93 protein-coding genes (1 of these 93 running past the window's edge) are annotated in these 101,802 nt (G+C 69.0%); 62 read left to right on the forward strand and 31 right to left on the reverse strand.

Features of this window, described 5'->3' with window-relative positions:
- Positions 1 to 700: the 5' portion of a hypothetical protein gene (locus HUA74_RS22555; RefSeq protein WP_174456165.1), read on the reverse strand. Its footprint begins 467 nt before the window's first position; only the first 700 of its 1,167 coding nucleotides appear in the window; it begins with the start codon at positions 698 to 700; its stop codon lies off the left edge, out of view.
- Positions 697 to 1,101 (reverse strand): hypothetical protein, encoded by a 405-nt coding sequence (locus HUA74_RS22560; protein ID WP_174456166.1) that lies wholly within the window; start codon positions 1,099 to 1,101, stop codon positions 697 to 699. The genes HUA74_RS22555 and HUA74_RS22560 overlap by 4 nt, the downstream gene beginning before the upstream one ends.
- Before the next feature lie 165 nt (positions 1,102 to 1,266).
- On the opposite strand from HUA74_RS22560, the gene HUA74_RS22565 reads away from it, so the two are divergent.
- A complete protein-coding gene (locus tag HUA74_RS22565) occupies positions 1,267 to 1,572 on the forward strand; it encodes a DUF3817 domain-containing protein (RefSeq protein ID WP_174456167.1) in 306 nt (101 codons plus the stop codon).
- Here HUA74_RS22565 and HUA74_RS45780 read toward each other — a convergent pair.
- Complete coding sequence (locus HUA74_RS45780; RefSeq protein WP_254614011.1) at positions 1,563 to 2,036, reverse strand: hypothetical protein; 474 nt, start codon at positions 2,034 to 2,036, stop codon at positions 1,563 to 1,565. The genes HUA74_RS22565 and HUA74_RS45780 overlap by 10 nt on opposite strands.
- A gap of 69 nt (positions 2,037 to 2,105) precedes the next feature.
- On the reverse strand, positions 2,106 to 2,912 hold the full coding sequence (locus HUA74_RS22575; protein WP_254625179.1) for a hypothetical protein: 807 nt from the start codon (positions 2,910 to 2,912) through the stop codon (positions 2,106 to 2,108).
- A 133-nt stretch (positions 2,913 to 3,045) separates the two neighbouring features.
- Between HUA74_RS22575 and HUA74_RS22580 the strand changes: the two genes are divergently transcribed.
- Positions 3,046 to 3,660 carry a TIGR02265 family protein gene (locus HUA74_RS22580; RefSeq protein ID WP_141647931.1) on the forward strand — a complete coding sequence of 205 codons (615 nt, stop codon included), beginning with the start codon at positions 3,046 to 3,048 and terminating at the stop codon, positions 3,658 to 3,660.
- A gap of 6 nt (positions 3,661 to 3,666) precedes the next feature.
- On the opposite strand, the gene amrB is transcribed toward HUA74_RS22580, so the two are convergent.
- Positions 3,667 to 4,479, reverse strand: coding sequence for an AmmeMemoRadiSam system protein B (gene amrB / locus HUA74_RS22585; protein ID WP_174456168.1), 813 nt, complete (start codon positions 4,477 to 4,479; stop codon positions 3,667 to 3,669).
- A gap of 661 nt (positions 4,480 to 5,140) precedes the next feature.
- Here amrB and HUA74_RS22590 point away from each other — a divergent pair.
- Positions 5,141 to 5,704 (forward strand): hypothetical protein, encoded by a 564-nt coding sequence (locus tag HUA74_RS22590; RefSeq protein WP_174456169.1) that lies wholly within the window; start codon positions 5,141 to 5,143, stop codon positions 5,702 to 5,704.
- 64 nt (positions 5,705 to 5,768) lie between these two features.
- Here the strand turns inward: HUA74_RS22590 and HUA74_RS22595 are convergent, their stop codons facing one another.
- The 4 genes from HUA74_RS22595 to HUA74_RS22610 all read right to left on the reverse strand — a co-directional run bounded on the left by HUA74_RS22595 (position 5,769) and on the right by HUA74_RS22610 (position 9,537).
- Positions 5,769 to 6,632 (reverse strand): hypothetical protein, encoded by an 864-nt coding sequence (locus HUA74_RS22595; RefSeq protein WP_174456170.1) that lies wholly within the window; start codon positions 6,630 to 6,632, stop codon positions 5,769 to 5,771.
- A gap of 185 nt (positions 6,633 to 6,817) precedes the next feature.
- Positions 6,818 to 7,753, reverse strand: a complete 936-nt coding sequence (locus HUA74_RS22600; protein ID WP_174456171.1) for a proline dehydrogenase family protein — start codon at positions 7,751 to 7,753, stop codon at positions 6,818 to 6,820.
- A 169-nt stretch (positions 7,754 to 7,922) separates the two neighbouring features.
- On the reverse strand, positions 7,923 to 8,711 hold the full coding sequence (locus HUA74_RS22605; RefSeq protein WP_371817290.1) for an alpha/beta fold hydrolase: 789 nt from the start codon (positions 8,709 to 8,711) through the stop codon (positions 7,923 to 7,925).
- Positions 8,712 to 8,814: 103 nt separating this feature from the next.
- Positions 8,815 to 9,537 (reverse strand): lysophospholipid acyltransferase family protein, encoded by a 723-nt coding sequence (locus HUA74_RS22610; protein ID WP_174456173.1) that lies wholly within the window; start codon positions 9,535 to 9,537, stop codon positions 8,815 to 8,817.
- Positions 9,538 to 9,845: 308 nt separating this feature from the next.
- Here HUA74_RS22610 and HUA74_RS22615 point away from each other — a divergent pair, with 308 nt between their 5' ends.
- The 14 genes from HUA74_RS22615 (at position 9,846) to HUA74_RS22680 (ending at position 23,866) form a co-directional block, all read left to right on the forward strand.
- The gene (locus HUA74_RS22615; RefSeq protein ID WP_174456174.1) at positions 9,846 to 10,352 is read left to right on the forward strand and encodes a hemerythrin domain-containing protein; all 507 of its coding nucleotides are present in this window, start codon (positions 9,846 to 9,848) and stop codon (positions 10,350 to 10,352) included.
- A 193-nt stretch (positions 10,353 to 10,545) separates the two neighbouring features.
- Entirely contained in the window at positions 10,546 to 11,076 is a 531-nt protein-coding gene (locus HUA74_RS22620) for a cell wall protein (protein ID WP_141647938.1), read from the forward strand.
- A 132-nt stretch (positions 11,077 to 11,208) separates the two neighbouring features.
- Positions 11,209 to 12,093 carry a tryptophan 2,3-dioxygenase gene (locus tag HUA74_RS22625; RefSeq protein ID WP_174456175.1) on the forward strand — a complete coding sequence of 295 codons (885 nt, stop codon included), beginning with the start codon at positions 11,209 to 11,211 and terminating at the stop codon, positions 12,091 to 12,093.
- Positions 12,094 to 12,326: 233 nt separating this feature from the next.
- Positions 12,327 to 12,509 (forward strand): hypothetical protein, encoded by a 183-nt coding sequence (locus HUA74_RS22630; protein WP_174456176.1) that lies wholly within the window; start codon positions 12,327 to 12,329, stop codon positions 12,507 to 12,509.
- A gap of 77 nt (positions 12,510 to 12,586) precedes the next feature.
- Positions 12,587 to 13,708, forward strand: coding sequence for a hypothetical protein (locus HUA74_RS22635; RefSeq protein ID WP_141647941.1), 1,122 nt, complete (start codon positions 12,587 to 12,589; stop codon positions 13,706 to 13,708).
- Positions 13,709 to 13,827: 119 nt separating this feature from the next.
- Positions 13,828 to 16,704, forward strand: coding sequence for a GAF domain-containing protein (locus HUA74_RS22640; protein WP_174456177.1), 2,877 nt, complete (start codon positions 13,828 to 13,830; stop codon positions 16,702 to 16,704).
- 70 nt (positions 16,705 to 16,774) lie between these two features.
- Positions 16,775 to 17,803, forward strand: a complete 1,029-nt coding sequence (locus HUA74_RS22645; RefSeq protein WP_174456255.1) for an OmpA family protein — start codon at positions 16,775 to 16,777, stop codon at positions 17,801 to 17,803.
- Between the two features lie 118 nt (positions 17,804 to 17,921).
- Positions 17,922 to 19,379 (forward strand): adenylate/guanylate cyclase domain-containing protein, encoded by a 1,458-nt coding sequence (locus HUA74_RS22650; RefSeq protein ID WP_141646630.1) that lies wholly within the window; start codon positions 17,922 to 17,924, stop codon positions 19,377 to 19,379.
- Between the two features lie 54 nt (positions 19,380 to 19,433).
- Complete coding sequence (locus HUA74_RS22655) at positions 19,434 to 19,850, forward strand: type II secretion system protein GspG (protein WP_141646631.1); 417 nt, start codon at positions 19,434 to 19,436, stop codon at positions 19,848 to 19,850.
- A 153-nt stretch (positions 19,851 to 20,003) separates the two neighbouring features.
- A complete protein-coding gene (locus HUA74_RS22660; RefSeq protein WP_174456178.1) occupies positions 20,004 to 21,353 on the forward strand; it encodes a universal stress protein in 1,350 nt (449 codons plus the stop codon).
- 153 nt (positions 21,354 to 21,506) lie between these two features.
- The gene (locus tag HUA74_RS22665; protein ID WP_141646633.1) at positions 21,507 to 22,094 is read left to right on the forward strand and encodes a Fis family transcriptional regulator; all 588 of its coding nucleotides are present in this window, start codon (positions 21,507 to 21,509) and stop codon (positions 22,092 to 22,094) included.
- A 113-nt stretch (positions 22,095 to 22,207) separates the two neighbouring features.
- A complete protein-coding gene (locus HUA74_RS22670) occupies positions 22,208 to 22,741 on the forward strand; it encodes an O-acetyl-ADP-ribose deacetylase (protein WP_174456179.1) in 534 nt (177 codons plus the stop codon).
- A gap of 55 nt (positions 22,742 to 22,796) precedes the next feature.
- Positions 22,797 to 23,273: a hypothetical protein gene (locus HUA74_RS22675; protein WP_141646635.1), complete on the forward strand. Its 477-nt coding sequence runs from the start codon at positions 22,797 to 22,799 to the stop codon at positions 23,271 to 23,273.
- A gap of 140 nt (positions 23,274 to 23,413) precedes the next feature.
- Positions 23,414 to 23,866 (forward strand): hypothetical protein, encoded by a 453-nt coding sequence (locus HUA74_RS22680; RefSeq protein ID WP_141646636.1) that lies wholly within the window; start codon positions 23,414 to 23,416, stop codon positions 23,864 to 23,866.
- A gap of 655 nt (positions 23,867 to 24,521) precedes the next feature.
- Here the strand turns inward: HUA74_RS22680 and HUA74_RS22685 are convergent.
- Positions 24,522 to 25,181, reverse strand: a complete 660-nt coding sequence (locus HUA74_RS22685; RefSeq protein ID WP_174456180.1) for an SCO family protein — start codon at positions 25,179 to 25,181, stop codon at positions 24,522 to 24,524.
- Between the two features lie 682 nt (positions 25,182 to 25,863).
- Between HUA74_RS22685 and HUA74_RS22690 the strand changes: the two genes are divergently transcribed.
- From HUA74_RS22690 to HUA74_RS22710, 5 genes are all read left to right on the forward strand, one after another.
- Positions 25,864 to 26,067: a hypothetical protein gene (locus HUA74_RS22690; protein ID WP_174456181.1), complete on the forward strand. Its 204-nt coding sequence runs from the start codon at positions 25,864 to 25,866 to the stop codon at positions 26,065 to 26,067.
- Positions 26,064 to 26,861 (forward strand): cytochrome c oxidase subunit II, encoded by a 798-nt coding sequence (locus HUA74_RS22695; protein ID WP_371817291.1) that lies wholly within the window; start codon positions 26,064 to 26,066, stop codon positions 26,859 to 26,861. The genes HUA74_RS22690 and HUA74_RS22695 overlap by 4 nt, the downstream gene beginning before the upstream one ends.
- Positions 26,858 to 28,603, forward strand: a complete 1,746-nt coding sequence (locus tag HUA74_RS22700) for a cbb3-type cytochrome c oxidase subunit I (RefSeq protein ID WP_174456183.1) — start codon at positions 26,858 to 26,860, stop codon at positions 28,601 to 28,603. The genes HUA74_RS22695 and HUA74_RS22700 overlap by 4 nt, the downstream gene beginning before the upstream one ends.
- A 64-nt stretch (positions 28,604 to 28,667) precedes the next feature.
- Complete coding sequence (locus HUA74_RS22705; protein WP_174456184.1) at positions 28,668 to 29,330, forward strand: cytochrome c oxidase subunit 3; 663 nt, start codon at positions 28,668 to 28,670, stop codon at positions 29,328 to 29,330.
- Positions 29,331 to 29,350: 20 nt separating this feature from the next.
- Positions 29,351 to 30,328 (forward strand): cytochrome c, encoded by a 978-nt coding sequence (locus HUA74_RS22710; RefSeq protein ID WP_174456185.1) that lies wholly within the window; start codon positions 29,351 to 29,353, stop codon positions 30,326 to 30,328.
- Here the strand turns inward: HUA74_RS22710 and HUA74_RS22715 are convergent.
- Positions 30,297 to 31,097 (reverse strand): acyl-CoA desaturase, encoded by an 801-nt coding sequence (locus HUA74_RS22715; RefSeq protein WP_141646642.1) that lies wholly within the window; start codon positions 31,095 to 31,097, stop codon positions 30,297 to 30,299. The genes HUA74_RS22710 and HUA74_RS22715 overlap by 32 nt on opposite strands.
- Positions 31,098 to 31,161: 64 nt before the next feature.
- Positions 31,162 to 31,494, reverse strand: coding sequence for a hypothetical protein (locus tag HUA74_RS22720; protein WP_174456186.1), 333 nt, complete (start codon positions 31,492 to 31,494; stop codon positions 31,162 to 31,164).
- A 407-nt stretch (positions 31,495 to 31,901) separates the two neighbouring features.
- On the opposite strand from HUA74_RS22720, the gene HUA74_RS22725 reads away from it, so the two are divergent.
- The 3 genes from HUA74_RS22725 (at position 31,902) to HUA74_RS22735 (ending at position 35,702) form a co-directional block, all read left to right on the forward strand.
- Complete coding sequence (locus HUA74_RS22725) at positions 31,902 to 33,554, forward strand: HAMP domain-containing sensor histidine kinase (protein ID WP_174456187.1); 1,653 nt, start codon at positions 31,902 to 31,904, stop codon at positions 33,552 to 33,554.
- A gap of 156 nt (positions 33,555 to 33,710) precedes the next feature.
- A complete protein-coding gene (locus HUA74_RS22730) occupies positions 33,711 to 35,144 on the forward strand; it encodes a hypothetical protein (RefSeq protein WP_174456188.1) in 1,434 nt (477 codons plus the stop codon).
- Positions 35,145 to 35,276: 132 nt separating this feature from the next.
- Complete coding sequence (locus tag HUA74_RS22735) at positions 35,277 to 35,702, forward strand: nuclear transport factor 2 family protein (protein ID WP_141646645.1); 426 nt, start codon at positions 35,277 to 35,279, stop codon at positions 35,700 to 35,702.
- Between the two features lie 5 nt (positions 35,703 to 35,707).
- On the opposite strand, the gene HUA74_RS22740 is transcribed toward HUA74_RS22735, so the two are convergent.
- Entirely contained in the window at positions 35,708 to 37,486 is a 1,779-nt protein-coding gene (locus tag HUA74_RS22740) for a GAF domain-containing sensor histidine kinase (RefSeq protein ID WP_174456189.1), read from the reverse strand.
- Positions 37,487 to 38,050: 564 nt separating this feature from the next.
- Between HUA74_RS22740 and HUA74_RS22745 the strand changes: the two genes are divergently transcribed.
- The 6 genes from HUA74_RS22745 to HUA74_RS45790 all read left to right on the forward strand — a co-directional run bounded on the left by HUA74_RS22745 (position 38,051) and on the right by HUA74_RS45790 (position 43,720).
- On the forward strand, positions 38,051 to 38,704 hold the full coding sequence (locus HUA74_RS22745) for a hypothetical protein (protein ID WP_246137581.1): 654 nt from the start codon (positions 38,051 to 38,053) through the stop codon (positions 38,702 to 38,704).
- A 62-nt stretch (positions 38,705 to 38,766) separates the two neighbouring features.
- A complete protein-coding gene (locus tag HUA74_RS22750; RefSeq protein WP_141646648.1) occupies positions 38,767 to 39,345 on the forward strand; it encodes a YceI family protein in 579 nt (192 codons plus the stop codon).
- Positions 39,342 to 40,148: a Rieske 2Fe-2S domain-containing protein gene (locus HUA74_RS22755; protein ID WP_141646649.1), complete on the forward strand. Its 807-nt coding sequence runs from the start codon at positions 39,342 to 39,344 to the stop codon at positions 40,146 to 40,148. Before HUA74_RS22750 ends, HUA74_RS22755 begins: the two co-directional genes overlap by 4 nt.
- 229 nt (positions 40,149 to 40,377) lie before the next feature.
- On the forward strand, positions 40,378 to 41,181 hold the full coding sequence (locus HUA74_RS22760; RefSeq protein ID WP_371817294.1) for a hypothetical protein: 804 nt from the start codon (positions 40,378 to 40,380) through the stop codon (positions 41,179 to 41,181).
- Complete coding sequence (locus HUA74_RS22765) at positions 41,178 to 42,482, forward strand: kelch repeat-containing protein (protein ID WP_371817292.1); 1,305 nt, start codon at positions 41,178 to 41,180, stop codon at positions 42,480 to 42,482. Before HUA74_RS22760 ends, HUA74_RS22765 begins: the two co-directional genes overlap by 4 nt.
- Positions 42,483 to 42,625: 143 nt before the next feature.
- Positions 42,626 to 43,720: a LysR substrate-binding domain-containing protein gene (locus HUA74_RS45790; RefSeq protein ID WP_254625180.1), complete on the forward strand. Its 1,095-nt coding sequence runs from the start codon at positions 42,626 to 42,628 to the stop codon at positions 43,718 to 43,720.
- Between the two features lie 15 nt (positions 43,721 to 43,735).
- On the opposite strand, the gene HUA74_RS22780 is transcribed toward HUA74_RS45790, so the two are convergent.
- The 4 genes from HUA74_RS22780 to HUA74_RS22795 form a co-directional block, all read right to left on the reverse strand.
- The gene (locus HUA74_RS22780; protein WP_371817293.1) at positions 43,736 to 45,319 is read right to left on the reverse strand and encodes a CBS domain-containing protein; all 1,584 of its coding nucleotides are present in this window, start codon (positions 45,317 to 45,319) and stop codon (positions 43,736 to 43,738) included.
- Positions 45,320 to 45,408: 89 nt separating this feature from the next.
- Positions 45,409 to 45,582 (reverse strand): hypothetical protein, encoded by a 174-nt coding sequence (locus HUA74_RS22785; RefSeq protein WP_174456191.1) that lies wholly within the window; start codon positions 45,580 to 45,582, stop codon positions 45,409 to 45,411.
- Positions 45,583 to 45,900: 318 nt separating this feature from the next.
- Positions 45,901 to 46,584 (reverse strand): hypothetical protein, encoded by a 684-nt coding sequence (locus tag HUA74_RS22790; protein ID WP_141647784.1) that lies wholly within the window; start codon positions 46,582 to 46,584, stop codon positions 45,901 to 45,903.
- A 137-nt stretch (positions 46,585 to 46,721) separates the two neighbouring features.
- A complete protein-coding gene (locus HUA74_RS22795; protein WP_174456192.1) occupies positions 46,722 to 47,012 on the reverse strand; it encodes a hypothetical protein in 291 nt (96 codons plus the stop codon).
- Positions 47,013 to 47,148: 136 nt separating this feature from the next.
- Here HUA74_RS22795 and HUA74_RS22800 point away from each other — a divergent pair, with 136 nt between their 5' ends.
- Both HUA74_RS22800 and HUA74_RS46435 read left to right on the forward strand, forming a co-directional pair.
- Positions 47,149 to 48,102 carry a hypothetical protein gene (locus tag HUA74_RS22800; protein WP_174456193.1) on the forward strand — a complete coding sequence of 318 codons (954 nt, stop codon included), beginning with the start codon at positions 47,149 to 47,151 and terminating at the stop codon, positions 48,100 to 48,102.
- On the forward strand, positions 48,099 to 49,073 hold the full coding sequence (locus HUA74_RS46435; RefSeq protein WP_141647786.1) for a zinc ribbon domain-containing protein: 975 nt from the start codon (positions 48,099 to 48,101) through the stop codon (positions 49,071 to 49,073). The genes HUA74_RS22800 and HUA74_RS46435 overlap by 4 nt, the downstream gene beginning before the upstream one ends.
- Positions 49,074 to 49,230: 157 nt before the next feature.
- Here the strand turns inward: HUA74_RS46435 and HUA74_RS22810 are convergent, their stop codons facing one another.
- Both HUA74_RS22810 and HUA74_RS22815 read right to left on the reverse strand, forming a co-directional pair.
- The gene (locus tag HUA74_RS22810; RefSeq protein ID WP_174456194.1) at positions 49,231 to 50,631 is read right to left on the reverse strand and encodes a serine/threonine-protein kinase; all 1,401 of its coding nucleotides are present in this window, start codon (positions 50,629 to 50,631) and stop codon (positions 49,231 to 49,233) included.
- 142 nt (positions 50,632 to 50,773) lie between these two features.
- On the reverse strand, positions 50,774 to 51,952 hold the full coding sequence (locus HUA74_RS22815; protein ID WP_174456195.1) for a serine/threonine-protein kinase: 1,179 nt from the start codon (positions 51,950 to 51,952) through the stop codon (positions 50,774 to 50,776).
- 231 nt (positions 51,953 to 52,183) lie between these two features.
- On the opposite strand from HUA74_RS22815, the gene HUA74_RS22820 reads away from it, so the two are divergent.
- From HUA74_RS22820 to HUA74_RS46440, 5 genes are all read left to right on the forward strand, one after another.
- Positions 52,184 to 52,555 (forward strand): helix-turn-helix transcriptional regulator, encoded by a 372-nt coding sequence (locus HUA74_RS22820; protein ID WP_141647789.1) that lies wholly within the window; start codon positions 52,184 to 52,186, stop codon positions 52,553 to 52,555.
- An 81-nt stretch (positions 52,556 to 52,636) separates the two neighbouring features.
- Complete coding sequence (locus tag HUA74_RS22825; protein WP_174456196.1) at positions 52,637 to 53,074, forward strand: helix-turn-helix domain-containing protein; 438 nt, start codon at positions 52,637 to 52,639, stop codon at positions 53,072 to 53,074.
- 147 nt (positions 53,075 to 53,221) lie between these two features.
- On the forward strand, positions 53,222 to 53,599 hold the full coding sequence (locus tag HUA74_RS22830; RefSeq protein WP_141647791.1) for a response regulator: 378 nt from the start codon (positions 53,222 to 53,224) through the stop codon (positions 53,597 to 53,599).
- Positions 53,596 to 56,151: a response regulator gene (locus HUA74_RS22835; protein ID WP_174456197.1), complete on the forward strand. Its 2,556-nt coding sequence runs from the start codon at positions 53,596 to 53,598 to the stop codon at positions 56,149 to 56,151. The genes HUA74_RS22830 and HUA74_RS22835 overlap by 4 nt, the downstream gene beginning before the upstream one ends.
- Positions 56,148 to 58,175 (forward strand): response regulator, encoded by a 2,028-nt coding sequence (locus HUA74_RS46440; RefSeq protein WP_174456198.1) that lies wholly within the window; start codon positions 56,148 to 56,150, stop codon positions 58,173 to 58,175. Before HUA74_RS22835 ends, HUA74_RS46440 begins: the two co-directional genes overlap by 4 nt.
- Before the next feature lie 66 nt (positions 58,176 to 58,241).
- On the opposite strand, the gene HUA74_RS22845 is transcribed toward HUA74_RS46440, so the two are convergent.
- Both HUA74_RS22845 and HUA74_RS22850 read right to left on the reverse strand, forming a co-directional pair.
- Entirely contained in the window at positions 58,242 to 59,813 is a 1,572-nt protein-coding gene (locus HUA74_RS22845) for a hypothetical protein (RefSeq protein WP_174456199.1), read from the reverse strand.
- A 286-nt stretch (positions 59,814 to 60,099) separates the two neighbouring features.
- On the reverse strand, positions 60,100 to 61,527 hold the full coding sequence (locus tag HUA74_RS22850; protein WP_174456200.1) for a hypothetical protein: 1,428 nt from the start codon (positions 61,525 to 61,527) through the stop codon (positions 60,100 to 60,102).
- Positions 61,528 to 61,861: 334 nt separating this feature from the next.
- Between HUA74_RS22850 and HUA74_RS22855 the strand changes: the two genes are divergently transcribed.
- The 3 genes from HUA74_RS22855 (at position 61,862) to HUA74_RS22865 (ending at position 66,417) form a co-directional block, all read left to right on the forward strand.
- Complete coding sequence (locus HUA74_RS22855; protein ID WP_174456201.1) at positions 61,862 to 63,310, forward strand: hypothetical protein; 1,449 nt, start codon at positions 61,862 to 61,864, stop codon at positions 63,308 to 63,310.
- A 124-nt stretch (positions 63,311 to 63,434) separates the two neighbouring features.
- The gene (locus HUA74_RS22860) at positions 63,435 to 65,027 is read left to right on the forward strand and encodes a hypothetical protein (protein ID WP_174456202.1); all 1,593 of its coding nucleotides are present in this window, start codon (positions 63,435 to 63,437) and stop codon (positions 65,025 to 65,027) included.
- 43 nt (positions 65,028 to 65,070) lie between these two features.
- Positions 65,071 to 66,417, forward strand: a complete 1,347-nt coding sequence (locus HUA74_RS22865) for a hypothetical protein (protein WP_174456203.1) — start codon at positions 65,071 to 65,073, stop codon at positions 66,415 to 66,417.
- A gap of 156 nt (positions 66,418 to 66,573) precedes the next feature.
- Here HUA74_RS22865 and HUA74_RS22870 read toward each other — a convergent pair whose 3' ends face one another.
- The 3 genes from HUA74_RS22870 to HUA74_RS22880 all read right to left on the reverse strand — a co-directional run bounded on the left by HUA74_RS22870 (position 66,574) and on the right by HUA74_RS22880 (position 70,368).
- Entirely contained in the window at positions 66,574 to 67,149 is a 576-nt protein-coding gene (locus tag HUA74_RS22870) for an imm11 family protein (protein ID WP_141647896.1), read from the reverse strand.
- Positions 67,150 to 67,168: 19 nt separating this feature from the next.
- On the reverse strand, positions 67,169 to 68,503 hold the full coding sequence (locus HUA74_RS22875; protein WP_174456204.1) for an AHH domain-containing protein: 1,335 nt from the start codon (positions 68,501 to 68,503) through the stop codon (positions 67,169 to 67,171).
- A gap of 293 nt (positions 68,504 to 68,796) precedes the next feature.
- Entirely contained in the window at positions 68,797 to 70,368 is a 1,572-nt protein-coding gene (locus HUA74_RS22880) for an LVIVD repeat-containing protein (RefSeq protein ID WP_174456205.1), read from the reverse strand.
- Positions 70,369 to 70,659: 291 nt separating this feature from the next.
- On the opposite strand from HUA74_RS22880, the gene HUA74_RS22885 reads away from it, so the two are divergent.
- The 3 genes from HUA74_RS22885 to HUA74_RS22895 all read left to right on the forward strand — a co-directional run bounded on the left by HUA74_RS22885 (position 70,660) and on the right by HUA74_RS22895 (position 72,920).
- A complete protein-coding gene (locus HUA74_RS22885) occupies positions 70,660 to 71,595 on the forward strand; it encodes an NAD(P)/FAD-dependent oxidoreductase (RefSeq protein WP_174456206.1) in 936 nt (311 codons plus the stop codon).
- Positions 71,596 to 71,627: 32 nt separating this feature from the next.
- Entirely contained in the window at positions 71,628 to 72,512 is an 885-nt protein-coding gene (locus HUA74_RS22890; protein WP_174456207.1) for an AraC family transcriptional regulator, read from the forward strand.
- A 135-nt stretch (positions 72,513 to 72,647) separates the two neighbouring features.
- The gene (locus tag HUA74_RS22895) at positions 72,648 to 72,920 is read left to right on the forward strand and encodes a hypothetical protein (protein ID WP_141647901.1); all 273 of its coding nucleotides are present in this window, start codon (positions 72,648 to 72,650) and stop codon (positions 72,918 to 72,920) included.
- A 35-nt stretch (positions 72,921 to 72,955) separates the two neighbouring features.
- Here the strand turns inward: HUA74_RS22895 and HUA74_RS22900 are convergent, their stop codons facing one another.
- A complete protein-coding gene (locus HUA74_RS22900) occupies positions 72,956 to 73,861 on the reverse strand; it encodes a LysR family transcriptional regulator (RefSeq protein WP_174456208.1) in 906 nt (301 codons plus the stop codon).
- Between the two features lie 76 nt (positions 73,862 to 73,937).
- Between HUA74_RS22900 and HUA74_RS22905 the strand changes: the two genes are divergently transcribed.
- The 8 genes from HUA74_RS22905 to HUA74_RS22940 all read left to right on the forward strand — a co-directional run bounded on the left by HUA74_RS22905 (position 73,938) and on the right by HUA74_RS22940 (position 85,380).
- Positions 73,938 to 76,181 carry a DPP IV N-terminal domain-containing protein gene (locus tag HUA74_RS22905; protein WP_174456209.1) on the forward strand — a complete coding sequence of 748 codons (2,244 nt, stop codon included), beginning with the start codon at positions 73,938 to 73,940 and terminating at the stop codon, positions 76,179 to 76,181.
- A gap of 69 nt (positions 76,182 to 76,250) precedes the next feature.
- Positions 76,251 to 77,009 (forward strand): hypothetical protein, encoded by a 759-nt coding sequence (locus tag HUA74_RS22910; protein WP_174456210.1) that lies wholly within the window; start codon positions 76,251 to 76,253, stop codon positions 77,007 to 77,009.
- Between the two features lie 124 nt (positions 77,010 to 77,133).
- Complete coding sequence (locus HUA74_RS22915; protein WP_174456211.1) at positions 77,134 to 79,212, forward strand: M36 family metallopeptidase; 2,079 nt, start codon at positions 77,134 to 77,136, stop codon at positions 79,210 to 79,212.
- A 156-nt stretch (positions 79,213 to 79,368) separates the two neighbouring features.
- Entirely contained in the window at positions 79,369 to 80,802 is a 1,434-nt protein-coding gene (locus HUA74_RS22920) for a S28 family serine protease (protein WP_174456212.1), read from the forward strand.
- A 142-nt stretch (positions 80,803 to 80,944) separates the two neighbouring features.
- Positions 80,945 to 82,093 carry an AAA family ATPase gene (locus tag HUA74_RS22925; protein ID WP_174456213.1) on the forward strand — a complete coding sequence of 383 codons (1,149 nt, stop codon included), beginning with the start codon at positions 80,945 to 80,947 and terminating at the stop codon, positions 82,091 to 82,093.
- Between the two features lie 45 nt (positions 82,094 to 82,138).
- Complete coding sequence (gene truB, locus HUA74_RS22930; RefSeq protein WP_174456214.1) at positions 82,139 to 83,032, forward strand: tRNA pseudouridine(55) synthase TruB; 894 nt, start codon at positions 82,139 to 82,141, stop codon at positions 83,030 to 83,032.
- Between the two features lie 43 nt (positions 83,033 to 83,075).
- Complete coding sequence (locus HUA74_RS22935; protein WP_141648926.1) at positions 83,076 to 83,699, forward strand: GNAT family N-acetyltransferase; 624 nt, start codon at positions 83,076 to 83,078, stop codon at positions 83,697 to 83,699.
- Positions 83,700 to 83,928: 229 nt separating this feature from the next.
- A complete protein-coding gene (locus HUA74_RS22940; protein WP_174456215.1) occupies positions 83,929 to 85,380 on the forward strand; it encodes a hypothetical protein in 1,452 nt (483 codons plus the stop codon).
- Positions 85,381 to 85,979: 599 nt separating this feature from the next.
- Here HUA74_RS22940 and tkt read toward each other — a convergent pair.
- The 3 genes from tkt to HUA74_RS22955 form a co-directional block, all read right to left on the reverse strand.
- The gene (tkt, locus tag HUA74_RS22945; protein ID WP_174456216.1) at positions 85,980 to 88,040 is read right to left on the reverse strand and encodes a transketolase; all 2,061 of its coding nucleotides are present in this window, start codon (positions 88,038 to 88,040) and stop codon (positions 85,980 to 85,982) included.
- Between the two features lie 149 nt (positions 88,041 to 88,189).
- Positions 88,190 to 89,398, reverse strand: coding sequence for a VWA domain-containing protein (locus HUA74_RS22950; RefSeq protein ID WP_174456217.1), 1,209 nt, complete (start codon positions 89,396 to 89,398; stop codon positions 88,190 to 88,192).
- A 3-nt stretch (positions 89,399 to 89,401) separates the two neighbouring features.
- Positions 89,402 to 90,250: a MoxR family ATPase gene (locus HUA74_RS22955; RefSeq protein WP_141647660.1), complete on the reverse strand. Its 849-nt coding sequence runs from the start codon at positions 90,248 to 90,250 to the stop codon at positions 89,402 to 89,404.
- A gap of 198 nt (positions 90,251 to 90,448) precedes the next feature.
- Here HUA74_RS22955 and HUA74_RS22960 point away from each other — a divergent pair, with 198 nt between their 5' ends.
- The 3 genes from HUA74_RS22960 to HUA74_RS22970 all read left to right on the forward strand — a co-directional run bounded on the left by HUA74_RS22960 (position 90,449) and on the right by HUA74_RS22970 (position 92,672).
- Positions 90,449 to 90,625: a hypothetical protein gene (locus HUA74_RS22960; RefSeq protein WP_174456218.1), complete on the forward strand. Its 177-nt coding sequence runs from the start codon at positions 90,449 to 90,451 to the stop codon at positions 90,623 to 90,625.
- 161 nt (positions 90,626 to 90,786) lie between these two features.
- A complete protein-coding gene (locus HUA74_RS22965; protein ID WP_174456219.1) occupies positions 90,787 to 91,407 on the forward strand; it encodes a vegetative protein in 621 nt (206 codons plus the stop codon).
- Positions 91,408 to 92,150: 743 nt separating this feature from the next.
- A complete protein-coding gene (locus HUA74_RS22970) occupies positions 92,151 to 92,672 on the forward strand; it encodes a hypothetical protein (protein ID WP_174456220.1) in 522 nt (173 codons plus the stop codon).
- Positions 92,673 to 92,870: 198 nt separating this feature from the next.
- On the opposite strand, the gene HUA74_RS22975 is transcribed toward HUA74_RS22970, so the two are convergent.
- Positions 92,871 to 94,568, reverse strand: a complete 1,698-nt coding sequence (locus HUA74_RS22975) for an MASE1 domain-containing protein (RefSeq protein WP_174456221.1) — start codon at positions 94,566 to 94,568, stop codon at positions 92,871 to 92,873.
- A 529-nt stretch (positions 94,569 to 95,097) separates the two neighbouring features.
- On the opposite strand from HUA74_RS22975, the gene HUA74_RS22980 reads away from it, so the two are divergent.
- The 3 genes from HUA74_RS22980 to HUA74_RS22990 all read left to right on the forward strand — a co-directional run bounded on the left by HUA74_RS22980 (position 95,098) and on the right by HUA74_RS22990 (position 97,584).
- Positions 95,098 to 96,210 (forward strand): 3-oxoacyl-ACP synthase III family protein, encoded by a 1,113-nt coding sequence (locus HUA74_RS22980; RefSeq protein ID WP_141647657.1) that lies wholly within the window; start codon positions 95,098 to 95,100, stop codon positions 96,208 to 96,210.
- 40 nt (positions 96,211 to 96,250) lie between these two features.
- Positions 96,251 to 96,868: a DUF2378 family protein gene (locus tag HUA74_RS22985; protein ID WP_141647656.1), complete on the forward strand. Its 618-nt coding sequence runs from the start codon at positions 96,251 to 96,253 to the stop codon at positions 96,866 to 96,868.
- A gap of 131 nt (positions 96,869 to 96,999) precedes the next feature.
- On the forward strand, positions 97,000 to 97,584 hold the full coding sequence (locus HUA74_RS22990; RefSeq protein WP_246137691.1) for a hypothetical protein: 585 nt from the start codon (positions 97,000 to 97,002) through the stop codon (positions 97,582 to 97,584).
- 70 nt (positions 97,585 to 97,654) lie between these two features.
- Here HUA74_RS22990 and HUA74_RS22995 read toward each other — a convergent pair whose 3' ends face one another.
- The gene (locus HUA74_RS22995; RefSeq protein ID WP_254625182.1) at positions 97,655 to 98,305 is read right to left on the reverse strand and encodes a hypothetical protein; all 651 of its coding nucleotides are present in this window, start codon (positions 98,303 to 98,305) and stop codon (positions 97,655 to 97,657) included.
- A gap of 107 nt (positions 98,306 to 98,412) precedes the next feature.
- Between HUA74_RS22995 and HUA74_RS23000 the strand changes: the two genes are divergently transcribed.
- Together HUA74_RS23000 and HUA74_RS23005 are read left to right on the forward strand one after the other, a co-directional pair.
- Complete coding sequence (locus HUA74_RS23000) at positions 98,413 to 98,871, forward strand: MarR family winged helix-turn-helix transcriptional regulator (RefSeq protein WP_174456222.1); 459 nt, start codon at positions 98,413 to 98,415, stop codon at positions 98,869 to 98,871.
- A complete protein-coding gene (locus tag HUA74_RS23005) occupies positions 98,868 to 99,323 on the forward strand; it encodes a hypothetical protein (RefSeq protein ID WP_174456223.1) in 456 nt (151 codons plus the stop codon). Before HUA74_RS23000 ends, HUA74_RS23005 begins: the two co-directional genes overlap by 4 nt.
- 4 nt (positions 99,324 to 99,327) lie before the next feature.
- Here the strand turns inward: HUA74_RS23005 and HUA74_RS23010 are convergent, their stop codons facing one another.
- Entirely contained in the window at positions 99,328 to 99,810 is a 483-nt protein-coding gene (locus HUA74_RS23010; RefSeq protein ID WP_174456224.1) for a nuclear transport factor 2 family protein, read from the reverse strand.
- A 142-nt stretch (positions 99,811 to 99,952) separates the two neighbouring features.
- Between HUA74_RS23010 and def the strand changes: the two genes are divergently transcribed.
- The gene (gene def, locus HUA74_RS23015) at positions 99,953 to 100,462 is read left to right on the forward strand and encodes a peptide deformylase (RefSeq protein WP_174456225.1); all 510 of its coding nucleotides are present in this window, start codon (positions 99,953 to 99,955) and stop codon (positions 100,460 to 100,462) included.
- 17 nt (positions 100,463 to 100,479) lie between these two features.
- Positions 100,480 to 101,181 carry a sterol desaturase family protein gene (locus HUA74_RS23020; protein WP_174456226.1) on the forward strand — a complete coding sequence of 234 codons (702 nt, stop codon included), beginning with the start codon at positions 100,480 to 100,482 and terminating at the stop codon, positions 101,179 to 101,181.
- The last annotated feature ends 621 nt before the right edge of the window (positions 101,182 to 101,802 follow it).

The following is a 101,802-nucleotide window of genomic DNA, read 5'->3' on the forward strand; positions in this document are numbered from 1 at the left end:
AGAAGAGGGCGCTGGAGGCCTGGCGTGTCTCGCGGGTGCAGGCGGGGAGGCCCTGGCGAATCTTCGCGATGCCCGCCTGGCGCGCGGCCTCCATGGCGAGGCGGTAGTCGGCGAGGGCCTTCTCGAAGTCGGCGGGATTCACATGGTCGCCGGGCAGGGGCTTGTCGGGGAACTCGTAGAGGCTCGGGTCCGCGAGGACGCGGGTGATGCAGGTGTTGTAGGTGGAGCCGTAGATGCTGCGCTCGCCGAGGACGTCCACGGACATGCCGGCCATCACGGTGGCGAAGCGGCCCTTCTCCGGGACGGCGTCCTGGAAGGGTGTGTCCTGGCCCACGCCGAGGGTGATGGCGGTGTCCTGGAGCAGGCGGGTGAGGACGGAGGCGTTCCGCGCGGCGACGGCCTCCGAGTAGAGCCGTTCGAAGCCGTCGGTGAGCAGGTAGGGGTTGAGCTGGAGCGCGAAGGACGCCTGGGTGCCGTCGAGCACCGCGCCCACGCCGCGCAGGCTGGCCACGAGGGCGGAGGGGTTGGAGGGGTGGACGACTTCTCCGGCGGTGGCGATGTCCAGGCCGGCGGCGGTCTCCGAGCCGCCTCGAAGGATGCTGGGGAAGTCGAGCTCCACGGTGCCCGCGTCCGGCGTGCCACCATCCTGGGCGTTCGCGACGGAGGCGCAGAGGAGGAGCAGCGCGAGGAGCGCCCTCATTCCACCACCGTCCAGGTGAGGGTGATGAAGTCGGCCACCGCGCCCTGCTGGAGGGAGAAGTCGTCCCAGAGGGCTTCCTTCTGGCCCTTCTCGAAGACGAGCGTCGCGCGCTGGAGGAACCGTGCGCCCGCGCCCGTCGGGTCCGCGACGGAGAACACGGCGCGCACCCAGCCCTGGGCGGCGGTGGGGAGGAAGTCGTCGGGCAGGGGGATGGTGCCCTCGCCGGTGAAGACGTCCGAGTGGAGCTGGCGGCGCTCCTGGCCCTGCATCTTCCCGCTGATGACCAGTCGCATGGCGACGGTGTTGAGGACACCCGAGGGCCGCTCCAGCACCAGCTTCACGCCCTTCCGGTCCGCGCGTGGCACCTGGATGATGGACTCCAGCTTGTCGTTGCCTGACATGGTGTTCCCCCTCGACGGGTGATGGCGGGCTTTGCCGGCCTCACCCGGTTCATTCTAGTGGGAGGGGTGACGTGGAAAGAAGCCAGGCGGGCGGGCGACCGGGTGCGTCACCCTGACGCATGGACGGGAGGGTCGGAGGGTGGGAGACAGGAGGGGGAGAGCGCCATGTTGAAGACCCCTCTTGGACGGTTCCGCGCGGTGGCCTTGTTGGAAGGCCTGTCGTTCGTGTGCCTGTTGTTCATCGCGATGCCGCTGAAGTACGCGGCGGACATGCCGTTGGCGGTGCGCTTCACGGGCATGGCGCACGGGCTGTTGTTCGTGCTGTACCTCTTCGCGTTGATGGAGGCGGCCATCGCGCTGCGCTGGTCCTTCGTGCGCGTGGCGGTGGCGTTCGGCGCGTCGCTGGTGCCCTTCGGCAACTTCCTGCTCGACGCGAAGCTGCGCAAGGAGAACGCCCCTGTTCAGGGGTGATACGGGGCGCGCTCGAGGAACCGCCCATCCGGTGCGATGGCGTAGACCTCGAACCAATCGAACTCGAGCGTGACGCCGGGGCCGAAGCCAGGGCACCTGTCCACGCGTCGCTCGACTTGAACGAAGTAGATACCGGCCTCGAAGCCGACGCGCAGCTCCAGGGAGCGGGGCGAGAACGCACACTGCTGGGTGTGCTGCTTCGGAAAGCGCTTCATGGCCTCTTGCAGCGCGGTGTGCGCGGCGAGCACGGCGGGGCCATCCAACGTGGCCAGCGGGCGAATCTCCTCTGGCCATTGAATGGGGCGTTCGCCCGTTGCAGTCGGAGAGAGCCCCGCATCCCTCGTCGTCGTGGGCTGAGGTCTCACGACTCCCGCATCCGGGCTCCCCGCGTCGGGCGTGGGCGGAGCAGCGCCGCCATCCGTCAGCAGGGACACCAGCAGGAGCAGGGGATTCAGTCTCAGCATGTGGCACCTGATGAACGTGCGGGACGGCGGGACGTGGCGCGAGGGTTCATGGGCGTGGCGTCGAGCAGCCTATGGGGACATCGCGGAAGAGCAATCAGGAGGAGTGCCGTGAGGCCTGATGGCGCTGGAGGGGCGAGGGCGACAGGTGGCCTGGAAGCTCCATTTCTTCCGGGCGGAGTCCCAGAGAAAGACCTCACCCGCCGGGTTCCATTTGTAGAACCGAGGCGCGCTTCGATGGCCCGTGGCGAGCCATCCCCAGGTCGAAACGGGTTGCCCTCGCGCATCTCGGGCCAGTCTGCCGCTCGGCGTGGTCGCATACGCCATCATCACCCAGAGTCCCTCGCCCGACTTCGCCAGGGGCCAGACGACGAGGTCCTTGGCGCTGACCTCCGCTCCGCAGGGATGGTTGTGGGCATAGCCGAAGATGGGCAGGTCCCTTCCGAAGTCCACGTCATCCACGCCGCCAAACGGAGGTCGGCACGCACTCGCTGATGTTCCCCCATCGCGAATGGGCCAGGACACACGCCAGTCGTCTGGCGTGCGGTAGATGGCGACGCAGTACTCGGTCGCATCGGGACGGGGACGCCCCGTCCGGGCGTCGCAGGCGTCCATGGAACTGGGAAGCGCCATCAAGGCCTGGAGGGTGGGCAGGACCAGGTCATCCGGAACGGCCGCCGACGTGTCGAGCACGGTGGGCACCTCGGGCCAGGGTCCCGGCGCCACCGCCAGGAAGGTGTCACCGTCCAGCGAAGGCAACTCCGAATGCAGGTAGTAGCGTCGTGTGCCCGCGCAGGCGATGACGAGTGGCAGACCGAGCCAGGCAATCCACCGCGGCGCGAGGCGCCGGAGCCGTGCGGGAATGCGCGAGAGCGTCATTTCACCCAACGTAGTGCATTGGTCGCATTCCCAGGAACGGGACGCGCCAGGGTGTGGATGACCTCCAGGAGTTCGCGCGCGCGAGGAAGCTGTGCGAGCATTCCGCGCGCTTTTTCGCGGTGGAGGTCGGCTCATGGAACGCGGCACTTGGAACACGCCAGAGGCAGTGCAGCGGGAGCTGGATTCGCGGCTCGCCCTCGTGCAGTCCTCCGAGCACATTCGCGGCATGCACTTCGCCGCCGTGCTCGACACCGTGCGCTTCCTGGGCGGTGAGCAGGCGGTGAAACACATCGTCGACGCCGGTGACTTCCCCCCCGACCTTGACCCCACCGAGCTCTACCCCGTCCCTCCCTTCATGAGGCTGTTCTTCGCCTCCGCCAACCTGCTCGCGCCCCAACTCGGCGGCGTCGAGGAGGCCATGCGCCAGATTGGCGTCCAGGGCACGCTCGCCTTCGTCCGCTCCATGTTCGGCACCGAGGTCCGTCAGCAGGTCGGCGGAGATCCAAAGCTCCTCGTCAACATGCTCCCAGAGGCCTACCGCATGGCCATCGACTTCGGCGAGCTCCAGGTCGAATGGACCGCGCCTCGCGCCGGCCTCATCCACATGCGCCGCATCTTCACCCCCGTCGCCTACAACGAAGGCATGCTCGAAGGTGCCCTCCAGGCCGTCGGCGCCCAGGACATCCGCGTCGAGGGCCGCCAGACATCGCTGCTCGACAGCGAGTACTCCCTCTCCTGGGACGACTGAGCGCTTCTACCGGGACGCGCCCCTCGCGGGCGCATCCGCATCGAAGACGAAGGCGCCGTACCCAATCACCTCGTCCCGTGCCCCGGCCGCATCCCCGGAGCTGCGCAGCGCCATCAACCTGGGCCGCAGCCCCCGCCGCTTCGCCACCCGCAGCAGACCGTTGATGGCCTCCGCGCCACACGCGCTGCCCGCGTCCAACGGCCCCTCCAGCGCCAGCACCCGCGCCGCCGTCGCATGGTCCGCCCGCCGCGCCTCCTCATACGGCCGGTAGTGCGACAGGTCCGACGTGACGACGAGCAACACGTCCTCGTCCCACAACGCCTCCAGCACCTGGGCGACCTCCTCCTCGTCCGTGCGCCCCACCACCAGCGGCAACACCGTGAAGCGCTCCAACACGCGCTGGAGGAAGGGGAGCTGCACCTCCAGCGCATGCTCCGACTCGTGCGCCTCGGTCGAGGCGCTCACCTGTCCCAGCGCGGTCGCCCGGCGCAGCAGGTCCACATCCAGTCGCACGTCCCCCAGCGGCGTACACAGCAGGTCCACCTCCGGGTACGCCAGGCCGCGCAGCCTGTGGAAGTGACACGGCCCCAGCAACAACACCCGCGTGCGCTCCGCTCGCCGAGCCCACAGCGTGGCGTAGGCCGCCGCCGCCACCGCGCCTGAATAGACATACCCGGCATGCGGAACGATGAGCGCGGTGGGAAGCCCCTCCCCCGGCCCCCGCGCCTGCTCCAGCCACGCGTCTACCTGCGTCATCAACGTGGTGGGATTGGAGGAATAGAAGGTGCCCGCCACCGCGGGCGCACGCACACGAGGCATGTCCTCCAACCCGTCCTTCCCTGGGCGGCGCCGCGAGCACTGACGGGCGGGGCGGGCTGTCCCACCAGCGGCCCCGGGCTCCACACGAACGTGGCTCCGGGTGGAATCCTACGGACAGACGGCAACGCGAGGATATGCGAATCATTGCAAGTCTGTTCGCTTATGGGACGTGCGGGTCCCGACTTCGAGCGCCTCGCGCCTCATTCCCGGCCCTCCACGAATGACAAAGGATTGATTTCACCGGCCGTTCGTCTGGCGTGAGGCTTGCTACCGGTGACTTCGTTCCGTGCGCTCCTTCCGAGCGGTTCAGGGCCGTTCGGGGCACGGAACCTCGCGCATGGGAGGGCCGGCCGGGACCTCTGACTCCTCCACCCTGGCCGACCTTCCCGTCCGTGAGCCCTGGCCCATGCGGGCCCGCCGCGCGCCCGTGTCCAGGCCCGGGCCCATGTCTCAGCGATGTCTCACGCGCGGCGTCTCCGGGAGCGAGTTTCCTCGGCAGATGGCGCGAGGAACGGCTCCGCCGAGCGAATTCTCAAGTTGCGCTCATGCGGTACATGACACACAGGGAACGAAAAAAGGATGCGCGCAGGCGCGCATTGACTAGAAGGGGCCGCCGAGCGCCCGGGAATGACCGCGGGCACACGCAACGGAGGGACGCTTCATGAAGGCAAATCAGTGGCAGGCCATGGCCGTAGCGGCCGGGTTGATGGTGTCGACGAGTGCATTGGCGCAGTCGACGGGTGGTGGTTCCGGTGCTTTCGGCAACGCCGGGCAGATTGTCGTCAGCTCGGATGCGTCGGCGAACCTGGGCTACACGACGGAGGGCGCGGGGTACGGTTTCTTCAACCTGGCGCCGAGCGTGGATTACTTCCTGAAGGAGAACCTCTCCATCGGTAGCGGCGTCAACCTGGCGGTGTTGTTCGGCGAAGGCGACACGGTGGCCGCCTTCGGCATCAACGCGCGCGTGGGCTACAACATCTCCCTCACGGAGAAGGTCTCCGTGTGGCCCAAGGCCATCGTCACGCTGTTCGTCGGCGACAACATCCTGTCGCTCCCCGACGGCACGGGCTCGGCCTCCACGGTCATCCTGGAGGGCTACGCGCCCTTCCTGTACCACGTGACGTCCCACTTCTTCGTGGGCGCCGGTCCTCGCCTGGCCTTCGGCCTGGGTGATGACGTCGACGTGACGTTCAGCGTCGGCACCACGGTGGGCGGTTACTTCTAGCGGTTTCGAGGCCCCGCGCGCGGCAGGCTGTGTCCCGCCGCGCGCCGGGGCTTCGTCGTCTTCGTCAGGGCAGCGTGAGGCGGCTGACGCCCCCGCCCGGACGGAGTGGACGGCCCACGCGGGTCTCCTCCACCCAGCCCTCCGCGGACGGCGCGTTGCCTTCGTGGATGAGCCGCAGGCCCAGGTGCAGCGTGCGCGAGCCCGTGCCCGGTGAGTAGAGGCGCAGCACCGCCGCCGCCTCTTCGACGACCCGGCGTGACACCGACCGCGTCGTGTTCCCCCGGCCCGCTCGCACCACGCGCCAGCCCTCCAACTCCCAACCCACCACGCGGCCGTCCCTCACGTGCACGGACACGTCCGCCCACACCGTGCCGTCCACGGGCACCCGCACCGGCGTGAGCAGGCGTTGGACGCTTGCGGCCATCCAGGTCGACTCGGGCGTCGAGGCCTCACGCCGTCCGGCGAGGTGAAGGGCCTCGGGAGGCCGCTCGGTGGAGAAGGACGCGCTCGGCTCCAGGGCCCACGAGGACGCGTCGCGACGCAGCCGCAGCACCACCTCGCCCGCGGAGTGACTCGTGGTGGACATCAGCGCCCGGGCCACTGTTCGCCGCAGGTCATCCGAGTCGATGCCGCGTCCCGGCCGTCCGCCACGCTGCACCGACTGGTAGCCCACGAGCGTGAGGGCGCCGCGCTCCGACCAGAACGTGAGCTCCAGGCGCGAGCCGACGTCACGCACGCCACCCGCCAGCGCCGCCACCTGCCGGGCCACTTCCCGCGCTTCCTGGCGACGGGCTTCCGGCTCGTCCGTCCCCGCGCGTCCCGAGCCGCCCGTGCCGCCGGACGCGCACGCGAGGCTGGTTGCGAGGATGACGACACCCACGGTCCGAGCGCACACCCGGAGTCCGTGGTGAATGGACCGCATGGACATGGCTTCCCCCTCCGGGTGACAGCGTCACCGGGTTGGATTGGGCTTGCGCGGGGCGCGCGGGCCGACAGGGTATTCCTGTGAGGCAAAGACGCGCGTGGTGAGGGATTCCTGAGCGCTCGGGACTGGCGGACGGGACGTTTGTCCATTCCCCCACGCCCGGCTGCCCGGTGCGCCGGGGTCGCCGCTCACCGCGCGAGGTGGCGCAGGACGAACGCGAGGTTCGCCGGACGCTCGGCCATGCGGCGCATGAGGTAGGGATACCAGCGGGGTCCGTACGGGACGTAGATGCGCACCGGATGGCCCTGCTCGGAGAGTCGTTGCTGGAGGTCTTCCCGGATGCCGTAGAGCATCTGGAACTCGAACGCTTCACGCGGCAGCTGTCGCCGCGCGGCATGCTCCAGCGTCGCGTCAATCATCCGCTCATCGTGCGTGGCGATGCCGTGATACACGCCGCTGTCGAGCAGCACCTTCATGCACCGTACGAAGCTGGCATCCACGTCCTTCTTGTCTGGAAAGGCGATGTCCGGCCCCTCCAGATAGGCGCCCTTGCACAGACGGATGCGCACCCGCTCGGCGCACAGCGCGTGGGAGTCTGCTTCCGTGCGCCGCAGACAGCTCTGCAGCACCGCGCCCACGTGTCGCTCGCCGTGCTTCGTGTGCAACTGGCGGACGATGTCGAGCGTCGCCTGGGTCACCGCGCCGTGCTCCATGTCGATGCGCACGAAGGTGTCTCGTGCTCGCGCATCGGCCACGACGGTGCGCGCGTTCTCCAGTGCCAGCGCCGGGTCGAGCAGCAGTCCACACTGCGTCAGCTTCAGCGACACGTTGGCCTTCACGCCTGTCTGGTCGATGCGCGCCAGCAACCGTCGATACTCGCGCACCTCGTCCCGCGTCTGGGCCGCGTCGCGTACCGCTTCGTTGAGATGGTCGAACGACGCCCAGAGTCCGCGCGCGGTGAGTGCCTTCACCGCGTCCATTGCCTCTTCCAGACTCTCGCCCGCGACGAAGCGCCGTGAAAGGCGTCGGAGTGGTCCCAGGCGCGTTGCCCGGTCCTTCAGCCCTTCCTGGCGTGACAGGAACAGCAGGGCGGAGCGCGAGAGTCGCGCGGCGGTGTGGCTCATGGCGCGCGCCCTGGAGTGTCGATGCCTTGCTCCAGGCATGACAGGAACCGCAGAGCGGAGCGTGAGAATCGCGCGGTGGTGTGGCTCATGGCGCGAGCCTCGGAGTTCCGGCACCGTGCTCCGGGCGCGACAGGAACAGCGGAGCGTGAGAGTCGCTCGGTGGTGCGGCTCATGGCCCGAGCTCCGGAGTGTCGGCGCCGTGCTCCTGGAGGAACGCGCCGACGGCGGCGTTGAAGGCTTCCGGGTGGCTCATGTACGGCAGGTGGCTCGCGTCGCGGAGCAGCTCCAGCCGTGCGCCAGGGATGTGCTCCGCCACGTCGTGCGCGGCCCGGGGCGGCACCAGCAAATCCCTGCCACCTTGGATGACGAGCGTGGGCACTCGCAGTTGATGGAGCCGGGGATGGAAGTCCGCGGCCAGCACGTCGCGCAGCCGGCGCAGCAACTCCACGGGGGTCAACCGCCGCGCCTCGCGCACGATTTCCGCGCGCCCCTCCGGGGGCAACCGCGCGCCCCCGAGCACTCGCGCCACCGTGGGTGCGAAGAGATACGCCAGCGGGCGCGGCGTGCGCACCAGCGTGGACAGCGTCACCGCCAGACGCCTCACCCGGCGCACGCTGGCCACCGGAGACACCAGCACCAGCGCCTTCACCCGCTCCGGGTGCGCCAGCGCGAAGGCGATGGACAGCAGGCTGCCATAGGAGGAACCCACGAGCGCGAAGCGCTCCGGTAGCCGTGCCTCGGGGTCGTTCAGCACGGCCAGGTTCCACTGCAGCGGGGTGTGGGTGGCCGGGGTGTGCAAAGGCGGCGTCCACAGCAACAACCGGAACCGTCCGGCCAGCGGCTCCATGGGCGCGAAGGACCTCCCACTGGCACCCAACCCCGGCAGACACACCACGGTGCGGGCTACATCCGTATCGCCGTTGGGAAAGGTGAACAGCCGCGAAGGTGTGCCTTTCACCCGGCGCTCCTCGCAATGCAAGTGCGCGTAGCCAGAGGGAATGTCCTCGACGTCCGGGACGCGCGACGGCGCGGGGGCCCGGGACGCGGGGCCCGGAGGTGTCTCAAGCATGGCGAGCCCTGACCAGCAGCCGGTGCACGCTGGTGGCCACCCTGTCGCGGAACGCGCGCAGCCGCGACTCGGAGGCCCCCGAGGGCGGCGGGGTGTGGGCATTGCCCAGCGCGAAGGTGAGGCGCACCGGAAATGGGAGAGGGCCCAGCCCCACCAGCAGCGGCACGCGATACTTCGCCTCGTTCGTCAGGTGCACGCCCAGCCGCGCCTCGCCGGGCGGCCAGAGGAAGGTGTCGTCCACGCCGAAGCCCGCGAAGGGCACCACCGGCACCCCCGCATGGGAGGCCACTCGCGCGAAGCCCAGCGCCCGCTCCCAGCGCAACTGATAGCGCCCGCGCGGCCGCTTGAAGACCTCTCTCGCGCCGCCCGGGTAACAGACGACCAGCGCTCCGTCGCGCAGCACCGCCAACGCATTGTCCTGGGTCCCCTCCACGCCACCCAGCCAGGGCAACACCGTGCGGACCACGGGAATGCGGAAAAAGCCTCGCTCCGCCAACCCCAGCACCCGGCGCCCGGTGGCCTGGTGCAGCAGATGGAAGAACGCGGGCGTTTCGTAACCCCACACGCCATGGTTTCCCACCAGCAACACGGGGCCGCTCGAGGGCAGGTGCTCGGTGCCCACCAGCCGGGCCCGGTGGTAGAGCGCGGAGAGCGCCGCGCCCCGCTCGGCGAGGTGGAACACCGTCCTCCGCAGGGTGGCGAGCGAAGCTTCCACGAGGAAACATGATGGAGACGTCCCCGCCCATCGCCATCCAACCCGGCCGGGCGGACGGGCCCCCGCTTCCGGGCCGTCGGTCATCGCAAACCCACGCGCCGTCCCCGGGGGGACGCGCCCTGCCCACCCCGGAGGTTGCTTTGAGTAGGCAACGCTTCGCGCTCGGCCCCATGGGCTTTCAGCCGCCAGTCGAGGCAGGCTGCGGGACGTTGTTTCACCCCGCCGAACGTTCGCTCGCCCTGTCGTTTGAGTTTCGATAATGTGAGGATGAAGCGCAGCTTTGGTTGTCTGCCTGCCGAACCATGCAGATGGTTGAGGGTATGGGAGGCCCGTTCGACATCCTCGTGGAGGAGCACCGTGAGCTCGAGGAGCGCTTCGAGCGGCTCGTGTCCGGCGCGGAGGAGGAGCCTCTGAGCGCGCAGCGCGAGCTGCTGGAGCTGTTGCGACTGCACACCTGGCTGGAGGAGCGCTGTCTGCAACCGCTGGTGGCTCGGGTGGAAGGGCGTGCTCGTGCCCGTCAGCTGGCCGAGGATCATCTGGCCATGCGTGAGCTGATGGATGAGTTGGAGGAATTGCCCCTGGGCGATGCCGAATGGCAGGCCCGGCTCTATGCGCTCGAGGATCTCTGGGTCGCGCATTTCCAAGAAGAAGAGAGTTCGCTGTTGCCCAGACTCTCCACCGCGTTGGATCCCCGCGAGCAGCAGACGCTGCGCGTGGAGCTGACGCTGGCTCGCGAGGAGCTGCGCACCCTGGCCGAGGGGCCCTTTGTTTCGGGGACCCGCTCCCTGCTGGAAGACCTTCGCTGGGACGGCTGAGCGCCGTTCCCGCCCCACTGGAATGGGGCCCCGACCGGTACGGTAGGGGGGGTGATACGTCCTTCAGTCACACCTTTTATCGCTTCCTTTAGACAAATCCTAAATTGGAAGGTATGGGTATGAGCAGCATCACAAATCAACTCCCCCTTCCAGACCTTCAACAACCAGATTAGCCAAGACGAGGATTGAACGAATGTCCGTGGATAAAGCGTTTCGGGACATGATCCGTAACGAAATCGAGGTCCAGCTCAAGCCGCTGCGCGACGTGGTCTCCCGCCTGGAGTCCGGGACGGCGGATCTGGATGCACTGCGCAACGTGGCGGAGCGGCTGGCCCCGCTGGCCGAGGTCGTGGGGCCGCTGTTCGGCGCCCAGGTCGCGGCGGCGAAGCCGGGCCGCAAGGCCGTGGGTCGTCCCCCCGCGGCGGCGCGTGGCGCGGTGAGCGCGGCGGCGTCGGTGTCGGCGGGTGGCAAGCGTCGCGGCCGTAAGCCGGCGGCGGCGGATGGCTCGCGCGAGTGCGCCATCGTCGACTGCGGCAAGCCCAGCCGGACCAAGGGCTACTGCGCCGCGCACTACCAGAAGCTGCGGATGCTGGAGAAGACCAACCGCCGCCCGTCGGCGTGGGTCGACTACGCGCCCGCCAACAGCGTCGAGGACATCAAGCTGCCCCGTGGCCGCGCCGCGTCGAAGGCCCTGGCCGCCGCCGCCCAAGCAGCGAACGGTTAAATCAGCGGCACGTTTGGCCCCGGCCCGGGCAGACAGTGACCGCACCTCCGTCAACCGTGCTCCCTGGCAGGGAGAGGGTTCGGGGGCAGCCCGTACGGGAAGTCTTGCCCGCGGGGGCTTGCAGGGGCATGAATGCCCGGGCCCATGAACAAACGAGATCTGGAGCCTGGAATCATCACCGACCTGGCCGGAAGGACCACGTACGGTGAGTACCTACAGCTCGACCGGCTGTTGTCGGCGCAGGTTCCGCGCTCGCAGCCCCCGCACCACGACGAGCTGCTCTTCATCATCCAGCACCAGACGAGCGAGCTGTGGATGAAGCTTCTCATCCACGAGCTGAGCGCGTGCATCCGCTATGTGCAGGCGGACCGGCTGGAGCCTTCGTTCAAGATTTTCGCCCGCGTGGGGAACATCCAACGGATGCTCTTCGAGCAGTGGAGCGTGCTGGAGACGCTCACGCCGAATGAGTACCTGGAGTTCCGCGACGCGCTCGGGCCCGCGTCTGGCTTCCAGAGCTGGCAGTACCGCGCGGTGGAGTTCCTGCTGGGCAACAAGGACCCCAATGCCCTGGGTCCCTTCCGCCACCAGCCGGATGTGCATGGTGAGCTGGAGAGGCTGTTGGAGTCTCCCAGCCTCTATGACGAGTTCCTGCGGTACCTGGCGCGCATGGGGCATGCGATTCCGGAGGACCGCGCCCAGCGCGACTGGCGGCTGCCGTACGAGAAGAGCCCGGCCGTCGTGGAGGTGTTCCGTCGCATCTACGAGGACACCGACGCGCACTGGGATGCGTACGAGATGTGCGAGAAGCTGGTGGACACCGAGGAGCGGTTCCAGCTGTGGCGCTACCGGCACATGATGACGGTGATGCGAATCATCGGCTTCAAGCAGGGCACCGGGGGCTCCTCCGGGGTGTCCTTCCTTCGCAAGGCCTTGGATTTGCGCTTCTTCCCAGAGCTGTGGGATGTGCGCACGGAGCTGGCGCCCCCTGGGGCCCGGGCTCATAAACCGTCGACATGAGCGCGCTCCTGGCCGTCATGGCAGGCGTTGCGCCCCAGTCTTGACGTGCGGCCAATTGAGAGGAATGGCGGGGGGCCGGCGTGACAGGCTTCCGGCGTGAAACATCGACAATGTGACGGGGTGGACGGGCAGGTGTCGGAAGCCACCCTGTCCGCCCAGCGGCCTGACGGGTGGGCGGGACATGCGCTCGCTTCAGGACGCGCCCTAGCTTGAGTGAGCAAAGGGAGCGCGCCATGGCCGAACATGAAGTCACCCATCCCAGGAAGGAGCCTCGGCTTCCCGAGGACGGGCGGGAGGCTCGGCGTTCGGCGGGAGAGCCTGTGTCGCCGCCGCCCGACCAGGTCGGTGGGGTGCCGGACACGCGGCCCGGCCCGGGCAAGCCGGTGGTGCATCCCTCACCCGTGTCCGAGGACTGACGGCTCGTCGACAGGCGCCAGGCGTCAGCCATTCGGTGGCGTTCGTGTGGGGACGCGCGGGCTAGGCTGGGCGCACCATGGCTGCCTCGGCTCCCCTGCTCTTCGAGAAGGCCCACATCCTCTGCTACCGCACCTTCGACATCGCGGAGGAAATCAACCTGGAGCGGGCGCGCAAGGCCGTGTCGGAGGACACCCGCCGCCTCAAGCTGTCGCGCGAGAATGGCCAGTACCTCCAGCTCCCCAATCCGCCGCTCGCGTATGAGCTGGGGCGAAGGCCGCTCGCGCTGAAGGACGGGCCCGTCACGGTGGATGCCACCGCGCGCCTGTTCGACCATGGCGCCGCGTCCATCATCCTGCGCGTGCCCGTGGTGCCGGGCACGTCGCTGGAGCAGCTCATCCGCGTGGCGGACGAGTTGTATGACAGCCAGGCGTTGGAGGACCTGGCGCTGGATTTGGTGGAAGGCGTGCGCAACACCATCGCCGCCGCGGTGCAGGAGCCGCACCTGTGGGACCAGAACGAGAGCTACACCGTCATCTTCGCGGAGAGCATCCAGGGCAACCCGTCCGCGGAGGACATCCTCGCGGAGGCGGACCTCGCCCGGCTGCTGCTGGGGGAGAACGGCCAGACGCCGCTGTCGCGCCGGGAGAGCGAGGCCGTCACGCAGATGCGCTTCAGCTACACGGTGAATGACCTGGTCGTCATCGACTGGAACAGCGCCTTCGTCTACGAGCCGTCGGGCTCCGGGGACATCCCGGACCTGCTCGAAATCGCCAACGCGCAACTGTTGGAATTCCGTTACTACGACGAGCGGCTGGACGAGCACATCGCGCGCATCCACGACGAGGTGCAGGCCAAGCGCCACGGGTGGACGCGGCTGTTCCGCAGCCCGTACCGCACGCTGACGCGGCAGACGCTCACCACGCTGGTGGACCTCAACGAGTTCATCGAGCGGGTGGACAACAGCCTGAAAATCATCGGCGACTTCTATCTGGCCAAGGTCTACGAGGGCGCGGTGCGCCGCATGCGCATCTCCGCCTGGCAGGGCTCCGTCACGCGCAAGCAGCAACTGCTCGCCCAGACGTATGGCCTGCTCAAGGGCGACGTGGACATCGACCGCTCCCACACGCTGGAGGCCGTCATCGTCCTGCTCATCGTCCTCGAGATCTTCTTCGCCTTCTTCAATGTGTTCGCTCACTGAAAGCCAAGGTCTCTTGTACCTGGGGACAGGTGCCCGCGGGTTTCGCGGCCCTGGCGGACATGGGACACTGAAGCTTCGCGGTTGGCCCGATGGGGCCCAGACCGGGGGGACGTGTGGGCATGAAGGTGCCCGAGAGCAACCGGGTGGCCGCGACGGACCGCGTGACGCGGCCCCGGGAGCGGCTGTCGGTGGCGCCGCCGGTGCGGGCGGTGCTGGAGGCGCTGCTGCGCGAGGCCGCGGCCACCCTCTCCGCGTCCGGCGTCTTCATGTGTTGGAGAGAGGACGAAAGCGTCCCTCGTACGCTCGCCACGCCCGCGCTGCCGGCTGACGCGGTGGAGGTGTGTGGCCAGCGCCTGCTGAACGGCCCGAGGGACATCGACGGGGCGCTCTTGACGTACGTGTCGGTGGACCTGGAGCGGGACGTGCTGCTCGCGGGCGAGCCGGAGGCCCGGCGGAAGCTGGGCGCGGTGGGGCTGGTGTCGCTGCCGCTGTCGCCCTCCGTGGACCGGGGCGTCGTCGGCGTGTTGTGCGCCGTCCTGCGCCAGGGGCGCGTGCCGTCGGATGAGGACCTTCAGCGCTGCGGGCTGTACGCGCGTCTTGCGGGGCTGGCGCTGGAGCGGGAGCTGGCGGTGGAGGGGACGCGGGTGGAGGTGGCTCGGGCGCGCGCGGAGGTGGAGCAGGCGGAGGTGCTGCGGCTGAGCCGCTTCCAGGCGGTGACGGAGGCCTTCGGCCAGACGCTCACTCGCGAGGAGGTGGCCCACGTGGTGTTGGACCTGGGCCTGCCGGCGGTGGATGCGATGGCGGGCATGGTGCACCTGACGCCGGAGGGCGGCGCGTCCGCGGAGCTCATCGCGGCGGTGGGCGTGCCCGACGGGCTCCTGGAGCCCTTGCGCGTGTTGCCCCGCACCGGCGAGGACCTGCCGGGGTACGACGCGGTGCTGGCCGAAGCGCCGGTGTGGCTGGAGACGCTGGCGGCGATTCAGGCCCGCTACCCGAGGCTCGCGGCGTTGATGGAAGAAGGGCCGCTGCGCGCGCTGGCGCTGGCGCCGCTGTTCGTCGAGGGGAGGGTGTTCGGCACGCTGGCCTTCGGCTTCGAGCGGGAGAAGGACTTCACCGCGCTGGAGCGCGAGTCCATCATCGGGCTGTCGCGGCAGTGTGGTCAGGCGCTGGAGCGCGCGCGGCTGTACGAGCGCGAGCACACCGCGCGACTGGAGGCGGAGGCGCTGGGCGCGCGGCTGAGCCTGCTGGCGGACGCGAGCGCGCTGGTGTCCGGCTCGCTGGGCTGGGAGGACACGGTGGCCGGCGTGGCGCGGCTGGCGCTGGGCCACTTCGCGGACGGGTGCTCGGTGGACTCGTACGAAGAGGGCGTGGTGCGGCGGCTGGCGGTGTTGCACGCGAGCCCGGAGAAGGCGCAGCGGGTGCTGGAGCTGACGAGCTTCCCGCTCGACTCGGGGCAGCCCTCCACGCTGGCGCGGGTGCTGGCCAGCGGGCAATCCCGCATGGAGACCCGCAAGACGCGCGCGGTCTCCGAGGTGGACGGCGCGTCGACGTGGAGCATCAGCTCGCTCATCCTCACGCCGCTGGTGGCCCGGCAGCGCACGCTCGGCGCGCTGACCTTCGTGCGGGACGCGGGGCGGGCGCCCTTCGACGCGACGGACCTGTCGCTCGCGGAGGAGCTCACCCGGCGCGCGGCGATGGCCATGGACAACGCGCGGTTGTTTCGCGACGCGCGCGCGGCGGAGGAGGAGAGCCGGCGCAGCGCCGCGCGGCTGCATGTGCTGGTGCAGGTCAGCCAGCTCATCGCCGAGGCGGGGTTGGACCTGCCCACGGTGCTGGACGTGCTGGCGAGCAAGGTGTCCGAGGCGCTGGGCGGCGGGTGCGTCCTGCAACTGCTCGCGGAGGAAGGGGAGCAGTTGGAGCTGGTGGCGGCGCACCACCCGGACCCCGTCGCGCGCGGCGTGCTGGAGTCGTCGCTGCGGATGAACCCGGCGCGCGTGGGCGAAGGGCTGTCGGGCCGGGTGGTGGCCACGGGGCAGACGCTCTTCGTGCCCCGACTGAGCGCGGAGGAGCTGCAGGGGGACCGCTCGCCGGAGGGTGTCACCTTCCTGGAGCGCTACGGGCCGCAGAGCCTCATCATCGTTCCTTTGGGCGCGCGGGGCCGGGTGCTGGGCACGCTCGGCGTCATCCGCGAGGCGCGCGGGCGCGAGTACACCGCGGAGGAGCGCGCGCTGTTGGAGAGCCTGGCCGCGCGGGCCGCCCTGGCCATCGAGGATGCGCGGCTGTATGGCGCGGCCACCCAGGCGGTGAAGGCTCGCGACGAGCTGCTGTCAGTGGCGGGTCACGAGCTGAAATCGCCGCTCAACGCGTTGCAGCTCCAGATTCACCTGCTGGCGCGCATGGCGAAGGACGCGATGGCGGCCAGCGGGCTGGCGGAGCGCGCGGAGAAGGCGGCACGCGCGGGCCAGCGGCTGGGGTTGCTCATCGACGACCTGCTGGACGTGTCGCGCATCAGCGCGGGCCGGCTGTCCCTCAACCTCGAGGAGGTGGACCTGGCGGCGCTGACGCGCGAACTGGTGTCGCGGATGTCCGAGGAGCTGGTGCGCGCGGGCAGCGAGGTGCGCATGCTGGCGGACGACGCCGTAGTGGGGCAGTGGGACAAGTTGCGGCTGGAGCAGGTGCTGGTGAACCTGTTGTCCAACGCGGCGAAGTATGGCGCGGGGCGGCCGGTGACGGTGCGGGTGGAGCCGCGCGGAGCGGTGGCGGAGCTGGTCGTCCAGGACGAGGGCATCGGCGTGGCGCAGGAGGACCAGGAGCGCATCTTCGAGCGCTTCGAGCGCTCGGAGTCCGCGCAGCACTTCAAGGGCCTGGGCCTGGGGCTCTGGATTACCAAGCGCATCGTCGAGGCCCACGGCGGAGGCATCCGCGTCCAGAGCCAGCCCGGCAAGGGCTCCATCTTCACCGTGGAGCTTCCCCTGTCCGACACCTTGCCGACGTGAGCGCGTGGCCCGTCCACCAGACACATCACCTGGACAGCGCTCGGCCCCGTGCGCTCTGGTGCCCTTCGTGATGATGCGTGTTTTGCGCGGCGGAGTCCTGCTCCTCCTGCTGGGTGGGGCGCTCGCTTCCGGATGTGGCCATGCGCCCCAGGCGCGGCCTGCTCCCGACGGCGACGGTGATGGTGTGTCCGATGCCGGGGATGCGTGCCCGCTCCTCCCCGGCCCCGCCTCCACGCGCGGCTGTCCCAGCAAGGACACCGACGGCGACGGCCTGGACGACTCCGTGGACAAGTGCCCACGCCATGCGGGCCCCGCGTTCCGGGAGGGCTGTCCCGCCCGGGACTTCGACGACGACGGCGTGGAGGACACCAAGGACGCGTGTCCCCGCGAGGCCGGCTCGCTGGAGCGCAAGGGCTGCCCCATCGTCGACCCGGACCGCGATGGCGTGGAGGGCGACGCCGACGTGTGTCCCGAGGAGCCCGGCCCGGTGGAGCGGCAGGGCTGTCCGGAGCAGGATGAGGACGGCGATGGTGTCCCGGACGAGGACGACGCCTGTCCTCGCGACGAGGGCGTCCCCCATCTGCGCGGGTGTCCCGAGAGAGACAGGGACGGTGACAGCCTCGCGGACCACCGGGACAACTGCCCCACGGTGTACGGCCCGGCGACGAACCAGGGCTGCCCCGCCCAGGACAAGCAGCGCGTCAGCCTCCAGCGGGACAGGCTGGAGCTGCTGGAGCGCATCGGCTTCGAGAGTCAGACGGCGAAGCTCCAGGCGAGCTCGCACGCGCTCCTGGACAACGTGGCCCGGGTGCTGCTCGCGCACCCGGAGCTGACGCGCGTCATCGTGGAGGGGCACACCGACGCCTGGGATGACGCGACCACCGGACGCGCGATGACGCAGGCCCGCGCGGAGGCCGTGGTGGCCTACCTGGAGGGGAAGGGCGTCCCGACGGAGCGACTGGAGGCGCAGGGGCTCGGGGCGGACAGGCCGCTCGAGTCCAGCGGGACGTCGCTTGGACGCACGGCCAACCGCCGCGTGGAGTTCATCTTCCCGCCTCCCCCCGTCCGCAAGCCCGCCCGGCCCGCCCCTCGGCGGTGAGGTGGGCGGGTCTCGGGTGCCTCGGCTCATCCCCGGGGTGGAGTCCTCCCGGAGCGTCGGGAGGTGGGATACGCTGTCGGCCGCGTCCAAGGCTCCACCGGACGCCGAGGTGGCCCCCATGAGCGCATCCCCCCTCTTTGGTGACCTGCTGCTCAAGCTGGGTATCGTCACGCCCGTGCAGGTGCAGGAAGCCCTGGCCCTCCAGGCGCTCACTGGCCAGCGCGTGGGCGAGGCGCTCATCTCCCTCGGCTACGTCACCCGGGAGCAGATTCAGGACGCGCTGGGAGAGGCGTTGGGTCTGCACCACGACAAGGGGCCCTCGCAGCCCGCCCTGGGCGAGCTGCTGGTGGGGCTCAAGTACGTGACGCTCGCGCAGCTCGAGGAAGCGCTCGCCCGTCAGCGCCGCGACGGGCGCAAGCTGGGCGAAATCCTCGTGGAGCTGGGGCACTGCACGTACAAGCAAATCTACGAGGCGCTCGGCTTGCAGAACCGCATCGCGGGCCGGCAGGAGAATCCGCGGCCCTTCATCGACGGGCGCCGCCGCGTCGTCGTCGTGGACGACAGCCCGCTGGCGTGTGCCTTCGTGCAGGAGGGCCTGGTCGCCCTGGGCTACGAGGTCCTCTGCTTCCAGGACCCGTTCGAGGGGCTGGAGGGCATGAGCCGGCTGCAGCCCGCCATCGTCCTGAGCGATTTGGAGATGCCCGGTCTGGATGGCGTGGAGCTGTGCCGTCGCCTCAAGGAGGGCCCCACGCGGGGCCTGCCCGTCATCATCCTCACCGCGAATGACCGCGAGGCGGAGCGCGTGCGCGGCCTGCGCGCGGGCGCGGACGACTACGTCAACAAGTCCGCGTCCATGGACGAGCTGGCGGCGCGCATCGAGAGCGTGGTGCGCCGCACCGGTGAGACGGAGCGGATGCGCAAGCTGTTCGCTCGCTACACGTCCGCGGCGGTGGTGGACGAAATCCTCAAGAGCGCGGACGCGGTGGTGCTCACCGGCGAGAAGCGCGAAGTGACGGTGTTGTTCGCGGACATCCGCAACTTCACCGGGCTGGCGGAGAGCCTCCCTCCCGAGCAGGTCGTCGGCGTGCTCAACCAGGTGCTGGGCCGGCTGTCCGACGCGGTGCTCACGTGCGGGGGCACGTTGGACAAGTTCCTCGGCGACGGGCTGATGGCGGTGTTTGGCGCCCCGGTGGCTCGCACGGACGACGCGCTGCGCGCACTCCAGTGCGCGAAGATGATGATGGACGCGATGACGGACCTGCGCGTTGAGGCGGAGGCCGAGTGGGCCGCCAACGGCCGCGAGGGCCACCCGCTGGTGCTGGAGCTGGGCGTGGGCATCAACTCGGGCGTCGTCGTCGCCGGCAACATCGGCAGCACCGTGCGCTCCGAGTACACCTGCATCGGCGACGCGGTGAATGTGGCCGCGCGGCTGTGCGCGCTCGCCGGCCCCGGGGAAATCCTCGTGGGCGAGCGCACCCGGGAGCTGGTGGACGCCAACGAGACGGCCTTCGAGGACCTGCCCCCTGTCCGCCTGAAGGGTAAGCAGCAGCCGGTGCCGCTATTCCGCGCGCTTTAGGCCCGCGTGAAGTCTTCCGCACCCCAGGCCCCCTCTGGCGGTAGGGTGGGGGGCATGAATCCGTCCGCTGACGACCGCCCTCCGCCCTCCCGTCGCTCACCCGTGCTGTGGGTGGGGCTGGTGTTCGCCCTCGCCCTCATCTGCGCGGTGCTGGTGGGGGCGCTGACGCGCTCGAAGGCGGTGTACGCGGAGCGGATCCACCAGGACATCGGCGTGCTGGAGGATGCGCTGTCGCGCTTCCACGCGGACGGCAACGAGCTGCCGGAAGAAGCGGACCTGGAGCCCCTGCTGGTGCCCAAGTACCTGCCCGCGCTGCCGCTGGACCCGTGGGGTCGGCACTACCGGTACACCAGCAACGGCACCCAGGTGTTCATCGCGACGTTCGGCAAGAGCGACGACCGGGGCGGCAGCCGCGAGGAGCAGGACCACACCAACCACGACGGACACCCCCGGCCGGAGCCGGTGAAGTAGCCGTCCTGACGTGCGGCCGTGTGCCTTCGGGCCCGGCGACCGATGGGCCTCCGGGCGGGCTGGCATGACGGAGGGGCCCCCCGCCTGGCGGCGTCGTGCGCATCTGTCCTGGAGGGGATGGACATCCAGGCCATCCCCGCGAGGAGGGCGGCCATGGCCATCGTCTGTGCGAGCCCGCTGATGGCGCGGGAGTCCCGGGAAGTGGAGGTCGCCGCGGCCCTGGCGGCCCGGCTGGGAGAGCCGCTCCTGCTCGTGGGCGTCATCGACGGCGAGCCGCTGACGGAGGCCACGCGCCCGGAGGCCCAGCGGCACCTGGAGGCGCAGGCGGAGCGATTGGAGCTCCCCCCGGGCCGGGTGAGCTGCCGGGTGCGCTCGGACACGGACGCGGTGCTCGCGGACGAGGAGTGCCGCCACTCGCGCTGGGTGGTGGCCGCGGCGGAGGGCTGGCGCACGTCGGCCTGGCGGCGCGCGTCGCTGCCGGAGCGGCTGGCGCGCCATGGCTGCGGCCCGGTGCTGTCGGTGCGCCGCGAGGACGCGCTGGTGGACTGGCTGCGAGGCCGGCGGCGCCTGCTCGTCGTGGTGGGCGTGGATCCGCTGTCCCCCACCGCCGACGCCGCCGTGGCCTTCCTGCGCGAGCTGCGCCGGGTGGGGCCGTGCGACGTGCTGGCCACCTACGTGTGCTCGCCGCTGGAGGAGCGCGACCGGTTGGGCATCCACACCCCCGTCCACGTGGACCTGCTGGAGCCCCAGGCGCGGGACATGGAGGCGTTGGACCCGGCGGTGGAGACGGTGCTGCTGCGCGAGGTGCGTGAGCAGGTGGGGGACTTGCTGGGAGAGGGCGGCGTGGAGGTGGTGCTGGAGCCGGGCTTCGGCAGGCCGGCGGACCACCTGCTGCACGTGGCGCTCTCTCGCGGCGCGGACCTCGTCGTGGTGGGCATGCGCGCGCGCGGCGCGGTGAAGCGGCTGTGGCACGGCTCGGTGTCGGCCGGGGTGCTGCGCAACGCGGAGCAGGCCGTGGTGTGCGTGCCGGACGTGCTGCGCGAGCCCCGGCATGCGCTGCCGCCGCGCAGCGTGCTGGTGCCGGTGGACTTCTCCGACGCGTCCGAGCGCGCCATCGCCCAGGCCCGCTCCCTGGTGGGGCCGGGCGGCCGGGTGCACCTGCTGCACGTGCACCGCAAGCGCCTGGGCGAGACGGGGGGCTTCATGGACCACTACGGCGTGCTGCCGGAGCCTCCTCGCGAGCGCGAGGTGATGCTGCGACGGCTGTGGGAGCTGGTGCCTCGCGACGAGGGCGCCCAGGCGCTGCGCTGGAGCGTGGAGGGCGTGACGGGCGAGGACATCGCGCAGGCCATCTGCCAGGCCACCGAGCGCGAGGGCGTGGACCTGGTCTGCCTGGGGACGTCGGGGGAGCCCTCGCGGGAGCCGGACGCGCTGCCCGGCGCGGTGGCTCGGGAGCTGGTGGCGCGCTGCCGCCGGCCCGTCATGGTGGTGCCCGGCACGTGACACGTTTGAGACAGCAGTTACTCAGGTACACATGAAAGGGTTTTCAGGTGGGTCGCTTCGAGCCCCACCTGCCAGGACACGTGGCCCGTTGAACGGGAGACCCGATGGGGCGCTAGAATCCCCGCACCACGCATCACAGCAGGGGGTTTGCCGGTGACGCTCAGTGGTTACCGAGAAGAAGAGCTCGTCTGCAATCGTGCCTCGCTCATCATCCATGGCGGCACGGAGGAGGAGCGCCGCAGCTGGGCCCAGGAGGCCGCGCGCAACTTCGACGTGGAGCTCGTGGAGGTGCGACAGGCCACGGACCTGGCCGCGGCGCTTCGCCAGCGCAACGGCGTGTTGTTCATCCCCGATGCCGCCAAACTCGGGCGCGACGCGCAGGGGCTCATCCTGCGCTGCCTGCAGATGCAGGAGGAGCGCCCCAAGGTGGTGGTGGGGGTGTCGGGCGCGGCGGACGCGGCGCTCTCTCGCGGCACGCTGCGGGAGGATCTGCACTACCGCCTGCACCAGGCGCAGGTGGACCTGCAGAAGGACGGCATGCGGGAGCTGCTGCGGCGGCGCTGGGCGCTCCAGTCGGAGCAGCTCGCGCTGAAGGCCGCCGCTGCGAAGGCCGTCGCGGAGTCGGAGCGCGAGGCCGCGGAGGCCCGTCGCCCCGGCTCGGTGACTCGCACGCTCCCCAAGGCGCGCAAGCCGGTCTCCAGCTCGCGCAAGCCGGCGTCCCGCAACCTGTCGCCTCGCTGAAGGGCGCGAGTGCGCGCTTCTCGCGCGAGGGGCCTTTGTCCCCTCGCGCCGTCGTCAGTCGAGGCGCGAGGGCCCGTCGGCGCCCGGCCCACTCGAAGACGCGAGGAGACCCCATGTCGCTGGAGCTCATCCGAGGAGACATCACCCGAGTCGACGCGGACGCCATCGTCAACGCGGCCAACAGCTCACTGTTGGGCGGCGGAGGCGTGGATGGCGCCATCCACCGCGCGGCCGGTCCGGAGCTGGTGGCCGAGTGCCGGCTCCTGCACGGCTGCCCCACCGGACAGGCGAAGGTGACGCGGGGCTACCGCCTGCCCGCCCGACACGTCATCCACACCGTCGGCCCCGTCTGGCGCGGCGGCACCCATGGCGAAGAGGCCACGCTGGCCCGGTGCTACAAGAGCGTCTTCGCCCGGGTGTCGGAGCTGGGGCTGCGCTCGGTGGCCTTCCCTTCCATCTCCACGGGCATCTACGGCTTTCCCATCGAGAAGGCCGCTCCCGTGGCCCTCCGGGAAATCCAGGCCGCCCTGGCCCGACTGTCACATCTTGAGAAGGTGACAGTGGTGCTCTTCTCGGAGGCGGACCTGGAGACGTATCAGCGCGCGCTCGAGGGGCTCCAGGGGGCCCCGGGGGGCGAGAATGTGTGAACGAGGAAAACTGGGCTAGAGTTTCGCCCACGTCCTTTCTTCGTCGGAGCATCACATGTCTCAGGAGAATGCTTCCCCCAAGCCCAAGCGCGGGCTCAAGCGGCCCATCGAGGTGGTTCGCGCCGAGCTGATGAGCGACGCGGACACCAAGAAGATCGCCGCGGCCGTGAACATGAAGCTCGAGGACTACGTGGAGCTGGTCCTCAAGTACGCGCAGGACAAGGACCTCGACCCGGAGCTGAACATCGTCCCGGACGAGGAGCTGAAGAAGAACGGCATCACCCCGCTGACGTCCGACGAGGCCGCGGACCTCCTCATCCGAGGGATGAAAGGCGAGCTGCCCGGGTCGGCTCCGGACTTCGACAACTCCAAGTTCGAGCAGAAGGCCGCGGGCGGGAAGCCCTCGCTGGGCGCGCCGGACGCTCCGTTGCCGCCGTCGACGCCGTCGGCCCCCTCCACGGGGACCCAGGACGCCGCGGCGCGGCAGGCGATGTTGGATCAGATCAAGCGGGGCGGTGGCGGCCGGGCCTGAGGTCCGGCCCCCTGGGCTGGAAAGCGGAAGAAAATCCGACGGAAATTCTGGCGGAAACTATTCAGCCGCTCTGTCGAGAATCACTGTGAGTCTTCTCTCTCCCAAACTTCCGCGTCCCCCGCGAACTCTGAGGTGTCACCATGGGCCTGTTCAATCTGAATCCCGCGAAGCTGTTCAAGGACGTCCTCAAGGGCATTGGCTCCGCGGCGGAGAAGGTCGGCGGCCTCGCCGGTGGCATCGCGAAGTTTGGTGAGAAGCTGCTGGGCTTCCTGAAGAAGCCGGCCTCGGAAATCATCGAGCCCATCACCAACAAGATCAGCGAGCAGATCAACAAGATCCCCTACGTGGGCAAGTTCCTGGCCCCGGTGGTGGACGGCCTGCTGAAGCAGGGCGTGACGTCGCTGGTCGGCGAGGGCCCCATCGGCGGCATCGGCGCGCTGGCGAAGGCCACCTCGAAGATCGAGGACGTGACCAAGGTCGCCGAGCAGGTTCGCGCCGGCGCCGAGAAGGTGGGCGCGTGGACGGACAACGTCCTCGGCCAGCAGAACGTGCAGAACATCATCGCGCAGCGCCACGCCTCCTTCATCGAGTAAGGCCTCGCGCCCCTGGCGCGAAGATGTGGCAAGCCCGAGGGCCGGCCTTCCGCGAGAGCGGGGTCGGCCCTTCGGCTTTGCGGGGTACGGGAGGCTGGGTGTCCCGCGGCGAGATGAATGAGCACCGAGGGCTGGCCTTCCGCGAGAGCGGGGTCGGCCCTTCGGCTTGCCCATGCACGTGTGGCTGGAGCGGTGGTTCTCGTCGGAGCAACAGGTGAGGGGGCTGAGGCCTGGTTTGTCACAGGGCCAGGGCTTCAACAGCTCCTGCCCGGGACGGGCTTCCGTTCTGGAAGGTTCGGGCCAGGACTGGCGACGATGGAGTGAGTCCGCCTCTGCGCGGCTCTACCCTTCATGGAAGGAGGCCACATTTCAGCCACTTGGCCGGAGCCAGGCTCAGTGGCTGCTCCTCGTCACGGCGAAGCCGTCCCCCAGTTCGCGTGGCCGGGCACTAAACCTGGGTGAATAGATACCCAGTCGTGATCCTCGCCCCTGAGGGGAAATCCATACTGGCAGTATGGACTTTTGAGAGCTTTTTTCTCGGCTTCTAAGGCGGTGGATCACGCCCGTGCGAAGCGGTGTGGCGCTGCCGCGAGAAGTTCCCGGGGAGGGGCGTGGCGCGCCCTGTGGATCATCCCGGCCCGGGTTTCGGTGCGGGTCAGCCCTCTTCGCGGGCGAGGCGCTTCACGTCGCGCAGGAGCCGGTCGGTCGAGTCGCTGTCGGCGCTGTCGTAGTAGCCGCGAATCTCTCCGCGCGAGTCGACGAGGACGAAGTGGGTACCGTGGAAGATGGAGAGCAGGTCGTCCTCGGCGGCGCCGGCCTCACGGCCCATGCTGACCTTGAAGCCCTGGACGATGGTGTCCTTGAGCACGTCGTAGTCGCCGGTGAGGAAGCTCCAGCGGGCGAAGTTGGCGCCATGGAGCTGGCCGTATTCGGCGAGGCGCTCGGGCGTGTCGTACTTCGGGTCGACGGAGAAGGAGACGAGTTGGAGGTTCGGGCCGAAGGAGTCGGTGCTCGTCTGCACCTGCGCCATCTTCCGAGTGAAGGCCGGGCACACGGTGGGGCAGCGGGTGAAGATGAAGTTGGCGATGAATGGGTGGCCCTTGAGCTGGGCGTTGCCGAAGGGCTTGCCGTCCTGGCGGGTGAAGGTGAAGTCCGGCAGGGCGCCCAACTGGGGCAGGGGTTCATTGCCCGCGCGCATCAGGTTGACGGCGGCGACCGAGGCGAGTCCCAGGGCGACAACGGCGAGACCGGCCCAGAAGCCGGGGCGTTGCGTGAGACGGGCCGGGGGGAGCGCGAGAGGGGAGTCGGCGGACATGGCCCGGACCTAACGAAAGGACTGGGAGGGCACAAGCGCGTCGGAGGGACAGGGGTCAACCTGCCTACTCGCGAGGTGTAGCCGGCAGCAGGCCGCCCCGAGGGCAGGCGGGCCCGGGGAACGCGGACGGGGCCGTGGCTTGAGGCCTCAGGGTCCGCGTGCTAGCCGGGAGAGCGGTGATGACTGGCGAGAGCGCTCCACTCCGAGTCGACGAGCCGCGTCCCGCTTTCCGGGGCGAGGGATGACGGGGCGCATGTCACTCGACGCCGCCGTGTCCTGCCATCCTGAGCGAGAAATGGATGGGCGCATGTCACTCGATGGCGCCGCCTCCCACGTTTCGGAGCGAGGGGCGGATGGGCGCATGTCACTCGATGGCGCCGCCTCCCACGTTTCGGAGCGAGGGGCGGATGGGCGCATGTCACTTGATGGCGCCGCCTCCCACGTTTCGGAGCGAGGGCTGTGTGGGAGCAAGCTACTCGACGACGCCGTGTCCCTCCTTCCGAGTCGAGAGCTTCGAGCGCGCATGTATCCAGTCGGAGCAGCTGCGGCGATTCCCATAGAGAGCTCCACCTCGCGGCGACGAGGCGCATCCGTTCTTTCAACGCGAGCGATGCGTGTGAGCGAATCAGGCGAACTCCCCCTCCAGGCGCCAGGCACCGTGTTCCACTTCGCAGCGGGAACAATGCGCGGGACCTTGTCGCTCGCCGGGCTCCTCCTGGCTCTCCTCCCCTTGGACGTGCTCGCCTGTGCGACGTGCTCCCTGCGCGAGCCCGAGTCCGCGGTGCGCTCCGCGCTCCTGGTCGTGGGGTTGATGCTCACGCCCTTCCTGGTGGTGGGCGTGGGGCTATGGGCGGTGCGGCGCGCGGGCCGGGAGGATGGCGCGTGAGCACGTCCGTCGAGGAGAAATCCCAGCCATCGTCGGACACGCCCACGAGCGCGAGGACGCTGGCGCTCCCCGAGGACGCGAGTGTCGACGGGCATCGCATCGACGCACTGCTGGGTTGGAGTCATCGCTTCGAGGCGGGCATGGCCGCCCTCGCGCTCGGGTGGATGGTGGTGGCGGTGTGGCGCTTCCGAGGCTCGAAGCGAGCAGCCTCGGACGGAGGCACGAAGCGCTCTCGCGCGTGGGTGCTCGGCCTGGCGCTGAGCACGTTCCTGGTGGTGGACGGAGCGCTGCTGGTGGGCTCGGAGGGCTACCTGCGAGATGTGCTGTGGAACCTCGACGTCCCCGCGAAGGACCCGCGCACGGTGCGGATTGAAATCAACGCCCACCAGTGGTCCTGGGAGGCGCGCTACGCGGGCGAAGATGGCCGCTTCAACACACCGGACGACGTGGTGACGTGGAACGACCTGCGCGTGCCAGCGGGAGTCCCTGTCTGGGTGCAGCTGGTCTCCACGGATGTGGTGCACGGCTTCTCTCTGGCGAACTTCCGCGTGAAGCTGGATGCGATTCCGGGGCGCGTGAATCAGACCTGGTTCCGTGCCGCGCGCGAGGGTGCCTGGGAAGTGGCCTGCTATCAGCACTGCGGCACCAGTCACTACCGCATGCGCGGCGAGCTGCGAGCCCTGTCCGCGGAGGCGTATGCCGCATGGCTGCGCGAAGCAGGAAGGCAGGCCGTGCAGGCATACGACGCGGATGACAGCGCGGCCCACTGGGGCTGGGAGTGGAAGGCGCCGTGAGTCTTCTCTCGCTCGACCACAAGGACGTGGCGCGGCGCTACCTGTGGAGCGGGCTGGGCTTCCTGTTGCTCGGAGGACTGCTGGCGCTGGCCATCCGCTGGCAGTGGGCCTGGCCGGGGCGCCCGGTGCCTGGGCTCGCGTGGGCACTGCCCGAGTCCCACGGCGCGTTGACGCCTCCCACGTACACGGCCGTCTTCACGATGCACGGCCTGGTGATGATCTTCTTCGCGGTGACGCCGCTGCTCTTCGGCGCACTGGGGCACTTCGTGTTGCCGCTGGCCATCGGTGCACGGGGGCTCGCCTTCCCGCGACTCTCGGCGCTGGGCTACTGGGTGTACGCGCTCGGGGGCGTGTTGGTGCTGGCCTCGTTCGCGGTGCGGCTCGGGCCGGCGAGTGCGGGCTGGACGGCGTACCCACCGCTGTCGACGTCGGCTTTCACACCCGGATTGGGGCAGACGCTGGTGACGGTGGCGGTGTTGTGCGCGGGGATTTCGGCCTTCACGTACGGCTTGAACTTCGTCGTCACGGTGGCGCGGTGCCGAGCGCCGGGGATGACGTGGGGCCGACTGCCGCTGACGGTGTGGGGACTGTTCTTCGCCTCGGTGCTGAACGTGGTGTTCGTGCCGGTGCTGGCCGCTGCAACAGTATTGCTGTTGATGGACCGATTGCTGGGCACGCAGTTCTTCATCGCGGGCGCGGCGGCGGTGGGTGGTGGTGGAGACCCGGTGGTGTACCAGCACCTCTTCTGGCTGTTCGGCCATCCGGAGGTCTACATCCTCATCCTGCCCGCGTGGGGCATGGTGGGGGACCTGGTGGCGTTCTTCAGTCGCAAGCCCGCGCATGGCTATCGACTGACGGCGGGGGCCATGGGGACGGTGTCCGCGCTGAGTGGACTCGTCTACGCGCACCACCTCTTCACCAGTGGCATGTCTCCATTGCTGGGCCGCACGTTCATGGTGCTGACGCTGCTCATCTCCCTGCCGGCGGAGGTGATGTTCCTCAACTGGCTGATGACGCTGTGGCGAGGCAGCGTGCGGCTGACGTCGCCGATGCTCGCGGCGCTGGCGACGATGGTGGTGTTCGGACTGGGCGGAATCACGGGGCTCGCGCTGGGCGCGGTGGCCACGGACGTGCCGTTGCACGGGACGCTGTGGGTGGTGGGGCACTTCCACCTGACGATGGGAGCCGCGAGCTTCCTGGGCCTGTTCGCGGGTCTCTACTTCTGGTTCCCGAAGATGTTCGGCCGCGCGCTGCACGAGGGACTCGCGAAGGTGCACGTGCTGTCGAGCGCGGTGCTGTTCCTCGGCGTGTTCGGCGGGCAGCTCGCGGCGGGCTACGCGGGGCAACTGCGGCGGCTGTATGACCCGTACCAGTACACGTACCTGAAGCACCTGTTGCCGTTGAACCAGTGGACGACGGTGTGCGCGTTCCTGCTGGGCGCCGCGCAGGGGGTGTTCGTGGTGAACCTGGTGTGGACGTTGCGTCGAGGGCGAGCCGCGGAAGCGAACCCGTGGCAGGTGGGAACGCTCGAGTGGACGTGTGCATCGAGCCCGCCCGGCGAAGGCAACTTCACCCAAGTCCCCGTGGTGCTGCGCGGGCCGCATGCGCTGTCGCAGCCGGAGGTGCTGGAGCAACTGGGGCGCGACTGGATTGGACAGGCGGAGGTCCTGCCAGGTGTGGCCCGAGAGGGTGCCGGTGAAGAAGCACTGGCCACGGCGTCCACCGTGAGGAGTGTGACATGAGCGAGCGCGGACGGAGTCCAGCCGAGCACCTGTCGAACCCTGCACGAGCCCCCAGGTGCGCGACATGAGCGCGGAGCGCAAGCCGGCGGTGGATGAGCCCCGCTCCTCCGAGTCGGAGACGCGCGCCGATGCCACTCCGCCCTCGAGGTCTCAACCTCTCGGCATGACGCCGCTGACTGCCGCGAACGACGCCCGCACGGAGAACGCGAACGCGGAGGGAACAGCATGGCTCGGCACGGTGCTGGGGCTCGCCGCGTGGACGATGTTCTTCGCCTCGCTCGCCTTCGCGGTGGGCTGGTATCGGATGCGCGAACCGTGGCCCACGCTCCCCGTGTCCCTGTTGGGACTGAGTCTCACGGGGCTCCTGCTGCTCGTGGGGAGCGCCGTGCTCCACCTGGGCCTCTGTCGGCGCGAGTCACGGTGGCCCGCGAGGTGTGCCCTGCTCCTGGGGCTGGGCTTCCTCGCGCTCCAGGCGATGTGGACGCATCAGGCCTGGTGGACCGAGCACGTGCGCATCCCCGAGGGCGGAGTCTCCGCATCCGCGTTCCACGGGCTCACGGCGCTGCATGCGCTGCATGTGCTCGTGGTGACTTTCAATCTCTTCCTCGTCTGCTGGCGCCACACGCGCGGCGCGGACGTGCGAGCCTCCTTGCGTCGTCACGTGCTGGGCTGGCACTTCGTGACGGCGATGTGGGTGCTCCTCTTCGTGGCGGTGTACCTCCCATGACTCCTCGCGGAACGTCCCGTGTGAACACCCTTCGCGCCCTGACGGTGTTGTTGCCGCTCGTGCTCACGGGCTGTCGCTCGAAGAGTGCTCCCACCTTCGAGCCCCTGAAGCTGGCGGACGGCCGAGTCATCCCAGCGGAGACGCTCACGCGCGGGCACTCGGTGTACACGTACTACTGCGCGTCCTGTCACGGAGAGCTCGGTGACGGACAAGGGCCCGCGGGGCGTGGGATGAGGCCCGTGCCGCGCAGCTTCCGTCAGGGCCTCTTCAAGTTCGGCGGCGTCGCGGTTGGCGAGTTGCCCACGGACGATGCGCTGAAGCGCACGCTGCGTCGCGGCCTGCACGGCACGCCGATGTTCGCGTGGGACGTGCCCGACGCGGACCTGGACGCGGTGCTGCAATACGTGAAGACCTTCAGCCCGCGCTGGAAGGAAGAAGTCCCCGGCAAGCCCCTGGCCATGTCGACCGACCCGTGGCGGGGCCGAGACGCGGAGGCCATCGAGCGAGGCCGGGTCGCCTACCACATCTCGGGCGCGGGGAACGCGGGCTGCTCGAGCTGCCATGTCGCGTACCTCCCCCGCTCGGAGCTGGCCGCGCTGCTGAAGAAGGCGCTGGGTCGCGACGTGGACCTGTCCAAGATGGACCCCTACACCGCCCTGGCCCGCGAGTCGGACCACCCGGTGGCGGTGGACGCGAAGGGCGAGCCCACGAAGACGGAGAAGGTGCTGCCTCCAGACTTCCTCTTCCAGCCGCTGCGCACGGTGTGGCCGGTGGGAGACACGGTGGACGGCTCCACGTACACGGCCGAGCGCCAGCGCGAGGACCTCTACCGCGTCATCTCCTCGGGCGTGGGGGGCGCGGCGATGCCCACGTGGAAGGGCGCCATCCCCGAGGAGAACCTGTGGGCGCTCGCGTACTACGTGCAGACGCTCGTCGTGCTGCGCGACACGGACGCGGCCGATGAGCTCAAGACCCGACTGCGAAGCTCGGCTCAGTGAGTCGTTCCCGAGGGCGCACGGGCGCCACGTGTGCATCTTCCGTGGGGACGCGCGCGAGCCGGATGAGCTTCAGTCGGGACAACAGCCGCATCACCTGCCATGTGGGGTCCAGCTCGAAGCGTCGCGCGGCGAAGTCAGGGCTCGCGGGCCGGGCATGGTGGTTGTTCTGGAACAGCTCGCCCATGCACACCACGTCCATGGGCAGCGTGTTGCGTGACGCGTCCCGGCTCGCGAAGTTGCGATAGCCGTAGCGGTGTCCGCACCAGTTGACGATGGCGCCGTGCACCGGCCCCATCACGAAGTGCGCGGGCAGGAGCGCCCAGTGCCACCGTCGCGTGGCGAAGCGCCGATAGAACAGCGTGTAGAGCGCGCCGAAGCCCAGTCGCGCGGGCCAGCTGTTGAAGACCTTCTCGAGCGCGGGCCACTCGGGATAGCCCCCGAGGAAGCGAGCCTCCGGCTGGATGCGCCGCGTGAGCAGGCCCGCGTAGCGCTGGGCCGTCCGCAGCATCATGCGCAGGGGATTCTTCTGGTGCGCGGGCGAGTGGGGGTCCTTCTCGGTGTCCGCGTAGGCGTGGTGCTCGCGGTGGAGGATGGCGTAGGCGCGCGGGTCCAGATAGCTGGAGCCCTGCACCAGCGCGGTGCAGAGGTGGAGGGCGCGCTCGGTGCGAGGCCGCATCGTGTACATGCGATGCGCGGCGTAGCGGTGCTGGAAGAGGCTCTGGAAGAGCACGCTCAGCGTCCAGTGTGACGCGAAGAATAGGTAGACCATGCAGGGTCAACCTCGGGTCGTGTCACTCCCCTGTCAGACCTGTCCCGAAACAGACATTGAGGGTTCATTCCCGCGCGAAGTTGGGTGGCTGGACAGTGGCTCGGTTGGCGCCACCCTCATTCGTCCATACGTCCTGGTCCGGCAGGTGGTAACGCCAGTGGGAGCGCGTGCTCGCGGGAGTCGAGCGTGACGTCATCTTCGCATCGCCAAAATCCAGCAGACGCAACAGATTCTCCTGAGGACTGATGCAGTAGGAGAACCACAGCCCGCCGAGCAGCAGGTGGTGGTGTCCAGCGTTCAGTCCTCCGATGTCGCTCCGGGTCGGTCCGCCGTCGTTGGAGTCGTGTGTCATCGGAGCCTGCTCCGCGAGGGTGACCAGATGCAGGGCGACAGTCATGCGGACCTCGTTCGGCAGCCGCCAGTACGCAGGATGGAGGTGGGCGGGAATATCGACGGTGTACGAGCGCATGGCGGGACCTCGGCGGCCCACCGCGCGCTTCGCGGGGAAGGTCAGCTTGAAGGGATGGGGATGGACATGTTGAAGGTAGGCATTGAAGAGGCAAGGTGCGCGCTCCGCTCGTCCTGGAGTCGTGGGGCTCGCTCGTGGAGCAGGGCACACGGCCTCTCACCGTGCGCTCGTCTCGAGGTACGTCGAGCAAGACTCGGGGATGCTCACACCGGTAGGCAGGAAGCCGACGGCCCGCCTTCCTCCCCACTCACTCCCCCAAGGCGAGCCAGCGGGCACATCTCCTGGGAGATGAGAGGTGGTGTGGCATGCATGCTTCGAAACGACGGGGACTCATCATGAGGCGCGTCGCGGATATCATTCGCGAGCACCAGGACGACATCGTCCGCCTGTGGACCGCGAAGGCGACCCGTGCCGCTTCCGCCCGTGGGCTGGATGAGCCCGAGCTCAAGAACATCATGCCGACCTACCTGGCCTCGCTTTCCAGCGGCGAGCAGTTGGGCTCCCCCACCGCGACCCGACGAAAACACGTGGAGAGCCACGTGGCCGCGCGGCTTCGCCAGGGGTTCCACGTGGCGGAGGTCGTCGAGGAGTTCGCGCTCCTGGGGCGGTGCATCTCCATGATGTGGGCCACGGCTCCGCGAGAAGAGCGGCCGGATGTCGCGGAAGTCGAGCAGCTCTTCAGCGAGCTGCATGGCGCCTCGGCGGCCGTCATCGAACTCTTCAGCGAGCACCTGCAGGACGACGAGCAGACGGAGAAGCGCTACCTGCGGCTCATCCAGAAGGTGGCCAGCGAGGCGCTCGAGGTGGAGGCGGCCTCGTTGCGAGAGCGCCTGACGGAAGTCCTCGAGCTGGTGATGGAGGCCCTGGGTGCCCAGGGTGCGCTGCTGCTCCTGAACGAGACGGAGCAACGCAAACTCATCATGGTGGCCTCCGCGGGAGTCGCGAAGGAGGCCCTGGCGAGATACGTCCCCGCGCTGGAAGCCATGCCTCTCGCCGCGCAGGTCTCCGAGTCGGTGGACGACCCGGGCCTCTCCCCGGAGGACGCCGAGGCCACCACGCTCGAGGTGAACGAAGACCTTCGTCGGAGCGATGTCCAGGCGCTGCTCGGGCTTCGGCTGGCCACGCATCATGCCCTGATAGGCGTCATGTGCGTCGGCATCTCGACGGCTCGCGACTTCACGGCCCGGGAGCGACGACGGCTCGAGTCGCTGGGAGAGCAACTGACGGTCCACCTGGACAACGCGAAGCTCTACTCGGACCTGCGCGCGAAGGTGGCGGCGCTCCAGTCCGAGCGTGAGCTGCGAGAGCGCTTCGTCTCCGTCCTGGCTCACGACCTGCGGGGGCCGCTGTCCGCGGCGAGGGTCGGCGCACAGCTCATCCTCCGGCGCCCGGAGATGCTGGATGAGCGGCGGGAGCTGGCCCGGCGCATCGACCAGAACATCGCGCGCACGGACCGGATGGTGACGGACCTGCTCGACGCGAACCGCATCCGGGCGGGCCAGCGCATCGCGCTCCAGCTTTCGCCTTGCGACCTGGATGGCATCGCTCGCGAGGTCATCGAGGAGCTGAGCACCGCTCATGGCGAGCGCTTCCTGCTCGAGGCGACGGAGCAGGTCCGGGGCAACTGGAACGCGGACGAGCTGCGCCGCGCCCTCTGGAACCTGGCCACCAACGCGGTGAAGTATGGCGCGTCCGACGCACCCGTCACCCTCACCGTCTCGAGGACCGAGCAGGGCGCGCGCGCCTCCGTCCACAACGTGGGCCGGATGATTCCTCGCGCCGAACAGGAGCAGCTCTTCAAGCCCTTCTCGCGCACGCGCTCCGCGCAAGCGGGGCTCGCGAAAGGTTGGGGGCTGGGGCTGACCCTGGTGTGGGGCTGTGCCCAGGCCCACGGCGGCAAGGTCATCGTGGAGAGCGAGGATGCCGCCGGGACGACCTTCTCCCTGGAGCTGCCGCCGGACTCGGCGCCCTACCAACCCCGGGCGTGACGCGGGCGGACGGCTCGCAAGGGCACGTCCGCCTCGGGAGATTCCGCGTCCGCGACTCGCGATGCCCCGTGCTGGAGTACGCGTCCGCGCGTCTCGGAGCACGGGGTTGGTGTGTCGGATGCAGTGGGGCCGGCGGTTCCTTCCGGAGAGAACCCCATGTCCCGAATCGACGCCTCAGGCGGCACGTCCCTTCCCCTCGACACCCTCGCCGACGCGGTCCCCACGCCGTCACTCCCACGCACGCCGACCGCGCAAGCTCGCAACGAGGTGAGCGCCTACGATGGCCCCTCCAGTCGAGCGTCCCCCCGAGGCGCGGAGCCGTCGCCTGGAGTCGCGGGCCCGACGGTGTCGGCCGGAGCGCTGGCGGCCCTGGGCGGAAGGCTGCGCGCCCCCAGCGCGGAGGTCCCCTCGGACGTCTCGTCGGAACTCCAGGCGCGGCTGACGCGCGGCCTCGGGGACTGGGCCGTCAGCGACACCGACGTGAAGACGGTGCACACGTTGCTCGGACAGCTCCCGCCCGCGGCGTACCGGGCGACGCTGGACTGGATGGAGCGTGAGGGGCTCCTGAAGACGTTCCTCACGGAGCAGGACCCCGGCGCCCGCGAGTCCTTCCTGAAGCAGGCCGAGGCGAAGGGGGTCCTCCAGCGACTCGCGGGAGAGCCCGCGTCGGGGCCCCTGGGCTACCCGGGCAAGCCGGAGTTCCTCCGCAATGACGCCGCGTTGCCGGAGTCCCTCAGGCACGCCGTGAGCGAGCACGCCGTCGCGGCGGGGAGGGCGTTCCACGCGGCCCACGCGGCGTACCTGGGGCGCTACGCGCAGGCGGTGGAGGACGCGCCGGGCCTGCCCGAGCTGCGCAAGCTCGGGGCGCCTCGGGACGCGCGACTGCCCGACTCGGTGCTGGGCCTGGACCGGAGGGACCCCGAGAGGGAGGCGTATGCGAAGCAGTGGCGGCTGGCGGTGGGCGCGCCGACCTCCACCAACTGGGTCTATCAGGCCATCAATGCCCGCCAGCGAGCGCTCCTCGGAGAGCGCACGGGCGGCACCCTCGCGCTGAAGGGCAAGGCGGAGCTGACCCAGGGCAACCTCAAGCTGGGGGGCGAGGCGCAGGTCGACTCGCGCGGCAAGGTGGACCTGAAGGGCTTGAGCGGGGTGGAGCTGAAGGGCGGGCCGGTGGGCCTGAAGGTCACGCAGGACACGAAGGGCGGATTCCAGTCGGAGATGAAGCTCGATTTGGGGCTCGTCAAGGTGAGCCAGGTCTCGGACGGAGAGCTGAAGGTCTCGCTCGGCGTGGGCAAGCTCGCCGGGAGCTACACGACGCTCAACCTGAAGGAAGCGCGGTTCGGAGGGGGTGTCTTCGCCCAGGTGGAGGAGGCGGGGAACAAGGCGGAAGTGCGGCTGGGCTTCGACATGAAGGGGCTGACGGCCCAGCGCGCGAAGGAGGCCGTGGACCGCCAGCACGTGGGCCTCTTCGACGAGCCTCCAGAGCTGGGACGGGGCCAGTCCTGGGACGCGCTGCCGGAGTCGAAGCGCGAGCGCTATGTCCGTAACGGCTGGAACCGCGAGGAGTGGACGCGTGCCCAGGGCGCGTGAGCGGCAGGTGCGGCCGGCCACCCCGGCGCCCGCCCGCCGGGCAAGGGAGGAGGCTGGAAGCAGGGCACCTCGGACGCCGCATGCGCACCCTTTTTTGCGGAAGTCCCCCATTCAATTCGAGTGAGGCAGCGGATGGCGACGGAGCGAGCGGAGCGGTTCGTGGAGGCACTGTCGAGACTGGAGGAGAGCGGCGACCTGGAGGGCCTCATCGAGCTCTTCAGCGACGATGCGCGCGTGAGCAACGTGGCCTCGTCGCGGGTCTTCTCCGGCAAGGAGGGCGCGCGTCAGTTCTGGCGCGAGTACAAGGGCACGCTGCGCCAGGTGAAGTCCACCTTCCGCAACATGATTGAGGCCGGCGACAGGGTGGCGCTCGAATGGGAGTCCCAGGGCACCGCGCACAACGGCGCGGCCGTGGCCTACGAGGGCGTCTCCATCCTCGAATGGGACGGAGAGCACATCCGCCGCTTCTACGCGTACTACGACCCGCACGCCCTGGGCACGGAGCTGGCGCACGGAACCGCGCGACGCTCGGAGGTCCCCGCCACCACGCCGGCATGATTCCGTCAGGCTGACTCGGGCGTCCGGGGCAGCTCCACCGTGACGGTGGTGCCCAGCCCCGGCGAGCTCTCCAGGTGGATGTGCCCGCCATGGGCCTCCACCACCTGCCGGGAGAACCACAGCCCCAGGCCGAAGCCGCCGTAGTGCCGCAGCGGCACCGCGCGGCCGAAGCGCTGGAAGAGGTGCGCGAGCTGCTCGGCCGGAATGCCGATGCCCCTGTCCCGCACCACCAGCCGCGCCAGGTCTCCGGGGATGCAGGACACCTCCACCTCCACGGGCCGCCCCAGGCCGTACTTCAGGGCGTTGGACAGCAGGTGCGTCACCATTCCATCCACGCGGGAGTGGTCCCACCGCCCGGGGACGGCGTTGGAGGCGTGCAGGAAGAGGGAGGCACCCGCCCGCTCGCGCTCCTCGGTGAAGCGCGCCATCACCTCGCGGCACACGTCCACCAGGTCCACCGGCTCTGGCGTGAGGTGCAGGCGGCCCTCGGACAGGTGGGCCACCTCCAGCAGCTCGCGCACCAGCCGCCCCAGCCGGTCCACCTGCTGCACGGCCGACGTGGTGCGTTCGCGCACGTCCCCGTCCGAGGACATCCGCCGCAGTCGCGAGAGCTGGAGCTTGAGGGCCGTCAGCGGCGTGTTCAGCTCGTGGCTGGCGATGGCGAGGAACTCGTCGCGCAACTGCAGCGCCTGCTGCGTCTGGTGGAAGAGGTGCGCGTTCTGCACGGCGGCGCTGGCGCGGCGGGCCAGCTCCACCGCGAGCGCCAGGTCCTCCTCGGTGTGGTGGCGGCCGGACAGACAGTGGCCCAGGGTCAGCGCGCCCAGCACGCCCTCGGGCGTCTCCAGGGGCACGGACAGCCAGGAGGTGGGGGAGAGGGCGCGCAGCAGGGACAGCTGCTCGGGGCCGCACGCGGTGGCCTCCACCCAGGCCGCGTCGATGTCGGGGTGGAAGGCGGGAAGGCCGCTGGCGAGCGCGCAGATGGGCGTGCCCGGGCGCTCGGGCGGGTGCCAGCGGCTGGCGGCGAGCAGGCCCGCGCACTCCGGCGTGGCGGCGTGGAAGGTGCGGCGCACCTCGTGGTCCGGCCCGAGCACGTCGATGATGCAGAAGTCGCCCAGCGTCGGCACCAGTCCCAGGGCCACGCCGCGCAGGGTGTGGCCCAGGTCCAACGAGGTGGCGAGCACCGCGGTGGCGTGCTGGAGCAGCCCCACGCGCTCCACCTGACCGCGCTCGGCCGCGAGCAGCCGGGCCCGCTCCAGGGCCATGGTGGCCTGCTGCGCCAGCATGTCGATGAAGGCGCGCTCCTCCGTGTCGAAGTCGTGCGCGCGACCCCAGATGAAGGCCAGACAGCCCACCGTCCTGTCCCTGGAGAAGAGCGGAAGGCAGGCGATGGACACATCACCGCTCTCGGGACGGGCGGCCTCGGCGGCCTCCGGGAAGCGCACGGCCATGGAGGTCAGGTCCGTTATCCACAGCGGGGCCCGGTCTCGCACGGCCACGGCCACCGGGACGTGGGGGGCGCCCACGGGGACGTGGGTGAAGGCGGCCTCCACCGCGGGGGGGCAGCGCACGCTGTGGACCATCTCCAGGGACGTGCCCGCCGCGTTCAATAGATACAACCCCCCGGTCTGCGCCTCCAGGGTGCGCACGGCCTCCACGACGACGGCGCGGGCGACGTCCTCGGGGGTGAGGGCGGCGGAGAGGGCCAGCGTGAGGGACTGGAGGCTGCGCATGCGCGCGCGCGCGAGTTCGGCGCTGGCACGGGCCCGGCGGCTTTCTGCCAGCAAATCCCCCCCCGGACCCTGTCCTTCGTCGGGTGGTGGCAAGCGGAGGCTGATGGACGAATGCTTCTCCATGCGCGCTGCCCGACGGCGCAGGTGACGCCGCGAGCTCCATGCACTGAAACGCATCCCAGGCCGGATTTCCGGCCCCGGCGGGATGAGTGTCCTGCGGCAGTCAGTCCTCCGCGCGGCCAGTGAACACACCAGCCGCCGGCTTCCGACCCCGAGCCCGGAGGAAGGTGGCTGTCGGACAGACGGCCCCGCCCCTCAAGCGGCTTCCGCTACGCGGAGTGTGGCGCTACCGTCCCGCCTGGACCTTGGAGTCACTCCTCCGGGGTCATCACTGGCACGGAGGTTTCGTTCGGGTCTCCCAAGCAGGCTGTCTCCGGTCGCCTCCGCCTTCTGGCATCGCGTCCACGAAACCCCTGGCCGGTCCCTGTTGCGGCGACTTTGCAATCGGTTCCGGGTTCTTCGTGAGTCACGTCGGCATGATGGAAGCAGGACGCCCGGCACACCCTGAAGCCCCGTCCGCCTCGGCCACCTGCCACGCGCCCTCACGGATACCCACTGATGAACCGTTTCGCCGCCGTCCTCGTCATCCTGTCCTTGCTGTCCACCACCACCGCTCGCGCCCAACAGAAGTCGCCGCCACCCAAGGACGCACCCAAGACGGAAGCGCCCGCCGAACAGCAGCCCGCGGCGGAGGACCCTTCGCTGGACTTCGACCTGCTGGAGCCTGACGAACTGGCGGGTGCGGCCAAGGTGGACCCGGAGCTGCAAGCGCGCCTCGACCGCCGCCGCACCATGCTCAAGCTGCACCAGGGGCTGGGGTTCGCGCTGGCCGCGGGGCTTGTCACCACGACGGTGCTTGGCCAGCTCCAGTTCAACGACTCGTTCCGCGGTGGCGGTGATGACCGCAACCTGCTGGGTCTGCACCGCGGGTTCGCCGTGGGCACCTCCGTCGTGTTCGCCTCCGTGGGCCTCTTGGGCCTGTTGGCCCCCAAGCCCCTGGAGAAGGAGGAGTTCCAGTGGGACACCATCACCTTCCACAAAATCTTCATGTCCATCGCGACGGCGGCGATGGTGGCGCAAATCATCCTCGGCATCATGGCGACGGACCGGTATGGACGGCTATCGGAGACGGACCTCGCCACCGCGCACCAGGTCGTTGGCTTCACCACCCTGGGCGCGGTGTCGGCCGGTATCTTCACGCTGTTCTTCTGAATCTTTTCGCCCGCGTGCCGTTGGGCATCGGGTGGGCTGACATTGATTTTCTGGAGATGGACATGACTGTTCGACGACTGGCGCTGCTCACCACCCTGCTTGTCTCCCTGCCTGCCCTGGCCCAGGGCACGGCGAAGGCGTATGCGCTGAAGAAGGACGCCAGCACCCTCACGTACCGACTCAATCACCCGGCGCACAAGGTCGTCGGCACGGCGAAGCCCATCGCCGGCAAGGCGAACCTGAAAGCGGACGGCACGCTGCAGGTGATGGTGGTCGCCAACGTGAAGGACTTCGACTCGGAGAACCAGAACCGCGACATCCACATGCAGGAAGTGACGGAGGTGGCCAAGTACCCCACCGTCGAGTTCAAGGGCGCGGCCACGGGGGTGACGGTGCCCACGACGTTCCCGACGAAGGTGCCGGTGACGCTCAAGGGGCAGCTCGACTTCCACGGGGTGAAGCAGAAGGTGGAGGTGCCGGTGACGGTGCTGTTCAAGTCGGCCACGGAGGTGACGACGGATGGCTCGTTCACCGTCAGCCTGGAGTCCTACAAGATTGAGCGTCCCTCGCTGCTGATGGTGAAGGTGGACGACGAACTCGTGCTGGAGCCCAGGCTGGTGTTCGAGGTGGAGAGCAAGTGAGCACGTCGCGAAGAGGTTTCTTGAAGGGCATCCTCGGCACGGGCGCGGCGGGTGCGGCGGCGACGGCGCTGCCGGGCTGCGCGCCGGACATCGACCCCGCGCCGGTGACGGACGTGTCGGCCAGTGACGCGGGCACGGTGGACCTGTTGGTGTCGCGCTATCCGGACCTGGAGCGCGTGGGCGGGGCCATCACCGTGCGAGTGGCGGGCGAGGACACGCCGCTGCTCGTGACGCACGCGGCGCGGGACGACTACTCCGTGTTGTCGTCGCTCTGCACGCACGCGGCCTGCCCGCTGGGGTTCGACGGCCGGGAGGTCGTCTGCCCGTGCCATTTGTCGAAGTTCAATCCGGCGGATGGCTCGGTGACGCAGCGGCCGGCCACGGTGGGGCTGCGCAAGTTCGCCTCGCGGTACAACGCGGGGACGCAGGTGCTGAGCATCGACCTGCGCGCCGGAGAAGATGGCTTCCCGTCGGCGGTGGGCGGCGAGGTGCGCCTGCCTTTCGCCGAGTTCCCCACCCTGCGGGACAACGGCAGCGTGGTGGAGGGCGTCCCGGGCGGCTACGGCAAGCGCATCTTCGTTTTCCGGCTGGCGGACGGCTCGCTGTCCGCGGTGGACGGGCTGTGTACGCACCAGGCCTGTGAGGTGACCTCGCGGCCGGCGGAGCAGGACCTCATCTGCTTCTGCCACAACTCCATCTTCACGGCGAAGGGCGAGGTGACGCAGGGCCCCGCGGTGCTGCCGTTGAAGAAGTTCACCGTGACGGAGACCCCAGACGCGGTGGTGGTGACGGGCGTGCAGTGACGCTCGGTGGGCGACCTTCTCTCTGTCGGTGAGAGGGTTTGCACCGGAGGGCCTCGCGGGTTTCCACGAGTGTGGGGACTCACGAGGCCCTTGACGTTTTCGCTCGCGCCGAGAGCGAGTGGGGCCTCTTGTACCCCTTGGACAAATCGAGCATGGATCTCCCGGGAAAATGGAATCCATGCCGACCAACCGGTTTTGTCCGAGGCTGTCCTGGCGAAGTGGGGCCTGGGTGTGGGGCTTGTGGCTCGGGCTTCTGGTGCTGCCATTGCGTGCGAGGGCGGAGATCTCCCCCGACGTGCGGCGCTACCTGCTGTCCATCAACCGGCTCATCGAGGACCTGGCGTATGAGCGGGCGCTGGAGCAGATCGCTCGCGCGAAGAAGGTGTCGAAGGGCCCCGAGGACGACGTGGCGGTGTCGCTCTACGAGGGAGTCACGCTGGCGGAGCTGAGTCAGGGGCGGCAGGAGGAGGCGGACGCGGCCTTTCAGGCGGCCCTCTTCCTGAATCCAGACGCGAAGCTGCCGCTGACGGTGTCGCCGAAGCTGCGCAAGCGCTTCGAGGCGGTGCGGCAGAAGGTGTTGAAGGAGCTGGCGTCGCGAGGTGAGCGCCCGGACGCGTTGAAGATGGACGTCCCTGAGTCCCCGCAGCCGGTGGTGCGCGCTCCCGTGGTGTCTCCCGCACCGGTGGCGGAGGTGGCCACGGAGGGCTCCTCGCTGCGAGAGCGGGCGTGGATGCCGGCCGTCGTGGGTGGGGTGTTGGCGGTGGGGGGCGGGGTGATGTGGTTCCTGGCGTCGAAGGAGCAGGGGAAGCTGGATGGGCCGTCCGAGGACATCCGCACGGAGAAGGATGCGCGTGCGGTGGCTTCGCGGACGCGGTCGCTGCAGTCGGTGGGCGTGGGGCTGTGGGTGGGTGGAGCGGTGGGCCTGGGCGTGGCGACGGGGATGTACCTGCTGGGGGCACCGGAGCCGGGCCCGCTGGCGCTGACGGTGGGGACGGATGGCACGTCCGCCTTCGTTGCCGGGAGGTGGCCGTGAGGTCGCTGGTGCGCATCATGATGGCGGTGCTGGTGGCGGCGGGGTTGCTTGGCATCGCGTCGTGCATCGACGTGGATGGCGCGACGAACAAGTGGTGCCGGGAGAACCCGGGGATCTGCGACGACGACGCGGGCGATGCCGGTGACGCTGGCGATGCCGGTGACGCGGGTGATGCCGGTGACGCGGGCGATGCCGGTGACGCGGGTGATGCCGGCGACGCGGGTGATGCCGGTGACGCGGGTGATGCCGGAGGCCCCAGGCCGACGGGCTGGTCGACTCTTCAGACCATCCCGGTGCCTCGCTCCGGTCATACCGCGACGCTGCTGGAACATGGCGGTGTGCTGGTGGTGGGTGGGCGCGTGGCAGCTGACTCGACCACCGACACGGCGGGGCTGTATGAGCCGTCCACCGGCGCATGGACTGCGGTGGGCCCTCTGACGACGCCTCGCATGGACCACACAGCGACCCTGCTTTCGGATGACAGGGTCTTGGTGGTGGGTGGAAGCCAAGCCCCTGGTAACGATTTGGCCAGTGCCGAAATCTACGATCCGAGCACCAAGACCTGGTCGTCCGCGGGGACGATACCCACGGGCAAACGCTCGGCGCATGCCGCTGTCTTGCTGCCCTCGGGCCAGGTCCTGGTGGTCGGAGGGGGAGAGAACGCGGGTGGCGGACTGCTCACCACGGCGCTCTACACCCCGACGGCCGGCGCAGCGGGAACCTGGGTGGATGCGGGGACGCTGGCGGTCGGCCGTAACACGCTGACCGTGAGCCTGGTGAATGGGGTCGCTCTGGCGGTCGGCGGCTACAACAATGTCGGGGCCGAGAATTCCACCGAGACCTACCTCCCGGATGGAGGATGGCAGCCCATCCAGCGGTCGGTACTGGGCGTCGGACGACAGGGACACACGGCGACCTTGCTGACGTCAGGAAAGCTGTTGGTCGCTGGCTCCAAGGTCGGCAACACCGCGGTGCTCTTCGACCCAACTCAGAGCACGTGGTCCAGCGCGAGCAGCATGTCGGTGCCACGCTTTGGCCACACGGCCACCCCCCTGGCGGGGGACAAGGTGTTGGTCGCCGGGGGATTTTCCAACGCGCCCGAGACCGCGGCTCACGGCACGGCGGAGTTGTTCATCCTGGACAGTCCGGCGGGACGCTGGACACAGGCCGGAAGCATGTCGACCTCTCGGGTGGGCCATACCGCCACGCGCTTGGGCACGGGAGAGGTGCTGGTGATTGGCGGCACGGACGTCGAGGGCGGTGGAAATCTGCTCAACACCGTCCAGCTCTACACCCCGTGAGGTCCCACCGGGCCCGCCGCCACCATCGCGGCGGGCCTGCCGGTACGAGGATGGTCATCCCCATCCCCGAGCGCTCTCTCCGAAGCCATCCGTGGACCGGGCGGGCGAGCTCGCGCCACGCGGGGCCTCGGACGCCGTGAGACTTGCGGGGCCTGCCGTGCATCCGGTTCGCGCGCGGCCAGTACTCCCGCTGGGAGTTCGAGCGGGACGCTGAGGAGGTGCTCGTCGAGGCGGACGGGCGGCTGTCGCTGAATGACCAGGGATTGATGGTGGACGCGGCGCTGGCGGGCGTGGGGCTCGCGGATGTCTTTGAGGCGCGGGTGACGTCGCTCCTGGAACAGGGGCGACGAGTGCGAGTGCTGGAGGATGGGTGTCCCTCCTACGCGGGGTTCTTCTTGTACTCCCCGAGTCGGCGTCAGCTGCATCGACTTCCTCCGGGCGCCGGCTTGAGCATGGGCGCGGGCGTGACTGAAGATGGAGGGATGTCGAGCGACTTCAAGCGGCTTCTGGACAAGGCCTGGGCGTGGTTGGGTCCGCTGCCCGAAGAGGAGTTGCCGCCGTGGTCAGAGAGCATTGTCCGCCAGGTGGACATGAAGGGATCGATGTCGAGCGACTTCAAGCGGGGACAGTCGGAGCTCTTCACGGGGTTGCTGCCTCGCCCTGAGGGGGCGCCGTGGACGAAGTACACGACGGTGCCGGTGAACCTGAACGGCGTGCTGCCGACCGACTTCAAGCTGCGTCTGGCGGAGACCATCGCGTGGTGCCTGCCTCGTGCCGAGGCGGCTCGGGCAGGGGACACGACGCGCACTGCGGAGCTGATGCCGCCGGTCTGCGGCCATGATGGAGACACCTTTCTGGACCTGGTGCTCAAGACTCCGGATGTCCCCAGGGAGGCGGTGGGCTTCATCACCGAGAGACGTCGTGAGGCACTGGCGCGGATGAACATGCCGCTGCCTCCGCTCGGAGATCTTGCCGGTGGATGGGTGTTCGCGACCGATTTCAGCACCGACATCTGTGGCGCCGCGACGGCACCCTCGAATGGCTTCTTGGACGACTACGACGTTCCCGGCTGGGACACGTGGTTCGCGCACCAGGAAACAGGAGAGATGGGCGGCATCATCTACGGCTGGGTGCCGCCTGCCTTGCTCACGTTGGCTGAGAAGGGGTTCTACGTCATTCCCGTCACGAGCGCGTGGTGGCTCAGGGATGAGGACCTGCGTCGCCTCATGTCGTCATGACGAGGCGAGCGGAGGTCAGCGCAGTCGGGACCAGAAGGAGCGACGCGAGGAGATGCGCTCCAGTGCGCGCTGAAGCGCTTCGTCGGCGTCGGCGTGTTTCGCGATGTCACCCATGGTGACGATGCCGATGAGGCGGTCATCGCGTTCGACGACGGGGACACGGCGAATCTGTTCGCGGGCCATGATGTCGACGAGGGTGTGAAGCGTCTCGTCGGGTGTGGCGGCCGGGACGTCATCGGTCATCACATCCGAGGCGCGCAGTTGCTCGGGCGGCTGTCCACCCGAGAAGGCCTGGATGGCGATGTCCCTGTCGGTGACGATGCCTTCGAGACGGCCGTGCTCGTTGACGATGGGGATGACGCCACAGTCCTCTTCCTTCATCAGCCGAGCGACCTCGCGCAGCGAGCTGTCACGTCGCGCGGTGCGCACGTTGCGAGTCATCACCTCGCGAGCGGTCAACGGCTCGCGTTGCCACCTCCTCCGCTCGGTCTCGGCCAGAGGCGACGCTCGGAAGTCCTGGCTGCGGTCCTCGCGAATGTGGTCGGCGGCGCGCGTGCGCTCTTCACGCTGTCGCTCGTCCTGACGCGAACGCTCATCGGACGGAGCCCTCCGTGGACGGGCCTCGAAGTTGAACTCCTCACCCGGCGAGACTTCCCTCCGCGAGCGCACCTCGGGAGCGACAGGCTCCTCGCGTGACGGAGTGCTTCTGCGCGAACGAGCATCGAAGCTGAACTCCTCGCCCGGCGAGACTTCCCTCCGCGAGCGAACCTCGGGAGCGGCAGTCTCCTCGCGCGACGGAGTGCTCCTGCGCGAGCGAGCCTCGGTGCGGAAATCCTGGTCCGGTGTCACATCCCTCGACGAATAGTCCTCGGGCGGGCTGAGCTCCCGCTGCGTTCGCGGCTCCCTTCGCGAGCGGTCCTCGAAGCCACCGCGCTCCCGACGAGTCTGTTCCTCCCTCCACGCGCGGTCCTCGCCGCTCTCCACCAGCGGCTGCCTACCCGAGCGCTCGCTCAACTCTCCGCGGGAGCGCGCTTCACGCCGGGCCCGGTCCTCATCATCCCACGCCTGGCCGCCGTACCCGGTGCGGTCCCACGCGCGGTACTCCGCTGGCTGGGGCGCCAGCTCCCGGTCGTGTTCCCCCATCAGCGGCCGTGGCCCGATGCCCGTGGCATAGCGGTCGTCGCGGTCATCGCGCCCGTACGGCCCACCCCGCACCCCGCCACTCGCCCAGGCCGCGCCACCCCGGTCCTCCACATCGGTCCGAGGCTGCGCCATGCGCTGCGAGGCGCCCCGGTAGAAGCGTCCCTCGCGCACGGAGGGCGACTCGTCCCGCGCCGGGTTCCAGCCCGACACATCCGACTCGCCCCGCTCCCGCGAGCCAGGAGGCGCCGCATCGGCTGCCCGAGCCGGCTCCGTCCCCAGTCCAGGCCGAGAAGGCCCCAGCGTCTCACCCTTGCCGTTGTCCATGCTTCGATGCGCCATGCCGCGAAGGCTGGAGACGCCCCCGGTCCCCACCAACCAACCCAGGTGCCCCAAGGGCGAGGACTGTTCGCTCCATGGCAGCCCCGCCGCCGCGAGCGCCCACGAGCGAACATCCACCCCGCCTCGAACCCGACACCCCGCAACGAAAAACGCGTGCCCTCGGATGAGGACACGCGCCGGTACAGCGACACGAAGGGCGACCGCTCTCAGCAGCAGGGGTCGTTCTTCTCCTCGCAACAGGCCTGCGTGGTGGAGACCTGGGGCGCCGTGCTCTGCGTCTCGGTGGAGGACGTGGACGTCGCCGCTCCATCGCCTCCGTGGATGCGAGCGAGGTCCTTCACGAACAGCTCCTTCAGGGTCTTCACCTTGTGGCTCTTCATGATGCATCTCCCGTCGAGGTGTGAAGCCGGCCGCCGAAACCGGCCGGCGACGTCAGCCTAGGTCTCGCCACGGAGCGCGGGAAGTGTCTCGTGTTTCACGCTGCACCGTGTCTCAGCGCCCACGCGGAGACACTGAAATGTTCCAGCTCACCAGCGCATGACACAGCGCGACGCGCTCGCATTGTCACACCGGAAGGCGCCTTGCGTCATCGCTCGACGGCCCTCCCGGGCCCCGGACGAGCACACGCCCCAGCCCCTCGGGCCCGCGCGCGTCCTGAAAGTCAGACGGCCCGGAGCATGTCTGTCTTCACGACGGCGTCAGTGGACCGCCCAGCGCTCGGCGATCTCCTCACAGGCGAGCACCACGTCCGTGAGCCGGCGGATGTGCGCTCGAGGCGCGGTGAAGATGGTGCCCGCGAACACATCCACCACCTGCACCATGCGGTGGTCCGACGGACCCAGCTGGCACAGGTGCTGCTCCGCGAAGCGCTGCAACATCGTCCCGATGTACTGCCCCGAGCGCTCATCCAGCGGGTGGTGCTTGGAGAAGTAGAGCTTCATCAACCCCACGCGCGGGTTGCCGTGGCGGTCCATGCGCTGGAGGATGACCTCGGGGCGCACGCTGATGGTGACGCCCGCCATCTCCAGGACAGGCGGCTCGGCGCCCACGGCGCTGACGATGGTGTCCTCCAGACCGAGCCACGGCACCACGTCCGCGAAGCGCTCCAGCGCCTCGGAACAGAGGTGGAGCCGCTGCGCCTCGAACTCCGACTGCGGCACGCTGCACGCGAAGCGGCGCTGGTGGTCGCGGAGGATGGCGGGGTCCAAATCACGACAGAGGAAGTCGGTAATCGCGTGAGACGCCTCGGGATAGCGCAGGTACTGCTGCTCGGGTGGATGCTTCTGGTCGTAGATGATGCGCTTGCGACGAGCGGGGGTCGCGATGAGGTACTCACCCAGCTTGTTCACGGACACACGCGGCAGCTCACGGACTTCCGCCATGGAGTTCCTCCCCCTGGATGCTGGCGAATGAGCACACAGTACAGAGGGGGGCTGACATTCCGTTGACGGCGTGAGTGATTGAAAACAGGGGCCTCACCGCGCACGTAGGGCCGTCGCGGTGAGGGCTGGCCCAGACGTCAGTCCTTCTCTTCCTCCAGGCTGCCGGGGAAGGCGGTCCAGTAGAGGTCGGGGAGCGGGTTGGTGCCGGCGTCGCTGCGAGGGCCGTCACCGTCCGGGATGTCGTCGAGGATGGCGCCCGGGGTCCTCTCCGTCGGGTCCATGGGTTGGGCGCGCCGGTCCTTGTCCGGAGTGTCGCGGTCAGGCTCCGTGTCCTCCCCTGGCGCGTCCTGGTGGCGGGGCCCGGTGGGGCGCCCGTAGTAGTCCTCGGCGGGTTGGGGAGCGGGCTGTCGTCGCTTGTCCTGCGCCATGGTGGAATCCTCCGCCTGGATACGGTCGTGACGGGGAATGCGTACCGCAACCCGGCTATCGTTCCGGGCCGGAGTCCGGGGGGCAGGCGAGCAGGCGCGAGGGGCGCGCTCCCCTTGAAGGAAGAGGAGGGTGCCGATGCCCGAGGGGCGTGACGAGCCGACCGCGACGTTGACGGAGCCTCGGCTCCACCTGGGGTGCCAATCCTGTGGGGCCCAGTTGGTGTTGGAGCCGTCGCTGCGCACCACGCGGTGTCCGTACTGCGCGGCGCCGTCCGTGGTGGAGCGGCCGCCGCGGCCCGGGGTGCCGGAGCCCGCCTTCGCGCTTGGCTTCGCGCTGACGCACGCGGCGGCGCGGGAGAAGGTGTCCCGGTGGTTGCGCTCGCGCAGTCGCTTCACCCGCAACGGCATCCGGAGCGCGGAGCCGGGGGACGTGCATGGCCTCTACGTGCCCGCGTTCCTCTACAGCGCGCTGGCGAAGTCGAGCTTCCAGGCGACCATCGGCGAGCACTACCAGGAGCGGGAGAGCTACACGACGACGGAGAACGGGAAGACGGTGACGCGCACGCGCACGGTGACGCGCACCGAGTGGCGGCCCTTGCAGGGTGAGCTGGAGGGCTACGTGGCGGACGTGCTCGTCACGGCATCGAATGGCTTGCGCAACGAGGAGCTGGAGGCGCTGGAGCCCTTCGACTTTCGCGCGCTGGCCCGCTACACGCCGGCGCTCGTGTCCGGGTGGGTGGCGGAGGAGCCCTCGCTGACGAGGGATGCTTGTCTGGAGGGCGCGCGCCAGGAGGTGGGCGAGCTGATGTTGAACAGGCTCGGGGCGCTGATGCCGGGGGACACGCACCGGGATGTGAGCCACGACACGCGGTTGGATTGGGAGTCGCTGGACGTGTGTCTGTTGCCCGTCTGGGTGTTGCCCGTGCGCTACGCGGAAGGGGAGGAGCCCCTGCGAGTGCTCGTGAACGGGCAGACGGGGGAGGTGCATGGGAAGGCGCCTCTCTCGACGTGGAAGGTGCTGGCCGCGGTGCTGGTGGGAATCCTGCTGGTGTTGGGGGTCGTGCTGTACGTGGGGGGAGGAGTCGGATGAGCGAGGCCGCGCGGGTGGCAGCGTGTGAGCGGTGCGCGTGCGAGCTGGAGGCGGAGGACCTGCGCTGTCCCATCTGTGGACTGGCGACGCCGCCTCCCGAGCGAGCGGTGGCGACGCGCGAGCGGGCGCGGGTGGTGCGCTGCGAGAGCTGTGGGGCCGCGGTGGAGTACTCCGTGGAGGCGCGGGCGCCACGGTGTGCCTACTGCGGCGCGGTGACGCATGTGGAGATGACGGTGGACCCGGTGGACCAGGCGCAGGGGTGGTTGCCCTTCACCGTGGACCCGAAGGCCGCGAGCGAGGCGCTGGGGCGCTTCCTGGGGCACAAGGCGTTCTTCCGGCCGTCGGGCCTGGCGAAGGAGGCGTCGCTGGAGTCGATGCGTCCGCTGTGGTGGCCGGCGTGGGTGTTCCAGGCGGGTGTGGCGGTGAGCTGGACGGCGGACTCGGACGCGGGGGCGCGGCGCTCGGATTGGGCGCCGCATGCGGGACGCACGCGCCTGGACTTCACCAACATCCTGGTGCCGGCGTCGCGAGGGCTGAAGGTGAGCGAGTGCGACACGCTGACGCCGCGCTATCGGTTCGAGCTGGCGGAGAACGAGGGGCGCGGGCCGGAGGAGGCCAGCGTCGAGCGCTTCGAGGCGACTCGCTCGGGAGCGCGGAAGACGGTGCTGGCGGCGGTGGAGCGGCTCGCGAGGGAGCATGTCCAGGAGAGTGGAGACATCCCCGGGAGCCGCTTCCGGAATGTCCATGTGGCGGTGGCGCTCTCCAGTCTGCGCACCACGCGGTGGGCGCTGCCTGTGTATGTGCTGGCCTATCGCTATCGCGGCAATCCGTACCGGGTGCTGGTGCACGGACAGGATGCGGAGCTCGTGTTCGGAGAGACGCCCCTCTCCAAATGGCGCGTGCTGGGTGTCGTAGTGGCGTTCCTCGCCTTTATGGCGGCGCTGCTGTTCTTCACGGGAGGGCTGTCTTAGCGGGTGAACGGGCTGGACCACGGAGGTCCAGCCGATAGGTCACCTGCGGAGTGGAGCGCGAGGGCTCACTGCTCGGAAGAGTCGTCGTCGCGCGAGGCATCGTCGGAAGTGCCCGCGCGCGAGTGCGCACTGCTCAGAAGTGTCGTCGCGCGAGGGCTCACTGCTCGGAACTGTCGTCGTCGCGCGAGGCATCGTCGGAACTGTCGTCATCGCGAGAGGCGAGGTCCGAGCTGCCTTCCTCGTGCGAAGAGTCATCGGTCATGTCGTCCGTGCGGGAGTCCCGCCGCCCGTCCGCCTCCTCCGCGAACGAGCGAGTCACGCCCCGAAGCCCCGGCACGCCGAACACCCGCGCTGCCTCCTCCGCCAGCGCCCCAGCGGCATCGACCTCCTCGGGTCCGGAGGGCGGCACCGAATCCGCCACACCGGGCTCCAGTGGAACGGACGCCTCCTCCGCCGTCAGGTCCTCCGGATGCAGGCCGCCCTCGAGCAGCTCCGCCTGATTGCGCCGGCTCGTCGCCTCCATCGCCACGCGAGCCACCTCCTCGGCCGTCGCGTGCCGCCCCTGCCCCGGCGCATGGATGCTCAGCCACCCACGCAGCACACCCCCCATCTCATCCGCCGTCTGGAACCGGTCCGCAGGCTCCCTGCGCAGCGCGCGCAGCACCACCGCCGCCAGTCCCTCCGGCACATCCTCCACGAGCCGCGCCACCTGCTCCGGCTCCAGGCTCTGCATCCGCGCGGCCACTTCCTCCACCGGCATCCACGTGGGGCCCTGCGCCTCCAACTCGAGCCCCTCGGGCAGCGGCGGGGGCGCCGTGTCCTCCACCGCCAGCGGGTGCCGCCCCGTGAGCAACTCCAGCAACACCAACCCCAGCGAGAAGATGTCCGAACGCGCATCCACCGGCGCCCGCACCAGGGCCTCCGGTGACGCATACGCGATGTCGCCCTTCACCAGCGGGCGGCTCGTCTCCTCGCGTCCCTCCAGTCGCGACGCGGCCACGGTGAAGTTCGTCAGCTTCACATCCCCATGGGTCCCCACGCGGATGTTGCGCGGGCTCACATCGCGATGGACGATGCCCAGCGGCCGGTTCCAGTCATCCACCGCGCCATGCGCGTGGTGGAGCGCGTCCGCCACCTCCGCCACCACGAACGCGGCCAGCGGCGCCGACACCGGCCTGCGCCGCATCGCCGTCAGGTTCAGCAGCGTGTCCAGCGAGCGCCCCTCCACGTACTCCATGACGACGTGGGGCGCCCCCCGGTACAGCTTCATCTGGTGCACCTGCGCGATGTTGGGGTGCTTGAAGCGGAACGTCAGGCTCACCTCCTCCACCAGCCGGCGCCGCTCCACGAAGGTGGCCGGGCTGCGCAGCCGCTTCACCACCACGAGCCCGCTCTGCCCGCCCCGGTAGCGACGGCGGGCCAGCATCAACAGCTCTCCGGTGGAGCGGACCTCCAGCTTGCGGACGAACTCGAACACCGTGCCGCCCACGTTGAACAGCACCCGGGGCCGGCGCGGTCCTCCGGGAAGATCCTCCGTCGTCGTGTCGGGCGTCGTCATGGCCTGCCTTTAAACCTGGGAAGTGGTGGGACTGCTACAGGATGCCTGAGGTAACACGAAAGGCAACCCATATGGAATGTCAGAGATTGACTGACAGTTGATGGACCTCTGGAGTTGGATGCCAAAGAGGCGGGGGAGCGCCTCAGTCGTCGCGCTTGCGCCAGGGCCGCAGCGCGCCGCTCAGGACGTGCATCCGCCTGCGCAGCCAGGACCGCCAGGGGACGGACGTCGGGGCCGCGGGCTCCGTGGGAGGTGTGCCCGGAGGACCCGAGTCCGAGCCCGCCCCGGGCCTGTCCTCCCGGCGCATCCACTGGCGAAACTCCCGCGCCTCCTCGTCTCCGTCGAAGAGCGCCTCGTCCTCCTCGGTGACGGCCTCGTGGGGAGGGCGGGGAGGAAACAGCGGCTCGTCCCAGGAGCTGTCCGCCTGCTCCAGCGCCGCGCTCAGCGCCCCACACAGCTCCGCGCCCGTGGGGTAGCGGCCCGCGCCGTACTTGCTCAACAGGCGCAGCACGATGGCATCCAGCACCGGAGGGGCGCGCGGGTTGAGGACGGAGGGCGGCTTGAGTTCGGCGGACTCGATGCTGGCCAGCAGCGCGGAGGGCGGCAGGTGGGCGCGGTAGGGGAAGACGCCCGTCAGCACCTCATGGAAGACCAGGCCCAGGGAGTACAGGTCATCGGTGGGCACGAAGCGATAGCGCGAGCCCGGGATGCGAGGCCCCAGCCAGAAGCGCAGCGCCTCCGGGCTGCGGTAGCTGGGCGTGCCCGGAGGCAGGCGGTCCTCCGTCAGCGACGGCGCGCACGCATGGTCCCCCGAGCCGAAGTCCACCAGCACCGGCTGACCATCCGAGGCGCGGACGATGATGTTGCTGCCCTTGAGGTCGCGGTGGACGACGCCCGCGCGGTGGATGGCGTCCAGCGTGAGGGCCAGCGAGGCGAACACCTCCGTGGCCCGGCGCGGCGTGGCCTGGGGACTGGACGCCCACCGCGACAGGGTGGGGCCCTCCACGTAGTCCATGATGAGGTAGAGGTAGCCGCGGTGCAGGTCCGGCCACCGCAGGTAGCCGAGCAGCTCCACCACGTTGGGATGGTCCAGGTGCATCAGCAGCCGGGCCTCCCGCTGGGTGCGCGCGTCCACCCGGGCCTCGTCGTTCTCGGAGGGGCCCTCCAGCGCGAACTTCAGCGCCACCGTGCCGCGCGTCTGGGTTTCCGCCAGGAAGATGGCCCCATAACCGCCGGTGGCCAGCCTCCGGATGATGCGCAGGGCGCCCAGCTCTTCAAAGGGCTGCAGCAGCAACGGGTGCGTCGATTCGAGGTCGCTCATCGCCCCGTCCTCCCCTGGCTGGACCGACCCGCGTGAGGTGCGCGGAGTGAAGGACCTTCAAGGTTGAGCTCCAGACGGCGGATTCGAAACGGGAGGTGCATGTGTGGCCTATGGATTGGACCTTGGAGGTCATTAGCACGGCGGACGCCTTTTCGGGTAGTCTCCTGCCGTGTGGGGTAGGGTTCAGGACAGGTGACGTGGTAGGGAGACTCGAAGAGAGGCGCGAGGACGATGAACCAGGAACTGGCCATCACCGTGGGCGCGGCGGCGAGGGCGGCGCGGGCCCGGCTGGGGCTCACCCAGGCGGACGTGGCCGAACGGGTGGGCATCGCGATGGAGGTCTACAGCCGCATGGAGCGGGGGCGGGTGCTGCCCAGCGTCACCACGCTGCGGCGGTTGTGTCTGGTATTGCGCATGGACGCGAACGCGCTGCTGGGATTGGCGGAGGGCCTGCCGGTGGCGCCCGGCCCGTCCGTGGCGACGCGCTCCGAGGACCCGCCCGCCCTGCGTCGGCTGGTGAGGGCGCTGCGCGCGTTGGGGCCAGACGAGCTCCGGGCCGTGGTCCAGCTCGTCCACGGCGCGCTGGGGTTGCTGCGCCGCTGAGCCCCGAGCGGGAAGGTGCTTCCGCGCCGGGGGGACGGGAAACTTGCGCCAGGGAGCGGCCGTGCGACGCTCCCGGCCATCATGCGTGAGCCCGTCGACCACAAGCTCGCGGCCATCCTGGGAGGAGCGGCTCGCGTCGCCCGCCTGCGATTGGGCCTGACCCAGAGCGACGTGGCCGAGCGCGTGGGCATGGCCATGGAGGTCTACAGTCGGCTGGAGCGGGGGCGAATGTTGCCCCGTACCCAAACGCTCAAGCGGCTGTGTGACGTCCTCCAGGTCTCCTCGGATACGCTGCTGGGTGTGGGACGGGGCGGTGCCTCGCTCACGCCGGTGGCCTCCCGGAAGCCTGAGCGGGAAGACCCACTGGAGCTGCGCCGGATGACTCGCAAGCTGCGGGAGCTGGAGCCGTCCCAGCTCCGGGCGGTGTCGCGCGTGGTCAACGCCGTCGTCGCGGTGATGCCGCCCGTGGCGCCGGCGAAGCCCGTGCGCGCGGTGCGCCGTCGCAAGGCCACCGGCTAGGCAGCCCGCGGCGCGGGGCTGGGAATGCGGTGGGGCCGGGTGTTGAATCCTGGCCGGGCCGTCATCCGTCAGGGCCTTGGACGGACGTCCAGTCCCCCGCACCTCTCACGTGCGGTACCACCGTCATTCATTCCAGGAGGCCCGCCCGTGACGACGCTGCGCAAGGTGATGCTGGTGGACGATGAGGAGGACATCCGCGCCATCGGCAAGCTGAGTCTGAGCCGGGTGGGGGGGTGGGACACGGTGCTGGCCGCGTCGGGGAACGAGGCGCTGACAAAGGCCGCGGCGGAGCAGCCCGACCTCATCCTGCTGGACGTGATGATGCCCGGCATGGACGGGCCCACCACGTTCAACAAGCTGCGCGAGCAGGACGCGACGTCGCGCACGCCCATCATCTTCATGACGGCGAAGGTGCAGAAGCAGGAGGTGGCCCGCTACCTGGAGCTGGGTGCGGTGGGGGTCATCGGCAAGCCGTTCGACCCGATGACGCTGCCCAAGGAGATTCGCAAGCTGGTGCCGGAATGAGGGGCTCCCGCCTGTCCAAGCGCTCGGTGGCGCTGGCGGTGGGGGCGCTGCTCACGCTGTGCGCCCTGTTCGTGGTGGGCCGTCCGTGGGGGATGGCGGAGAGCGACGGATATCGCACGCGGCTGCAGCAGCTCCGCCTCGCCAGCGCGGAGCTGGAGCAGGACGTGCTGCGCGCGCGGTTGGGGCTGCCGGAGCTGCATGGCTCGGAGAGCTCCGCCTTCGAGGCGCTGAAGGCCCGCGCCGAGACGCTGCGCGACGTCCCATCCTTCCTTTCCGAGGAGGAGCGGCGGGTGATGGCGGCCTCGCTGGAGGCATACCTGCGCGCGCTGGAGGACAACCGGGCGCTGCTCGTGCGCTCGCGGCAGGCGCAGGCGCGGGGGGAGCGGCGCGAGGCGGACGTGGCGGTGCAGGCGTTGCTGGAGCGCTCCGCCAGCGCGCAGGCCGAGCGGCTGGTCACCACGTTCCTCCAACTGCATGAGCGGGCGCAGCTGAGCAACGAGCGCTCGCGTGTCGTCTTCTTCGCGGTGTCGCTGGTGCTGGGCGCGTACGTGGTGGTGGTGCTGGTGCGGCTGTCGCGCGCGTCGGGTGAGCTGGCCACGCTCAACGAAGTCCTGGAGAAGCGGGTGGAGGAGCGCGGCCAGGCGCTGCTGCTGGCGGGCGAGGAGCAGCGCACCACGGAGGCGCGCAAGGCGGCCATCCTGGAGGCGGCGCCGGACGGCATCCTGCTGGTGGATGAGGCGGGGCGGCTGTTGGAGTTGAACCCCACGGCGGAGCGCGTCTTCCGGCTGAAGGCGTCAGAGGCGGTGGGGCGGGACTTCCTGGCGCTGGCGCTGCCCGCGTCCCTGCCGGCCGGCAAGCGCGAGGACGTGGCGGCGGCGCTGCGCGAGGCGTCGGGCAACGCCACGCGGTTGGAGTCGCCGTGCCTGCGCGCGGACGGGAGCATGTTCCCCGCGGAGCTGACGCTGGCGCGGGTGCCGGGAGAGGGCCCGGCGCGCTTCACCGCCTTCGTGCGCGACATCACCGAGCGCAAGGAGGTGGAGCGGATGAAGAACGAGTTCGTCTCCACGGTGAGCCACGAGCTGCGCACGCCGCTGACGTCCATCCGGGGTTCGCTGGGGCTGCTGGAGGGCGGCATCGTCGGGGAACTGCCGGAGCAGGCGCTGGACATGGTGCGCATCGCCCGCTCGAACACCGAGCGCCTCATCCGCCTCATCAACGACATCCTGGACCTGGAGAAGATGGAGGCGGGCAAGCTGGAGCTGAAGCTGGCGCCGCTGGAGGGGCCTGAGCTGGTGGATGCGACGTTCAGCGGCCTGCGCGGCGTGGCGGACGCGGCGGGGGTGGCGCTGCGCGCGGTGGTGGAAGATGCGCCCCGGGTGAAGGGGGACAGGGACAGGCTCATCCAGGTGCTGACGAACCTGGTGTCCAACGCGGTGAAGTTCTCCCCGCGCGGGGCGGAGGTCGCGGTGCACGTGCGACTGGAGGCGCCAGGCCGGGTGCGCTTCAGCGTCGTGGACCGGGGGCCGGGCATCCCCGAGGTGCAGCGGGGGCAGTTGTTCGCGCGCTTCCATCAGCTCGACGGCTCGGACACGCGCTCCAAGGGCGGTACGGGGCTGGGGCTGGCCATCTCCCAGGCCATCGTGAACCAGCATGGCGGGAGCATCGAGGTGGAGAGCGCACTCGGGACGGGCTCCACGTTCACCTTCACGCTGGACGCGGCGCGCTCGGTGTCGGGCTCGCATCCGGTGGTGGGCGCGTCGGTGAAGGACTCCTCCCGGTACAACGTGCTGGTGGCCACGGCGGACACGGAGTTGTCCGCGTTGTTGCGTGGGTTGCTGTCGCAAGAGGGTTACCGGGTGGTGCGGGCCGCGAGCCTCGCCGAGGCGGCGAAGGTGCTGGAGGAGACGCCGCCGGACGCGGTGGTGCTGGACACGCAGATGCCGGATGGGCAGGCGTTGGACTGGGTGCGGAGCCTGCGCGAGCAGCCGCGCACGCACGAGCTGCCGGTGCTGGCGGTGTCGGGACGCTCGGCGGAGGGCGAGGGGGTGGGGACGCCGCTGTGGGTGGACTGGATGTCGCAGCCCTTGGAGGAGTCGCGGCTGCTCAGTGCGCTGAGGCACGCCATGCGGCGACCGGGGCAGGCGCGGGTGTTGGTGGTGGACGACGACGTGGCCACGCGGCGGGTGATTTGCGCGCGGCTGGAGCGGCTGGGGACGGTGCAGGTGTTCGAGGCGGCGGATGGGGAGAGCGCGGTGGCGTTGGCGCGCGAGACGCCGCCGGACCTCATCGTGTTGGACGTGGGGTTGCCGGGGCTGGATGGGTTCGAGGTGGTGGATATCTTGAGACAGGGGCGGGGGCGGGCCACGCCGCTCATCGTCTTCACGGGCAGGGACTTGTCGCGCGCGGACCAGCGGCAGTTGACGCTGGGGATTACGCGGCATCTGAGCAAGGCGCGCTCGTCGGAGGAGGAGCTGGTGGCCTCCGTGCGCGAGCTGCTTCATGAGCTGCTGTCCCACAAGGACGGCGGCCCGGAGAAAAGGGCTGTGTCATGAACGACGCCAAGACGCTCCTGTTCCTCGAGGACGACAAGGACTTGCAGACGCTGGTCTGTGCGTTCCTGCGGGAGAAGGGGTTCCGGGTGGAGTCGGCGCGCACGGCGGCGGAGGCGCGCACGTTGCTGGCGAAGATGCCGGTGGACGCGGCGATTGTGGACGGGTTGTTGCCGGGGGTGACGGGGGCGGACTTCATCCGGGAGCTGCGCAAGACGCAGCCGGACCTGCCGGTGTTGTTCGCCTCGGCGTTCTGGAAGGACTTGAAGAGCCACGAGCTGCTCACGCGGCAGTTGCGGGTGGCGCGCATCATCCACAAGCCCTACCGGCCGGAGGAGCTGTACCTCTGGGTGAATCAGCTCTTCACCAAGGCGTTGCCGCCCGCGCCGCCGGGGCTTCGGGCGTTGGCGGACGTGGACCTGGTGCGCGACGAGCTGGCGGCGAGCCTGGTGGCGTTGAATCAGGAGTACGGCTCGCGGCTGAAGGACAAGGTGGGGGGGCTGGAGGTGCTGCTGGGTGAGGCGCGGGTGGGGCGGCGGGAGGTGTTGGAGGAGGCGACGCTCGTCGTGCACAAGCTGCATGGGACGGCGGGCAGCTATGGGTTCACGGAGGTGAGCCTGTCGGCGGGGCGGCTTGAGGACGTGCTGCGGTCGGCGAAGGACGTCTCGCGGTTGGACTGGGGCGTGGTGGACGCGGCGTTCCGGGAGCTGGCGAGGACGGCGTCGGTGCCGGTGAAGTCCGCGCGCAAGGAGGGCCCCGCGGCGGTGTTGCCGACGGAGGGTGTGTTGTTGGTGGTGGACGAGGACGCGCGGGTGTTGGCGGAGGCGGAGCGGTTGGGGCGTGCGCACGTGGTGCGGGTGTTGCCGGCGCGGACGGCGAGTGAGGCGGTGGCGGTGGCTCGCAAGCAGTGGGTGGATGGGGTGCTCATCCACATGCATCTGGGTGGGGAGATGGGGGGCATCCAGGCGGCGCATCAGTTGCGGTCGGTGGAGGGCCTGGGTTCATTGCCCTTGGGTTTCACGGAGGCGGCGGGAGGGTTGGAGGACCGGGTGGCGGCGGCGCATGCGGGGGCGTCGTTGTTCCTGCCGAGGCCCTTCACGGCGCAGGACTTCGCGGCGGCGGCGGAGCGGATGGTGGCGGCGCGGCGGCCGGAGCGGGCGCGGGTGTTGGTGGTGGACGACGACCCGGAGGCGATTGCGGCGTTGGTGCACTCGCTGGCGAGCGAGCAGGTTGAAGTGGTGGGGTTGGGGGATGCGCACCAGTTGATGGAGGCGTTGGCGGAGCATCGGCCGGACCTGTTGTTGTTGGACGTGCAGATGCCGGGGCCGAGCGGGTTTGATTTGTGTCGCATCCTGCGGTCGACGCCGGCGTGGCAGGAGTTGCCGGTGTTGTTGATTACGGCGCACCTGGGGTTGGAGTTCCGGCTGGCGGCGTTCCAGGCGGGGGCGGACGACTACATCTCCAAGCCGGTGTTGAAGGAGGAGTTGAGGGCGAGGGTGCAGGCGCGGCTGGAGCGGGCGCGGCTGTCGCGGGAGCGGGCGGAGCGGGATGCGTTGACGGGGTTGTTGTTGAGGCGGCCGTTCATCGAGGGGCTGAGGGCGAGGCTGTCGGAGGCTCAGCGTCAGCAGCGCCCGTTGGCGTTGTGTTTCCTGGATGTGGACCACTTCAAGCGGGTGAATGACCGGTATGGGCACCTGGCGGGGGACAGGGTGCTGACGCGGCTGGGGCGGTTGTTGGGGGCGCGCTTCCGGAGGGAGGACGTGCGAGGGCGGTGGGGCGGGGAGGAGTTCGTGGTGGGGTTGTTGGGGGAGACGAAGGAGCGCGCGAAGGCGATTCTGTCGCGGACGCTGGCGGAGGTGGCGGAGATGACCTTCGACGGCGACGGGGGCGAGTCCTTCGGGATTACGGTGAGCGGCGGCATCGCCGAGGCGCCCGGAGACGGGGCGACGATGGAGGAGCTGCTGCGCGCGGCGGATGCGCGGCTGACCCGCGCGAAGTCGAACGGGCGCAACCGCATCGAGGTGTGAGCCAGGGTCGCTGGGAATCCGCGCCAGGCACCGGGCCCCCGGAAGTAGGGGCCCGGCCACCCGAGGTCAATCGGGTGAATAGGCGTCGCGGTGTCTGGCCTCGATGACGCCCGGCAGCGGCTCGAACTTGCCATTCGTCCGGGCGAGGTAATCGAAGGTCTCGCTCGTCCATCCTTCACCCCCGTAGGCTTCCATCAGGGCGGAGCCCACCTCGGCGGGGGTCTTGGCGTTGGCGAGGGCATCGATGAGCCTGTTGGGGGGGAATGTGTCGTCCTGTCCCCGCCGCGATTCGCCCTTGTGCTCTTTCTGCCAGTTCTCGACGTACTTCTTGGCGCGGTCCGATAGCGCCATGGCGTCCTCGGCATTCAACGTCAACAGGACGTCGTTCTCCTTGTCGAACGCGGACTGGTCCACCTCCGTGTTCTCCTTCGATTGGAAGTTGCGCGCGAACTGCTCCTCGACGTCGCCCTTCGCACCCTCCAGGAACAGGGAGACCTCGGTCTTGGACGTGTCCTCGGTGTTGTCCGCGTTGAAGTGCTGTTCGATGCGCACGGGCGTTCCGTTGTGCAGCTTCGCGTCGAAGGACCTGTCGTAGGAGCCGTCGGCGTAGGTCGTCTTGACGTACTCCAATCGGGTGTCATTGATGTTCACCGAGGCTTCGAAGGGGCCAAGCCCCACGTCGAGGCTGGTGGCGGACTCGGCATTGAGCTTCTCCACCGTGGCCGACTTGGCGACGCCCGGGCCGTCCTGGGCGGGGAACGTGCCGTCCTTCAGGAACTGCTCATACGCCGCCTTGCCCTCCGGCGTGCCGACGTCGAACTCGGCTGTCTTGAGCCGGAAGGTCTCCAGGCTCTTCGTGTTGCCCACGCCGATGCTTGCCGGACCAACACTGAGGCCCAGGCTTCCGCGGCTCTCGACGGCCTCCGTAGGACCCGCTGTCACCTGGATGGTGGTGGGCCCCGTCTTGTCGACGGAGAACGAGTTTCCCTTCCCTTGGGTGAGGCCCGACTCGGCGCTGATGCCCCTGAAGGCGCCGCTGAGCGTGGTGCCACTGAACCGCGAGTCGTTCAGGGTGATGGAGGTGCCCTCGGGCATCGTCTCCGGCCTGGCGGGGTCCGGCGTGGGGATTTGCTTGTTCTTCAGCTTCTCGTACTCGGCGGTCGGCATTTTCAGCTCGTACTCGGCCTTCACGCCGTAGGTCTTCTCGACCCCGAACTCGAGCTGCTTCTTGTTTTCAATGCTGGCGCCGCCCGAAACCGCCATTTCGGTTTCCATCGTCACGGTGGTGATGCCTTCCGCCTCCTTGACGGAATCCGTCTTCTCGTAGGTGGCGCTGCCGCTGAAGGGACCCATCGGCGGGTTGGTGAGCTCGAAGGCTCCGGGAGGCAGCTCGGTGCTGGTCTCCGCGAGGCTCGAGCCGAGGATGCCTGCCTTGCCCAGGGAGGGCGGAGGCGTCGTCTGGCCCGTCAGATTGAGCTTCGCGCCGATTCGATTCGCCGGCTCGAAGGAGTCGACGGGAGCAAGGGGAGCAGGGGGCGGAGGAGGGGGTGGCGGCGCCGGGGGCGGGGCCGTGGGTGCCTGGGTAGCGTTCGTGGTGTCGACGGCGCCAGGGGGACGAAAACGGATGCCAAAGCTCAAGGGGGAATCTCCGTGCGGCGCGCGGATCTGGGGGGTGATGCCCGCGCTTCCTGCCCAGAGGAGCGGAACCGTGACGACCTGGCGCATTTCCCCTGCATTCAGCGCGCGCTTTCGGCACGAACGCCCGGAATCCAAGGGGTTGCGCGAGCCAGGGCGCGCCGCAGGTATCGACCCCGCCCATACCGCCTTCGACTCGCTGCGAGCTTTCCTCCAGAGTCTCTGATTCAGTCCTCACGCCAAGGCCCGAGAACCAGGCCTTGGGGCACCCGCGCTCAGGTCGCGACGTCTACTTCCACTTCCCGAAGGAGACGGTGCTCTTGAATCCACTGACCACGGAGTCCTTCATGTCGCCGGCTGTGTCCTTGGCGCCCTCGTAGATGGCCTTGGACTTGCCGGCGGCGACCGCCCAGCTGTGGCTCTCCCGGATGTCAACCATCCCATCCACTCCGCGCTCCTTCAGCTTCTTCGTCTCACTGACCACGTCATCTGCCTGTTCGACCAACGGTGACATGTCGCCCGGGTCGTTCCAGACAGAGACGGTTGCCTTTCCATTCTTCAAGGCCTGGATGACCTCCGGAGAGGCGTCCTTGATGTCCTTGTATCTCGTGATGAACGACACCGGCCTCGGGGCATTGTCGGTGATGTGTTGTTGCATCGCCGCCGCGGTGTCGCTCGTCAGCGCTCCGTCAGGAGTGTTGATACCCATGGTGGCATTGGGGAGCTTGTCGCCCAGGGCCTCCCGAATCCACGCCGCCTCGTAGGGGTTCACGCTGAACATCAACCGCTCGCCCGGGATGCCGGAGTCCACTATCTGCTTCACCATCTCCGTCACGGCGGCCTTCTTCTTTATCGAATTCTCCTCAATCTCCTGCGGAGTAGCTCCACCTTTGAAGGCATCGAGCTTGACGTCTACCTTCACGCCCACCCCCAGCGCCTTCCCTTTCGCGAGCCAATCCTGAAAGGAGAGCTTGGGGTCGTACTCGTCATGGTTCATCTCCATGCCACCGTCTTTCTTCATCTGGAGATCCCCCTCGACCCAGTTCTTCCCCTCCTTCACGGCCTTGTTGAAGTCATGCTGCGTGTTCGTCGAGTGGGCGTTGTTGGCCTCGGAGAGCTTCTGGCCTGGTTTCCATTGCCCCTGATAGTCCAGCGGCTTGTGCTCCCTCTGGATCTCCTTCGCGGCCTTGTCCTTGCCGGACGCCTGAAGCTCGGTGACGGTCGCCCCGCCTAGCAAGACCGCGCCAATGGGGTTCTGGGTCTTCATGTCCTGCAGCACATCGTCGAACTGGTTGAGCTGATTGCTGTTGGGGAGGCCATCGGCCAGCGCCTTGCCCAGGGCCTTCTGCCCCTCCGGCCCCGCTCGCTCCGCCACCGCCGCCAGCGCATTCAGGCTGTCGCGGGTGATGCCGTTCTTCTTGCTGTCATCCTTGTCCTTGCTGACCCGGACGCCCAGCTCCACTCCCACCTGCTGAAGCGTGGGCTGCGTCATGCGAATGAGTCCATTCACATACGCCGTGTCCAGTGCCGGTTGCGCCTGCACCAGCTCTTGCAACTTCGTGGTGGCCGCCTTCGCGCCTCCCGTGCGGTATGCGTCCGACACCTGCTGCGCATGTTGTTGCGCGAGCGGGGGCACATCCATCGGGAGGATGTTGGGCCCCTTCCCTGGCGCGGTCACGAACTCGTCGCGCGTGGGCATCCCGGTCGGACCTTGCACGGGGCCTGGCGGGGGTTCCTGTGGCGGAGGCGGGGCCGGGGGCTCGGTCTTCAGGGGCTGTGCGACCACGGGGGCCTGACGTCGAACGCTGTCGTACCAAGACATGGTGGGGGGTCTCCTGGGGGGCGTGGGGGATGGGCTCTCCAAGGGGAAGAGGCCCTCTCGGAGCAGGTGGCGCATTCCTGTCGCGTTTTTCTCTCCCGTGGCCGCCCCAGGCCCGGGAGCAGGACCTGGGCACGAGAAGGGTCCGTCCCTCGCGGCCCCAGCGTGTCGGACCGGGCTGGGAACCTCTGCCCTTCTCCATCCCCAGCCGGGGCGTTCATGGGAGGCGTCGATGTTCGCGCGTCGGAGTTGGGCCGTCGTGTTGCCGCTGCTGCTACCCGGGGTGGGGTGGGCCGAGGAGGAGGTCGCCCCTGGGCACTGGGAGCAAAGGGAAGCCGCCATTCGCGAGCTGGAGCAGGCCCTGACGCCCGAGTCTTCCAGCGGGGGCGCGGAGGCTCAGCCCGAGGAGGAGTCCACGCCACCGCCCGCACCCGACTCGATATCGCGGTGGACGAACGCGCTGCGCATGGAGGCCACGACGTGGACCTTGCTCCCTCGAAGAGGCGCGGGCCGCGACGAAGGCTTCGTGCAGGTGGAGCCCGGGTTTGTCTTCGACAAGGGCGAGTCGTTTCGTCTCAACCTCGGAGCCCCGGTGCGGCTGCGGCTGTGGGGTGGCGGCGAAGGGGCGGGCTTCGTGAGGAAGGAGGACTGGGACACGCTGTCCGATTGGGGCCAGGTGGTGCGCCTCTTCTCGGTGGGCGGTGACACACCCGACTCCGTGTGGGTGGGGATGCTGGAAGGCTACTCCCTGCTGTCGGGGCACCTGGTGCGGCGCTACAGCAACCGAGCCAACCCCGACTATCACCCGGCCGGAGTGGTGGGGACGGGGACGCTGGGGCCGGTGTACGCGGAGGCTTTCGTTTCGGACCTGCTGGGCGCTCGTCTGATGGGGGCGGAAGTCGCCCTGGACCTGCAGCATGTCCTCTTCGGCCGCCCGCCTGTTTCCGGGCGCTACACGCTGGCGCTGTCGGCGGTACATGACTGGGGGAAGGGGGGAGGCACCTCGAAACCCCTGACGCTGGCGCACCTGGACGGTACCGCCGTGGTGATGCGGCGTCGGAGCAGGGACACGGGCCTGGAGTTGCACCTGCTGGGAGGTTGGGGCGGGCGTCCCGGTGAAGGCGGCGCGTGGGGCGCGGTGGCGGGCCTGGGAATGGAGGCGGTGTCGCCGATGCTGGACGTGCGAGCGCGCCTGGAGGGGCGCCTTCAGCGCGGAGGCTTTCGGCAGGGCGCCTTCGGCCCGGACCACGAGCTGGCGCGCTTCCAGGTGGCGGGCGCGTCCTCGGTGCCGCTGGCGGAGGCGTCCTTTCCGGAGGGGGCTTCGGCCTACGGTGAGGTGATTTTCGGCTGGGATGCGGTGCGCCTGGATGGCCTGCGGCGGCGACACCTCTTTGTCTCCCTGGGCGTGGAAGCCTTCACCTGGGGACGGGTGGATGTGGATGGGCGCGTGGAGACACACCTCTTCCACCAGGACTTGAGTCTGGGCGTGGGGGGACTGGCGACAGGCATGGGACAGCCGGGCGCGCGCTACCTCGTCTCGGGTGAAGCCCGGTGGCGGTTTCTCGGAGGGCGGCTGTTCGCGGTGGGGCAGGGCGGCACGCTGCTGTTTCCTTCCCCGGAGGGGACGCTTCGGCCAGGGGCCTTCGCGGCCTTGGGAGTGGGGGTGGATGATGAGCGCTGAGTGGCTGCCGTGGAGAGGAGCCCGTCTGGTGTTGGCCCTGGTGCTCCTCATCGCGGGGTGTGCCTCGCGGCCCACTCGGGCTGATTCTGGAGCCACCCTTGAATCCCGCTCGGGTCGGGCGCGCATGTTGGCGCTGGGGAACAACGCCGTCGCGCCAGAGGACACCTCCGACCTCGCGGCCGAAGTCGGGCCGCTGCTGCATCGCCGTCGAGCTCCGTCAGCGACGACCCCGGGCGCGGGTCGCAACGGAGGTGAGACGTCGCCCCTGCCCATCGTCGACCTCATGGACGCCTGCGGAGACGTGCCCTCTGGCTGGCCGCGCCTGTCCACGGATGAGGAAGTGCTGGCGCCCTTCCTGGAGTGCCTCACTCCAGCGGCCTTCCTGGCCTTCCAGCGCACGGTGGACATGCCCCGGCTGGTGGAGTCCCTCTCGGCCTGGAATGCCGTCCGGCTGGGCGCCCTGGGCCCGTTGGAAGCCGAAGCGGCCAGCGTCCTTCTCAAGAAGCGTGTCGTCTTCCTCTCCACCGCCGCCGAGAAGTACGGGCCAGGGCAGGCGGAAGTCCTTGCTCTCTTCGTCTTCCACACCACCTTCGACGATGAGGCGCGAGACGTGCTGCGCCTGCTGGCCGAGGACAGGCTGCTGAAGCGCGCCCTGGGGGGCATGGCGAGCGTCCATGCGGAGTTGTTGGCGAGGGGGCTCGACCTGGAGGACTTCCCTGAGAGGGGCTTCCTCGCCAGCGACCTCGCGCGAGGGTTGGGGAAGGCCACGGATGACGTCGCCTCCTCCATTCCCCTCGTGGGTGGAAGCCGAAGCGTGGAGGCCTCCTTGCCGCCTCGGCAGCTACCGCCCCCGTACCGTGCGGCGTACTGGGAGGTGGAGAAGGCGCAGTACCTGGGGGCCTTCGCACCGGGCAACGTGGCCTTGGCCTCGTTCGACCACCTCACCTTCGGCGTACCCCTGGGCTTCTACTTCCTGGCGGCCGGGACGGTGCAAGGCGGGGTCTCCCTCTCGAAGGGCGAGTACGAGGAGGCCACGCGGCGGCTGGCGCCCGCGGCCCTCATGGTGGGCCTGTACTCAGGAGGAACGGGTGCGCGCGCCTTCCGTGAAGCCGGCCTCGCCAGGAAGGAGAGGTCACGGCTCGATGCGACAGTGCCTCGCGTAGAGGCGCTAAAGGCCGTGCTCGACAGGTTGGAGGCGCGGGCGGGGGCGGGCTCCGTGGGGGAGTTGGCTTGCCACTTCCAGCAGAGTCGGGAGGCGGCGCTCCTGGTGGCGGAGTGGGGTGAGGCCGGCGCGCTGGCCCTTCACGAAGCACGCGGCAATCTGGCTCGAGCGCAGGCCACGTTGGCGATGCGGCATGGCGAGCCTCCGAGCGGCACGTCAACGAAGGGCGGAGCAGGGAAGAGCGGCGGCAGGCCCTCGCCGCCACCCGAGTCGGCCGGCATCCCCGCGGAGGTGGCCGAGGCGAAGTTCCGGCAGGTGGAGGCCGAGGCTGGGGGCGCCCGGCTATCGACGGACGTGGCTGCCCTGAAGAAGCATCGCGAGGCGCTCCTGAGAACCGCGCCTCTTGGCGCCGACGTGCATCCGCTCTGGCTCGATTACCTGTCCTACCTGGAGAAGAGGGCCGCGGAAATCGAGCAGGGCATCGCGTCCAGAGGGCCGCTGCCGTGGTCCAGCTATCAGCTCGTGCGCGAACTGATGCACTTGAGCGCTCCGTGAGGAAAGCTGAGAGCGAGGTCGCCGGTGTGGAGGTGCGGTTCCAATGAAGGTCCTGGAGTTCCATGAGCTGCGGGCGGAAGACGGTCTGCGACTGCTCGTCGACGGAGCCATCGACGAACGCGCCGCGCTCGAGCCACGGTTGGAGCCCCTCCTGAATGCACTCGAGGCGCATGCAGGCGAATGGATGCCGGACGTTGTCGAAGGAAAGCGGCGGCGGAAATACTCACGCGCCGCCATCTCGAAGTCGCTTGAGGAAGAGCGCGACGTCGGAAGTACATCCATCGGGCTTTATCGTACCCGGGCTCCAGCGCTGGATATGACGTTGAGCCTCGGCGGAACAACCTCGCCCGCCGAACTGGAAATCTCGGTGGCGCTCCAGCCGCTTTCTTTCTTTTCGGGGGCGGCGCGCTGCCAGGAGTTCATTGAGATGGTCCGAGCCTGGGCTCGGCACGTCCTGGTCACATACGCCATGGCTCATGGCATGGCGGATCGACAGCTCTCGGGGGCTCCCTACTTCGGTCGTGATGGAAGGACCTCGCGCAAGGATGGGTTCGACACGATTTATGAGGTGTTCTGGCTGAATGTCTTTGGACCGAAGCTGGTGGAGATGGTGGGTCGCGAGCGGATGCTCTCGACTCCCGCGCACCTCGTGGAGGAGCTGCCCAACGGCTCTGTCCTCCTGGTGCTGTGGCCCACCGCCGCCGATTTCGCCCGTGAGGAAGCGCGGGTCGTCCAGGCCCGTGCCCATGTCCACCTGCGGCCGGACCTCGACTTCGACACGGTGCTGAGCACGCTGAGAGAGCGCAGTGCCGCATTCGTACCCGTCGAGCCTCGCTTCCACCCTGACGTGGCGCCGTTCCTCTCGCGGCTGCCAGATGAGTTCTCCATCGGCGAGCGGCAACGGAAGATCGCCGAACTCAACGCCTTCCGGCCTCCATCGCCGGAGGAGTGGCTCCCAGCCGCCCTTCCCTCGGACGTGGAAAATCCGGAGCGTGTCCTCGCTGACTACGGAGTCCTGTCCGAAGGACTCGTGGCGGCGCTCCACACCCAGGTGCCGTCCATCATGGACGAGACGCCCGAGTCTCTCACGGACCTGGACTTCTACTTCTGGAGGGAGAATTTCCCCGAGCGGTACATGCGCGAACTCATCGACGGGCACACCGCACCGGCGCTAGGGGCCTACCTGGGTGAGCTGCTGGTGCGGCGATTGGGTGGGACGTGGGTGCCGCGCCAGAAGAGGGAAGAGTCCCAGGTGCGCGTGGGCCATCGCGTGTGGTTGCCCTTCCTCCGCGCCCGCCGGTACATGCAGTCCCGCCAGTCACTGCTGGACTACTCGCTCACGCAGCTTTTTGGAGAAGCAGCCAAGGGACAGGCTGGCGAGAATGCATGACCCAGCGCTCATGGGCGCTCATGTCGACCCGTTACCGCGAGAGGTTCCGGTTCGCATCCTTCTTGCTGGCCACGAGCCTGGCGCCGAGCAGGAGGAGGGCTCCAGGGCAGGGGGCTTCGACAGCGCCCTGGACCGCCTGGGGAGCCTCGCGGCTGCTCAGACTTCCTCGAACTTCGCTCCCGTGACTTTCGCGCGCTCCAGGGCCACCTTGATGTCCTCGGAGACGATGAGGGCGATCTCCCACCCCCAGGTGCGGAAGACCTTCGCACCGCCCACCTTCGTGCGGTCGATTCGCATCCCGTAGACGCTGCGGTACTGGCCGAGCTTGTCCGGCCGCTCATCCTCGGGTTTCCAATACAGTATCTCTTCCGAGGCCTCGTCATCGATGCATCGGATGAGCTTCGTGGCGACGAGTACGACATGCTGTTCCGGGCGACCTTCGACATCGACGGGTATCAATTGCACATCATCGGGCGCCAGCTCCGCGAAGAGGTTGGCCACTCGGACATGGACAACCGGAACTCTGCCAGCGCCTGCCGTACAGTAGTCCAACCACCTTCCAGGCTCGTCGATAGGAAACTTCAGGCGACTCGCAAGCTGGATGGGCTGTCCCTCGACGAACTGCCAGATGTCCTCGACCTCGTTGCCAGTCTCATCCAGGGGGTCTCCCAGGAACCAGTTCCCGGCCTGCACGTCTTCTCTGAGCTTGTAGTATCGAGACGGATTCTGCATGGTGGACTTCCTAGATTTCTCATGGGTCCCGAGTCAAAAGCCCGTGGATTTTGGTTCCTGGGGTCTGCGCTTCTCTTGCGAGCTTGCGTAGCTCAGTCGTGAGGGCTTTCCGGCACTCGTCCACCTTGCGGCACTTTCCCAAGGCCTGACTCAGCCGCTCTTCGACGTGCTCGTGATACTGCCTCGGATGCGGCCCCTTGTGACCCAGGACTTCGACAACATTCTCAGGGTCCTTCAACTTCATCCCTGCTCGTGCGAAGAGCTTCCTGAACCTTGGCGTCCAGGGCCCGCCGCGCACGGCGGAAATATCGTTCTTGTTCGTGGCGATGTGATGATTCTCGCTACGCCCGCTCCGGCTCGCCATGGCCACGGCGTTCGGCGCGAGCGCGATGGTGAACCCCTCCGCCGTCAAGGCGACCGAACTCACGCTGCCCACGGCCGCGTACTGGAAGCCCGCTTGGGACTCCACCGCGAGGGCCGCCTGGGCGGAGCCCGGCAACCCCACTGACTTCGTCGCCAACCCCGCCGTGTTCCCGATCGCCACCGTGGCCAGCAGGACGAAGACGCGCGCCGCGTTCTCTCCGAGCACCTCGCCGTACGCCTCACCCGCCGCCTGGAGTTGCTCGAAGCTCGTCGCCCGGTCCACTTCGCGCACCAGTGTCAGCCACCCGTCCAGCATGCTCCACACCGTGTCCACGCCCAGGTAGGCGATGAGGCAGGCCGTCAAGGTGGCCGCCACGCCTTTGCTCACCGGTTCGGGCAGCGACCACAAGAGCAGGTACATCGTCGCGGAGGCGGCGATGCCAGCGACGACTGCCTGGGGGTCCGTCATGCCCTCCAGTGCTTCGGCCGTCTCCTCCCACACCGAGTCCATGGCGATGGCCAGGGCCCAGGTGTACTTGCCATCGCTGGCCAACAGCGGGCCCTCGTCCAGCAGGCGCAAGCAGTCCCCAGGTCGGTCCTTCCGCTTGCACCACTGGCCGTAGGCGCGCGTCAGCGCCTCATCCGCATAATCCTCCAATAGCTGGGGACCGTCCGCGTCCTCTCCACGCTGGGGGATGAGTCGCGAGGACCCACGCTCATACCCATACACCCCACTCCGGGACGGAACGCCGAAGCGCTCCCGCGCGGCCTGCATGGGATTGAGAGAGTGAGGAACATCCCGCGCCAGCTCCGTGAGGGCCTCCTCGAATTCGTCGTCTTCGAGTTCGGCGGCACCCACTTCCGCGCCGGGCTCCTCGCGAGGAGTGACGAGGAAGGAGTCTTCCCCGGTCTCCAGCCGCACGACCCGACTCGTCGCGCAGCCCGTGAAGGCCGTCAACAGGAGCAGCGACACCACCCGGCGAAGCATCATGGTAGGCCCCCGGCAAGTGGCCCGCGGCGAGGCGGGCACACTCAGGCAGTACCAGACGACGCTGACAGGCGTACCCAGGCATACCCTGATCCCCTGGGGAGCAGCTCAGACTTCCTCGAACTTCGCCCCCGTGACTTTCGCGCGCTCCAAAGCCACCTTGATGTCCTCGACCTCGTTGCCCGCCTCATCCAGCGGGTCTCCCAGGAACCAGTTCCCAGCCTGCACGTCTTCTCTGAGCCTGAAGTATCGAGACGGATTCGGCATGGTGGACCTACGAGAGATGCGTGCTGTGTCTACTGAGGCGGCTCGGTCAGCACCAGCAATCCACGGGACGTATCCACGACATACACATAGCCATCTCCGGGCACCTGGAGCCCCGTGGCGCCCTCTTCCAGCGCGTCCCCGCGTCCCGGGTCCGTCTCGCGGAAGCTGTTGAAGTACGCCACCTCGCGCGGCTGTGTGGGATTGCTCACGTCCAGCACGCGCAACCCCTCCTGGTGATACGTCACGTACAGCCGCGAGCCGCGCAGCTCCAGCGCCCGCGGTGACACGACTCCGCGCAAGCCATACTCGCCAATCTTCACGATGTTGCGCGGCTCGCTGACATCCAGCGCGCGCAGCCGCGCCCCCACGCCCAGGCTGCTCTCGAACGCCACGATGCGCCCGCCGAACGTGCCCACCGCGCTCGCGCGACTGTTCGCATACGGGTACGTGTACCGCCCCAACAACTGGACCCCTCCGCCCGAGCGCGCGTCGACCACCTGCAGCCCGTCACGCAGATGGTTCACATAGAGGCGGCCCTCGTAGCTCACCGGGCCTCGCGACGAGGGGTTCTCCGCGATGCGTGAGCCGGAGACGATGTGCTGGAGCAGCCGGGGCTCGGAGGGCGTGGAGATGTCGAACATCAGCGTGCCCGCGGAGGGCTCCGTCCCCACCGCGTACAACCTGTCCCCATCCACGCTCACCAACCCGACGCTGACAGGCTTCTCCGGCACCCTGCGCACGAACACCGGCGCGGAGGGCTGGGAGATATCGAGCACCACCACGCCCGAGCTCGCGCTCGCGACATAGAGCACCCCGCCCTTGAACGTCGCGCCCCGCCAGTCCGAGTCCTCCGGAAGGCTCATCCGCGCCACGCGCACCGGCGCCTCGGGTTGGCTCACGTCGAAGACGGTGAGCCCCCCACGCTGTCCCTCCCGCTTCTGAGAGACGACATAGGCATGCTCACCGATGACCTGCACGTCCACGGGCATGCCCAGGTCCACCCAGCGCTCGGAGACCAGCTTCAGTCCGCCGGAGACCTCGTGCTCTCCCTTGAAGCGCGCCACGCGCTCGGCGCGGAAGGTCCCCGACTCCACCAACACGCCATCGCGACACCGCGAGAAGCAGCCCGTCAGCGCGCGCGGGCCCACCGCGTTGCAGCCCGCGAAGGTGAACAGTCCGTCCGGGGACTGGCTGGAGATGAGGAACGTCCGCGCGTCCCACACTCCGGCCACGGCGGTGGCTCCGAGGACCTGCTCGGGGACGCCCGTGGAGCTCAGCTTGAAGCCTCCGCCGAAAGGGGCGGCCCGAGCCGCCTGCGTGCCCCGCGCGTCGAAGCGCAGTTCGCTGCGGTACACCCCCTCGCGCTCCAGGGCCTCCAGCGAGCGACGTTTGCAGCCGGACAAGTCGAACGACTCCAGGCTGCCACAGGCCGCGTCGGCACCCTCCAGCACGTGACAGACGGACAAGGGGCCTGAGTCCATCCAGTCGCCCCGCTCCTCGAGCGGTGTGTAGCGTCCGTCCCACGGAGCGTCCTCCAAAGAGGAACAGCCGGACGCAGCGCAGGCGAGCAGGACCGTCAACGCGAGACGCGCGGGCTGCATCGCATACCTCCTGGGTGGGGAGCCGCACTCCGGCCTTGAGGCCCCTGACTCGCAGTGTAGGAACGCTGCTTCCCCTTCGGGAAGCCGACCCTTCGCACTTTTGGTCAACGGCGCACGTCCCGTGGCATGTGCCGACTGTTCCCACCTGCTCAAAGGGCGCCATACCTGGCCGGTCGTCCTCGTCGAGCGTCCGCCTGCTCGCCCGGGTCCGCTGCCCCCACCCGCCGATGCGCCGATTCCGCCCGAAGCCCCGCTCTCCCGCGAGGAATCGCCGGCGTTTAGTTCTTCACCATGAACGACATTCTCGCGAAGGACGTGGTGATTGTGGGCGGCGGCCCCGCGGGCCTGAGCGCCGCGCTGGTGCTGGGCCGTGGCCGCAAGAAGGTGCTGCTGTGCGACGCGGGTTCGCCCCGCAACGCGGCGGCCGAGCACATCCAGGGCTTCGTCACCCGCGACGGCACGCCCCCCTGGGAGTTCCGCGCCATCGGTCGGGAGCAGTTGCGTCCCTACGATGTCGACATTCGCGACGTGCGGGTGAGCGGCATCGAGCGCCTGGGTGACGCGCGCTTCCGCGTGACGCTGGAGGGCGGAGTCGTCGTGGAGTCCCGCCGCGTGCTGCTGGCCACGGGCATGGTGGACGTGCTGCCGGACCTGCCGGGCTACCGCGAGCTGTGGGGCAAGGCCGTCTTCCAGTGTCCCTACTGCCACGGCTGGGAAATCCAGGACAAGGCCTGGGGCGTGTTCGCGGGGCCCGAGGCGGAGCTGTACCTGGACTTCGCCCTCTTCCTGAAGGGCTGGTCGGCGGACGTCACGCTGTACACCCTGGGGGGCTTCCAGGTGTCGGCCGAGCGGCGCGCGCAGCTTCAGCGGGCCGAGGTGCGACTGGTGGAGGGACGGGTGCGGCGCCTCATCGCGTCCGCGGATGGGAACGCGCTGGAGGCGGTGGAGCTGGAGGACGGGACGCGCGTGCGGCAGGAGTACATCTTCACCCGACCGCCGCAGCGGCATGTGGCGCTGGTGGAGGGGCTGGGGCTCGCGCTGGACGAAATGGGCTTCGTGAAGGTGGACCCGATGCAGCAGACCTCCGTGCCCGGCATCTCCGCGGCGGGAGACCTCACCACGCGCTTGCAGGGCGCGCTGATAGCGGCGGCGGCCGGTGCGCAGTCCGCCTACGTGATGAACCACCAGCTCAACATGGAGGCGCTGGGCGCGGGCCACGCGAAGTGACGCCGGGTCGAGCCCCGCGCTACGAAGGCCCCATGGCCCCCGCACCCATCGAAGGACACAGCCACGCGTGGCCCGCAATCCAACGGGACTTCGAGGAGAAGCGGCGTCTCACCTGGGTAGGCCCGCAGCGGCCCCTGACCGCGCAGCACTCGCGGGCCCACTCCACGGTGCACTCGTACGCCGTGGTGATGCTGGTGCTGCGCGGGGAGACGAAGGTGCGGCACGCGGGCGACCTGGTGCTGCGCGCTGGGGACGTGCACCTCATTCCGCCCGGAGACGCGCATGGCCGCGAGCACTCGGATGCGGAGTGCATGGGGCTCGGCTTCTATCCGGAGGCGCTGTCCTCGGACGCGGAGGAGCGCGCGTCACGGCTGGGGCCGCTGCTGCGCGTGCGCGGCGGCTGTCACCCGGTGCTGCGGCCCACGCCCGTGCAGCGTCGGCGCCTGTTGCGGTGGATGCGGCTGATGGAGGAGGAGCAGACGCGACAGGAGCGGGGCAGTGACGAGGCCAGCCTCTCGCTGCTCCGGCTGGTGCTGGTGGAGCTGGAGCGGATGGCGTTCCCCGACGTCGTGCCGGAGTCCTCCTCGATGGGCCTGAGTCGCCGGGCCCTGACGTACATCGAGACCCACTGCCTGGAGCCGCTGTCGCTCGCGAAGGTGGCGCGGGAGCTGGGGCGCTCGGCGCCGCACGTCGCCGCCGTGGTGCGGCAGGAGGCGGGGCGCTCGGTGGGGGAGTGGATTCTCGAGTGCAGGATGGCCGAGGCGCGCAGCCGCCTGCGTCACACGGACGAGCGGGTGGACATCGTCGCGGACCGTGTGGGCTACGCGGATGTCACGCACTTCATCCGCCTCTTTCGCCGCGTGCACGGTGTGACACCTGCCGCATGGAGGAGGCGAATGGAGGCAGGAGTGCGCTGAACGGGTGTTCTCTATTTTGTTGCCCGTTTGAATTGACAGGAAACTGTCATCTCGGTAGTTCGTGCGCATGCCGACGCCGATGAGGGAATCGTCGGGAGCGAGCCGCTTCAGGCCCGCTCCCCGAGGCGCATTGTCGTGCCCACGCTTCAACGGGATGGGGGATTCGTGGTGGCGGTGCAGTGGACGGTGCCGCTGATGGCGACGCGAGCGAGACGAAGCAGACGGGGTGGCGAAGTGCGTCCGCTCTGGCGAGGGCCGCGCGAGGTGTCGACACCGCCGGAAGCAGGAGGAGCGCCACCGTTGCTCTGTCCCTTCTGGTTCAACCTGGGGCCGCAGGTGGCGGCGAACGACTCGGAGCCACCCGCGAGCACGAAGGCGCGACGGAGCAAGAAGCCCACACCGTCCTGAGCGGGGAGCCACGGCCGCGGGGCCCAAACCCCGCTTCAGTCCGAGGCGCCCCTGCCCGAGCGGGACACCGCTTCATGCGCGAGGACGCGGAAGTGCTGAGCGGCGGGTGAGGGCCGAGGCCCGGGGAAGGCCACCACCAGCTCCGCGTGGCCGGGAGCGCCGCTCAGGGGGCGGAACACGACGCCCTTGGGGCACAGGGCCTGGGAGGACGCGGGAGCGATGGTCAGTCCCAGCCCCGCCTCCACCATGCCGACGACGGAAGGCCACGAGCTGGCTTCCTGGAGGATGTTCGGAGAGAAGCCCGCGGCCAGGCACATGCTCGTCACCAGGTCATGCATGCCGGGCGCGGAGTGGCGGGGGAACAGCACGAAGGGTTCGCTCGCCAGCGAGGACAGCGCGATGACTTGCTGACGGGCGCGAGGGTGCCGTGCTGGCAGCGCGAGCACGAAGCGCTCCCGGAGCAGGCGCTCGACGGTGAGCCCCTCGTGACGGAAGGGCGCCCGGATGATGGCGATGTCCAGCTCCCCGGAGGTGAGCGCGGCGCCGACGTTCAGGGTCGCGCTGTCATCCAGCTCCAACTTCACTTTCGGGAAGCGCGTGCGGAAGCGCAGCACGATGTCCGGCAGGACGCCGAAGGACGACGACGCGGCGAAGCCGACGCGCAGCGTGCCCGTCTCTCCGCTCGCCGCCTGCTGCACGGAGTGGATGACATCTCCCCGTCGGGCCAGCAGCGCTCGCGCCTCCTCCAGCAGTCGAACTCCGGCGGCGGTGAGGGCCACGCGGCGGCTGGTGCGCGTGAGCAGCTCGACCCCTAGCTCGGTCTCCAGCCGGCGAATCTGCTGACTGAACGGCGGCTGGGCCATGCCGATGCGCGCGGCGGCGCGTCCGAAGTGCAGCTCCTCCGCCACCGCGACGAAGAGCTGGAGCTGACGGAATTCCATATCGAGACGTTAACCGTCTCAATGCGCCTCGAAAGATATATTGGTGGTGAAGAATGCCGTTTCCTACCATCGGTGCATGCGATTCCCCTGCGTTCCCCTGGGTCTGCTGCTCACGGCGTTGACGGGGGCTCCCGTCCTGGCGCTCGACGGTGAGTCACCTTCCGCTGACGCATCCGGACCCACGCCGGATGCGACGGTCCAGGCGAAGCTGGACCTGGCGAACCAGTTCAACCGTCGGGTGGAGCTCCTGCGCGACAGCCTCGTCCCGCCCAGGTGGCTGCGTGACCAAGACCGCCTGGTCTTCTGGTCCCGCGAGGGGAAGGACGGCGGGACGTGGGTGCTGGCGCACGCGAAGACGGGGGAGCTGAAGCCGCTCCTGTCGGGTGAGCAGCTGCGCGAGCAGCTCTCGGCGTTGCTGGGCAAGCCCGTCACGGCGCCTCGCTTCTTCGACGTCGCGCTCGCTCCGGATGAGCAGGGCATTGTCTTCCGGCTGGAGGGGAAGACCTTCGGCCTGGGGCTGACAGGTGGCCGCGTCACGTTGCTGTCGCCGGAGGACCGGGCCGCGCTGACGCTGTCTCCGGACCACTTCCTCGCGCCGCGCGGAGGAGCGCTCGCGGTGCAGCGCAAGGGCGGCTTCGCGGTGCTGGGCGCGGACGGTGCCACCGTGGTGGAGCGCGCGGGAGAGGAGCGCCTGGACTGGCGGATTGCTGAGCGCCCCTGGTCGCCGGATGGACGCTTCCTGGTGGTGTGGCGCGACGACCTGCGCGCCGTGCATCAGGTGCCCGTGGTGGACTACTCGGACGCGCTGGAGAAGGTGACGACGGTGCCGTACGCGAAGACGGGGACGCCGCTGCCGCGCTCGGAGCTGCATGTCGTGGAGGTGGCCACGGGCCGCGTGACGCGCATTCCTCCCGTAGAGGGCGAGACGTATGACTTTTTCGCGGGCTGGAACCCCGAGGGCACGGAGGCGCTGTGCCTCCACCTCTCTCGTGACGCGAAGCGCCTGGACCTCACCGCGGTGACACCGGGGACCGGACAGCGTCGGCACGTGCTGCGCGAGGAGCGTCCGGAGACCTTCGTCGCTGGCCTGGACTTCGCGGTGGGCGGCTGGGCGAAGCAGGTGACGGCGCTGCCGGGAGGACGTGGCTACCTCTGGATGTCGGAGCGCGATGGCTGGCGACATGTGTATGCGTATGACCGCGCGGGGAAGCTCCTGCGGCAGCTCACGCGCGGCGCTTTCCCCGTGCATGAAGTGGTGGGCGTGGCGCAACAGGGGGACGCCCTCTACGTGCTGGCCTCGGCCGAAAGCGGCGCGCCATACGAGCAGCTCTTCTACCGGGGCAGCCTGAAGGGTGGCGCATTGAAGCGGCTGTCCTCGGGCTCGGGGATGCACCGAATCACGCTGTCGCCCTCGGGCCAGCACTACGTGGACGCGTGGTCCTCCCGCGCGCAGCCCCGGCTGCGGGAGCTGGTGTCCATGGAGGGTGGCAAGCGCGTGCGCCTCACCACGGCGGACGCGAGTGAACTCGAGGCCCTCGGTGACGTGCGCCCGGAGCCGTTCATCGTCAAGGCCGCCGACGGCGTCACGCCCCTGCAGGGCGTGCTCTACAAGCCGCGCGACTTCGACCCCGCGAAGCGCTACCCGGTGCTCGCCTATATCTACGGCGGCCCATTCTTCAATCTGTTGCCATGGAGCTACATCGGAAACTCGATGTCGTTGACCGCCAGCGGCCTGGCGCAGCTCGGCTTCGTCACGGTGCTGGTGGACCCTCGCGGAGGACCTGGGCGGAGCAAGGCCTTCCAGGACGCGAACTATGGCTGCGTGGGCCAGACGGAGATTCCCGACTACGTGACGGGGTTGAAGCAGGCCGCGTCCACGCGTCCGTGGATGGACCTGGAGCGGGTGGGCCTCTACGGCCACTCCTGGGGTGGCTACTTCGCGCTGCGCGGCATGCTGACGGCGCCGGACTTCTTCAAGGCGGGGTATGCCGCGGCACCGGGGGCGCTGACGGAAGAGGCCATCATCAACGAGCCCTACCTCAACCTGCCGAGCGCCAATCCCCAGGGCTACGCGGTGGGTGACAACCTCCCGCTCGCGGGCAAGCTGAAGGGCCACCTGAGATTGATGCACGGCACCAGCGATGTGAATGCCACGCTCTCCGTGACGATGCGGATGGCGGACGCGCTCATCCGGGCGGGCAAGCACTTCGAACTGCTCATCATGCCCGGCGAGCCGCACTCCCCGCAGGGGGCCGCGGGTCGCTACTACCAGGACGACGTGGGTCTGTTCTTCCTCCGGACCCTGGGCGCGCCCCGGTGAAGCCTACTTTTGCCCACTTGAGCGCATATCGTCGCCCCAGGTGTCGGCGGAGCGACTAGACTCCGGACCGTGGCCAGACCCCGTCCGAAATGTCTGAACTGTGGCGCCCCCTTCCTCAAGGCGGTGGAGCGCGAGCCTCTCTGCACCCACTGCGGCGCGGAGAGGACCAAACCCACCGGCATCCCCCTTCAGCCAGGGTGGAAGGAAGTCCCCTCCGCGCAGCAGGAGGCGGCCAAACGGAATCACGCCGCGATGGTCGTGGCGGGCATCTTCTCGGTCTTCATGTTGCTCGGCGGGGTGGGCGTGGCGTTCCTGGTGTATGCGACGGAGCCCATTCCCGCGCGCGTGACGGAGCGGCCCAGGCCGCCGCCTCCCACGGTCACCCCGCCCCCCATTCCGCGGCCCCCGGAGCCCCCGCCCATCGTGACGCAGCCCCCGCTGCCGCCCATGGTGGAGAAGCCCATCAAGCGCCCGCCGCTGCCCAAGACGAATGAGGCGTGGGGCGCGGTCATGCTGAGCAAGCACCTGCGCGACTACGACTACTGCGGCAGGGAGGCCATCCTCCGCGACGGCGGCATCCCCCGGATTTTCCGGCTGCGGGCGCGGTTCGACGCGAACGGGGAGGGCGTCAAGGGGAAGGTGACCCCCGTGACCTCCGTGAAGATGTTGGATGCCTGCATCACGAACCGCACCAAGTACATCTACCTGGGCAAGCCGCCGGAGAAGCGCGAGTTCGCCGTGGAGATGACACTGTCCTTCGCGCACCTCCGCCCCAAGGGCAAACCCGAGACGCGTGATGACCAATGGAGCGACCTCAGCGGCGATTGAGCCGTAGCGCGCGCTCGGAAGTCGATGGTCTCGCCCGGTCCCCCTGTTGAGTCAGGTCGACGGGCCGTGTCCTTGTTCCGCGTGACGCCCCATCCCGGGGTGGTCCGTGACGCAGGAGCACGACATGTCCCCAAGACACGCCCGACGCTGCCTCTTCCACGCGGTAGCTCTCACGGGGGCGCTGCTGTCCCCCCTCGCCCTGGCCGTGGTGCCGGAGCCCCAGGGAGAGCGGCACCACGACGCGCGCCTCTCCTACAACGCCCGGATGCGCTTCACCTTCGCGCCGACGCAGCAGGCGGCGGAAGCGGCGCTGCGCCAGTCCGTGCCGGAGCTGCGCGTGGAGGTGGATGCGTCCAACGGGCGGGTGCGCTCGCTCATCAACCTGGTGGGCGCGCTCTCGGGTCCCGCGAGCGGAGACGCGCTGGCGGTGGGCCTGGACTTCGTCCAACGACATCGCGAGGCCCTGGGCCTGGAGCTGTCCGACCTGGCCAACCTGGAGGTGACCGACCGCGTCTACTCACGCCTCAGTGGTGCCACGCATTTGTATCTGCGACAGCGATACCGGGACCTGCCCGTCTACAACGCGCAGCTCCAGGTCAACGTGGACCGGGAAGGGCGCGTGCTCGCGGTGCATAGCGACTTCCAGCCCGCGCTGGAGTCCACGCTCTCCAGCGTGGAGCCTCGGATTGGCGCGGCCGACGCGGTGGCGAGCGCGGCGCGGCACCTGGGCCTCCAGGGATTCGCGGCGCCCCGCGAGCTGAAGGCCGAGCCCGGTCCCACGCGGCGCACTCGCGTGGAGGCGCGGGGGCTGTCGAGCGAGCCCATCGACGCGTCGCTGGCGGTGCTGCCGCTGCGTCGTGGAGAGTCGCGTCTGGTCTGGCGCTTCCAGGTCCACACGCTGGATGCCCGGCACGCCTTTGACTTGACGGTGGACGCGGGCACGGGCGAGGTCTGGACGCGCTTCGACTGGGTGGCGGGGGATTCGTACCGCGTGTACCCGAGGCCCGCCGAGAGCCCGCACCACGTCACGCCGGTTCCTCCCGCGGATGGGCGCACGCTCGTCACCAACCCCGCCCACTCGCTGGCCTCGCCCTTCGGCTGGCATGACACCAACGGAGTCACGGGCGCCGAGTTCCTCGCCCCCCGCGGCAACAACGTCCACGCCTACGAGGACCGGGACAACAATGGCCAGCCGCCCGCGAGCGACCCGAACTGCGGCGCCGGGCTGGCGTGCGACTTCGCCATCAACCTGACGGGCGCGCCGAGCACGTACTTCGCCGCCGCGGTCGCCAACCTCTTCTACTGGAACAACCTCGTCCACGACGTGCAGTACCAGTACGGCTTCGACGAGCTGGCCGGCAACTTCCAGGTCAACAACCATGCCCGAGGCGGGCTCGGCAATGACGACGTGCGCGCCGAGGCGCAGGACAGTGGTGGCGTCGACAACGCCAACTTCCTCACGCCTCCGGATGGCTTCCGCCCGCGCATGCAGATGTACCTCTGGACGGCGCCCACGCCGGACAAGGATGGCGACCTGGACAGCGGCGTCATCGTCCACGAGTACGGCCACGGCATCTCCAACCGCCTCGTCGGCGGCCCCAGCAACGTGTCGTGCCTGACCAACCGGCAGCAGCCGGGCGAGGGCCTCAGCGACTTCCTGGCGCTCGTCTACACCGCGCGCGCGTCGGACACTGGCCCCCAGGGACGTGGCATCGGGACGTACGTGCTGAACCAGGCCATCACCGGCCCGGGCCTTCGCACCCAGCGCTACAGCACGTCCGCGCTCGTCAACACCTGGACCTTCGAGAGCATCAACACGATGACCGTCCCGCACGGCGTGGGCTCCGTGTTCGCCCAGGCGCTGTGGGAGGTGTACTGGGCGCTGGTGACGCAGTGGGGCTTCAGCACGGACCTCTACGACGCCACGGGCAACGCGGGGAACCAGCGCATGCTGCTGTACTTCACCGAGGGTCTGAAGCGCACCGCCTGCAACCCCACCTTCCTCCAGACACGCGACGGCATCATCAGCGCCGCCACCACCCTGCATGGTGGGGAAGATGTCTGCCGGATGTGGAACGCGTTCGCCGCCATCGGCCTGGGCTCCAACGCGACGAATGCCGTCGACTCCGCCAGGAATGGCTTCGCCGTGCCCCCCTCGTGCGGCCTCATCCTGGGCCGTCCGGAGACGCCACCCGCCCCGTAGCCACGCCGTCCCGCCGGAGGACCTCTCCCGAGGTCCTTCGGTGCTCCACACCCGGAGTGTATTTTCATGGGTAGCCTATAATTCTCGAATTGTGAGAATGTCCGGGCTGGTTCCTGACTGAACCCGAGTGACGTTGTTCATCGAGAGGAGCGGGACATGTGGGGAGTGACGTATCGGTTTCGAGGCGTGGTGGGGGCGCTGGCGGTATCGCTGCTGGCGGCCTGTGGCGACACGTCGGAGGCGGGACGCGACGGCGCGCCTTCGGGAGAGACGCTGTCGGAGGCGCGAGCCATCGACGATGACATCCGCGCGCGGCTGGAGGCGCTCCCGGGCGTCACGATTCTGGGGGACGAGCAGATTGATGACTTTCGCTTCTTCACGCTCGACTTCGAGCAACCCGCGGACCACCGCCATCCGGAGGGGGAGAAGTTCCTTCAGCGCATGACGCTGTTCCACCGCTCGGTGACGGCGCCGATGGTCATCGACACGGAGGGCGCGGAAATCTTCGCGGAGCCCATCGCCGCGGAGCCGGTGGACCTCTTGAAGGGCAACCAGGTGACGGTGGAGCACCGCTTCTACGGCACGTCGACGCCGGCCTCGCGTGACTGGAAGCTCCTGGATGTCTGGCAGTCCGCGGCGGACGCGCACCGCGTGGTGGAGGTCTTCAAGACGATTTACGGCGCGCGCTGGCTGTCCACGGGGGTGTTCCGGGGCGGCACGGCGGCCCTCCTTCACCGCTACTTCTTTCCGAACGACGTGGAGGCAACGATTCCCTACGCGGAGCGGCACAGCCTGGGGTTGCAGGATGTCCGCACGCCGCACTTCCTGGCCACCGTGGGCGACGCGACGTGCCGCGACAGGTTGAAGGCGGTGCAGCGGGCGGCGCTGGAGCGGCGCGAGGAGCTGACGCCGCTGCTGGCGGCGCAGGTGGAGTGGGGCTTCACCTTCGAGACGCTGGGCGTGGACAAGGCGTTTGAGTTCAGCGTGGTGCGGCTGCCGTTCAACTTCTGGGAGTACATGGGGCTGGCACCGTACGACTGCGACACGATTCCGGAGCCCACGGTGTCGGCCGAGGAGCTGTTCGCCTTCGTGGACCTGGTGGCGGGCCCCGCGTACACCTTCTCAGACCAGTCGCTGTACAGCGCGATTGAGCCGGAGAGCTACCAGTGCGCCACGGAGCTGGGCGCGCCGCTGTTCCCGGAGTTGGAGCTGCGTCCGCTGCTGCGCTACCCGGGCGGGCAGGTGCCCACGGCGCTGCCTCCCGCGGGCGTGGTGAAGGTCTACAACCCGGTGCCGCTGCTCAAGCTGGAGCTGTGGACGCGGCTGCACGCCCGGCGCGTGCTCATCGTCGACGGCGCGCTGAGCCCGTGGAGTGCCTCGGCCTTCGGCGTGAGCTCCAGGAATGACTCGTACCGCATCGTGGACCCGGCGGGCATCGGCTTCTACGGGACGCTGACCGCGCTGCCCGAGCCGCAGCGCACCTTCTACTTCGAGCGGCTGGCCGAATGGGCGGATGCGCCGGTGCACGTGCCCGCTGTCACCGCGGGCAAGCTGAGCCGGAGCTACGAGAAGCTGCTGCGTCGTCGGTAGTCGTCGCGCCGGCTGAAGGACCCGAGGGGCACGTGTCCACGTGGTGTGCTCCCTCGGGTGGAGTGCCCGGTCCGTCGCGAGTGTGACGGACCACCAGAGCACCGTTGCGGTGGGAGGTGGGCGAGCTAGGGTGGGGTGCTCGATGCCCATCCAGCGCTTGCGGATTTCCGGATACCGCTCGGTGCGTCAGCTCTCCCTGGAGCTGGGCCCGGTGAATGTCATTGTCGGAGCCAACGGCAGTGGCAAGACGAACCTGTACCGCGCGCTGTACCTGTTGGTGGCGGCGTCGGAGGGGAGGCTCGCGCGAACCCTGGCGGAAGAGGGCGGCACGCCGAGCGTGTTGTGGGCGGGTTCGCGGGGCGCGAAGCAGCCGGTGCGGCTGACGGTGCAGGTGGAGATGGGCGAGCTGGCGTACGAGCTGAGCTGCGGCATCGTCCCCAACCTCCCGCGCTCCACGGACCCCTTCAAGCTGGACCCGGAGGTGAAGTCGGAGCACCTGTGGGCCTGGTCCGGGGGGCGCAAGGTGGTGCTGATGGAGCGCAAGGACCGCACGGCCTTCATGCGGGACGCCGACGGGAAGCGGGTGACGTTTCCCACGCAGCTCTGGAACTCGGAGTCGGTGCTGGACCAGTTGGGCGAGCCACACCGTTTCCCGCGCTTGTCGGAGGTGCAGCGCACGTTCTCCGCGTGGCGCTTCTATCACCACTTCCGCACGGACCCGGACGCGGCCATGCGGCATCCGCGCGTGGGCGTGAGGACGCCGGTGCTGGCGCATGACGGCGCGGACCTGGCGGCGGCGCTGCTGACCATCCTCCAGATTGGGGACACGCGCGGTCTGGAGCAGGGCATCGACGATGCGTTCCCGGGAGCTCGGCTGGAGGTCCAGTCCAGTGAAGGGCGCTTCAGTCTGTTCATGCACATGCCGGGGTTGAGCCGGCCCATGGCCGCGACCGAGCTGTCCGATGGAACGTTGCGCTACCTCTGCTTGCTGGCGGCGCTCTTGAGTCCGCGCCCTCCGCCGTTCCTCGCGTTGAACGAGCCGGAGACGAGCCTGCATCCGGACCTGTTGGAGCCCCTGGGGCGGCTCGTGCTGAGGGCGGCGAGGGACAGCCAGGTCTGGGTGACGACGCACGCGGAGCCCCTGGCGCGCACGGTGGCGCAGGCCTCACGCTGTTCGCCTGTGTATCTGGTGAAGCGGGACGGAGCCACGCAGGTGGAGGGAGCCCTGGATGGCGATTCCTCCGACTTCGTCGAGGAAGAAGAAGAGGAAGAAGAGGACCGGGGTGGTTGAGCACGTCGCGGAGTCCATGACGCGTGTTCTCCATCGGGAGCCCGCATGACGCCGGGCCTCTACAGTGTGCACAAGCCGGTGGGGCCCACGAGCTTCTCGGTGGTGCAGTCCTTCCTGGAGGAGGCGCGGGCCGTGCCGGGCAAGCGCCTGCCGATATGCCACGGTGGGACGTTGGACCCGTTCGCGGAAGGGCTGCTCCTGGTGCTGGTGGGGCAGACGACGCGGCTGTTCGAGCTGCTGCACGCGGTGCCCAAGACGTACGAAGCGGACGTGGTCTGGGGCACGGAGACGGACACGGGAGACCTGCACGGCAAGCCCGTGCTCCAGGGGGACGTGGCTCGACTGACGCCCGGGTTGCTCGACGCCGCGCTCGCGCCCTTCGTGGGCTGGCACGAGCAGGTGCCGCCGGCCACGAGCGCGAAGAAGGTGGGAGGAGAGCCCGCGTATCGCAAGGCCCACCGGGGCGAGGTGGTGGAGCTGCCGCCCTCTCGCGTGTACCTGCACTCGGCCCGGTGGCTCTCGCACGAGCTGCCGCGCACCAGTCGCCTGACGCTGACCTGTCGAGGGGGCTACTACGTCCGCTCACTCGCGAGGGACGTGGGGCGTGCGCTCGGTTGTGGCGCGCACCTGTCCACGCTGCGGCGCACGGCGATAGGCCCGTGGAGCGACCCTGCGCCCGGGACACGCGTGGGCTCACAGGGCCGGGCGCTGCTGCCCTGGGCGCGGGTGCGTCCCCTCACGGACCTGGAGGTGGGCGAGCTGCGTCGCGAGCGGTCCATCCCCCTGAGCGGCACGCTGCCTCCGGACTGGCGCCTGCCGGCGGGCTTCCCGGACCCCGCGGCCCCGGTGCGAGGCTTCCATCAGGGCCGGCTCACGTTCCTGCTGCGCGAGCGTGAGGGCGCGCTGTGGAGTGACACGGAGCTGAGAGGCGGCCTGTAACGAAGGGGTGCCGCGAGCCTTCGCGCCCACTACCTTCTCGCGCATGTCCCTCGACATCGAGATTCAGGAGCTGACGCCGAAGCTGTGGCCGGCGCTCGAGACGCTGTTCGGGAAGAACGGCGCATGCGCGGGCTGCTGGTGCATGTTCTGGCGGCTGGAAGAAGGCGAGCGCTTCGCTGACGTGAAGGGCGCGCCCGCGAAGCAGCGGATGAAGGCGCTGGTGGACGAGGGCAAGGCCCAGGGCCTGCTGGCCTTCGTGGACGGACACCCCGTGGGCTGGCTCACGCTGGGGCCGCGCCGGAGCTTCCCGCGCCTGGACCGCGCACCGAGCCTCCGGTGTGACGACGCGGACGACGTCTGGTCCGTGCCCTGCTTCTTCATCCACAAGGACTTCCGGGGCCAGGGCGTCGCCACGGTGCTGCTGAAGGCCGCGCTGGACGTGATGCGTCAGCGGGGCGCGCGCACCGTGGAGGGATATCCCGTGAAACCTCCCAAGGGGTCCGCGCGTACATCCAATGCGTCCGCGTACACGGGCACGGTGCCGTTCTTTGAAAAACAGGGGTTCGAGCTCGTGGCCGAGCGGCCTCAGGGCAAGCAGCGCGTGCGCAAGGCCCTGGCCTCGCCGGCGCGCGCGCCGCGTCGAGCCGCGAGCAAGCGGATCCGGTGACTCCAGTCACCACTTCGGGGGATCCGGTGACTGTGGTCACCACCTGGGGGGCCTTCCCCCTGGTGACGACTGTCATCGGTGGTGACAGTTGTCACCACCCCTCGTGGAGGGGCTGTTGTCGCCTAACCCCTTGAATATAGGCCGGAAGTGAAGGTGGGTAACCGGAGGAGATGTGTGGCACGCCGCGAGCAATAGGGGTGCTCACAACGACTTACTTCGGAGAAACCAAATGTCCGTCGCCACCTCCTTCAACTCCGCTCAGAAGACCCTGGCTCGCACCGAGTCGAAGCTCGAGAAGCTGGAGGGCAAGCTGGAGCGCGCGCTGGTCAAGGAGCACCAGCTGCTGAAGGACCTGCGCCACATGATGAAGCACCACACGCCGCACCAGCAGGCGGGCCGTCCGGGTGGCGACAGCTTCGACAAGGGTGGGTGCTTCCCGTCCAAGCCGCTGCCGAACGAGTGGAGCCCGCTGGACCTGGGCGCGCTGAGCGAGACGAACAAGCTGGACCAGACGAAGGGCCCCATCACCGCGGACCAGCTCACCAAGGCCATTCAGCGCGGCACGGGTGACCACGACGGCCAGGCGGCGAAGGGCGAGTACCGCGCGTTCGCGGAGTGGGCGGAGAAGAACCAGGACCGCCTCACGCCCGAGGCGAAGCAGGTGATGGACCGCTTCTCCAAGTTCGCCGCGGAAAGGAAGGCCAACGGCCACCAGGACGGCGACTGGCGGAAGATGATCAATGACATGAAGGGCGTGGGCGACAAGGGCGCGGAGAAGGCGCTCGCGGGCCTGGACAAGCTGCCCAAGCCCATCTCCGGCGATGACATGGCGAAGGCCATCCGCAGCGGCACGAAGGACGCGGACAACAACACCGCGGACGAGCTGAAGGCCTTCCAGGACTGGGCCAAGAAGAACGGCGACAAGCTGTCGCCCGAGGCCAAGGAAGTGATGGGCAAGTTCGAGAAGCACGCGACCAAGGCGATGGCCACGGGCGACAAGGACCTGAGCTCCACCGAGTGGTCCAAGATGATGAAGGACTTCAAGAGCGTGGGCGACGTGAGCGCTCGCGACTCGCTGGCGAAGCTGGACAAGGAGAACGGGCCCATCTCCGGTGAGGACCTGCTCGGCGCCATCAAGCAGGGCGCGGGCGACGCGGACGGCAACTCCACCAAGGAGCTGGCCGAGTTCCAGAAGTGGGCGGCGAAGAACCAGGACCGGCTGACGCCCGAGGCGCAGAAGGTGATGGAGACGTACGAGAAGCACTCGAAGACGGCGGGCCCCAAGGGCCTGGACAAGCCGGGCTTCGACGCGATGGTGAAGGACGCCTCGCAGCACAAGACCTTCCACGACGCGTCCATGCGCACCGCGCTGGAGACGCTGGATGGGAAGAACGGGAAGATCTCCGCCAAGGACCTGACCAACGCCATCAGCAAGGGCGCCGGTGACCTCGACGGCCAGGCCGCCGGGCTGGAGTACGCGGACCTCCAGAAGTGGGCGCGCCAGAACTACGACCGCCTCAGCCCGGACGCGCGCAAGGTGGTGGACACCTACGAGAAGTACGCCACCCAGTCGCTGGCCAAGGGCGAGACGGGTATCGCGAACTCCGACTTCCAGAAGATGGTGAAGGAGATGGAGCAGCTCAGCGTGGTGCGCCCGCCCCCGCGCTTCATCACCGCCTGATTCAAACCTCCAAGGGTCCAGGTGGACGGAAGAGCGCTCCACCACCTGGACCTGACGAAGCACAAGCCAGGCCTCGGTCCGAGAAAGAGGCCTGGGGTGTCCGGGCGGGTGGAGGGGATGGCGCCGGGAGCCGCGGCGCGAGTGCGTGTACCGAGGCTCGGCATGCACGATGCAATGAAGTCAGGGAGTCAGCGGCACCGTGGCACGACGACCGCACCGGGGTGAGGCGGGGACGGGGGGCGAAGGGGTGCGGACTTTTGGGTGGGACGTGGGAGCGACCGGAGCCGGGGGGCTTCGAGTCGGGCAAGGGGCTCCCGTGAACCCACGATGATTTGAGCAACGCGGCTCTCGTGCGGCAACGGGAGTGGCTGTTCGGGCTCCCCGATTTGTTGGGGGATGAGTCGGGGGCCTTTTCTTGATGCGGAGCCTCTCTTCAAGAGGGGCATCGGGTGCTCGGGCTGTTGGGGGATGGCCCGAGTCCCTTTCTTTTGGAAGGACAGTGGCGAGGACTGAAGCAAGAAGGGCCCCGGACCGTTGGGGGATGGTCCGGGGCCCTCGTCTTTTTCAGCGTCGCGCGTCGGGCGCGCGGGTGACGGTGACTACGCCTTGGCCTTGGCCAGCGTGTCCTTGGCCACCTTCACCACGTTGTCGACGGTGAAGCCGAACTTCTGCTGGAGCGCCTTGATGGGGGCGGACGCGCCGAAGCTGCGCATGGCGACGATGCCGCCCTCGAAGCCGACCCAGCGCTCCCAGCCGAACGCCGCGCCCTTCTCCACCGCGACGCGCGCGCGCACGGTGGGAGGCAGCACGCTGTCGCGGTACTCCTGGGACTGGCTCTCGAACAGCTCCCACGAGGGCAGGCTGACGACGCGGGACTTGATGCCCTCGGCCGTGAGCTTGTCGTGGGCGTCCAGGCACAGGGACACCTCGCTGCCGGTGCCGATGAGCACCACCTCCGGCTTGCCGCCCTCCGCGTCCGCCAGCACGTAGCCGCCCTTGGCGACACCAGACGCCGCGCCGTACTTGGTGCGGTCCACGGTGGGCACGGCCTGGCGGGTGAGGACGAGGACGACGGGGTGGCTCTTCTGCTGGCCGATGACCCGCCACGCCTCGACGACTTCGTTGGCGTCGGCGGGACGCAGCACGATGAGGCCGGGGATGGCGCGCAGGCTGGCGAGCTGCTCCACGGGCTGGTGCGTGGGGCCGTCCTCGCCCAGGCCGATGGAGTCGTGCGTGAAGATGTGCAGCGCGGGCAGCTCCATCAGCGAGGACAGGCGGATGGCGGGGCGCTCGTACTCACTGAAGATGAGGAACGTGGCGCCGTAGCCGCGCACCTTGCTCAGGCACAGGCCGTTGACGATGGAGCCCATCGCGTGCTCGCGCACGCCGAAGTGGATGTTGCGGCCGGCGTGCTCGCCGGGCTTCATGGACTCGGAGCCGGTGATGTACGTCTTCGTGGACGGGTTGAGGTCTGCCGAGCCGCCCACCAGCCACGGGTAGTGCTTCGCGACGGCGTTGAGCACCTTGCCGCTGGACTCGCGGGTGGCCATGCCCTTGGCGTCGGTGGGGAACGTCGGCAGCTCGGAGTCCCAGCCCTTGGGGGCTTCACGGCGCTGCATGCGCGTCAGCTCGTCGGCCAGCTCGGGGAACTGCTTCTGGTACTCGACGAAGCGCGCATCCCACGCCTCGCGCAGCTTCTTGCCGCGGGCGCCCATGCGGTCCTGGAAGCGCTCGCGCACGCCCTCGGGGACCAGGAACTTGGCGTCCTCGGGCCAGCCGTAGTTGCGCTTGGTGCCCTTGATTTCCTCGTCGCCGAGCGGCTCGCCGTGAGCCTTGGACGACCCCTGGAGCTTGGGGGCGCCGTAGGCAATCTGGGTGGTGACGATGATGAGGGTGGGCTTGCCCCGCAGCGTCTTGAAGGTGTGGAGGGCCTCGCCCAGGACGGTCAAATCGTTGGCGTCCGGCACGCGCAGCACGCGCCAGCCGTAGCCCTCGAAGCGGCGGCCCACGTCCTCGGTGAAGGCCAGGTCGGTGCTGCCGTCGATGGAGATGTGGTTGGAGTCGTAGAGCCAGCAGAGGTTGGGCAGCTGGAGGTGGCCGGCGATGGACGCGGCCTCGGACGCGACGCCTTCCATGAGGTCGCCGTCGCCGCAGATGGCGTAGACGTCATGGGAGAACATCTCGAAGCCGGGCTTGTTGAAGTGGCCGGCGAGCCAGCGGCTGGCGATGGCCATGCCCACGCTGTTGGCCACGCCCTGGCCCAGGGGACCCGTGGTGGTCTCCACCCCGCTGGTCCACCGGTACTCGGGGTGGCCGGGGGTGGCGGAGTCCAGCTGGCGGAACTTCTGGATGTCCTCGAGCGAGACGCTGAGGGCGTCCTCGACCTTGTAGTCGCGGGTGACGCGCTTGACGCCGGCCAGGTGGAGCAGCGCGTACAGCAGCATGGACGCGTGGCCGTTGGAGAGGATGAACCTGTCGCGGTCCGGCCAGATGGGGTGGGACGGGTCATACCGGAGCTCTTGCTGCCAGAGCTGGTAGGCGACGGGGGCCAGGGACATGGGCGCCCCCGGGTGGCCCGAGTGGGCTTGCTGTACCGCATCCATGGCCAGGGTGCGGATGGTGTTGATGCTCAGCACGTCCTGCTGATTGTCGGTCGTCATAAGGTCCTCGTGCTCCGGGCTCACGCGCGGCGCACCATGCCGTAACTGACGCCGGGGCGCCGCACGAAACGAGCGCCCCTGGCCGCCCGCAGTCCTTCAGTCCACGGGCCCCGGGAATTCCCCGCCCCGGAGGGGGGAGGCGAGCGACTTCAGCGCCGCGCCGCCGCGCCCTTCACGGTGCGTCCGCGAGTCAGGTGGGCCACCGCCTCACCCAGTCCCTCCACGGTGAGGGAGAACATGGGGAACACCTGGGCAATCATCGCGATGGAGCCCGAGCGCCAGGAGCCCATCGGCTCCGGGTTGAGCCACACGTTGCGCTCGAAGTGCTGGGCCAGCTGCATCAGCCACGTCAGCCCTTCCTGTCCGTCCGCCTTGTAGCGCCCCTCGGCGTCCGTGCGGATGGCCAGCTCGTACGGCGCCATGGACGCATCGCCCACCAGGACGAGCTTGTGGTGCCGTCCCACCTGCGCCACCAGCTCCGGCACCGTCATGCCGCCGGTGAGCTGGGGCGTGGCGTAGAGCTTTCCGTAGACGCAGTTGTGAAAGTAATACGTTCGCAATTCCTTGAAGTGCGTGGCCTGGCTCGCGACGGAGAACAGCCGGCTCATCACCGCGGCGTAAGGGTCCATGGAGCCGCCCACGTCCATGGCCAGCACCACGCGGGTGTTGGGCCTGCGCGGAGGCCGCGTCACCACCTCCAGCTCCCCCGCGTTGCGAGCGGTGGCGGAGATGCTCTCGTCGATGTCCAGCTCGTCCGGCGCTCCGTCTCGAGCGAACGCGCGCAGCTTGCGCAGCGCCACGGCCATCTGCCGCGTGTCGAGCACCAGGTCGTCGCGATACCCCGCGTACTTGCGTGCCCCCGCCTGCATCATCGCCATGCCCTGCTTGCCGCCGGCCTTGCCCCCCACGCGCATGCCGCCGCGCGAGAAGCCGTTGTTGCCGAACGGTGACGTGCCGCCGGTGCCAATCCACCGGTTGCCGCCGTCGTGGCGTTCCTTCTGTTCGCGAAGGCGCTCCTCGAACAGGCGACGAATCTCCTCGGGGTCCAGCGCCTCCAGGAGCGCCATCTCCTCGGGCGTCAGCTGGGGCCGCTCGCGCGCCTCCTCCAGCCAGGACATCAGCTCCTGCGTCAGCTCCAGGCCCGCGGTCTCCACGCCCTGGAAGTGGGAGAGGAACGCCTGGTCGAACGAGTCGAGCTGCGTCTCCGAGTGGACCAGGAGCGCGCGCGCCACGTGGTAGAAGCCGTCGAGGCTGCTGTCATGGAGGCCCGCCTTCAGGGCTCCCGCCAGGGCGAGCGCCTCCTGCGCGCCCACCTTCACGCCCCGTCGCCGCAGCTCGTAGAAGAATGGCAGGAACATGGCTCAGGCCCGTGAGCGCCGACCGCGTCCGAAGGCCTCGGCCACGGAGACCAGGTCCTGCTCCTTCTTCAGCAGGGCGCCGAGGAACGGCAGGTTCTCGTCCAGCTTCAAGTCGTTGATGCCCTGGGCCTTGAGCACGGCAATCCAGTCGATGAGCTCGCTGGTGGAGGGGCGCTTGCGCAGGCGGGTGAAGCCGCGCAGCTCGTAGAAGACCTTGAGGACCTGGTCGGTGAGCGCGGCGTCGAGCCCCGGGTGGTGCACGTCGACGATGCGGCGCATCAGCTCCGCGTCGGGGAAGTCGATGAAGTGGAACACGCAGCGGCGCAGGAACGCGTCCGGCAGCTCCTTCTCGTTGTTGGACGTAATCACGACGATGGGGCGGTGTTTCGCGGCCACCTCGTCGTTCGTCTCGGTGACGCGGAAGCGCATCCGGTCCAACTCGTGGAGCAGGTCGTTGGGGAACTCGAGGTCCGCCTTGTCGACCTCGTCGATGAGCAACACGACGCGCTCGGGGGCGGAGAACGCCTCGCCCAGGGGGCCCATGCGGATGTATCGGCGGATGTCTCGCACGTCGCCGTCGCCGAAGCGCGAGTCATACAGGCGCTGCACGGTGTCGTAGACGTACAGGCCGTCCTGCGCGCGGGTGGTGCTCTTCACGTGCCAGGTGAGCAGCTTGTGGCCCAGGGCCTGGGCGATGGCCTCCGCCAGCAGCGTCTTGCCGGTGCCCGGCTCGCCCTTCACCAGCAGGGGGCGCTGGAGGGTGAGGGCACAGTTGACGGCGGCCTGGAGGCCCTCGTGGGTCAGGTAGGAATCGGTGCCTCGGAAGCGGACGGAAGGAGGGGCCGGAGTCATGTCCCGGCTCCTTTAACATCCACGACGTCGCCGCGGGGGCTCGGGTCCATCCCTGGGAGGGGGCTGCTCGGCGGGCCGCTGTCCCTCCCTCCGGGGCACGTCAGACCCTTTACCTATTCTCGTTCGTATCCCAGCAAGGCCAAGGAATGCGGTGGGTCGCGTTCTTGGTGGGAATCCGAGTGCTTGGAGGCATCCGTCGTGGGTCACCCGTTCGTCGTCACGGTGTTGTTTGTGTGGGCGCTCTCCTCGATGGTGCGCTCGTGCCCGACGGCGACCGCCCTGCTGTCCGAGCGCCCCGTGACGGTGGAGACCCAGGCCTCGGTGATGCCCAAGCCGGTGGTGGAGACGGTGCCGTCGCCTCATGTTCCAGGCTGATACGTCTGTTTCAGGATGGCCCCCGGGTCTGAGACTTCTGCTCGGAGCAGGACCCTGGGGAGGGGGTTGGGGCTGAAAATCGCTCGGGGGATGACCGTTGGCGCGCGTCGTGCAGCGGATTTCCCGCCGATAACCCAGGACGGCGTATATCCTCCCGTCACATGTCCATTGCGAACGAGCTTGGAGAGATGTTCCGGCGCGAGCTGCAGTCCCAGCTAGTGCCTTTGCAGCAGGCGGTGAATCGGTTGGAGGAGGGCCTTGAGGCCCTGGACATGCTGCGTTCAGTGACGTTCCGCCTGGCGCCGCTGACCAGCCGGTTGGGTGCGCTGGCGGGAGTGCGTCCCGCGGCGACGACGCGGCAGGCGGCGGTGTTGCCGGCGCCGGCGGTGAAGCGTGGCAAGCCGGGACGTCGTCCCACGGCGCAGGTGGAGTTGCCGTTGGTGGCGACGCGAGCTGCGGCGGCGAAGGCGCCGGTTGCGGTGGCGCGTGGAGCGAAGACGGCGGATGGCTCGCGTTCGTGCGCCATCATCGGGTGCAAGCGCCCCAGCCGTTCGAAGGGGTATTGCTCGGCGCACTACCAGAAGCTGCGGTTGCTGATGCGCACGGACCGTCGTCCGACGGCGTGGGTGGATGACGCCCGGCCGCAGTCGGTGCAGGACGTGAAGCTGCCGCGCGGTCGTGCGGCGAGCAAGGCGCTGCAGGAGTCCCAGCCGGTGGCCGCGAAGCGTGGCGCGTCCCGGTCCAAGACGGCGGCGCGTGGCAAGAAGGGCAGGATGGCGTAGCTGAGCGGAGTCGCGGAAGGCTCGCGCTCCACTCGCTGTCCATTCGAGGTGGGCTCCTGAAGTGAGGGAGCCCGCCGCCCCGTTCGAGTGTCCCTGAGGAGGGCCGCTGCGCGAGGCGTGTATCCAGGCCGTGAGTTTTTCCGGTCCGTGGGGCCTGTTCCACAATGAATGACGGAGCCAAGGCCACGCGGGTCGCGCCCGTCCATGCGATGCGGCTGTGTCCTGAGTCAGTCCACTCCCGCCCCGAATGGAGGCGAGGCTGCATGGCTCGCGTCCGTCCAGACGACGCGGTTGTGTCCTGATGCGTCCACCCCAGGCTCAAGCGGAGGCGAGGCCGCATGGCTCGCGTCCGTCCATGTGACGCGGCCGTGCCCTGAGGCGTCCACCCAGGCTCAAGCGGAGCCGAGGCCGCGCGGGTCGCGTCCGTCCATGCGACGCGGCCGTGTTCTGAGGCGGTCCACCCCCAGCCCGAGCGGAGGCGTGCTCGCAAGCACGACGCCCGACAGGCCCACCGACGTCCTGAGCCGCGAGCCGCCCTGTGAGGCGATGTGCTCGGGTGCAAGGGAGAGGACGCGAATGGGTGTGTCGCGCTCCTGCCCTGCGAGCCGGCGTGTGCCGAACACCCCGGGAAGCCCCTGTTTCTTCAGGGCGGGAGAGCGTCGTCCAGGCGGGCGTGTGGATGGCGGACAGCGGGGCGCGCGCTCCCGTTGACAGTAAGGGTCCCGTGATGGGATTCGGGCGCCATGAGTGAGCAAGGCTATCCAGTCACCGTGGCGGTGCGGCGCCCTGATGGGCGAGTGGAACAGGTGCGAGTCGGCACGGCGTTCAAGAATGAAGAAGGCTTCACGCTGAGGATGGGCGAGCTGTCCATCGGCGGAACGCCGGATGCGGCGTCGGCGGCGCCTCGTCGCGCGGCGGCGCCCAGTGGCGGCGGTGGTGGCGGCGGGGACGGAATGGTCTTCCCGAACTACGGCCGCAGCAAGGGCGCGCCGGTCGCGGGCGCGAGCATGCAGGACCTCGAGTTCTATGCGAACGGCGCGCGCCGCTCGCTGAACGACCCGAGCAAGTCGCGCTGGCACGACAAGGAGCGCCAGTTGCTGAGCGCCATCGAGGCGGAGATGGCCCGGCAGCAGGGTGGTGGCGGTGGTGGTGGCAACGAGGGCTACGGCAATCGTGGGGGCGGGGACGGCTACGGCAGCCGTGGAGGTGGCGGCTACCAGGATGACGTTCCGCCGCCGAGCGATGACGACAACATCCCGTTCTGAAGTGAAGTGACGGGTGCCCTGTCACGGGGCGCTCGTGAGTCGGGACACGGACACCGTGCGCGACACGGTGTCCGGACCGGCTCGCAAGCAGGAGTACGGAGGCGTGAGGACGTCCGCGCCGTGCGCAGGGCCGTCGAGCAGGAGCGCGGTGCGCCCCGGTGGCCTGGTCTCACGACGACAACGTGGACCGCCACTCACTCAGGCCGCGGCCTGGGGTGCACTGGCGCACGGGAGCCACACGGTGAAGGTGGTGCCCTGGCCGACGGCGCTGTCGACGGTGACCTCTCCGTGGTGTCCATCGACGATGCGGCGGACGATGGCGAGTCCCAGTCCGGTGCCACTGGCGCGAGTGGTGAAGAAGGGCTCGAAGATGCGCTGTTGGACCTCGGGAGCAATCCCGTGCCCGGTGTCGGAGATGGTGAGCCGGGCGTGAAGAGTCCCAGAGCGCGTCTCCGGCTCGATGCGAGTGACGAGGCTGCCGCCCGAGGGCATGGCCTGCACGGCATTGGTGAACAGGTTGGTGAGGGCGACGTGGAGCAGGTGGGCATCCAGGTCGATGGGAGGCAGCGGCTCGTCCAGGGTCCGCGAGACGTTGATGCCCGAGGGCCCCGAGCGCAGTGAGGCACTCAAGGCGCCCTCCACCACGGGGCCGAGCGCCTGGGTCCGCAGTCGTGGCTCCATGGGGCGGGTGAAGTCGAGCAGGTCATTGACGATGAGGTCCAGGCGCTGGACTTCCTCATCCATGATGACCAGCAAGGTGCCCGCGGGCCCATGGGCCGTCTGGGGCGCGAGTCGGCGGATGGCGGCGAGCGCGTTGGAGATGGCGCCCAGGGGATTGCGGACCTCGTGGGCCACGGTGGCGCTCAGCTCTCCGAGGGCGGCCATGCGCTCGCGTCGCACGAGGGTGGCCTGGGTGGCGGCGAGCGTCTGCAGGGACTGGCGCAGCTCCTGGTTGAGGTGGCTCACTTCTTCCTGGGCGCGACGGCGCTCGCTGAGGGCGCTTGCGAGGAGCAGTCCGGACACACTGGCCACGGCGAGGAAGGACTGGAGGAAGGTGAGGCTGTCGTTGTGCCAGGCGAACTGGGCGAAGGGGCCGTTGCCGTGGGCGGTGTGCCAGAGGGCGAGCGAGGACATCACCGCGGTGGCCATGGTGGTGCCCCGGGCCTCGAAGCGCAGGGCGGCCCAGAGCAGGAAGGGGAAGGACAGGTAGGTGACGGGGTGGAAGGTGGCGGGAGGCGCGGCGGTGGGCGGCATGCTGAACACCCACTGGGTGGTCACGCCGAGCAGCAGCAGCAGGGCCGCCAGCTCCAGCCGTCGTTGCCGGTTCCACCCGTCGAGTCCCCGTGAGAGCCAGGTGAGCAGCAGGGGCGCCACCAGCAGCACGCCCATGGCGTTGCCCACCCAGAACACCCGCCACGAGGGCCAGAAGTCACTGGGGGCCAGGCGCAGATCCGACAGCATCATCCCCATGCCCAGGGTCGCGCTGATGAGCGTGCTACCGAGGGCGGCCAGTCCCACCAGTCCCAGCACGTCCCGCACGCGGTCCATCGCCGGGTGGAGTCGTACCAGTCGCCGCAGGAGCACGGCGCCCACCATGGCCTCGAGCAGGTTGCCGGCGGCGATGACGAAGCTGGTGGAGGTGATGGGTCCGTGGGAGTCGCCGACGACGAGCGGCTCCACGAGGATGGCGGCGAGGGCGAGCAGCGGCCACTCCCGGTGTCGCGTGAGCAGGAGCCCCACGAGCGCCACGCCGCTGGGGGGCCACATGGCGGAGACCAACTCGGGAGGGAAGGCCAGCACCGCGCCCAGCCGCACGCCGAGCGCATAGGTCGCGGTGAAGAGCACGAGCCGGAGGAGGGGCTGCCAGCGACGGGGATAGGACTTGAACGAGGGCACGTCCCATTCGTCGGGCCTCGCTCGGGACATGCGTCGCGACGAGGCGGTGGGTTCCGACGCCTTTCGGTCGACGGAGACTGGCATGGGCCTGCCTGCGCCGGGAAGCACCCGACCTCCTGGATGCGGACGGCTTCCGGCTCGGTCTGGAAATCAGGAGACCTCCACGCGCGTAGCAGTGGGGTGGGTCCAGGATGTCTCGGCACTCAGAGTACGCAATCACTTGCAATACAGGGGTTTCCCTGAGGTCACCGCCGCTTTGAGTGGAGCATCCGCGCACGGAAAGTAAATGTATCGCCGGGCTTGCTTCGGATTTGGTGCGAAACGCTTCATTTTTGAAGCACGGGCCTCCTCTCAGTAAATCCGTGGGATTGCTGAGTCGGATGTGCGCAAGAAGCTTCAAGACTGAAGCTGCTTCCGACGCGGTGCACCGTCATTTCAAGGGCTTCGTTTCTGGCGTGAATCCTGCTCGACAGAACAGGCCAGGGAATCCCTCCCATCCGGCGTGGCGGTGAAAAGACGAGGCCATGAAATGACACCCAATGTCTGTGTCGTCGGAGCCGGGGCTTTCGTTCCATCGCGTCGGGTGAGCAATGCGCGCATCGCCCGGGCCATCCCTGGGTGGCCCGCGGAGCGCATCGAGGAGAAGCTGGGCATTCGTGAGCGGCGCTTCCTCTGGGACATCGACGAGGCGACGGGACGCGCGGTGCCTCCGCCGGAGGATGACGGCCACATCTACCCCGCGACGAACACGGACATGTGCGAGGTGGCGTTGCGCAAGGCGCTGACGGGCGCGGGCGTGGAGGCGGGGGAGCTGGACGCGCTCTTCGTCGTCACGTGTACGCCGGACGCGCCGCACTTCAACCATGACGCCATGCAGCTGCACCACCGGCTGGGGCTGCGGGAGGACGCCTTCGCGTTGGTGGTGGATGACGGGTGTGGTGGCACGACGTACGTGTTGGACCTGGTGAAGAAGATGATGGACGGGGGCCGCTTCCGCACGGTGGCGGTGGTGGCCTCGGCCTTCACGTCGCCGCTGGTGAACCGGGAGGTGTACCTGGACGAGCTGCCTCCGGGGCCGGGTCGGGCCAAGACGCTCCAGGGCTACCTCTCCATGTACGTGTTCGGGGACGGGGCGGGCGCGGTGGTGCTCCAGACGAAGCAGGACGCGCCGGCGGGGGCGGGCATCCTCGCCTCCTTCTCGGGCAACGCGCATGGGGACCTGGTCATCCGCAAGGGGGGCGGGGTGTTGAAGCTTCCCTACCAGCCAGGGCGGTCGCGTCCGGCGGACATGGCCTTCGTGGTGGATGGGTTTCGCGTGGCGCGCAGCTATCCGGAGTACATGCAGAAGTGCCTGGACACGGTGTTGAATCCCAGACCCGAGCTGAAGGGTGAGGTGAAGCGGTACTACTTTCACCAACCCAACAAGCGGGTGATGGATGCCTTCGTGTCGCGCGCGGGGCTTTCGCCCGAGACTGTCGCTTGCAATGTTGACTTGTATGGAAATACGTCGGCGGCGGGGATGCTCATCCTGCTGGCGGAGGACCTGGAGGCGGGTCGCGTTCGACTGGGTGCGGGGGACATTGTGTTGGTGGCGGCCGTTGGAGCGAATATCCACTACGGCGCGCAGTTGATTCGGCTGTAAACTTCGAGTGCCTCCTTCCCCCCCGTGGAGACACCGTTTGATGACAGACATGAAGCAGAAGTCGGACGTGCTCGAGCCCCACCTCGCGCGCGAGTTGGAGGAGCGAGTCTCGTTGGCGACGCGCGAAGACACCGCGCGCGGATTGTTTTTCAATGGCGTGCTTGGCGCGGTGAAGGTGCTTGGTGGCGAAAGCGCGGTACAGCAGTGCCTCGCCGTCGCGGGAGAAAAGAAGTACGTCGATTTCTTCAACTACCCGGTGGCGGCGTTCCTGCGGCTGTCTTTCACGGCGGCGCAGGTGATGGGACCGCAGCTCGGTGGGTTCGACCCGGCGTTGCGGAGGATGGGCGTACAGGCGACGTCGGACTTCCTGTCCTCGGCGGCGGGCAAGACGCTGCTGTTGTTGGCCGGGAACAGCCCGAAGCGGATGCTGGGCAACCTGCACTCGGGCTACCGGGCGGCGGTGAGCTACGGTGAGCGCGGCGTGACGTGGACGAGCGATACGAGTGGCGTCTTCACGATGAAGCGCGACTTCATGACGCCGGCCTATCACGAGGGTGTGCTCCAGGCGGTCATCGAGGCGATGGGCGGAACGCAGGTGCACGTGAGCGGCAAGAAGACGGGGCCGCTCGACGCCGAGTACACGCTGTCCTGGCAGTAGCAGCGGCCTCCAGGCGCGCGCGGTACGGAGGGGCCGTGCGCGCCAGGGGCTCATGGGCCAACGGGTAGAGGCTGTCGGCGGGCAGGGCCCCGGATGCGTGCGGGCTCCAGGACTCTCAAGAGGAGGAACCTATGTCGCGGTGGCACGGTGGTGCGGTGGTGCTGGGTGCGTGGGTGATGCTGGCGGGAGTCCCCGAGGCGCGAGCGGCGGAGGAGGTCTACCAGTTCCGCACGCAGGAGGACCCGACGAAGCCCCCGGACGCGGCGGTGTGCGCGGCGGCGCCGTTCGAGACGACGGTGAAGCTGGGCGCGAGCATCTACGTGCCGAAGAGCCGCGAGCGCGACGGCAAGTGGGTGAGCCGGGGAGAGAAGAGCGTGGGGTCGGCGACGGCGTGCCTGCGAATCACCGACACGCGCTTTCCGGCGGGGCAGCAGATACCGGCGCACATGCGTTTCAATCTGCCGGAAGGGAGCTTCACGGCCTCTGGGACGTGCACGCTCGTGAGCAACGACGTGCCGGTGGCGGGGCTCGTGCTGGCGGGGTGTGCGCTGAAGCTGGTGGAGGCGCCGAGCGGCTACGCGGGCGGCACGGTGTCGAGCACCAGTGTGTTCAACCCTGGGAAGCTGCCTGGCTATGCGACGGGCTCGAACTACACGCTCTACGTGTACCGGGCCGAGGCCCCGAAGGCCGCCGGAGCCAAGGCCCCCGCGCCCTGAGCCGTCCGCGCCCCCGCGTGCGTCGAGAGTGCCGGGTTGGGCCCCTTGAGAGGCAAGGGTCCACCCTTCGTCACAGTCGGACGGGGGTGTACCAGGGCTCTCGGCGGTGCGAGGCGGCGGTGCGGACCGGGTCGGGTGGCTGGGGGACGCTGGTGTAGTGGAGGCGATGGCCGCGCGGCAGCGTCTTCCAGTACGTCACATTCCAGGGAGTGAGCGCCTCGCCGCGCTTCGACTCGGGAACGGGGCGGTTTCCATCGCCGAGCTCCTCGTGGAAGCGAAACTCCGCCTCGGCGATGTCGAGACTCAGGGCTTCGATGACCCAGGACTCCGGGGCGTCGTTGACGCTGGGCTCCTCGCCGGCGTTGACGTAGCGGCTCCAGTCGGGCCGGGCCTGGGTCTCCCAGAGCGCACCTCCCGAGGGCGTGAGTTCATAGACCTGGATGGAGCGGGGACGGGGCTGGAGGATGGCCTGGGAAATCGCCTCGGGGGTGAAGAGCTCCTCCATGCCGTCCGGGTGTTCGTGGATGCGGATGAGGTCCCGCTCGGCGAGTCCGGCCAGGCGCTCGCACAGCTCCTCGTGGGAGAAGCGAGGGTCATCGCGCATGTTGAGTGAGCCCGCGGGGTCCGGCGACACGAGCAGCTGAAGGGGCGTCGGCAGCTCCAGGGCTGCCTCCAGGAGCCAGAGGTCCAGGATGTCCACGGGCGCGTTCTCGGGGAGCATTCCTGGAGGATAGAGCATCGGGTGGGGGGCTGGGCACGGGTTGGCTGTCGGACGATTCATTTCGTTTTCGGAAATTCCGAAAACGGAGCGGTTGTTAGAGAAGCGCCATGAAGAGGCTCCGATTCGTCCTGGAAGTGCACCGGGCCACCCACCGCATCGGCCTGTTCCTGGAGGCGGTCGAGCCTCCCTTGGGGCTCTCGCAGGGGGAGGCCCACCTCTTGGCGTACTTGTTGGAAGCGGGGGACACCTCGCTGAGCGAGCTGCACGCGGCCTTCGCGCACAAGCGCTCCACACTGACCAGCTACATGGACCGGTTGGAAGCGAAGCGTCTGGTGAAGCGGGAGGCGAGGCCCGAGGACCGTCGCTCGTTCCAGGTATTGCTGACGGGAGCGGGCCGGGCGTTGGCCACGCGGGTCCACCGCCGGCTGGAAGTCCTGGAGGCCGCGGTGCTGGAGCGGCTGGGCGACGAGGATGTGGAGGGCCTGACGACGGGGCTCGAGGCGCTCGCCGAGGTGGACCATGTGGCCCGCCCGGAGCGCAAGTCGAAGCCGAAGGTGAAGCAGTGAGCGTGGAAGGGGGCGACCTGGGGGACGCGGACTTTCTCGCGGCGGTGGAGGCGGCCACCTATCCGGGAGAGCGGTTCCGTCACCGGGAGCATCTGCGGCTGGCCTGGCTGTGCCTGCGCGCGGAAGGCTTCGAGGCGGGGCTGGCGCGGCTGCGCGACCTCATCCGGCGCTACGCCACGACGCTCGGGGCGGCGGGCAAGTATCACGAGACGCTGACCCGGGGCTGGGCGGAGCTCGTCCAGGGGGCGATGGACGCGTCACCGGGGAGCGCGTCCCTGGAGGCCTTGTTGGAGACGACCCCGGAGCTGGCCGACGCGAAGCTGTTGGCGAGGCACTACCAGAAGGAGACGCTGGACTCGGCCGAGGCACGAGCTTCCTGGGTGGCACCTGACGTGAAACCGCTGCGAGCAGGAGCCGCCGTTCGAGGAATGGGAGGGAGCGCGCTCCGGTAGAGGGTCAGGGGCCCGTGAGGTTGTGGTCGCGCATGTACTTGTCCAGGGTGCGTCGGGCCTGGGTGCGGACCTTGTTCCGGAGGAAGGGCGTCCAGCCGAGGATGAGCCCCGTGGGCCCGAGTGCCTGACGAGACCAGGTCCAGAAGTCGAAGCGGTCTTGATGGCGGACAATCTTCCCGTCGCGGAACTCGAACTCCGCGTCGATGCGGTTGAGGACTTTCCGGCCGGTGGTGGCGAAGGTGTAGAGGGCATCCCAGTGGGCGCGACCGGTGCGGTCATCGGCCTGGACGTCGCGGTAGGTGACCTGCAGGTCCTTGCCGCGCTCGCAGAGCATGGTCCACATGGCGGTGGTGCTCCCGTGGCGCAGGCCAATGAAGACGGAGTCGGAGAACTCCACGTCCGGGTGGTAGCAGGCGTTCATGGCCTTCGAGTCACGGCGCTGGAACGCCGAGTAGAAGTCGACGATGAGCTGGGAGTGCGGATTCATGCGGGGAGGTCTACCAGACCTGTGCTCGCCCATGCTGGGGCGTCCCGGGAGTTTTCGGGGGGGGACGGCCGAGGTGGCGAAGACCTCATCTGGAGCCTTCCGGCGTGGCACCGGGTGGGGGGCACATGGCAAATTGCGCCCCATGGCTCGCGACATCGTCATCTGGCCGCACAAGGTCCTCACCTCGCCCACGAAGCCCGTGACGGACTTCGGTCCCTCGCTCCAGACGATCCTGGAGGAGATGGCCGAATCCATGAAGGAAGCCGAAGGCATCGGCATCGCCGCCAATCAGGTGGGCGTGTCGCTGCGCGTGGCCCTGGTGGGGCGTGAGGACGGGACGTCCTTCGAAATCGTCAACCCACAAATCCTGGAGCGGAAGGAGAACGTCACGTTGGAGGAGGGCTGCCTCTCCGTCCCGCGTGAGTGGGAGAAGTGCCCGCGGTTCCACCGGGTCAAGGTCCGCTACCAGGACAGGACGGGGGAGTGGCACGAGGTGGAGGCGGAAGGGCGCCTGGCGCACGTCCTCCAGCACGAAATCGACCACCTGGATGGCCACGTCTTCGTGGACCACCTCTCCGGGCTGAAGCGCACGCTCATCCTGGACAAGATGAAGAAGCTTCAGAAGACGAAGGCTCGGCAGAAGGACAGCTGAGCGGCTCGGGAGGGAACGTGGCGCCTGGCACCATTCCCGAGCGGGTGACGGCCTTCCGCGAGAAGTACCGCGGTGAGCATGTCGGTCCCCGCTACTCTGGCCGGGCGCACTTCGCCTTCACGAGTCTGGGCTCGCTGGGCGTCATCCTCCTGGCGCTCTCTCGAGTAGAGGCGGTGCGTCCCTGGGAGTGGCTGACGGTTCCCGGGGTCTTCCTGCTGGGGAACGTGGTGGAGTTCCTGGGGCACCGAGGTCCCATGCACCACAAGAGGAGGGGGTTGGGGCTGCTCTTCCAGCGGCACACCGAGCAACACCACCGCTTCTTCACCCACGACGCCCTGGCCTACGAGTCCTCCCGGGACGTGAAGATGGTGCTCTTCCCGCCGGTGTTGCTCCTCTTCTTCCTGGGAGCTGTCGCCGCGCCGCTGGGAGTGCTCACCTTCCTGGTGTCGACGCGGAACGTGGGCTGGCTCTTCGTGGCGTCGACGGTGGGCTACTACCTCTCTTACGAGTGGCTCCACTTCTGCCACCACCTGCCGCCCGAGCACCGACTGGCCCGACTCCGGCCGCTGGGCTGGCTTCGCAGGCACCACCAGGCGCACCACGACCCCTCGAAGATGGGGCGCTGGAACTTCAACATCACCGTTCCGCTCTCGGACTGGTTGTTCGGGACGCTGGCCTCGCCCCCAACGTCGGAGGGCGGGCGGAGGGCCGACCCCTGAGGCCGAGGAAGCCTTCCTGGGGCGTCGGGGGTTCACGAAATGCGGTTCGGTGGATAAATCCTGCGGACCGATCATCCGGTATTTGACGGACGACAGGTGACGAGGTACTAACTGGACCCCTGCTCGACGCCTTGGTGCCCCGGCACCTGACGGCGAACGGACGGGGGAAGTAAATGGTCGACGAAGGTTGTTGACCTGGGACGCGGCGGTGATAGAAGCCGCGCCCCCTGGCCGAAACGGTGATCGCGGTAACCCACCGGGGCGGACGCAGGAAAAAAGACGGAGCCAACCAAATAGGTTGATCCGGGGTGCGGTGGTGATAGAAGCCGCCCTCCCGAAAGAAACAGCGGAAGCCACTGGGCGGCGCTGGAGACTTCGGGAAGCAGCAGAGAAGAAAAGCGAAACTGGGTGGTTGACAGGGAGCGCGAAGATGAAATAGAAGAGGCGCCCCGCTGACGCCGGAAAGAAGTAGAAGGCGGCAGCAAGGTAGCAGGAAGTCGCGGATGAAACAAGCGGCTCGGTCTTTGAAAACCAAATAGCAAGCCCAAGAAGAAGAGAAGGATTGCGGAAACCGCAGTCAATCTTTGAGAAGGCACCAGCAAGGGAGCGCTGAGAAGCGCA

Origin of the sequence: Myxococcus sp. CA051A, from assembly GCF_013336705.1 — a bacterium.
Taxonomy (GTDB): Bacteria; Myxococcota; Myxococcia; order Myxococcales; family Myxococcaceae; genus Myxococcus; species Myxococcus llanfairpwllgwyngyllgogerychwyrndrobwllllantysiliogogogochensis.

Coding starts and splice junctions, on each gene's coding strand:
- HUA74_RS22965 (WP_174456219.1), top strand. CDS start 90,787: ATGTCCATTGCGAACGAGCTTGGAGAGATGTTCCGGCGCGAGCTGCAG.
- HUA74_RS22790 (WP_141647784.1), bottom strand. CDS start 46,584: ATGGCGGAAGTCCGTGAGCTGCCGCGTGTGTCCGTGAACAAGCTGGGT.
- HUA74_RS22720 (WP_174456186.1), bottom strand. CDS start 31,494: ATGACTGTCGCCCTGCATCTGGTCACCCTCGCGGAGCAGGCTCCGATG.
- HUA74_RS22675 (WP_141646635.1), top strand. CDS start 22,797: ATGTCTCAGGAGAATGCTTCCCCCAAGCCCAAGCGCGGGCTCAAGCGG.
- HUA74_RS22920 (WP_174456212.1), top strand. CDS start 79,369: ATGTGGGGAGTGACGTATCGGTTTCGAGGCGTGGTGGGGGCGCTGGCG.
- def (WP_174456225.1), top strand. CDS start 99,953: ATGGCTCGCGACATCGTCATCTGGCCGCACAAGGTCCTCACCTCGCCC.
- HUA74_RS22640 (WP_174456177.1), top strand. CDS start 13,828: ATGAAGGTGCCCGAGAGCAACCGGGTGGCCGCGACGGACCGCGTGACG.
- HUA74_RS22690 (WP_174456181.1), top strand. CDS start 25,864: ATGCGCGGGACCTTGTCGCTCGCCGGGCTCCTCCTGGCTCTCCTCCCC.
- amrB (WP_174456168.1), bottom strand. CDS start 4,479: ATGCCTCGTGTGCGTGCGCCCGCGGTGGCGGGCACCTTCTATTCCTCC.
- HUA74_RS22855 (WP_174456201.1), top strand. CDS start 61,862: ATGTTCGCGCGTCGGAGTTGGGCCGTCGTGTTGCCGCTGCTGCTACCC.
- HUA74_RS22925 (WP_174456213.1), top strand. CDS start 80,945: ATGCCCATCCAGCGCTTGCGGATTTCCGGATACCGCTCGGTGCGTCAG.
- HUA74_RS22655 (WP_141646631.1), top strand. CDS start 19,434: ATGAATCCGTCCGCTGACGACCGCCCTCCGCCCTCCCGTCGCTCACCC.
- tkt (WP_174456216.1), bottom strand. CDS start 88,040: ATGACGACCGACAATCAGCAGGACGTGCTGAGCATCAACACCATCCGC.
- HUA74_RS22785 (WP_174456191.1), bottom strand. CDS start 45,582: ATGAAGAGCCACAAGGTGAAGACCCTGAAGGAGCTGTTCGTGAAGGAC.
- HUA74_RS22955 (WP_141647660.1), bottom strand. CDS start 90,250: ATGACTCCGGCCCCTCCTTCCGTCCGCTTCCGAGGCACCGATTCCTAC.
- HUA74_RS22800 (WP_174456193.1), top strand. CDS start 47,149: ATGCCCGAGGGGCGTGACGAGCCGACCGCGACGTTGACGGAGCCTCGG.
- HUA74_RS22735 (WP_141646645.1), top strand. CDS start 35,277: ATGGCGACGGAGCGAGCGGAGCGGTTCGTGGAGGCACTGTCGAGACTG.
- HUA74_RS22600 (WP_174456171.1), bottom strand. CDS start 7,753: ATGAGCCACACCGCCGCGCGACTCTCGCGCTCCGCCCTGCTGTTCCTG.
- HUA74_RS46440 (WP_174456198.1), top strand. CDS start 56,148: ATGAACGACGCCAAGACGCTCCTGTTCCTCGAGGACGACAAGGACTTG.
- HUA74_RS22810 (WP_174456194.1), bottom strand. CDS start 50,631: ATGACGACGCCCGACACGACGACGGAGGATCTTCCCGGAGGACCGCGC.
- HUA74_RS45780 (WP_254614011.1), bottom strand. CDS start 2,036: ATGCTGAGACTGAATCCCCTGCTCCTGCTGGTGTCCCTGCTGACGGAT.
- HUA74_RS22660 (WP_174456178.1), top strand. CDS start 20,004: ATGGCCATCGTCTGTGCGAGCCCGCTGATGGCGCGGGAGTCCCGGGAA.
- HUA74_RS22590 (WP_174456169.1), top strand. CDS start 5,141: ATGAAGGCAAATCAGTGGCAGGCCATGGCCGTAGCGGCCGGGTTGATG.
- HUA74_RS22620 (WP_141647938.1), top strand. CDS start 10,546: ATGTCCGTGGATAAAGCGTTTCGGGACATGATCCGTAACGAAATCGAG.
- HUA74_RS22980 (WP_141647657.1), top strand. CDS start 95,098: ATGACACCCAATGTCTGTGTCGTCGGAGCCGGGGCTTTCGTTCCATCG.
- HUA74_RS22645 (WP_174456255.1), top strand. CDS start 16,775: ATGATGCGTGTTTTGCGCGGCGGAGTCCTGCTCCTCCTGCTGGGTGGG.
- HUA74_RS22650 (WP_141646630.1), top strand. CDS start 17,922: ATGAGCGCATCCCCCCTCTTTGGTGACCTGCTGCTCAAGCTGGGTATC.
- HUA74_RS22595 (WP_174456170.1), bottom strand. CDS start 6,632: ATGTCCATGCGGTCCATTCACCACGGACTCCGGGTGTGCGCTCGGACC.
- HUA74_RS22745 (WP_246137581.1), top strand. CDS start 38,051: ATGAACCGTTTCGCCGCCGTCCTCGTCATCCTGTCCTTGCTGTCCACC.
- HUA74_RS22575 (WP_254625179.1), bottom strand. CDS start 2,912: ATGACGCTCTCGCGCATTCCCGCACGGCTCCGGCGCCTCGCGCCGCGG.
- HUA74_RS22820 (WP_141647789.1), top strand. CDS start 52,184: ATGAACCAGGAACTGGCCATCACCGTGGGCGCGGCGGCGAGGGCGGCG.
- HUA74_RS22940 (WP_174456215.1), top strand. CDS start 83,929: ATGTCCGTCGCCACCTCCTTCAACTCCGCTCAGAAGACCCTGGCTCGC.
- HUA74_RS22880 (WP_174456205.1), bottom strand. CDS start 70,368: ATGCAGCCCGCGCGTCTCGCGTTGACGGTCCTGCTCGCCTGCGCTGCG.
- HUA74_RS22995 (WP_254625182.1), bottom strand. CDS start 98,305: ATGCTCCCCGAGAACGCGCCCGTGGACATCCTGGACCTCTGGCTCCTG.
- HUA74_RS22950 (WP_174456217.1), bottom strand. CDS start 89,398: ATGTTCCTGCCATTCTTCTACGAGCTGCGGCGACGGGGCGTGAAGGTG.
- HUA74_RS22815 (WP_174456195.1), bottom strand. CDS start 51,952: ATGAGCGACCTCGAATCGACGCACCCGTTGCTGCTGCAGCCCTTTGAA.
- HUA74_RS22990 (WP_246137691.1), top strand. CDS start 97,000: ATGTCGCGGTGGCACGGTGGTGCGGTGGTGCTGGGTGCGTGGGTGATG.
- HUA74_RS22725 (WP_174456187.1), top strand. CDS start 31,902: ATGAGGCGCGTCGCGGATATCATTCGCGAGCACCAGGACGACATCGTC.
- HUA74_RS22905 (WP_174456209.1), top strand. CDS start 73,938: ATGCGATTCCCCTGCGTTCCCCTGGGTCTGCTGCTCACGGCGTTGACG.
- HUA74_RS22825 (WP_174456196.1), top strand. CDS start 52,637: ATGCGTGAGCCCGTCGACCACAAGCTCGCGGCCATCCTGGGAGGAGCG.
- HUA74_RS22680 (WP_141646636.1), top strand. CDS start 23,414: ATGGGCCTGTTCAATCTGAATCCCGCGAAGCTGTTCAAGGACGTCCTC.
- HUA74_RS22685 (WP_174456180.1), bottom strand. CDS start 25,181: ATGTCCGCCGACTCCCCTCTCGCGCTCCCCCCGGCCCGTCTCACGCAA.
- HUA74_RS22560 (WP_174456166.1), bottom strand. CDS start 1,101: ATGTCAGGCAACGACAAGCTGGAGTCCATCATCCAGGTGCCACGCGCG.
- HUA74_RS22875 (WP_174456204.1), bottom strand. CDS start 68,503: ATGATGCTTCGCCGGGTGGTGTCGCTGCTCCTGTTGACGGCCTTCACG.
- HUA74_RS22900 (WP_174456208.1), bottom strand. CDS start 73,861: ATGGAATTCCGTCAGCTCCAGCTCTTCGTCGCGGTGGCGGAGGAGCTG.
- HUA74_RS22885 (WP_174456206.1), top strand. CDS start 70,660: ATGAACGACATTCTCGCGAAGGACGTGGTGATTGTGGGCGGCGGCCCC.
- HUA74_RS22730 (WP_174456188.1), top strand. CDS start 33,711: ATGTCCCGAATCGACGCCTCAGGCGGCACGTCCCTTCCCCTCGACACC.
- HUA74_RS23010 (WP_174456224.1), bottom strand. CDS start 99,810: ATGAATCCGCACTCCCAGCTCATCGTCGACTTCTACTCGGCGTTCCAG.
- HUA74_RS22935 (WP_141648926.1), top strand. CDS start 83,076: ATGTCCCTCGACATCGAGATTCAGGAGCTGACGCCGAAGCTGTGGCCG.
- HUA74_RS22915 (WP_174456211.1), top strand. CDS start 77,134: ATGTCCCCAAGACACGCCCGACGCTGCCTCTTCCACGCGGTAGCTCTC.
- HUA74_RS22635 (WP_141647941.1), top strand. CDS start 12,587: ATGGCTGCCTCGGCTCCCCTGCTCTTCGAGAAGGCCCACATCCTCTGC.
- HUA74_RS22670 (WP_174456179.1), top strand. CDS start 22,208: ATGTCGCTGGAGCTCATCCGAGGAGACATCACCCGAGTCGACGCGGAC.
- HUA74_RS22715 (WP_141646642.1), bottom strand. CDS start 31,097: ATGGTCTACCTATTCTTCGCGTCACACTGGACGCTGAGCGTGCTCTTC.
- HUA74_RS22625 (WP_174456175.1), top strand. CDS start 11,209: ATGCCCGGGCCCATGAACAAACGAGATCTGGAGCCTGGAATCATCACC.
- HUA74_RS22630 (WP_174456176.1), top strand. CDS start 12,327: ATGGCCGAACATGAAGTCACCCATCCCAGGAAGGAGCCTCGGCTTCCC.
- HUA74_RS23000 (WP_174456222.1), top strand. CDS start 98,413: ATGAAGAGGCTCCGATTCGTCCTGGAAGTGCACCGGGCCACCCACCGC.
- HUA74_RS22835 (WP_174456197.1), top strand. CDS start 53,596: ATGAGGGGCTCCCGCCTGTCCAAGCGCTCGGTGGCGCTGGCGGTGGGG.
- HUA74_RS22705 (WP_174456184.1), top strand. CDS start 28,668: ATGAGCGCGGAGCGCAAGCCGGCGGTGGATGAGCCCCGCTCCTCCGAG.
- HUA74_RS22615 (WP_174456174.1), top strand. CDS start 9,846: ATGGTTGAGGGTATGGGAGGCCCGTTCGACATCCTCGTGGAGGAGCAC.
- truB (WP_174456214.1), top strand. CDS start 82,139: ATGACGCCGGGCCTCTACAGTGTGCACAAGCCGGTGGGGCCCACGAGC.
- HUA74_RS22865 (WP_174456203.1), top strand. CDS start 65,071: ATGAAGGTCCTGGAGTTCCATGAGCTGCGGGCGGAAGACGGTCTGCGA.
- HUA74_RS22890 (WP_174456207.1), top strand. CDS start 71,628: ATGGCCCCCGCACCCATCGAAGGACACAGCCACGCGTGGCCCGCAATC.
- HUA74_RS22860 (WP_174456202.1), top strand. CDS start 63,435: ATGTTGGCGCTGGGGAACAACGCCGTCGCGCCAGAGGACACCTCCGAC.
- HUA74_RS22750 (WP_141646648.1), top strand. CDS start 38,767: ATGACTGTTCGACGACTGGCGCTGCTCACCACCCTGCTTGTCTCCCTG.
- HUA74_RS22580 (WP_141647931.1), top strand. CDS start 3,046: ATGGAACGCGGCACTTGGAACACGCCAGAGGCAGTGCAGCGGGAGCTG.
- HUA74_RS22870 (WP_141647896.1), bottom strand. CDS start 67,149: ATGCAGAATCCGTCTCGATACTACAAGCTCAGAGAAGACGTGCAGGCC.
- HUA74_RS22970 (WP_174456220.1), top strand. CDS start 92,151: ATGAGTGAGCAAGGCTATCCAGTCACCGTGGCGGTGCGGCGCCCTGAT.
- HUA74_RS22795 (WP_174456192.1), bottom strand. CDS start 47,012: ATGGCGCAGGACAAGCGACGACAGCCCGCTCCCCAACCCGCCGAGGAC.
- HUA74_RS22565 (WP_174456167.1), top strand. CDS start 1,267: ATGTTGAAGACCCCTCTTGGACGGTTCCGCGCGGTGGCCTTGTTGGAA.
- HUA74_RS22985 (WP_141647656.1), top strand. CDS start 96,251: ATGACAGACATGAAGCAGAAGTCGGACGTGCTCGAGCCCCACCTCGCG.
- HUA74_RS46435 (WP_141647786.1), top strand. CDS start 48,099: ATGAGCGAGGCCGCGCGGGTGGCAGCGTGTGAGCGGTGCGCGTGCGAG.